This window comes from Leisingera sp. S2M4 (assembly GCF_055398055.1).
Genome location: NZ_AP040861.1, coordinates 283,081 through 394,259 on the forward strand (window position 1 = coordinate 283,081; position 111,179 = coordinate 394,259).

General features: G+C 65.2%; 107 protein-coding genes and 1 other RNA gene (2 of these 108 only partly in view). 46 read left to right on the forward strand and 62 right to left on the reverse strand.

The window, feature by feature from the left end:
* From ACZ52D_RS01445 to ACZ52D_RS01465, 5 genes are all read left to right on the forward strand, one after another.
* Positions 1 to 957: the 3' portion of a glutamine synthetase family protein gene (locus ACZ52D_RS01445; protein WP_417473586.1), read on the forward strand. It extends 363 nt beyond the left edge of the window; only the last 957 of its 1,320 coding nucleotides appear in the window; its start codon lies off the left edge, out of view; the stop codon is at positions 955 to 957.
* Between the two features lie 84 nt (positions 958 to 1,041).
* Positions 1,042 to 1,722, forward strand: coding sequence for a type 1 glutamine amidotransferase (locus ACZ52D_RS01450; RefSeq protein WP_464442311.1), 681 nt, complete (start codon positions 1,042 to 1,044; stop codon positions 1,720 to 1,722).
* Complete coding sequence (locus ACZ52D_RS01455; protein ID WP_222453887.1) at positions 1,722 to 3,080, forward strand: glutamine synthetase family protein; 1,359 nt, start codon at positions 1,722 to 1,724, stop codon at positions 3,078 to 3,080. The genes ACZ52D_RS01450 and ACZ52D_RS01455 overlap by 1 nt, the downstream gene beginning before the upstream one ends.
* 115 nt (positions 3,081 to 3,195) lie before the next feature.
* Positions 3,196 to 4,506 carry an NAD(P)/FAD-dependent oxidoreductase gene (locus tag ACZ52D_RS01460; RefSeq protein WP_464442312.1) on the forward strand — a complete coding sequence of 437 codons (1,311 nt, stop codon included), beginning with the start codon at positions 3,196 to 3,198 and terminating at the stop codon, positions 4,504 to 4,506.
* Positions 4,507 to 4,642: 136 nt separating this feature from the next.
* Positions 4,643 to 5,848 carry a DegT/DnrJ/EryC1/StrS family aminotransferase gene (locus ACZ52D_RS01465; protein WP_464442313.1) on the forward strand — a complete coding sequence of 402 codons (1,206 nt, stop codon included), beginning with the start codon at positions 4,643 to 4,645 and terminating at the stop codon, positions 5,846 to 5,848.
* Between the two features lie 138 nt (positions 5,849 to 5,986).
* Here the strand turns inward: ACZ52D_RS01465 and phaR are convergent, their stop codons facing one another.
* Positions 5,987 to 6,541 carry a polyhydroxyalkanoate synthesis repressor PhaR gene (gene phaR / locus ACZ52D_RS01470; protein WP_222453890.1) on the reverse strand — a complete coding sequence of 185 codons (555 nt, stop codon included), beginning with the start codon at positions 6,539 to 6,541 and terminating at the stop codon, positions 5,987 to 5,989.
* Between the two features lie 195 nt (positions 6,542 to 6,736).
* On the opposite strand from phaR, the gene ACZ52D_RS01475 reads away from it, so the two are divergent.
* The gene (locus ACZ52D_RS01475) at positions 6,737 to 7,606 is read left to right on the forward strand and encodes an NAD-dependent epimerase/dehydratase family protein (RefSeq protein WP_464442314.1); all 870 of its coding nucleotides are present in this window, start codon (positions 6,737 to 6,739) and stop codon (positions 7,604 to 7,606) included.
* A gap of 139 nt (positions 7,607 to 7,745) precedes the next feature.
* Here ACZ52D_RS01475 and ACZ52D_RS01480 read toward each other — a convergent pair whose 3' ends face one another.
* Both ACZ52D_RS01480 and ACZ52D_RS01485 read right to left on the reverse strand, forming a co-directional pair.
* The gene (locus ACZ52D_RS01480; RefSeq protein WP_222453892.1) at positions 7,746 to 8,195 is read right to left on the reverse strand and encodes a phasin family protein; all 450 of its coding nucleotides are present in this window, start codon (positions 8,193 to 8,195) and stop codon (positions 7,746 to 7,748) included.
* Between the two features lie 134 nt (positions 8,196 to 8,329).
* On the reverse strand, positions 8,330 to 10,135 hold the full coding sequence (locus ACZ52D_RS01485; protein WP_464442315.1) for a PHA/PHB synthase family protein: 1,806 nt from the start codon (positions 10,133 to 10,135) through the stop codon (positions 8,330 to 8,332).
* Between the two features lie 131 nt (positions 10,136 to 10,266).
* On the opposite strand from ACZ52D_RS01485, the gene phaZ reads away from it, so the two are divergent.
* Positions 10,267 to 11,553: a polyhydroxyalkanoate depolymerase gene (phaZ, locus tag ACZ52D_RS01490; protein ID WP_369927595.1), complete on the forward strand. Its 1,287-nt coding sequence runs from the start codon at positions 10,267 to 10,269 to the stop codon at positions 11,551 to 11,553.
* 4 nt (positions 11,554 to 11,557) lie between these two features.
* Positions 11,558 to 12,136, forward strand: coding sequence for a DUF6151 family protein (locus ACZ52D_RS01495; RefSeq protein ID WP_464442316.1), 579 nt, complete (start codon positions 11,558 to 11,560; stop codon positions 12,134 to 12,136).
* On the opposite strand, the gene ACZ52D_RS01500 is transcribed toward ACZ52D_RS01495, so the two are convergent.
* The 3 genes from ACZ52D_RS01500 to ACZ52D_RS01510 all read right to left on the reverse strand — a co-directional run bounded on the left by ACZ52D_RS01500 (position 12,127) and on the right by ACZ52D_RS01510 (position 14,264).
* Positions 12,127 to 12,921: an alpha/beta fold hydrolase gene (locus ACZ52D_RS01500; protein ID WP_464442317.1), complete on the reverse strand. Its 795-nt coding sequence runs from the start codon at positions 12,919 to 12,921 to the stop codon at positions 12,127 to 12,129. The genes ACZ52D_RS01495 and ACZ52D_RS01500 overlap by 10 nt on opposite strands.
* Before the next feature lie 121 nt (positions 12,922 to 13,042).
* Positions 13,043 to 13,468, reverse strand: a complete 426-nt coding sequence (locus ACZ52D_RS01505) for a VOC family protein (RefSeq protein WP_464442318.1) — start codon at positions 13,466 to 13,468, stop codon at positions 13,043 to 13,045.
* A gap of 46 nt (positions 13,469 to 13,514) precedes the next feature.
* Positions 13,515 to 14,264 (reverse strand): alpha/beta hydrolase, encoded by a 750-nt coding sequence (locus ACZ52D_RS01510; protein ID WP_369927603.1) that lies wholly within the window; start codon positions 14,262 to 14,264, stop codon positions 13,515 to 13,517.
* A 133-nt stretch (positions 14,265 to 14,397) separates the two neighbouring features.
* Between ACZ52D_RS01510 and ACZ52D_RS01515 the strand changes: the two genes are divergently transcribed.
* The 6 genes from ACZ52D_RS01515 (at position 14,398) to ACZ52D_RS01540 (ending at position 20,308) form a co-directional block, all read left to right on the forward strand.
* Positions 14,398 to 15,417 (forward strand): lipoprotein N-acyltransferase Lnb domain-containing protein, encoded by a 1,020-nt coding sequence (locus tag ACZ52D_RS01515; protein WP_464442319.1) that lies wholly within the window; start codon positions 14,398 to 14,400, stop codon positions 15,415 to 15,417.
* A 164-nt stretch (positions 15,418 to 15,581) separates the two neighbouring features.
* A complete protein-coding gene (gene thrS / locus ACZ52D_RS01520; protein WP_464442320.1) occupies positions 15,582 to 17,528 on the forward strand; it encodes a threonine--tRNA ligase in 1,947 nt (648 codons plus the stop codon).
* Positions 17,529 to 17,758: 230 nt separating this feature from the next.
* Positions 17,759 to 18,064: a BufA1 family periplasmic bufferin-type metallophore gene (locus ACZ52D_RS01525; RefSeq protein WP_222453901.1), complete on the forward strand. Its 306-nt coding sequence runs from the start codon at positions 17,759 to 17,761 to the stop codon at positions 18,062 to 18,064.
* 69 nt (positions 18,065 to 18,133) lie between these two features.
* Entirely contained in the window at positions 18,134 to 18,988 is an 855-nt protein-coding gene (gene bufB, locus ACZ52D_RS01530; RefSeq protein WP_222453902.1) for an MNIO family bufferin maturase, read from the forward strand.
* Positions 18,985 to 19,740, forward strand: coding sequence for an HvfC/BufC family peptide modification chaperone (locus ACZ52D_RS01535; RefSeq protein WP_464442321.1), 756 nt, complete (start codon positions 18,985 to 18,987; stop codon positions 19,738 to 19,740). The genes bufB and ACZ52D_RS01535 overlap by 4 nt, the downstream gene beginning before the upstream one ends.
* 4 nt (positions 19,741 to 19,744) lie before the next feature.
* Positions 19,745 to 20,308: a DoxX family protein gene (locus ACZ52D_RS01540; RefSeq protein WP_222453904.1), complete on the forward strand. Its 564-nt coding sequence runs from the start codon at positions 19,745 to 19,747 to the stop codon at positions 20,306 to 20,308.
* Between the two features lie 64 nt (positions 20,309 to 20,372).
* On the opposite strand, the gene ACZ52D_RS01545 is transcribed toward ACZ52D_RS01540, so the two are convergent.
* Positions 20,373 to 20,690 carry an arsenate reductase family protein gene (locus ACZ52D_RS01545; protein WP_464442322.1) on the reverse strand — a complete coding sequence of 106 codons (318 nt, stop codon included), beginning with the start codon at positions 20,688 to 20,690 and terminating at the stop codon, positions 20,373 to 20,375.
* A gap of 189 nt (positions 20,691 to 20,879) precedes the next feature.
* Here ACZ52D_RS01545 and ACZ52D_RS01550 point away from each other — a divergent pair, with 189 nt between their 5' ends.
* Entirely contained in the window at positions 20,880 to 21,086 is a 207-nt protein-coding gene (locus tag ACZ52D_RS01550; RefSeq protein ID WP_222453906.1) for a cold-shock protein, read from the forward strand.
* Positions 21,087 to 21,302: 216 nt separating this feature from the next.
* Here ACZ52D_RS01550 and ACZ52D_RS01555 read toward each other — a convergent pair whose 3' ends face one another.
* Together ACZ52D_RS01555 and ACZ52D_RS01560 are read right to left on the reverse strand one after the other, a co-directional pair.
* Positions 21,303 to 21,794, reverse strand: a complete 492-nt coding sequence (locus tag ACZ52D_RS01555) for a dihydrofolate reductase (protein ID WP_464442323.1) — start codon at positions 21,792 to 21,794, stop codon at positions 21,303 to 21,305.
* A 33-nt stretch (positions 21,795 to 21,827) separates the two neighbouring features.
* Complete coding sequence (locus ACZ52D_RS01560) at positions 21,828 to 22,661, reverse strand: thymidylate synthase (RefSeq protein WP_464442324.1); 834 nt, start codon at positions 22,659 to 22,661, stop codon at positions 21,828 to 21,830.
* Positions 22,662 to 22,911: 250 nt separating this feature from the next.
* Between ACZ52D_RS01560 and ACZ52D_RS01565 the strand changes: the two genes are divergently transcribed.
* From ACZ52D_RS01565 to ACZ52D_RS01575, 3 genes are all read left to right on the forward strand, one after another.
* A complete protein-coding gene (locus ACZ52D_RS01565; protein WP_464442325.1) occupies positions 22,912 to 23,820 on the forward strand; it encodes a thymidylate synthase in 909 nt (302 codons plus the stop codon).
* Between the two features lie 3 nt (positions 23,821 to 23,823).
* Entirely contained in the window at positions 23,824 to 25,266 is a 1,443-nt protein-coding gene (locus tag ACZ52D_RS01570; protein WP_464442326.1) for a surface lipoprotein assembly modifier, read from the forward strand.
* A 75-nt stretch (positions 25,267 to 25,341) separates the two neighbouring features.
* On the forward strand, positions 25,342 to 25,770 hold the full coding sequence (locus tag ACZ52D_RS01575) for a VOC family protein (RefSeq protein ID WP_369927627.1): 429 nt from the start codon (positions 25,342 to 25,344) through the stop codon (positions 25,768 to 25,770).
* 348 nt (positions 25,771 to 26,118) lie between these two features.
* On the opposite strand, the gene ACZ52D_RS01580 is transcribed toward ACZ52D_RS01575, so the two are convergent.
* The 3 genes from ACZ52D_RS01580 to ACZ52D_RS01590 form a co-directional block, all read right to left on the reverse strand.
* Positions 26,119 to 26,616 carry a MarR family winged helix-turn-helix transcriptional regulator gene (locus ACZ52D_RS01580; RefSeq protein ID WP_222453912.1) on the reverse strand — a complete coding sequence of 166 codons (498 nt, stop codon included), beginning with the start codon at positions 26,614 to 26,616 and terminating at the stop codon, positions 26,119 to 26,121.
* Positions 26,617 to 26,692: 76 nt separating this feature from the next.
* Entirely contained in the window at positions 26,693 to 26,950 is a 258-nt protein-coding gene (locus ACZ52D_RS01585; protein ID WP_222453913.1) for a succinate dehydrogenase assembly factor 2, read from the reverse strand.
* The gene (locus tag ACZ52D_RS01590; RefSeq protein ID WP_464442327.1) at positions 26,947 to 27,390 is read right to left on the reverse strand and encodes a helix-turn-helix domain-containing protein; all 444 of its coding nucleotides are present in this window, start codon (positions 27,388 to 27,390) and stop codon (positions 26,947 to 26,949) included. Before ACZ52D_RS01590 ends, ACZ52D_RS01585 begins: the two co-directional genes overlap by 4 nt.
* An 86-nt stretch (positions 27,391 to 27,476) precedes the next feature.
* Here ACZ52D_RS01590 and ACZ52D_RS01595 point away from each other — a divergent pair, with 86 nt between their 5' ends.
* Together ACZ52D_RS01595 and ACZ52D_RS01600 are read left to right on the forward strand one after the other, a co-directional pair.
* Positions 27,477 to 28,679: a pyridoxal phosphate-dependent aminotransferase gene (locus ACZ52D_RS01595; protein WP_464442328.1), complete on the forward strand. Its 1,203-nt coding sequence runs from the start codon at positions 27,477 to 27,479 to the stop codon at positions 28,677 to 28,679.
* 13 nt (positions 28,680 to 28,692) lie between these two features.
* Positions 28,693 to 29,118 (forward strand): hypothetical protein, encoded by a 426-nt coding sequence (locus ACZ52D_RS01600; RefSeq protein WP_464442329.1) that lies wholly within the window; start codon positions 28,693 to 28,695, stop codon positions 29,116 to 29,118.
* 13 nt (positions 29,119 to 29,131) lie between these two features.
* Here ACZ52D_RS01600 and ACZ52D_RS01605 read toward each other — a convergent pair whose 3' ends face one another.
* The gene (locus ACZ52D_RS01605; RefSeq protein ID WP_464442330.1) at positions 29,132 to 29,575 is read right to left on the reverse strand and encodes a nucleoside deaminase; all 444 of its coding nucleotides are present in this window, start codon (positions 29,573 to 29,575) and stop codon (positions 29,132 to 29,134) included.
* A gap of 76 nt (positions 29,576 to 29,651) precedes the next feature.
* Positions 29,652 to 31,034 (reverse strand): MATE family efflux transporter, encoded by a 1,383-nt coding sequence (locus tag ACZ52D_RS01610; protein WP_464442331.1) that lies wholly within the window; start codon positions 31,032 to 31,034, stop codon positions 29,652 to 29,654.
* Positions 31,035 to 31,145: 111 nt separating this feature from the next.
* Between ACZ52D_RS01610 and ACZ52D_RS01615 the strand changes: the two genes are divergently transcribed.
* Positions 31,146 to 31,820, forward strand: a complete 675-nt coding sequence (locus ACZ52D_RS01615; RefSeq protein ID WP_464442332.1) for a TIGR02453 family protein — start codon at positions 31,146 to 31,148, stop codon at positions 31,818 to 31,820.
* Between the two features lie 4 nt (positions 31,821 to 31,824).
* Here ACZ52D_RS01615 and ACZ52D_RS01620 read toward each other — a convergent pair whose 3' ends face one another.
* Positions 31,825 to 32,856 (reverse strand): nickel/cobalt transporter, encoded by a 1,032-nt coding sequence (locus ACZ52D_RS01620; protein ID WP_464442333.1) that lies wholly within the window; start codon positions 32,854 to 32,856, stop codon positions 31,825 to 31,827.
* Positions 32,857 to 32,858: 2 nt separating this feature from the next.
* Positions 32,859 to 33,494: a DUF1007 family protein gene (locus ACZ52D_RS01625; RefSeq protein ID WP_464442334.1), complete on the reverse strand. Its 636-nt coding sequence runs from the start codon at positions 33,492 to 33,494 to the stop codon at positions 32,859 to 32,861.
* 213 nt (positions 33,495 to 33,707) lie between these two features.
* On the opposite strand from ACZ52D_RS01625, the gene ACZ52D_RS01630 reads away from it, so the two are divergent.
* From ACZ52D_RS01630 to ACZ52D_RS01645, 4 genes are read left to right on the forward strand one after another with little or no spacing between them, the layout of a single operon-like run.
* Positions 33,708 to 35,957, forward strand: coding sequence for a TonB-dependent hemoglobin/transferrin/lactoferrin family receptor (locus tag ACZ52D_RS01630; RefSeq protein WP_464442335.1), 2,250 nt, complete (start codon positions 33,708 to 33,710; stop codon positions 35,955 to 35,957).
* Complete coding sequence (locus ACZ52D_RS01635; protein ID WP_464442336.1) at positions 35,957 to 37,678, forward strand: ABC transporter ATP-binding protein/permease; 1,722 nt, start codon at positions 35,957 to 35,959, stop codon at positions 37,676 to 37,678. Before ACZ52D_RS01630 ends, ACZ52D_RS01635 begins: the two co-directional genes overlap by 1 nt.
* Positions 37,675 to 38,394: a ChuX/HutX family heme-like substrate-binding protein gene (locus ACZ52D_RS01640; RefSeq protein ID WP_464442337.1), complete on the forward strand. Its 720-nt coding sequence runs from the start codon at positions 37,675 to 37,677 to the stop codon at positions 38,392 to 38,394. Before ACZ52D_RS01635 ends, ACZ52D_RS01640 begins: the two co-directional genes overlap by 4 nt.
* On the forward strand, positions 38,391 to 39,212 hold the full coding sequence (locus ACZ52D_RS01645) for a ChaN family lipoprotein (RefSeq protein ID WP_464442338.1): 822 nt from the start codon (positions 38,391 to 38,393) through the stop codon (positions 39,210 to 39,212). The genes ACZ52D_RS01640 and ACZ52D_RS01645 overlap by 4 nt, the downstream gene beginning before the upstream one ends.
* Here ACZ52D_RS01645 and ACZ52D_RS01650 read toward each other — a convergent pair.
* On the reverse strand, positions 39,209 to 40,636 hold the full coding sequence (locus tag ACZ52D_RS01650) for a pyridoxal phosphate-dependent decarboxylase family protein (RefSeq protein WP_464442339.1): 1,428 nt from the start codon (positions 40,634 to 40,636) through the stop codon (positions 39,209 to 39,211). The genes ACZ52D_RS01645 and ACZ52D_RS01650 overlap by 4 nt on opposite strands.
* A 287-nt stretch (positions 40,637 to 40,923) precedes the next feature.
* Between ACZ52D_RS01650 and parE the strand changes: the two genes are divergently transcribed.
* The 4 genes from parE to ACZ52D_RS01670 all read left to right on the forward strand — a co-directional run bounded on the left by parE (position 40,924) and on the right by ACZ52D_RS01670 (position 46,237).
* Entirely contained in the window at positions 40,924 to 42,882 is a 1,959-nt protein-coding gene (gene parE, locus ACZ52D_RS01655; protein ID WP_464442340.1) for a DNA topoisomerase IV subunit B, read from the forward strand.
* Between the two features lie 5 nt (positions 42,883 to 42,887).
* Positions 42,888 to 43,694, forward strand: a complete 807-nt coding sequence (locus tag ACZ52D_RS01660; RefSeq protein ID WP_464442341.1) for a hypothetical protein — start codon at positions 42,888 to 42,890, stop codon at positions 43,692 to 43,694.
* Between the two features lie 1,055 nt (positions 43,695 to 44,749).
* Entirely contained in the window at positions 44,750 to 45,511 is a 762-nt protein-coding gene (locus ACZ52D_RS01665) for a hypothetical protein (protein WP_464442342.1), read from the forward strand.
* Between the two features lie 39 nt (positions 45,512 to 45,550).
* Positions 45,551 to 46,237, forward strand: coding sequence for a hypothetical protein (locus ACZ52D_RS01670; protein WP_464442343.1), 687 nt, complete (start codon positions 45,551 to 45,553; stop codon positions 46,235 to 46,237).
* 58 nt (positions 46,238 to 46,295) lie between these two features.
* Here ACZ52D_RS01670 and ACZ52D_RS01675 read toward each other — a convergent pair whose 3' ends face one another.
* From ACZ52D_RS01675 to proS, 5 genes are all read right to left on the reverse strand, one after another.
* Positions 46,296 to 46,643 (reverse strand): zinc ribbon domain-containing protein YjdM, encoded by a 348-nt coding sequence (locus ACZ52D_RS01675; protein WP_464442344.1) that lies wholly within the window; start codon positions 46,641 to 46,643, stop codon positions 46,296 to 46,298.
* 97 nt (positions 46,644 to 46,740) lie between these two features.
* Positions 46,741 to 47,055 carry a bactofilin family protein gene (locus ACZ52D_RS01680; protein ID WP_369927004.1) on the reverse strand — a complete coding sequence of 105 codons (315 nt, stop codon included), beginning with the start codon at positions 47,053 to 47,055 and terminating at the stop codon, positions 46,741 to 46,743.
* Positions 47,056 to 47,170: 115 nt separating this feature from the next.
* Positions 47,171 to 47,854 (reverse strand): ABC transporter ATP-binding protein, encoded by a 684-nt coding sequence (locus tag ACZ52D_RS01685; protein WP_222453933.1) that lies wholly within the window; start codon positions 47,852 to 47,854, stop codon positions 47,171 to 47,173.
* Positions 47,847 to 49,133 carry a lipoprotein-releasing ABC transporter permease subunit gene (locus ACZ52D_RS01690; protein WP_464442345.1) on the reverse strand — a complete coding sequence of 429 codons (1,287 nt, stop codon included), beginning with the start codon at positions 49,131 to 49,133 and terminating at the stop codon, positions 47,847 to 47,849. Before ACZ52D_RS01690 ends, ACZ52D_RS01685 begins: the two co-directional genes overlap by 8 nt.
* Positions 49,134 to 49,374: 241 nt before the next feature.
* Complete coding sequence (proS, locus tag ACZ52D_RS01695) at positions 49,375 to 50,730, reverse strand: proline--tRNA ligase (protein ID WP_369927010.1); 1,356 nt, start codon at positions 50,728 to 50,730, stop codon at positions 49,375 to 49,377.
* A gap of 227 nt (positions 50,731 to 50,957) precedes the next feature.
* Here proS and ACZ52D_RS01700 point away from each other — a divergent pair, with 227 nt between their 5' ends.
* The 4 genes from ACZ52D_RS01700 (at position 50,958) to ACZ52D_RS01715 (ending at position 55,845) form a co-directional block, all read left to right on the forward strand.
* The gene (locus ACZ52D_RS01700) at positions 50,958 to 52,175 is read left to right on the forward strand and encodes a calcium-binding protein (protein WP_464442346.1); all 1,218 of its coding nucleotides are present in this window, start codon (positions 50,958 to 50,960) and stop codon (positions 52,173 to 52,175) included.
* Positions 52,176 to 52,375: 200 nt separating this feature from the next.
* Entirely contained in the window at positions 52,376 to 53,449 is a 1,074-nt protein-coding gene (locus tag ACZ52D_RS01705) for an AI-2E family transporter (protein ID WP_369927014.1), read from the forward strand.
* Positions 53,450 to 53,453: 4 nt separating this feature from the next.
* On the forward strand, positions 53,454 to 54,149 hold the full coding sequence (locus ACZ52D_RS01710; RefSeq protein ID WP_222453938.1) for an HdaA/DnaA family protein: 696 nt from the start codon (positions 53,454 to 53,456) through the stop codon (positions 54,147 to 54,149).
* A gap of 64 nt (positions 54,150 to 54,213) precedes the next feature.
* The gene (locus ACZ52D_RS01715) at positions 54,214 to 55,845 is read left to right on the forward strand and encodes a Ppx/GppA family phosphatase (RefSeq protein ID WP_464442347.1); all 1,632 of its coding nucleotides are present in this window, start codon (positions 54,214 to 54,216) and stop codon (positions 55,843 to 55,845) included.
* A 149-nt stretch (positions 55,846 to 55,994) separates the two neighbouring features.
* Here the strand turns inward: ACZ52D_RS01715 and ACZ52D_RS01720 are convergent, their stop codons facing one another.
* From ACZ52D_RS01720 to ACZ52D_RS01760, 9 genes are all read right to left on the reverse strand, one after another.
* Entirely contained in the window at positions 55,995 to 56,393 is a 399-nt protein-coding gene (locus ACZ52D_RS01720; protein WP_464442348.1) for a hypothetical protein, read from the reverse strand.
* A gap of 79 nt (positions 56,394 to 56,472) precedes the next feature.
* Positions 56,473 to 57,468, reverse strand: a complete 996-nt coding sequence (locus ACZ52D_RS01725; RefSeq protein ID WP_464442349.1) for an endonuclease/exonuclease/phosphatase family protein — start codon at positions 57,466 to 57,468, stop codon at positions 56,473 to 56,475.
* Positions 57,449 to 58,147, reverse strand: coding sequence for a molecular chaperone DjiA (locus tag ACZ52D_RS01730; protein ID WP_222453942.1), 699 nt, complete (start codon positions 58,145 to 58,147; stop codon positions 57,449 to 57,451). Before ACZ52D_RS01730 ends, ACZ52D_RS01725 begins: the two co-directional genes overlap by 20 nt.
* A gap of 9 nt (positions 58,148 to 58,156) precedes the next feature.
* Positions 58,157 to 58,678 (reverse strand): N-acetyltransferase family protein, encoded by a 522-nt coding sequence (locus tag ACZ52D_RS01735; RefSeq protein ID WP_464442350.1) that lies wholly within the window; start codon positions 58,676 to 58,678, stop codon positions 58,157 to 58,159.
* A complete protein-coding gene (locus tag ACZ52D_RS01740; RefSeq protein WP_464442351.1) occupies positions 58,675 to 59,283 on the reverse strand; it encodes a VOC family protein in 609 nt (202 codons plus the stop codon). The genes ACZ52D_RS01735 and ACZ52D_RS01740 overlap by 4 nt, the downstream gene beginning before the upstream one ends.
* An 83-nt stretch (positions 59,284 to 59,366) precedes the next feature.
* Positions 59,367 to 62,027, reverse strand: coding sequence for a methyl-accepting chemotaxis protein (locus tag ACZ52D_RS01745; protein ID WP_464442352.1), 2,661 nt, complete (start codon positions 62,025 to 62,027; stop codon positions 59,367 to 59,369).
* 238 nt (positions 62,028 to 62,265) lie between these two features.
* Positions 62,266 to 63,927, reverse strand: coding sequence for a transcriptional regulator (locus tag ACZ52D_RS01750; protein ID WP_464442353.1), 1,662 nt, complete (start codon positions 63,925 to 63,927; stop codon positions 62,266 to 62,268).
* Between the two features lie 414 nt (positions 63,928 to 64,341).
* Positions 64,342 to 66,468: a methylmalonyl-CoA mutase gene (gene scpA / locus ACZ52D_RS01755; RefSeq protein ID WP_464442354.1), complete on the reverse strand. Its 2,127-nt coding sequence runs from the start codon at positions 66,466 to 66,468 to the stop codon at positions 64,342 to 64,344.
* Positions 66,434 to 67,369: a hypothetical protein gene (locus ACZ52D_RS01760; RefSeq protein ID WP_464442355.1), complete on the reverse strand. Its 936-nt coding sequence runs from the start codon at positions 67,367 to 67,369 to the stop codon at positions 66,434 to 66,436. The genes scpA and ACZ52D_RS01760 overlap by 35 nt, the downstream gene beginning before the upstream one ends.
* A 174-nt stretch (positions 67,370 to 67,543) precedes the next feature.
* Here ACZ52D_RS01760 and ACZ52D_RS01765 point away from each other — a divergent pair, with 174 nt between their 5' ends.
* Positions 67,544 to 67,978, forward strand: a complete 435-nt coding sequence (locus ACZ52D_RS01765; RefSeq protein ID WP_464442356.1) for a DUF4174 domain-containing protein — start codon at positions 67,544 to 67,546, stop codon at positions 67,976 to 67,978.
* A gap of 31 nt (positions 67,979 to 68,009) precedes the next feature.
* Here the strand turns inward: ACZ52D_RS01765 and ACZ52D_RS01770 are convergent, their stop codons facing one another.
* From ACZ52D_RS01770 to ACZ52D_RS01805, 8 genes are all read right to left on the reverse strand, one after another.
* Complete coding sequence (locus ACZ52D_RS01770) at positions 68,010 to 68,513, reverse strand: hypothetical protein (RefSeq protein WP_222453950.1); 504 nt, start codon at positions 68,511 to 68,513, stop codon at positions 68,010 to 68,012.
* 150 nt (positions 68,514 to 68,663) lie between these two features.
* Positions 68,664 to 70,709, reverse strand: a complete 2,046-nt coding sequence (locus ACZ52D_RS01775; RefSeq protein WP_369927031.1) for an acetyl-CoA carboxylase biotin carboxylase subunit — start codon at positions 70,707 to 70,709, stop codon at positions 68,664 to 68,666.
* 128 nt (positions 70,710 to 70,837) lie between these two features.
* The gene (locus tag ACZ52D_RS01780; RefSeq protein WP_222453952.1) at positions 70,838 to 71,041 is read right to left on the reverse strand and encodes a hypothetical protein; all 204 of its coding nucleotides are present in this window, start codon (positions 71,039 to 71,041) and stop codon (positions 70,838 to 70,840) included.
* Between the two features lie 451 nt (positions 71,042 to 71,492).
* Positions 71,493 to 71,837, reverse strand: a complete 345-nt coding sequence (locus tag ACZ52D_RS01785; protein ID WP_369927033.1) for a hypothetical protein — start codon at positions 71,835 to 71,837, stop codon at positions 71,493 to 71,495.
* Between the two features lie 69 nt (positions 71,838 to 71,906).
* Entirely contained in the window at positions 71,907 to 72,041 is a 135-nt protein-coding gene (locus tag ACZ52D_RS01790; protein ID WP_369927035.1) for a hypothetical protein, read from the reverse strand.
* Between the two features lie 214 nt (positions 72,042 to 72,255).
* Positions 72,256 to 72,600 (reverse strand): DUF6497 family protein, encoded by a 345-nt coding sequence (locus ACZ52D_RS01795; protein WP_464442357.1) that lies wholly within the window; start codon positions 72,598 to 72,600, stop codon positions 72,256 to 72,258.
* A 155-nt stretch (positions 72,601 to 72,755) separates the two neighbouring features.
* Positions 72,756 to 73,184, reverse strand: coding sequence for a hypothetical protein (locus ACZ52D_RS01800; protein ID WP_464442358.1), 429 nt, complete (start codon positions 73,182 to 73,184; stop codon positions 72,756 to 72,758).
* Between the two features lie 80 nt (positions 73,185 to 73,264).
* Positions 73,265 to 74,797, reverse strand: coding sequence for an acyl-CoA carboxylase subunit beta (locus ACZ52D_RS01805; protein ID WP_222453956.1), 1,533 nt, complete (start codon positions 74,795 to 74,797; stop codon positions 73,265 to 73,267).
* 197 nt (positions 74,798 to 74,994) lie between these two features.
* Here ACZ52D_RS01805 and ACZ52D_RS01810 point away from each other — a divergent pair, with 197 nt between their 5' ends.
* The gene (locus tag ACZ52D_RS01810) at positions 74,995 to 76,206 is read left to right on the forward strand and encodes a multidrug effflux MFS transporter (RefSeq protein WP_464442359.1); all 1,212 of its coding nucleotides are present in this window, start codon (positions 74,995 to 74,997) and stop codon (positions 76,204 to 76,206) included.
* Positions 76,207 to 76,282: 76 nt separating this feature from the next.
* Entirely contained in the window at positions 76,283 to 77,671 is a 1,389-nt protein-coding gene (locus ACZ52D_RS01815; protein ID WP_222453958.1) for a helix-turn-helix domain-containing protein, read from the forward strand.
* 113 nt (positions 77,672 to 77,784) lie between these two features.
* Here ACZ52D_RS01815 and ACZ52D_RS01820 read toward each other — a convergent pair whose 3' ends face one another.
* The 5 genes from ACZ52D_RS01820 to ACZ52D_RS01840 all read right to left on the reverse strand — a co-directional run bounded on the left by ACZ52D_RS01820 (position 77,785) and on the right by ACZ52D_RS01840 (position 84,560).
* Positions 77,785 to 78,048 (reverse strand): hypothetical protein, encoded by a 264-nt coding sequence (locus ACZ52D_RS01820; RefSeq protein ID WP_464442360.1) that lies wholly within the window; start codon positions 78,046 to 78,048, stop codon positions 77,785 to 77,787.
* 288 nt (positions 78,049 to 78,336) lie between these two features.
* The gene (betA, locus tag ACZ52D_RS01825; protein WP_369927048.1) at positions 78,337 to 79,992 is read right to left on the reverse strand and encodes a choline dehydrogenase; all 1,656 of its coding nucleotides are present in this window, start codon (positions 79,990 to 79,992) and stop codon (positions 78,337 to 78,339) included.
* A gap of 210 nt (positions 79,993 to 80,202) precedes the next feature.
* Complete coding sequence (betB, locus tag ACZ52D_RS01830) at positions 80,203 to 81,660, reverse strand: betaine-aldehyde dehydrogenase (protein WP_464442361.1); 1,458 nt, start codon at positions 81,658 to 81,660, stop codon at positions 80,203 to 80,205.
* A 61-nt stretch (positions 81,661 to 81,721) separates the two neighbouring features.
* Entirely contained in the window at positions 81,722 to 83,230 is a 1,509-nt protein-coding gene (betC, locus tag ACZ52D_RS01835) for a choline-sulfatase (protein WP_464442362.1), read from the reverse strand.
* A gap of 121 nt (positions 83,231 to 83,351) precedes the next feature.
* Positions 83,352 to 84,560 carry a BCCT family transporter gene (locus tag ACZ52D_RS01840; RefSeq protein ID WP_369927053.1) on the reverse strand — a complete coding sequence of 403 codons (1,209 nt, stop codon included), beginning with the start codon at positions 84,558 to 84,560 and terminating at the stop codon, positions 83,352 to 83,354.
* Between the two features lie 158 nt (positions 84,561 to 84,718).
* Between ACZ52D_RS01840 and betI the strand changes: the two genes are divergently transcribed.
* Positions 84,719 to 85,297, forward strand: coding sequence for a choline-binding transcriptional repressor BetI (betI, locus tag ACZ52D_RS01845; RefSeq protein ID WP_369927055.1), 579 nt, complete (start codon positions 84,719 to 84,721; stop codon positions 85,295 to 85,297).
* 27 nt (positions 85,298 to 85,324) lie between these two features.
* Here the strand turns inward: betI and ACZ52D_RS01850 are convergent, their stop codons facing one another.
* Together ACZ52D_RS01850 and ACZ52D_RS01855 are read right to left on the reverse strand one after the other, a co-directional pair.
* A complete protein-coding gene (locus ACZ52D_RS01850) occupies positions 85,325 to 86,245 on the reverse strand; it encodes a DMT family transporter (RefSeq protein WP_464442363.1) in 921 nt (306 codons plus the stop codon).
* Positions 86,246 to 86,334: 89 nt separating this feature from the next.
* Positions 86,335 to 86,937, reverse strand: a complete 603-nt coding sequence (locus ACZ52D_RS01855; RefSeq protein ID WP_222453966.1) for a LysE/ArgO family amino acid transporter — start codon at positions 86,935 to 86,937, stop codon at positions 86,335 to 86,337.
* Positions 86,938 to 87,026: 89 nt separating this feature from the next.
* On the opposite strand from ACZ52D_RS01855, the gene ACZ52D_RS01860 reads away from it, so the two are divergent.
* Together ACZ52D_RS01860 and ACZ52D_RS01865 are read left to right on the forward strand one after the other, a co-directional pair.
* Positions 87,027 to 87,911 carry a LysR family transcriptional regulator ArgP gene (locus ACZ52D_RS01860; RefSeq protein ID WP_464442364.1) on the forward strand — a complete coding sequence of 295 codons (885 nt, stop codon included), beginning with the start codon at positions 87,027 to 87,029 and terminating at the stop codon, positions 87,909 to 87,911.
* 144 nt (positions 87,912 to 88,055) lie between these two features.
* On the forward strand, positions 88,056 to 88,904 hold the full coding sequence (locus tag ACZ52D_RS01865) for a COG3904 family protein (protein ID WP_464442365.1): 849 nt from the start codon (positions 88,056 to 88,058) through the stop codon (positions 88,902 to 88,904).
* Positions 88,905 to 89,070: 166 nt separating this feature from the next.
* On the opposite strand, the gene ACZ52D_RS01870 is transcribed toward ACZ52D_RS01865, so the two are convergent.
* On the reverse strand, positions 89,071 to 89,811 hold the full coding sequence (locus ACZ52D_RS01870; protein ID WP_222453969.1) for a YebC/PmpR family DNA-binding transcriptional regulator: 741 nt from the start codon (positions 89,809 to 89,811) through the stop codon (positions 89,071 to 89,073).
* A gap of 112 nt (positions 89,812 to 89,923) precedes the next feature.
* On the opposite strand from ACZ52D_RS01870, the gene ACZ52D_RS01875 reads away from it, so the two are divergent.
* Positions 89,924 to 91,699, forward strand: coding sequence for an SLC13 family permease (locus tag ACZ52D_RS01875; protein WP_464442366.1), 1,776 nt, complete (start codon positions 89,924 to 89,926; stop codon positions 91,697 to 91,699).
* 284 nt (positions 91,700 to 91,983) lie between these two features.
* Here the strand turns inward: ACZ52D_RS01875 and ACZ52D_RS01880 are convergent, their stop codons facing one another.
* The 4 genes from ACZ52D_RS01880 to mgtE all read right to left on the reverse strand — a co-directional run bounded on the left by ACZ52D_RS01880 (position 91,984) and on the right by mgtE (position 96,890).
* Complete coding sequence (locus ACZ52D_RS01880) at positions 91,984 to 93,762, reverse strand: SLC13 family permease (RefSeq protein WP_464442367.1); 1,779 nt, start codon at positions 93,760 to 93,762, stop codon at positions 91,984 to 91,986.
* 216 nt (positions 93,763 to 93,978) lie between these two features.
* Positions 93,979 to 94,791 (reverse strand): TIGR00282 family metallophosphoesterase, encoded by an 813-nt coding sequence (locus ACZ52D_RS01885; RefSeq protein WP_369927067.1) that lies wholly within the window; start codon positions 94,789 to 94,791, stop codon positions 93,979 to 93,981.
* Between the two features lie 128 nt (positions 94,792 to 94,919).
* Positions 94,920 to 95,492 (reverse strand): 5-formyltetrahydrofolate cyclo-ligase, encoded by a 573-nt coding sequence (locus tag ACZ52D_RS01890; protein WP_464442368.1) that lies wholly within the window; start codon positions 95,490 to 95,492, stop codon positions 94,920 to 94,922.
* Between the two features lie 9 nt (positions 95,493 to 95,501).
* Complete coding sequence (gene mgtE, locus ACZ52D_RS01895; protein ID WP_369927071.1) at positions 95,502 to 96,890, reverse strand: magnesium transporter; 1,389 nt, start codon at positions 96,888 to 96,890, stop codon at positions 95,502 to 95,504.
* Positions 96,891 to 97,029: 139 nt separating this feature from the next.
* Here mgtE and guaD point away from each other — a divergent pair, with 139 nt between their 5' ends.
* A complete protein-coding gene (guaD, locus tag ACZ52D_RS01900; protein ID WP_464442369.1) occupies positions 97,030 to 98,328 on the forward strand; it encodes a guanine deaminase in 1,299 nt (432 codons plus the stop codon).
* Positions 98,329 to 98,359: 31 nt separating this feature from the next.
* Here the strand turns inward: guaD and ACZ52D_RS01905 are convergent, their stop codons facing one another.
* From ACZ52D_RS01905 to ACZ52D_RS01915, 3 genes are all read right to left on the reverse strand, one after another.
* Entirely contained in the window at positions 98,360 to 99,703 is a 1,344-nt protein-coding gene (locus ACZ52D_RS01905) for an 8-oxoguanine deaminase (protein WP_464442370.1), read from the reverse strand.
* A 113-nt stretch (positions 99,704 to 99,816) separates the two neighbouring features.
* The gene (gene hisN / locus ACZ52D_RS01910; RefSeq protein ID WP_464442371.1) at positions 99,817 to 100,608 is read right to left on the reverse strand and encodes a histidinol-phosphatase; all 792 of its coding nucleotides are present in this window, start codon (positions 100,606 to 100,608) and stop codon (positions 99,817 to 99,819) included.
* A gap of 171 nt (positions 100,609 to 100,779) precedes the next feature.
* Complete coding sequence (locus ACZ52D_RS01915; RefSeq protein ID WP_222453979.1) at positions 100,780 to 101,151, reverse strand: helix-turn-helix domain-containing protein; 372 nt, start codon at positions 101,149 to 101,151, stop codon at positions 100,780 to 100,782.
* A 350-nt stretch (positions 101,152 to 101,501) separates the two neighbouring features.
* On the opposite strand from ACZ52D_RS01915, the gene ACZ52D_RS01920 reads away from it, so the two are divergent.
* Positions 101,502 to 102,470, forward strand: a complete 969-nt coding sequence (locus tag ACZ52D_RS01920; protein ID WP_464442372.1) for an NADPH:quinone oxidoreductase family protein — start codon at positions 101,502 to 101,504, stop codon at positions 102,468 to 102,470.
* Between the two features lie 53 nt (positions 102,471 to 102,523).
* Here the strand turns inward: ACZ52D_RS01920 and ACZ52D_RS01925 are convergent, their stop codons facing one another.
* Complete coding sequence (locus tag ACZ52D_RS01925) at positions 102,524 to 103,405, reverse strand: LysR family transcriptional regulator (RefSeq protein WP_222453981.1); 882 nt, start codon at positions 103,403 to 103,405, stop codon at positions 102,524 to 102,526.
* Between the two features lie 126 nt (positions 103,406 to 103,531).
* On the opposite strand from ACZ52D_RS01925, the gene ACZ52D_RS01930 reads away from it, so the two are divergent.
* From ACZ52D_RS01930 to ACZ52D_RS01940, 3 genes are all read left to right on the forward strand, one after another.
* A complete protein-coding gene (locus tag ACZ52D_RS01930; RefSeq protein WP_464442373.1) occupies positions 103,532 to 103,750 on the forward strand; it encodes a DUF1127 domain-containing protein in 219 nt (72 codons plus the stop codon).
* Between the two features lie 206 nt (positions 103,751 to 103,956).
* Entirely contained in the window at positions 103,957 to 104,733 is a 777-nt protein-coding gene (locus tag ACZ52D_RS01935) for a Bax inhibitor-1/YccA family protein (RefSeq protein WP_464442374.1), read from the forward strand.
* A 93-nt stretch (positions 104,734 to 104,826) separates the two neighbouring features.
* On the forward strand, positions 104,827 to 105,300 hold the full coding sequence (locus ACZ52D_RS01940; protein WP_464442375.1) for an N-acetyltransferase family protein: 474 nt from the start codon (positions 104,827 to 104,829) through the stop codon (positions 105,298 to 105,300).
* A gap of 464 nt (positions 105,301 to 105,764) precedes the next feature.
* On the opposite strand, the gene rpmG is transcribed toward ACZ52D_RS01940, so the two are convergent.
* The 6 genes from rpmG to gatC form a co-directional block, all read right to left on the reverse strand.
* Positions 105,765 to 105,932, reverse strand: coding sequence for a 50S ribosomal protein L33 (gene rpmG / locus ACZ52D_RS01945; protein WP_008554190.1), 168 nt, complete (start codon positions 105,930 to 105,932; stop codon positions 105,765 to 105,767).
* Between the two features lie 118 nt (positions 105,933 to 106,050).
* Positions 106,051 to 106,483, reverse strand: an RNA gene (rnpB, locus tag ACZ52D_RS01950) — RNase P RNA component class A.
* A 122-nt stretch (positions 106,484 to 106,605) separates the two neighbouring features.
* Complete coding sequence (locus ACZ52D_RS01955; protein WP_464443101.1) at positions 106,606 to 107,295, reverse strand: N-acetylmuramoyl-L-alanine amidase; 690 nt, start codon at positions 107,293 to 107,295, stop codon at positions 106,606 to 106,608.
* Positions 107,292 to 108,047 carry a hypothetical protein gene (locus ACZ52D_RS01960; protein ID WP_464442376.1) on the reverse strand — a complete coding sequence of 252 codons (756 nt, stop codon included), beginning with the start codon at positions 108,045 to 108,047 and terminating at the stop codon, positions 107,292 to 107,294. The genes ACZ52D_RS01955 and ACZ52D_RS01960 overlap by 4 nt, the downstream gene beginning before the upstream one ends.
* 41 nt (positions 108,048 to 108,088) lie before the next feature.
* Entirely contained in the window at positions 108,089 to 109,576 is a 1,488-nt protein-coding gene (gatA, locus tag ACZ52D_RS01965; RefSeq protein ID WP_464442377.1) for an Asp-tRNA(Asn)/Glu-tRNA(Gln) amidotransferase subunit GatA, read from the reverse strand.
* Between the two features lie 5 nt (positions 109,577 to 109,581).
* Complete coding sequence (gene gatC / locus ACZ52D_RS01970; protein WP_019295734.1) at positions 109,582 to 109,869, reverse strand: Asp-tRNA(Asn)/Glu-tRNA(Gln) amidotransferase subunit GatC; 288 nt, start codon at positions 109,867 to 109,869, stop codon at positions 109,582 to 109,584.
* Positions 109,870 to 110,058: 189 nt separating this feature from the next.
* Between gatC and ACZ52D_RS01975 the strand changes: the two genes are divergently transcribed.
* Positions 110,059 to 110,751: a metal-dependent hydrolase gene (locus ACZ52D_RS01975; protein WP_464442378.1), complete on the forward strand. Its 693-nt coding sequence runs from the start codon at positions 110,059 to 110,061 to the stop codon at positions 110,749 to 110,751.
* 131 nt (positions 110,752 to 110,882) lie between these two features.
* Here the strand turns inward: ACZ52D_RS01975 and ACZ52D_RS01980 are convergent, their stop codons facing one another.
* A protein-coding gene (locus ACZ52D_RS01980) for a DNA-3-methyladenine glycosylase I (protein WP_464442379.1) crosses the window boundary here: on the reverse strand, positions 110,883 to 111,179 show its end. The gene runs 327 nt beyond the window's last position; only the last 297 of its 624 coding nucleotides appear in the window; the start codon falls outside the window, past its right edge; the stop codon is at positions 110,883 to 110,885.

The window sequence follows — 111,179 nt, forward strand, 5'->3', positions numbered from 1 at the left end:
TGGACGGTTGTGGCCGCCACCGAGATGGAGTTCAGCCTGCTGGACGACAGCGGCACGCAGCCTGCTCCGCCGATCGATCCGCAGACTGGCCGAATACTGGACCAGCAGTCGGTGCTGTCGGTGGCCGAGCTTGACGCCTTTGATGCCTTCTTCACCGATCTCTACGACGGTGCCGAAGCGATGGGCATACCGGCGCAATCCGCCATCTCCGAGGCCGGGCTGGGTCAGTTCGAAATCAACCTGAACCACCAGGAGGCAATGCGCGCAGCCGACGATGCCTGGCTGTTCAAGGCGTTGGTCAAGGGTCTGGCGCGCAAGCATGGTTTTGCCGCGACCTTCATGGCGAAACCCTACGCGGAAGAGGCCGGCAACGGCATGCATGTGCATTTCTCGGTCGAAGACGAGAACGGCAACAACGTGTTTGACGATGGCGGCGAAAAAGGCTCAGACCTGCTGATGCACGCGGTGGCGGGCTGCTTGGCCGCGATGCCCGCCAGTTCGCTGATTTTCGCCCCGCACGGGAACTCCTACGAACGGCTGGTGCCCGGCGCCCACGCCCCGGTCAGCGCCGCCTGGGCCTATGAAAACCGCACCGCCGCCATCCGCATTCCTGGTGGCAGCCCGCGCGCGCGGCGGATCGAACACCGGGTGGCGGGCGGCGACATCAATCCCTACCTGATGCTGGCCACGGTTCTGGGCGCAGCCCTTGCCGGGATTGAGGATGCCATGCAGCCGCCGCCCCCCTCTTCCGGCAATATCTACGAGATGACAGGCCTGCCGCAGCTGGCCGCGGACTGGGAGACAGCGATCGACTGGTTCGAGACCGACCCGCTGATCGCCCGTATCCTGCCAGCGCTCGCCATTCAGAATCTGGTGATGACCAAACGCCAGGAGGTCAAAGGCTTTGCCGAACGCCCGCGCGAGACTCATTGGCTGTCCTGGCTCGAGGCCGTATAGATCCACCTCAGGACAGCCGGTTTCGCCGGCTCTTGCCAGGCGTTCACGCCTCGGCTAGGCTAAATTTGATCATATTGGTGACACATGAAAATCGGCATTCTGCAGACCGGCCACTCCCCCGAGGATCTCTATGGCGACTTCGGCGATTACGACGCGATGTTCCGCGATCTCCTAGGCGGCAACGGATTTGAATTCCAGACCTGGGCGGTGGTCGACGGCATCTTTCCCGACGGCCCCGAAGCCGCTGACGGCTGGCTCATCACCGGCTCCAAGCACGGGGCCTACGAAGGCCACGCCTGGATCGCACCGCTGGAGGACCTGATCCGTGCCATAGATGCCCGCAAGCAGCCGCTGGCCGGGATCTGCTTTGGCCATCAGATCATCGCCCAGGCCCTTGGCGGCAAGGTCGAGAAATACTCCGGGGGATGGGCCATCGGCCCGGTCACCTACACGGTCGACGGCAAGGATCTGACCTTGAATGCCTGGCACCAGGACCAGGTGGTCGAACTGCCCGAAACCGCCCGCGTGCTGGGCGGCAACAGCTTCTGCCGCAACGGCGTTCTGGCCTATGGCGATCACATCATTTCCTGGCAGCCGCACCCGGAGTTCCCCAGCGCCTTTGTCGGGGGGCTGATCGAAAAACGCGGCCGTGGCGTGGTGCCGGACACGCTGCTCGACGCGGCCGCCTCCAAACTTGATACCCCCGTGGACAACCAGCAAATCGCAACCTTCCTCGCAGAGTTTTACAGGAAAGAGAGGACCTAATGTCAGCTTGGCTCGACGACCTTCCCGAAGCAGCAAAAACCTATCTGGAGGGCCGTCGTCTCGACGAAGTTGAATGCGTTATCTCGGACCTCCCCGGTATCGCCCGGGGCAAGGCGGTACCGGCATCGAAATTCGCGCGGCAGGATTATTTCCACCTGCCCGACAGCATCTTCTACCAGACCATCACCGGCGACTGGGCCGATGCGGCGGATGAGGATGGCTGGATCGAAAAGGACATGACGCTGAAGCCGGACATGTCCACCGCCACCGCCGCCCCCTGGACCGGCGACTGGACGCTGCAGGTGATCCACGACGCCTATGACCGCGACGACCAGCCGGTGCCCTTCAGCCCGCGCAACGTGCTGAAACGCGTGGTGCAACTCTACCGCGACCGCGGCTGGGAACCCGTGGTCGCCCCCGAGATGGAATTCTTTCTGGTCGCCCGCAACATCGACCCCGCCCATGGCATCAAGCCGATGATGGGGCGTTCGGGTCGCCCGGCGGCCGCACGCCAGGCCTACTCAATGACCGCAGTGGACGAGTTTGGCCCGGTCATCGACGACATCTATGACTTCGCCGAAGCACAGGGCTTCGAGATCGACGGCATCACCCAGGAAGGCGGCGCCGGTCAGCTCGAAATCAACCTGCGCCATGGCGACCCGGTCAAACTTGCGGACGAGGTGTTCTACTTCAAGCGGCTGATCCGAGAGGCGGCGCTGCGCCACGACTGTTTTGCCACCTTCATGGCCAAGCCGATCGAGGACGAACCCGGCTCCGCCATGCATATTCACCACTCGGTGATCGATATCGAAACCGGCGAGAACATCTTCTCCGGCCCGCAAGGCGGAGAGACCGACGCCTTCTACAACTTCATCGCCGGCTTGCAGAACCACCTGCCCTCGGGTCTGGCGGTGATGGCGCCCTATGTGAACTCCTACCGCCGCTACGTGAAGGATCATGCCGCGCCGATCAACCTGGAATGGGCGCGTGACAATCGCACCACCGGCATCCGCATCCCGCTGTCGAGCCCTGCGGCCCGGCGGGTCGAGAACCGTATCGCCGGCATGGACTGCAACCCTTACCTGGGCATCGCGCTGTCGCTGGCATGCGGTTATCTGGGCCTCACACGGGAAGAACGTCCGCGCAGACAGTTCAAGGGCGACGCTTACGAGGGCGAAGGCGATATTCCCCAGGTGATGGGGCAGGCGCTGGACCTGTTCGACGCGGCCACCGCCCTGCACGAGGTTCTCGGCCCGGAGTTTGCCCGCGTCTATTCCATCGTGAAGCGCACGGAGTACGAGGAATTCCTGCAAGTGATTTCCCCATGGGAGCGCGAGCATCTTCTGCTGAACGTGTAAACCCCCGGCGCTGCGCCCCGGTGCAGCGCCAGCGCATTTGAGTATTTCTGGAAAGATGAAGAGGGGAGCGCTGCGCCCGGCAGGCCGCGGTCGGCCTCCCATATAAGGTGACGCAATGGCTCTGAACCTGCTCTATTCGAATGACCGCAAGGGCGAATACCCGAACAGCTGGTACGCAGCCACCGCCACCCCCTTGCCGCCCTTCCCCCGGCTGCAGGCCGACGTGCGCGCCGATGTCTGCATCGTCGGCGCTGGCTACACCGGCCTGTCGGCAGCCCTACATCTGGCCGATGCGGGCCTGTCGGTGGTGCTGCTGGAAGCTCAGCGCGTCGGCTTTGGCGCCTCGGGGCGCAACGGCGGCCAGCTCGGCAGTGGTCAGCGGATGGAGCAGGACGGGCTGGAAAAGCTGGTCGGCGAAGACGATGCGCAAAAGCTGTGGTCGCTGGCCGAGGACGCCAAGGACCTCGTGAAATCGCTGATCGCCCGGCATGGCATCGAATGCCACCTGAAGCCGGGCGTGAGCCACGCCTGCTTCTCCGCGGGCGAAGTACGCCACGAACACGCTTATGCCGAACATCTGTACAAGCGTTACGGCTATGACCAGATCGAGCTGCTGGACCGCGACGGCATGCAGGCGCTCTGCTCCTCGCCCGCCTACGTTGGCGGCACCCTGGACATGGGCGCTGGCCACCTGCATCCGCTGGCCTATGCGCTGGGGCTCGCCCGCGCCGCGGATCGGGCCGGGGCGAAGATCCACGAAGGCAGCGAGGTCCTCGACATCGAAGAAGGTCCCACCCTGCGTGTCAGGACCGCGGGCGGCACCGTGACAGCGGATCACCTGATCCTCGCCTGCAATGGCTACCTCGGAGGGCTCAATGGCCAAGTTGCCGCGCGGGTGATGCCGATCAACAATTTCATCGTCGCCACCAAGCCCCTGGGCGATGACGCCGCGCGCGTGCTGACTCGCGACGTGGCGGTGGCGGACACCAAGTTCGTGGTGAATTACTTCCGCCTCAGCCACGACAAACGGCTGCTGTTCGGCGGCGGCGAGAGCTACGGCTATCGCTTCCCGGCCGATATTGCCGCAACCGTCCGCAAACCGATGGCGGAGATTTTTCCGCATCTGAAGGATGTTCAGGTGGATTACGCCTGGGGCGGCACCCTGGGCATTACCATGAAACGCATGCCCTATCTTGCGCGGCTGGCGCCGAATGTGCTGACCGCCTCGGGCTATTCGGGCCATGGCGTCGGCACCGCCACCCATGCAGGCCAGCTGATGGCCAGGGCGGTGCAGGGCCAGGCCGAAGGCTTTGACACGCTCGCACGCGTTCCGGCGCCGCGGTTTCCCGGCGGGCCGGGAATGCGCACGCCCCTGCTGGCACTGGCAATGACCTGGTTTGCCCTGCGCGATCGCATCGGGGTCTGAACCAGCGGAACTCCGCGACCTTGCGCAACACTTTTGTGAAAAAAGCCCGGTGGCGCAGGTTTCCGCCAAGGGAGCTCTTGGCAGGCGCGCATCTTAGTTTTAGATTTGCCACAGAAATTATTCAGGATTTTGAAATATGGCCCAGCCGCCCAACGTGCATGACGCTGAACCGATTCCCGCAGCTGCCCGCGAAGCCATCGACGCGCTGATGCAGTCGGGCGACCTGTTCCGCTATACCGCGCCGGAAAACGCGCCGGTCACGTTGCTGGAGCAGGAATATGCAGCGCTTCTGGGCAGCAAATACGCGCTGGCGGTTTCTTCCTGCTCGGCGGCGCTGTTCCTGTCGCTGAAGGCGCTTGGCCTGCCCCGCGACGCCCGCGTCCTGATCCCCGCCTTCACCTTTGCCGCGGTGCCCTCCTCGGTGGTGCATGCGGATTGCGTGCCGGTGCTGTGCGAAGTTGGCGACAACTACCGCATCGACATGGCGGATTTCGCGGCCAAGCTGGACAGCGTGCAGGCGGTGATCATCAGCCACATGCGCGGCCATACCTCCGACATGGATGCGATCATGGCGCTGTGCGATGCCCGCGGCATTCCGGTGGTGGAGGATGCCGCCCATTCGCTGGGCACCACCTGGAACGGGCAGAACATCGGCACCCTGGGCAAGGTCGGCTGCTTCTCGTTCCAATCCTACAAGATGGTCAACGCCGGCGAGGGTGGCATCCTGATCACCGATGACGCTGACCTGATCGCCCGCGCCGTCATCATGTCCGGCGCTTACGAGCACAACTGGAAGAAACACAAGGGACCGCGCGGTGAAAATGCGCCGGACCTGGAACAGGCCTTTGCCAAGTGGCAGAACCAGCTGCCGCTGTATAACCTGCGGATGAGCAACCTCTCCGCCGCGGTGATCCGCCCGCAACTGCCTGAGCTGGCCCGGCGGGTCCGCGACGGTCTGAAGAACCACGACTATGTCGCGGAGCGGCTGAACGCCTCGCCGTTCTTTGACGTGCCCGCGCCACTGACGCCCGAGCGACGCGCACCGGACTCCATCCAGTTCAACCTTGTCGGCCTCACCGAAGAGCAGATCTGCGCTTTCGCATCTGCAGCCGATGCAAAAGGTGTGAAGGTCCAGGTGTTCGGGCTGTCGCAGGACAATGCCCGCGCCTTCTGGAACTGGCAGTTCCTGCGCGACATTCCCGAACTGCCGAAAACCCGTGCGATGCTGATGAAAGCTTGCGACGTGCGCCTGCCGGTGCGCCTCAGCCGCGAAGAACTCGACGTGATCGCGGATATTCTGCTGGCCGCCGCCGACGAAACCATGGGCAAGGCCGCCGCCTGACGCCAGAGCGGCTGGCCGGTCGCAGCCGGACAACGCCCTTCTGCATAGAAAAAGCTTGGCACCGCGTCAGCGGTGCCAAGCCCAACTGTGGGTGTCATTCATCTGAATGACACCAAACAGGCGGGAGCGCCGCCCGGGTCATTTCATCTTTGACAGTTTTTCCTGTAGCGCCGCCAGCTGCTTCTTGATCTCGTCCAGATCTTCGCCGCTGTCACTCGTGGCTTCCTCGCGGCTGCCGCCCGTCCAGCCCTGGCCGCCAAAGCCACCGGTCATCGCCTTCAGAAACGCTTGCTGCTGCGCCTTGAGCGCCTCGAAACCCGGCATCTGCGCCATCGGATTCATGGCATTCATGTTCTCCATCATCTGCGACTGGCTTTCGCGCAGCATCTCGAAGGACGTCTGCAGGAACTGTGGCATCACCCCACCGCCCGGCACCATGTAGCTGCGCACCAGGTCGTTCAGCACGTTGACCGGCAGCACGTTTTCACCGCGGCTTTCGTGTTCCGCGATGATTTGCAGCAAATATTGCCGTGTCAGGTCATCGCCGGTCTTCAGATCGACGATCTGCACCTCGCGGCCGTCGCGAATGAACCCGGCAATATCCTCCAGAGTGACATAGTCGCTGGTCTCGGTGTTGTACAACCGGCGACTGGCGTACCGTTTGATCAGCAGCGGTTTTTCCTGTTCTGCCATCTACTTCCTCCCCGGTCATGACGCATTGCAGCAAAGCCTATGCCACTGCAGAACAAAAGGGAAGCCTTCGTGCAAACGGCGCACCATCCCTGCCCGCCCGCGCCGCGCAGCTGGATCGGCGGCGCTTGACCTGAAGTGGGCTTCAGCTTTTACAGATTATTCCGGAACAGATTCGACGGCAGGAGATTTCCGGACATGAAAGTTTTAATCCTCGGCGGCACCGGCACCATCGGCACCGCCGTCACGCGGGAGCTGTGCCGCCACGGCCACGAAGTGACCGGCCTCAGCCGCTCCAACGCCTCCGACCGCACCCTGCGCGCCATCGGCGCGCAACCGCTGCGCGGCGATCTGCGCCAGCCGGGCCTCTGGGCGCGGCAGGTGCAATCGGTGGACGCCGTGATCCAGCTGGCCGCCACCTTCGACACGGATATGGGGACTGTGGACCGCGCCGCGATGGCCGCCGTCCTGCGACAGGCAGCCTTGCGTCCCGAACCGCTGCGGCTGCTATATACCGGCGGTTGTTGGCTCTATGGGGCAACAGGCCCACGCGTGGCCGATGAAACCAGCCCGCTGCACCCGATCAAATCCTTTGCCTGGATGCAGGAAAACGCAGCCCGGATCCTGGCCGCCCCGGCGGTCTCGGCGGCGGTGATCCACCCGGCCATGGTCTATCATCAAGGCGGCGGCGCCTTTGCAGATTTTCTGGCCGCCGCCCGCGCGCAGCAACCGTTCGAGATCTGGGGCAGCATCCGCACGCGCTGGCCGCTGGTGCAGCGCGATGATCTGGCGCGCGCCTATCGGCTTCTGCTCGAGCGGCCAGACCTGACCGGCCATTTCAACGTCAGTGCCGAGGCCGGGGTGCCAGTGGCCGCGGTCACCGAGGAAATCGCGCGCCGTCACGGCCACCCCGGCGATTATGTGGTGCGCTCGCTCAAACATGTGCTGTTCACCCATGGCGACTGGGCCGAAGGTCCGACACTGGACCAGCAGATGGCCTCCGACAAGCTGCGACGGTTGACCGGCTGGCAGCCCCGGCTGCCCGACTTCCGCACCGCCGCGTTTTAGCCAATGGTTGGACCGCACCGCGCCACACGACCCGCAAACGGCAAAAAGGCAGGCCATCAGGCCTGCCTTTTCTCACGGTGTGGTACCTAAGGGAGGAGAGCCGGTACCAGCCCGTGTACGTCCTGTTGTCAGCGGCGGCTTACTTGGCAGCAGCCGATGCCTTCTTCGCGGCGGTGGTCACCTCGGCGGTGGCCTTCTTGACCGCGGCGGAGGCTTCTTCGGAGATATCCTTGCCAGCCGCCATCATCAGCTCAACCGTGTCCATCTGGACTTTCTTTGCCACTTCGGCAAAGGCTGCCAGGTTTTCAGCAGCCACTTCGGCGGAAGCCGAAGCAAAGTCGGTTGCCGACTTGGCATAGTCAGCCGGGTCTTCCTTGACCTTGGCGACGTCGCTCAGCTTGGCCAGGGTTTCCTTGGTCCACTTGTTGGAGATCTCGGCAGATTTGCCGGCCGCGTCCAACGCAACAGCGGACAGTTTTTCGTTCAGGGCAGCAGTGTTCTTGAACATGTCTTCCATCGCCTTGGTGTCGACGGGGAATGCGCCCATGAAGTCTTTCATCATCGCGGTGAAATCTTGGGTCTTTGCCATAGTTCTAATTCCTCAGAAAGCTGCGGCAGGACCATCCTGCGCTCTTCAGCATGACCTGAATATCGTTTCTGCATCGCAGCATTTCAAGATTTTTCTTGCTGCGCTGCAGAAAAAAAATCGCAAATCCGGACAAATCAACGGTTTGCCTTGACCCTTACATAGGTCCCCGGCGCCGGTGCCAAGGGTTCAAGGCCCGACTCACCCACCTCACGGGCGGGCACCTGCTTGCCGGACCGGGGCCTCAGCCAGGCTTGCCAGCGCGGCCACCAGGAGCCCTCGTGGAACTCCGCGCCCGCCATCCAGGCATCGCTGTCCCCTTTCAGATCCGGGTTGGTGTAATGGCCGTACTTCTTTTTACTGGGCGGATTGACGATGCCCGCGATATGCCCGGATTGCGACACGACGAAGGTCTTGCTGCGCGATCCCATCTGCTGCACGCCACGATAGCAGTCCTTCCAGCGCGCGATATGGTCGGTCTCGCAGGTGATGGCCATCAAGGGAACCTCCACGTCGCGCAGGCGCAAGCGATGGCCCAGCAGCTCGAAACCGCCACCGGCGAATTCGTTGCGCTGACACAGGCCGCGCAGGTACTGCATCGCCATGCGCCCCGGCAGGTTGGCGCCATCGCCATTCCAGTACAAGAGGTCAAAGGCGGGCGGCGTCTCCCCCATCATGTAGCTTTTCACCGCAGGTCCATAGATCAGGTCCTTGGAGCGCAGGAAGGACATCGTACGCCCGATCACCCAGGACCGCAGCAGCCCGTCTTCGGCCACCTGCGCCTCGATCCCATCAACGAAATCATCCTGCAGGAAGGGGGTAAATTCGCCCTGATCCCCGAAATCCGTGAGCGTGGTGAAGAAGGTTGCCGATTTCACCGATTTGTCGCCGCGCTGTTTCAGCAACGACAGCGTCAGCGCCAGCGTGGTCCCCGCGATGCAATATCCCACCGCGTTCACCTGGCTGACACCACAGATGTCCTTGGCCGTCTCGATGGCGGTCAGGAACCCTTCCTGGATGTAATCCTCCATGCCGATCTCGGCATGGCTTTCATCCGCGTTGACCCAGGAGACGACGAACAAGGTATAGCCCTGGTCCACCACCCACTTGATAAGGCTGTTCTGCGCCTTCAGATCGAGGATGTAATACTTGTTGATCCATGGCGGGAACAGCACGATCGGCGTTTCATGCACCGTTTCGGTGGTGGGCGTGTACTGGATCAGCTCCATCAGGCGGTTGCGATAGATCACCTCGCCCGGGGTGGTCGCGATATTGCCCCCCAGCTCAAAGGCGCTTTCATCCGCCAGCCGGACCACCAGCTCGCCATTGTTGGCCTCAAGATCCGAGACCAGGTTCTCCAGCCCGTCAATGAGCGACTGGCCCTCCGTTTCCACCGCCCGCTCCAGCGCGTCCGGGTTGGTCGGCAGAAAATTGGTGGGCGCCATCATCTCGATGATCTGGTCGGCGAAATACGCAAGACGCTTCTTGTCGGTCTCCTCCAGCTCCACCGCTTCCTGTACCGCGTTGCGGATGGTTTCCGCGTTGGTCAGGTACTGCTGCTTGACGAAGTGGAAGTAGGGGTTGTTGTCCCACAGAGGGTTGGCGAAACGGCGATCCCTGTCGTTGTCCTGCGCCTCACTGCCCTCCGGCGGGGCCGTCAATGCCTGCTGGGCTTCGGCAAAATTCAGCACAGATTTTCCCCAAAAGGCGATCTGCTGCTCCAGAAGCTTGGCGGGATTTTGCATGATCTGCGACCAGTAGGCGGTTGCTGCACGTGCATAAAGCTCCTGATTCGGACCGTCGAGCGCCGGGTTGTGCGGCACCTTCTGCGCCATGACATCGGCCAGCCGCTTACTTAACTCCTCCACGCGGGCCATGTTTTTCGCAAGCTTTTCAATGCTCTCGGAATTGGCTGCCTTGGATAATCCGTCACCAGTTGTCATATAAAAGAATCCCTCATAGGCTTTCTGCTATGCAGAATAAGCATCTGCACTTCTTGGGGCAAAGCGGCGAAAGGTCCGGTGTTCCGAAGTGTCCAGATCCCGACGCCAGGGCAGAGCCGAAGGAGCCCCGCATGCGCTACATGATGACCTACGACCTGATGGAAACGGTCCGGAACACCAACCAATGGCTGGGCGCTACCGCCCTCTCCATGGCATCGTACCCGGTCTTCTCCGCCTTGCCAAATCCGGCCCTCAGCTGGATGGCCGCCTGGGGCGAGGTGACCGAGCGGACCTACCAACGCATGGTCGTGAAACCCGATTGGGGTATCCGCACCTTCACCTGCGAGGACGGCAAGGACCATCTGGTCGACATCGTCACCGTTGTTGAACGCCCGTTCGGCGACCTCATCCATTTCAAGGTCAACGACCGCGAGGAACAGCCGCGTAAGGTGCTGCTTGTTGCCCCGATGTCCGGCCATTACGCCACCCTCCTGCGCTCCACCGTGCAAAGCCTGATCGTCAATTGTGAAGTCTACGTGACGGACTGGCACAATGCCCGCGATATTCCTGTTTCCGCAGGAAAATTCGACGTCGAGGATTATACGCTCTACCTTGCCGATTTCATGCGGGAGCTGGGTCCCGACTGCCACGTGGTGGCGGTCTGCCAGCCGGCGCCGCTGACCCTTGCCGCCACCGCCTACCTGGCGGAACAGGACCCCAAGGCGCAGCCCAGCTCGCTGACGCTGATCGGCGGCCCGGTGGATCCCGACGCCACCCCCACCGAAGTCACCGATTTCGGCCGCCGGGTGACCATGGGCCAGCTCGAGGAAACCATGATCCAGCGGGTCGGCTTCAAGTACAAGGGCGTGGGCCGCAAGGTCTATCCCGGACTGCTGCAACTGGCCTCCTTCATGTCGATGAACGGTGAGCGTCACTCCAAGGCCTTCATGGACCAGATCCAGCGCGTATCGCGCGGCGAGGCGTCGGACCACGATGCCCACAACCGGTTTTACGACGAGTATCTCGCCGTCATGGACATGACGGCCGAATTCTACCTGTCGACGGTCGAACGGATCTTCAAGAACCGCGAGATCGCCCGCAACGAATTTGTCGTCGCCGGTCACAAGATCGACATCGGCAAGATCACCGATGTGGCCGTGAAAACCGTCGAAGGCGCCAATGATGACATCTCGGCGCCCGGCCAGTGCATCGCGGCCCTCGATCTCTGCACCGGACTGCCCGAAAGCAAGAAGGCCAGCCATGTCGAGCCCGGCGCGGGCCATTACGGCATCTTCGCGGGCCGCAGCTGGCGCGACAATATCCGGCCGCTGGTGATTGATTTCATGAACGAAAACAGCCGCCGCCCGGTCGCAAAGAACACCTCGCGCAAACCCGCGCGCAAACCCACTCCGGCCTGATCGGATGGCAGGGGCACAGGCATTCGCCTGCACTTGCGGCGCACTGCGGGGGGAGGTCTCGGAGGCCGGGATCAAGACCGGCCTGCGGCTGGTCTGCCACTGCGCCGACTGTCGCGCCAACGAGCTGTACCACGGTCAGCCTGACCCGGCGCCGGACCCGGTGGAGCTGTTCCAGCTGGCCCCTGACAGCATCACCATCTCCCACGGCGCAGAGCATCTGCGGGCGATCCGGCTAGGGCCGCGCGGCCCGTTGCGCTGGTATGCCGCCTGCTGCGGCACGCCCTTTGCCAACACGCTCGCCCGGCCCGGCCTGCCCTTTGCAGGGATGCGCGCCGATCTCTTTCAGGACAAAACCGCTCTGGGCAAGATCCGCGCCCGGGCCTTCATACCGTCCACCGTGCCCGGCAAGCCCCCCAGGACGAAGGGCGGCGGTGCGATGGCCTGGGGCATTCTCAGCCGCATGATCGCGTCGCGCCTCTCGGGGCGCTGGAAGGAGACGCCCTTTTTCGACGCGGTCACCGGTCGCCCCGTGGCCGAGCCGGAATTGATCAGCAAGTCACGCCGCGCCGCGCTCTACCCGTAGGCACCGGCGGCACCGGCCCCGGAGCGCGCGTCGGTCACGATCACCGGGCGCGGCATCTGGGCACGGTTCGGCATCGCCAGCCAATGCAGCAAGGCCCGGTTCACCACCGCCGGCTGCTCCAGCAGTGGCAGATGCCCGGCATTCTCGACCACCTCCAGCCGGCCCTGCGGCATCATCTGCGCCAGCAACTCGTGCTTGCACACCGGCGCCAGCGGATCTTCGGCACCACACAGCGCCAGGGCAGGCACATGGATCCGCCGCAAAACCGCCTGCTGATCCGGGCGCCGCTGCATAAGCCGCGCCTGCGTCACGAACAGTTCCGGCCCCAGCGCCTGCGCCATCTGCAACCACCGGTCATGGATCTCCTGCCGCCGCGGTCCCGGTGCCAGCGCCTCCAACGGCATGAGCGCGGGCAGCACGTCCGCCAGTCGCCCCGCCCGGGCCGCCACGATCTGCGGTTCGCGATCCGCGGCCTGCAAGGGGGTATCTGCCAACGGGCTGACGGCCATGAGACACAGGCGGCTGATCCGCTGCGGCGCACGCCGGATCAGCTCCAGGGCCACAACGCCCCCCATGCCATAGCCGACCAGCGCAAACCGTGGCGGCAGGTGGCCAAGCATCCGCTCGGCGATCTCCGCCACCGTGCTGCCGCCCGCCAATGGCAGGACCATCACCGGCATGCTGCCCGAAAAGGTTCGAAACTGTTCCTCGAAAATCCGCCCGTCGCACATCATGCCCGGCAACAGAACCAGGGGTTCACGACACGGCTGCTCTTTTTCAGGCATTTGCTGCCCTCACGGTTTGCCCTCCACCCGTCATGAAACTGTGCAAGGCGCACCGCATCGGTTCAAGGAAAACCATGACACGGGGAAAACTTTCGTTCCGGCTACCACCCTGCGGCCACGGTCAATAGCCGTTCCAGCGAAACGCCCCTGCGGGTGACAACGCGGAGAACGGGTTGAAGGCGATTTCCCACAGGTGCCCATCGGGGCTGCGGAAGTAGCCGTGATGCCCGCCCCAGAACACGTCCTGCGCCGGTTTCAGGATCTCCGCCCCGGCGGCTTCGGCGGCCGCGAGCAGCTCCGCCACCTCTTCCTTGCTGCGGGTGTTGTGACTCAGGGAAACGGCCCCAGTGCCGAGGGTGTCTTCCGGCAGGCCGATGTCCGCCGCCAAGGCGGCCAAGGGATACAGGCCCAGCGTCTGCGAAATCAGGTCAAAGGCGATCACCCCGTCCGGGCTCTCGGCCCGCCGCCAGCCCAGCGCCTCGTAAAACGCAGCCGCCTTTTCCACATCCGGCACCCCCAGGGTGATCAGACTGATACGCTGTTCCATCGCCTCTGTCCTCCGCGTCTGCGTTTGTCACGAATGGAAGCCGCCCTCAGGCCGCTCCCAGTACATCCAGCACCGCATCCTCGATCATCTTCAGGCAGGCCTCGTCCGAGAAGCGGTGATCGGCATCCTTGACCAGGGTCAACCGCATGTCCGGGCAGGTTGCATGATCCATCAGTCGCAGCGCGGTTTCGGTCGACACCGCGGTGTCGGCAGTGCCCTGCAGGCAGCGCACCTTGAACGGCAGGAACAGCGGCGAGCGCAGCACCAGCCGCTTGCGCCCGTCTTCGATCATCCGCTTGGAGATGTGATAGGGCTCCATGTAGTCACTCGGCAGTTCGACATAGCCGCGGCTGTCCAGCTCGGCCTTCTGGGCGTCACTGAAATTGGCCCAATAGCCATCCTCGGTGAAGTCCGGCGCGGCGGCGATGGTCACCATGCCCTTGATCCGCTCGGGCATCTCCCGCGCCAGCAGCAGCGCCTGCCAGCCGCCCATGGACGATCCCACCGGCACGATTTCCCCCTCGGTCAGCTCCTGAACCGCGGCCAGCGTGTCCTCGTGCCAGTCGCCGATGCAGCCGTCTTCGAACCGGCCCGAGCTTTCGCCGTGGCCGGAATAGTCGAACCGCAGGAACGCCTGACCGCGTGCCTTGGCCCAGGCCTCCAGATGCACCGCCTTGGTGCCTTCCATGTCGGACTTCAACCCGCCGAGGAACACGACACAGGGCCCCTGCCCCTCGGTCTTGTGATAGGCAATCCGGCGTCCCTGCGCGGTCTCCAGAAACTCTGTGGCGGGCATGTCTGTGATCTCCTGTCGTTTACACCAGATGTGGCACGCTCGCGCCTGCTCGGCAAGCCGCACCACGCATCGCTTGCATGCCCCCTGCAACCCTCCTTATGGTCCGCGCAAAATTGCACAAGGGATCTAGGGCATGTTCAGGATCATCAAGGCCATCGTCATTGCCGCTGTCGCCCTCGCGGTGGCGCTGGCCACCGCCTGGGGCGCCATGGCGCTGTGGTATCGACTGCCCCTGGACGACGTGTGGCGCTGGGTCCTGGCGGGGGGCTTTGCGCTGCTGGGCCTGATGGTGATCCTGACCCTGCGGCGGCGTTCGGCGCTCAGGGGGCTGACCACGTTTGCACTGGCGCTGGCAGCGATCATCCTGTGGTGGTCCAGCCTCACCCCGCCCGCGACCGGGAACTGGGCACCGGATGTGGCGCGACAGGTCACCGGAACCGTCGAGGGCAACCAGTTGACCCTGACCAACGTGCGCAACTTCTCCTGGCAAACGCCCGAGGAGTTTACCGCAGCCTGGGAGACCCGCAGCTATGACCTTGACCGGATCGAAACCGTTGATCTGTTCATGTCCTACTGGGCCGGGCCGCAGATGGCCCATATGATCGTCAGCTTCGGCTTCGAGGGCGGCGAGCATATCGCCTGGTCCGCCGAGGTGCGGCGCAAGGAGGGCGGCGGCTTCTCCCCGATCGCGGATCTGTTCAAATCCAACACCCTGGTGCTGATCGCTGCTGACGAGCGCGACGTGGTGGCGACCCGCACCAACGCACGCGGCGAAAACGTGCAACTGTTCCGCATCAATGTCAGCCCGGAAACCGCCCGCACCCTGCTGTTGGAATACGTCGATGCCGCCAACACGCTGGCCGCGCAGCCACAGTGGTACAATTCGCTGACCGCCAATTGTTCCTCGGTGGTCATGGGGTTGATCCGCCGCTTTGCCCCGGACGTGCCGCTGGACTGGCGGTTGCTGGCCAACGGCTACCTGCCCGATTACGCATGGGAACAGGGTGTTCTGGACCAGAGCTACAGCGTCGAGGAACTGCGCGCCCTCGGCAGCATCACCCCGATCGCACAGGCCCATGGGGTGACCCCCGACTACTCCGCGGTGATCCGCGACGGGGTGCCCGCCCCGGCACTGGATAACGTCGGCAGCTGACCGGCGGCCAAGCTGTTATCGCAGCGGGAAAAATACGCCGGGGGGCCACAGGCAGCGCCGCGGCCGTCTTGACACCCTGCGCCTTGCCTGCCAAATCGGGCGGACACCATAACCCGCAACCGGGCGTTCTGTGGGCGCCAAACCGACGAGGAGCAGCCAGCAGCATGGCCCAAGTCTCTCTTACATTCCCCGATGGCAACGCACGATCCTTCGACGCAGGCATCACCCCTGCGCAGGTCGCGTCTTCCATCTCCACCTCGCTGGGTAAAAAAGCGATCTCGGCGACCGTCAATGGTCAGCACTGGGATCTGCAGTGGCCGATCGACTCCGACGCCACCATCGCCATCCACACCATGAAGGACGAGGATCAGGCCAACGAGCTGATCCGCCACGATCTCGCCCATATCATGGCCCGTGCGGTGCAGGAAATCTGGCCCGACACCAAGGTCACCATCGGACCGGTGATCGAGAACGGCTGGTACTACGACTTCGACCGGGAAGAGCCCTTTACCCCCGAAGACCTCGGCACCATCGAAAAGAAGATGAAGGAAATCATCAACAAGCGTGATGAGGTCCGCACCGAGGTCTGGGAGCGCGACCGCGCGATCCAGTATTACACCGACAACAACGAACCCTATAAGGTCGAGTTGATCGAGAGCATCCCCGGCGACGAGCCGCTGCGCATGTACTGGCACGGCGACTGGCAGGATCTGTGCCGCGGCCCGCACCTGCAGCACACCGGCCAGGTGCCGGGCGATGCCTTCAAGCTGATGTCGATCGCAGGCGCCTACTGGCGCGGCGACAGCAGCCGCGCCATGCTGCAACGGATCTACGGCGTGGCCTTCACCGGCAAGGAGAAGCTGAAGGCCCATCTGACCATGCTGGAAGAGGCTGCCAAGCGCGACCACCGCAAGCTGGGCAAGGAAATGGGCCTGTTCCACATGCAGGAAGAGGCACCCGGCCAGGTCTTCTGGCACCCCAACGGCTGGCGCATCTACACCACGCTGCAGGACTACATGCGCCGCATGCAGGACCGCGACGGCTACGTCGAGGTCAACACCCCGCAGGTGGTGGACCGCAAGCTGTGGGAAAAATCCGGCCACTGGGACAAGTACCAGGAGAACATGTTCATCGTTGAGGTGGACGAGGACCACGCCCGCGAAAAGGCGGTGAACGCGCTGAAGCCGATGAACTGCCCCTGCCACGTGCAGGTGTTCAACCAGGGCCTCAAATCCTACCGCGACCTGCCGCTGCGGATGGCCGAGTTCGGCTCCTGCGCGCGTTACGAGCCCTCGGGCGCGCTGCATGGCATCATGCGGGTGCGCGGCTTTACCCAGGACGATGGTCACATCTTCTGCGCCGAGGACCAGATCACTTCGGAAACCGCCAAGTTCATCGCCTTCCTGTCCAAGGTCTATGCCGACCTCGGCTTCCACAACTGGACCATCAAGCTCTCCACCCGCCCGGAAAAGCGGATCGGCTCGGACGAGACCTGGGACCACATGGAACAGGCGCTCGGCGATGCGTGCAAGGCGGCGGGCTACGACTACGAGGTGCTCGAAGGCGAAGGCGCCTTCTACGGCCCCAAGCTGGAGTTCACCCTGACCGACGCCATCGGGCGCAACTGGCAGTGCGGCACCCTGCAGGTGGACGCCAACCTGCCCGAACGGCTGGAGGCCAGCTTCATCGGCCAGGACGGCGCCAAGCACCGTCCGGTGATGTTGCACCGCGCCTGCCTCGGCTCCTTCGAGCGTTTCATCGGCATCCTGATCGAGGAACACGCCGGCAAGCTGCCGTTCTGGCTGGCGCCGCGCCAGGTGGTGGTGGCCTCCATCACCTCCGAGGCGGATGACTACGTCAACGAGGTGGTCGAAACCCTGCGCGCCGCAGGCGTGCGCGCCGAGGCCGACATCCGCAACGAGAAGATCAACTACAAGGTCCGCGAGCACTCCGTGGGCAAGGTGCCGGTCATTCTCGCCGTCGGCCACCGAGAGGTCGAGGAGCGCACCGTCTCGGTCCGCCGCCTCGGCGAAAAGCGCACCAGCGTCGAGAGCATGGAAAATGTTACAAAGGCGCTGGCGGTCGAAGCCACCCCGCCCGACCTGCTGTAACATTTACCGCTGCAAGTTCGGAAACGGCCCCCTCGCGGGGCCGTTTTTGTGTCACAGACTGCAAATATCACCGCTTTTCAGCACTTTGAGACCACAGTTCCCCGACAAATCCGTAACGGTCTCTGACGCAGGCGTGAGACACGCCCTCGTGACTTCAACGCGCCGTAGCCACGGGTTAGGGTTCTAGTGTCATCACGACACCGGATGCAGATACCGAAAGGACCTACCAGATGTCGAACACCGCAAAATCCCTGGCCGTTGCCAGCGCCGTCGCCGCTGCGCTGACCGCTGCTTCCACCGTGCCCGCCGCTGCCGCCACCAAGGAAAAATGCTACGGCGTGTCTCTGGCCGGTCAGAACGACTGCGCCGCCGGACCCGGCACCACCTGCGCCGGCACGTCGACCACCGACTACCAGGGCAACGCCTGGACCCTGGTCGATGCAGGCACCTGCGAAAGCATCGACCTGCCCGCCATGGCCGACGGCACCGAGCGCAAGGGCTCGCTGGAGCCGCTGGAACGCGACCTGCCGGCCTAAGCCATTTGACATCAAGGGGCGGGAGCATGGTTTTCCCGCCCTTTTTGCACCCTGACGACGGGGATCCCCATGCGTGACGCCGCCTCACAGACCCACCTGCCCGCCGCACCGGGCATCGGCTACAAGCCGCAGCATTTCACTGCCATCATGCAGGACGCCGGCCGTGTTGCCTGGCTGGAAATCCACGCCGAGAACTACATGGGCGACGGCGGCCGTCCGCTGGCGCAGCTGCGCCACCTGGCCGAGAAGTTCCCGATTTCGGTGCATGGCGTCGGCCTCTCGATCGGCGGTGAGGCCCCGCTGGACCCGGACCACCTCGCCCGGTTGAAGCACCTCATGGGCTGGCTGAACCCGGCCAGCTTCTCCGAACATCTCGCCTGGTCGACCCACGACAGCCATTTCTACAACGACCTGTTGCCGCTGCCCTATACGGACGCCAGCCTGCAGCGGATCTGCGACCACATCGATCAGCTGCAGGATACCATCGCCCGGCCGATGCTGCTGGAGAACCCTTCCAGCTATCTGGCCTTTGCCGAAAGCACCTGGTCAGAGCCCGATTTCCTTGCCGAGATCGCCCGCCGCACCGGCTGCGGGCTGCTGCTGGACGTGAACAACGTCTTTGTCTCCGCCACCAACCTCGGCTTCTCGCCGCAGGGCTACATCGACGCCTTCGCGCTGGCGCATGTGGGCGAAATCCACCTCGGCGGCCATGACACCGACGCGGATGAGCACGGCCGCCCGCTGCTGATCGACAGTCACGGCCGCGAGATCGCCGATCCGGTCTGGGCCTTGCTGGACTACACGCTGGCGCGTTCAGGCCCGAGGCCGGTGCTGGTGGAATGGGACAACGACGTGCCGGACTGGCCCGTGCTGGAGGCCGAAGCCGCCCGCGCCGCAGCCGCGCTGGAGCGCATCCCGGCATGAGTGTTTCGCAAGCAGACTTCACCCGCGCCCTGATGGATGCGGGCCAGCAGGTGCCGGACGGGCTGGTGGATCAGCACGGCCAGCCCGCAGGCCGCCGCTTTGACGTCTACCGCAACAATGTCGCCGCCTCGCTGACAGAGGCAATGCACACCGCCTTCCCGGTGATCGCCAAACTGCTGGGCAAGCAGAACATGGACGGGCTGGCGGGTCTCTACCTGCGGCAGCACCCGCCAGCCTCGCCGCTGATGATGTTCTACGGCGAAGACTTCCCCGCCTTTCTGGAAGGCATGGAGCAGCTCAGGCACCTCGGCTATCTCGGCGATGTCGCCCGGCTGGAGCTGGCCCTGCGCCGCGCCTATCACGCTGCCGATGCCGCCGCCATTGCACCGGAGGTGCTCGGTCAGCTCGGGGCAGAGGCGCTGATGCGCACGCGACTGCGGCTGGCCCCCGCGGTGCAAGTCCTGCGCTCGCCCTGGCCGGTGCATGCGATCTGGCGCTTCAACACCGAATCCGGCGCGCCCGCGCCGCAGCCGCAAGCGCAGGACGTGCTGATCACCCGCCCGGAGTTCGACCCGCTGCCACAGCTGCTGCCGCCCGGCGGCGCAGCCTGGATCGCGACGATCCAGGCAGGTGGGACCATCGGCACGGCGCTCGAGGCGGCCGCCGAAGACCAGCAAGATTTTGACCTCGGCGCGACACTGACCCTGCTGTTGCAGGGCGGCGCGATCACCGGGCTCGACAACAAAGGGTAAGACCATGAACGCATTTGTCACCATTCACGACGCCGTCTTCAGCCAGGTCGAGCGCGCCGGACGCTGGCTGCTGCCGCTGGCTGCGCGGCTGGTCTTTGCCTCGACGCTGCTGCTCTACTTCTGGAATTCCGGCCTGACCAAGCTGGGCGATGGCCTGCTAGGCCTGTTCAGCCCTTCGATCGGCGCCTACAGCCAGATCTTCCCCAAGCAGCTGGAGGCCGCAGGCTATGACGTCTCGCAGTTCGGCCTGCTGCAAAAACTGGTGGTGCTGGCCGGCACCTACGCCGAATTCATCCTGCCGCTGCTGATCGTCCTCGGGCTGGCAACCCGGCTGGCCGCCCTCGGGATGATCGGATTTGTCGTCGTGCAGTCACTGACGGATGTGATCGGCCATGGCGCCACCGACGCCAAGACACTGGGCGCTATGTTCGACCGGTTCCCGGATGCGGTGATCCTCGACCAGCGGCTGTTCTGGCTGTTCCTGCTGGCCTATCTGGTGGTTCGAGGTGGCGGCGCACTGTCGCTGGACGCACTCCTGCGCCGCCGGGTGGCAGCCGTCCCCAGCTGATCCGGATGCCCCATGTGACAGGCGCCCTGCCGCGGCAGCGGTGCCTGCCCTCTGCCCTGTCGCCTCAACCCAGCCCCAGGGCCGCCTGCACCGATTTGTCCCAGCCCAGGAACAATTCGCCGTCGCGCTCGATCAGCGGCCGTTTCATCAGCGCCGGATGCGCGCGCAGCAGCGCCAGGGGCGCCTCGGCACGCTCCTCTTCGTTCAGCCCGCGCCAAGTCGTCGAACGGGTGTTCACCAGTTTGCTGCCGAATTGAGCGTGCGCTGCCTGCAACACCGCATCCGGCACCGCTTCGGCGCGCACATCTACCAGAGAGAAATCTGGCAACTGTTTCAGCGCCTTACGACAGGTGTCACAGTTTTTCAGCCCGTAAATCTTCATAACGCCTCCAAGGCGGTCGACAGAAATCTTCAGAATTGATGGTAGAATTCACCAGTTTTTCTTGATTTTCGCCGGACCCGTGCAAAACTCTAGGTTGTCCAGCCTTGCCTGCGGCCAGTCGTGCCGGTGCGTGGCCGGATGCCCTGGGGATCCCCAAGGCAAGTTGCAAACTAGAAGGAGACACGGGAAATGCCAAGCGGCACCGTGAAGTGGTTCAACACCACCAAAGGGTACGGGTTCATCGAACCTGACGAAGGCGGCAAAGATGTGTTCGTGCATATCTCAGCAGTTGAACGGTCCGGCATGACCGGACTGGCCGACAACATGAAGATCGCTTACGAACTGTCCGAAGGGCGCGACGGCCGCCAGATGGCGGCGGACCTGAAGGCGTTGTGATCCGGTGCAACCGGTCCTGACGGCGCTGGCCGTCTGACCCGTGGCACCCCGGGCCTTTACGACCATGACGATACAGACTGCCTACAGGGATCCTGCCCGACGCAGCAAGCCGGTTCTGGTCTGACGACACGCCAAGTCGCGAGCCCGCCCCAAGCTGACCTCTGCGCCCGGTACCACTTCCGGCCTGGGCGCAGCGGGCTTTCGCAATTGGAAACCTCAGCCGTTCAGTGGCGTCTTGCGCAGATATTCCACCATCACGCAGGCCGGGTCTTCGGCCCGCAGGGGCTGCTCTCCCAACCGGTGCCAGTCCTGCGCGGAGAAGTCCGGGAAATAGGCATCGGCGTCTGCAATCTCCAGGTCCACCTCGGTAATCAGCAAGCGATCCGCCATCGCCAGCATCTCCCGGTAGATCCCCTCTCCGCCGATCCCATAGATCCGACGGTAGCCCTGCGCCTGCGCCGCCGCCACGGCCGCGGTCACCGAGGGCAGCACCGTTTCCGCGGCCTCGGGGTTGGAGGACACGACCAGATTCAACCGGTTTTTCAAAGGCTTCACCGGCAAACTGTCCCAGGTGTTGCGCCCCATGATGAGCGCACCGCCAAGCGTTTCGCGCTGAAACGCCTTCAGATCCTCTGGCGCGAACCAGGGGATGTCATTGTCCCTGCCAATGGCCCCGTTGCGCGCCCGCGCAGCGATCAGGGTAATCATCTGCTGTCTTCCTTGTTCTATCGACCGGTCGTCTCAGACCGCGACCGGTGCCTTGATGGCGGGGTGAGGGTCATAATCCACGAACTCGAAATCCTCGTACCTGAAGTCGAAGATCGAGCTGACCTCACGTTTGATGCGCAGCTGCGGCAGCGGTCGCGGCTCACGCGACAACTGCAGTTTCACCTGCTCGACATGGTTGGAATAGATATGCGCATCGCCCATCGTATGCACGAAATCCCCCGGCTCATAGCCGGTGACATGGGCCAGCATCGCCTGCAACAGCGCATAGGACGCGATATTGAACGGCACGCCCAGGAACATGTCGGCCGACCGCTGGTACAGCTGCAAATGCAGTTTGCCGCCGATGATCCGCACCTGCCACAGCGTATGGCACGGCGGCAATGCCATGTCCGGCACATCAGCCGGGTTCCAGGCACTGACGATCAGGCGCCGACTGTCCGGGCTCTTGCGGATCATCTCGACCAGTTCGGAGATCTGATCGACGCTGCCCGCACGATAGAGCGGCTCATCCCCGGTGGTCCCCGGGAGCGGCTCAAGACGTGGGAAGGCCCGCCATTGGTGCCCATAGACCGGCCCCAGGTCGCCGTTCTCATCCGCCCACTCGTCCCAGATCGAGACGCCGTTCTCCTTCAGGTATCGAATGTTGGTGTCGCCCGACAGGAACCACAAAAGCTCATGCACGATGGAGCGAAGGTGCAGTTTCTTGGTGGTCACCAGCGGAAATCCCTCCGCCAGAGAATACCGCGCCTGCATACCAAAACAGCTGAGCGTCCCGGTGCCGGTGCGGTCATCCGACACCTCTCCGTGCTCCAGGATGTAGCGAAGCTGGTCCAGATATTGCTGCATGGCGGCACCCCGTCGTGACTGCGATTGCCCTCCCCGCATACCGCCTGTCTGGCGCCACGCCAAGTCAAAAAGTTTCGCGCTTGCGCCGGATGAAACCCACAATATTTACACCCGCACTGCGCCCTGACTACAATATGCAGGTATCCCATCCGCCACGGTTGCGGCCTAACGGTTCAGGCTCAATTGACTTTACCAAAGCCGCGCATGATGGTGCGACAAAACGAAAAAGCATATTTTGAGGTACAGGCAGATGAGGCGCTATTGGCTAGGGCTCGCGGCGGCGTCCGCGCTGTCGGCATGCGGCGGCGGCAATCCCTTCTTGGAGGATGACACCACCACGCCGGACCCGGACCCGGGTCTGCAGATCCCCGAGGAACTTGCCGGGGATGTGACAAGCGTCAGCTATGACCCGGTGAATGAAACCCTCACGATCTCTGGTGTAGAGCTGGTTTCGGGTCAGGACACGACCACATATGTGCGTAACGCAGCACTCGACCGCGCCGGATATGAGGCCTACACGTTCCAGCAGGACTCGCAAAAGGAACATGCCACGGCCTATGTCCGTCAAAGCGAGGGAGGCTATGCCACCGTCGTGATGACAGGTGGCCAATTCGGAACATTTCATGGTGGCACAAGCTACGGACGCGACAATTCTTTTTCCGCGCCCGATGTCACAGCACCTAACAACGGCCTTGTCAGCTATGCGGGAACCTATGTTGGCCTTCTGAACATCAATGGCGACACTGGAGACCTGATTCCGCCCAGTCCGGGTGCTGACCCCGATATTCTGCCGGGGCAAGCAGCTGAAGTCACCGGAAAAGCCTACATCAATGCCGATTTCGGGGGGCTTTCGGTCGAAGGCGGTGTCTACGACCGGACCATTACCGATCACACCGGCGTGACAGTCGAAAATCTGACACTCTATGAGGGCACCCTAGCCACGGACGGTTCCTTCACCGGCGACGTGCATGTCGATGGTGGTGGTGTCGGCAAGTACGGCGGTGTTTTTACCGGCACCGACGCCGCCGCCGTTGCAGGCACCCTGCACGCCACCGGCCATATCGAGGAACTGAACAACGGCACTGTCCCGATCGAGGAATTCGGCGTCTTCGTGCTGGATTCCTGCAATGGCCCCAATGCCGACCCGGCCTGTCCCTAACCCATGCTGAGGCCTGCAGCGGCAGCCCTGGCGCTGGCCCTTGCCCTGCCCCCCTCGGCCGCTCGCCTCGCTGCCGAGGAGGTCGAGCCACAGCTGCACCTGTCCCTTGAACAGGGGCAGGCGCTGGCGGCGCACGCGCTGCAAAACGGTGACCCGGCCCTGACCCTCAAACTCTCCCGGGCATTGCTGCAGGCGGACCGCAGGAACCACACGGCCTGGCATCTGCGCGCCGCCGCTTTTGCCCAGACCGGCCAACCCGCCAAGGGCCGCAAGGCTGCCGCCCGGGGCTTCCGCCATGCCCCCGATGACGCCAGCCGCTACCAGTTGGCACAGCTGGCCTCGCGACTGGCCTATCAAAGCGGCAGGCCCACGCTGTCGCAATACTGGCTGCGCCGCACCGCCACCTATGCGCCGGACGCCCGCGCCGAACAGCTGATCGCCCGCGACTACAAGACACTGCGCCGGATCAACCCCTGGTCCTTCCGCCTCAGCGGCGGAGTAAAACCTTCGAGCAACGTCAACAACGGCTCCGATGCGGCAACGCTGCAGGTCGACGGGCTGGGCTCGCATCAAAATCGGCTCGGCCCGCGCGCCATCGCGCTGTCGGGGCTGATCGGCACGCTGGATGCGGGCATCAGCCGCCGCCTGGCGCAGAACGCCAACAGCCAGACCATGCTCAGCGCGCGGCTGTACGTGCAGCGGGTGGCGCTGTCCTCCAGCGCCAAGGCTAAGGCGCAGGATGCCGCCGCGAGGACCCATACCACAGTGCCGCGCAACGCCGACTTTGGCTCCACCTACGGCGAGCTGACGCTGGCGCATGCCTTTCGCGCAGGCCCCGCCGACAGCGGCGGCAGCGCCCGCGTCGCGCTGACCGCGGCGACCTCCTGGTACGGCGGCGAGCGCAGCTATGATCTGGCCAAGCTCAGCGCCTCGCGCAGCTGGGTGCTGTCGCCGCAGATGCGCCTCACCCTCAGCGGCAGCGCCGAGCACCGGATTGCGCCGCAACGGTTGTCGCTGGATGCAAACGTGCTGGGACTGGGCGCCGCCCTCACCCGCGAGCTGGGCAACGGCGACCGCGTCGATGTCAGCCTTGGCCTGCGTGACACCCGCGCCAAAAGCAAATACTTCGCCAGCCAGACCACCACCCTGCGGCTCGGCTACGCCTTTGACGAACAGGTCGGCCCGGCCCGTGTCAGCACCGGCCTGATCCTCGGCAATTCCGCCTATCCCGATCAGGTGGTCTACACCGGCAGCGCATGGCAGCGGGTGCCGGGCGGGCGGACCGACAGATCCGCCTATGCCGACCTCAACCTGTTCTTTGCGGATTACGACTATGCCGGATTTGCGCCGCAGCTGCGCCTGCGCGCAGGCAGGCGGTTTTCGAATCTGAGCAAATACGACAGCAGCGAGTTTTCCGTCTCGCTGGGCATCCAGTCAAAATTCTGATCGCGCCCAGCCTTTGACTGGCCTTCGCCAACAGGGTGGGAAAAGTGCGCAGCGCAACCCAAACAGGAGAGCCTCATGCCCCTCAAGTATCTGCACACCATGGTCCGTGTGAAGGACCTGGAGAAATCCATGGCCTTTTATGAGCTCCTGGGCCTGAAGGAAATCCGCCGAAAGGACTCCGAAGAGGGACGCTTCAGCCTGATCTTCATGGCCGCCCCCGGCCAGGAGGAAACCCCGCTGGAGCTGACCTGGAACTGGGATGGCGACGACGGGCTTCCCAGCGACAGCCGCCATTTCGGCCACCTGGCCTACGGCGTGGACAACATCTACGAGACCTGCCAGCGCCTGATGGACAATGGCGTCACCATCAACCGCCCGCCGCGCGACGGTCACATGGCCTTTGTGCGCTCGCCCGACAACATCTCGATCGAGCTGTTGCAGAACGGCGACCGGCTCGAGCCCGCGGAACCCTGGGCCAGTATGGAAAACACCGGCCACTGGTAAGACGGCCACTGGCAGGACGGGCAAGACATGCCCACCCGCGTCGCCACGCAGGCGGCGCGCCCGAGGCCAGACATGACAATTTCCGCGCAGCCAGCACTGGCTGCCCGGATCAATCCGCGGCATCGGGGCCGACGCGTGTCACAAGTCACGGCCCGTATTTCTTCGTTTCGAAAGATGGGGGGAAAGGGCGGCCACTTCTGTGACCTTCAACCAAGGTTTCACAACCTGGTGCCTGACCCTTTTATCCCGTCCGGGACATGGTTTCCCCGCATGTCCCGATGCCGACTCGCGATGTTTCCCGCTTGTGTCGGCTGTCCTCTGCCTGCCAGGAGCAACCCGGCGCGGCAGTCAGTAGATATAGCGGATCTGATCCGACCAGTAACGCTCGACGCGTTTCAACGACGCGGTGATATCTTCGATCCCTTGCGAGGAGATAACATCCTTGCCTTCCAGCCCCTCGGCATGGCGGGCAAACAGCGCCGACACGATATCGCGAATCTCGCGACCACGCGGCGTCAGACGCACCCGCACCGAGCGACGGTCGATCTCGCAACGCTGATGGTGCATGTAGCCCATCTCGACCAGCTTCTTCAGGTTGTAGCTGACATTGCTGCCCTGGTAATAACCGCGGGTTTTCAGTTCCCCGGCCGTCACCTCGTTGTCACCGATGTTGAACAGCAGCAGCGCCTGGACCGCGTTGATCTCCAGCACACCGACGCGTTCGAATTCATCCTTGATGACATCCAGCAGCAGACGGTGGAGACGCTCGACAAGGGCCAGCGCCTCCAGATAACCAGTCATGAACCCTTTGCGGTCCGTCTGGTTGATTGGCAGTTCCATACTCATTCGCATCTCCGACTCGAATTTGCTCCTGAGTAAAGATGCCAACAATTTCCCAAAAATCGGTTAAGCCCGAATTTTATTATTTTTGGTAGGTTTGCGCGATCTCCCCCACCAGGTCACGGAACTGTTCAGGGGCGGCAACCTGCCCCGTAACCCATTGATACAAATCCTGATCATTCTCATGCAGCAGGGCTTCGTAGAGGTCCAGGCGCGGGTCTTCCATTTGCGCCAGATTTGCAGCGGCATACCCCGACAGCAGGATATCCATCTCCTTGATGCCCCGCCGCATGGAGCGCATGTGCAGGCGCTTCAGACGGATTTCGCGGGTCTCGCTCATTCTGCCACTCCCGCGGCGACTTCCCCGCCTGTCGAGGCGCTGGCGGCTTCGGCCGTCTGCAGCAGCGTGCGCAGTTTCTTTTCCAGCCGCGCCGCCCGCTCCGCATTGTTGCGCATCTCGCCGCGCAGCGCCCGAAGCTCGCGCAGGACGCCCGCGAAATCGCCCAGATCCACGTCGCCGCTGGCCGGTTCGGTCATGCCTTCGCCCTCGCCGGTCAAAAGCCAGGACATCGACACGTTCAGCACGCCCGCCATCATCGTCAGCTTGTTGGCCCGCGGCTCCGAAAGGTCCTGTTCCCAGCCCATCAGCGTCGCCTTCTTGATCCCCAGCCGCCGTGCCAGCTGCGCCTGCGTCATCCCGGCAGCCTCGCGTGCTGCGGCAACCCGGTCCCCGAATGTTGCCGCGTCCGGTCCGTACCAGTCAGTCTCCTGCGCTTCCATCGTCGGATCTCCTATTTGCTCGCTTGATCGCTGTTTAGCGGCACCCTATGACAGTTCTGCAGAACATACAAACCGGGGCCCGTTTCATGTCATTCCTGTCCGATACGCTGTCGCGCGTCAAACCCTCGCCGACCATTGCCATGACCGCCAAGGCGGCCGAGCTGAAGGCCGCCGGACGCGATGTCATCGGCCTGTCCGCAGGGGAACCGGATTTTGACACCCCGCAGAACATCAAGGACGCCGCCGTTGCCGCCATCGCCGCGGGCAAGACGAAATACACCGCCCCCGACGGCATCCCCGAGCTGAAGCAGGCGGTCTGCGCCAAAATGAAACGTGACCACGGGCTCGACTACACCCCGGCGCAGATCTCGGTCGGCACCGGCGGCAAGCAGACGCTCTACAACGCGCTTATGGCCACCCTCAACCCGGGCGACGAAGTGGTGATCCCGGCGCCCTACTGGGTCAGCTACCCCGACATGGTGCTGCTGGCGGGCGGCACCCCGGTGACGGTAGAAACCACGCTGGAAAACAGCTTCAAGCTGACGCCCGAGCAGCTGGACGCGGCGATCACCCCGAACACCAAGTGGTTCATCTTCAACTCCCCCTCCAACCCCACCGGCGCAGGCTACAGCTGGGCCGAACTGAAGGCGCTGACCGAGGTGCTGCTTCGCCACCCGCACGTCTGGGTGATGACCGACGACATGTATGAGCACCTCGCCTACGACGGCTTTGAATTCTGCACCCCGGCGCAGGTCGAACCAAAGCTCTACGAGCGCACCCTCACCTGCAACGGCGTCTCCAAGGCCTATGCTATGACTGGCTGGCGCATCGGCTATGCGGCTGGCCCGGAATCGCTGATCGCCGCCATGCGCAAGGTGCAGTCGCAATCCACCTCCAACCCCTGTTCGGTCAGCCAATGGGCTGCGGTGGAGGCCCTGAACGGCCCGCAGGATTTCCTCGCACCGAACAACGAAACCTTCGTGCGCCGTCGCAACCTGGTGGTCGAGATGCTGAACGCGATCGACGGCATCACCTGCCCGGTGCCGGAAGGCGCCTTCTATGTCTATCCCTCGATTGCCGGTCTGATCGGCAAGACCACCCCCGCGGGCAAGGTGATCGAAACCGACGAGGATTTCGCCACCGCCCTGCTCGAGGAGGCCGACGTCGCCGTGGTCTTTGGCGCGGCCTTCGGCCTGTCGCCGAATTTCCGGGTCAGCTACGCCACCTCGGATGCGGCGCTGAAAGAAGCCTGCACCCGCATTCAGGCCTTCTGCGCCAAGCTGAGCTGAAGGGGCCGCGAGTATGAGTTCCGACCTGCCGGAGTATTATTTCCGCGTCCGCGAAAACGGCGCCTTTGTCTTTCGCATCGACGGCGAAAACCGGCAGCGGCGGATCGAAATGGACCAGATCGCGGTCGTCAACATCCGCAACGGCGAGATCAAGCCGAATGGCCAGCGGGTGCTGTCCGACCGCGACCTCGAGGAGATCAAACGCTGGATGGCCGAGCGCAGCGCCACGCTGGCCGCGCGCGAACTCGACGACATCCACCGCGCCATCGACCATCTGAACCTCACCGCCCACTGGGCCAACAGCCGCGCCACCGATGCGCAGCTGGAGGAGGTCACCGACGCCCTGTTGCTGGCCATGCACGACCTGCGCAGCGTTCTGGTGCGCAAGAAGGCTGACCGGCTGATGAAGGCACAGGAGCCACGCGGGGACGACACGTAATAGGGCTGCGGCGTTACTCGGCAATGTCCTCAGCCCAGAGCTCGGGCTTTTCACGGATGAAGCGGGCCATCAGCGCGATGCAGTCCGGATCGTCGGCCACCACCACCTCCACGCCGCGGCTGCGCAGGAAGTCCTCGTTGCCGCCAAAGTTCTGGCTGTCGCCGATCACCACGCGCGGGATGCCAAACTGCACGATTGTGCCGCTGCACATCATGCAGGGCGACAACGATGTATAGAGAACCGTATCGCGGTAGCTGGCCTGCCGCCCCGCCTTTCGCAGCGCGTCCATCTCGCCGTGGGCGATGGGATCGCCCTTCTGCACCCGCTGATTGCGCCCCTGTGCCACCACCTGGCCGCCCCGTGCCAGGACCGAGCCGATCGGGCAGCCGCCCTCGTCGAACCCGGCACGGGCTTCCTCATAGGCGATGCGCAACAGGCGGCGGTCATCTTCGGTCATCATCGGCGGGCGCTTTCCGGTTGTGGGGACTTACCCCAGCCTGCCGACGCCTGCCGCAGCGGTCAAGCCATGGCGCTCAGGCGTTGGCGGTGCCGACGGTGCGGATGATCCGCCCCCAGAAGCGCCACATCAGGAACACGCCCGCCGTAGTCAGCCCGGCCACCAGCCCGACCCAGACGCCAACGCCGCCCCAGCCCAGCACAAAGCCCATCACGTAAGACGCCGGAATACCCACCGCCCAATAGCTGACCACCGCGATCACCAGCGGCACGGCGGTGTCCTGCACTCCGCGCAGCAGCCCCAGCGCCACCACCTGCATGCCATCCATCAGCTGGAACAGCGCCGCCATCGCCAAAAGGCCGACGCCGATCAGCACGATCTGCTCCTTCTGCGGATCGGCCGGGTCGAGGAACAGCGAGATCAGCCACTCTGGCAACAACAGGAAGGCCGCAACCCCCAGCACCGAAAACGCCAGCGACATCACCGTCACCACCTTGGCCCCCAATGCCATATGCGCCCGGTCGCCCCGGCCAAAGGCATTGCCCGCCCGGATGGTGGCCGCGTTGGACAGTCCCAGGTGCGCCATGAAGGCCAGCCCGCCCAGCGACACCGCGATCCCGTGCGCCGCCAGCGGCACCGTGCCCAGCCAACCCATCATCATCGCCGAGGCGGCAAACAGGCTGCTCTCGGCCACCGTGGTCAGCCCGATCGGCGCGCCCATGCGCAGAACCTTGCCCAGCATCTCCCAGTCCGGGCGCTGGAAATTCTTCAGCAGCTCATGCTCCGGCAACACCCGAAGCGCATAGGCCAACACCAGCACAAAGGACACCCCGTTGGTCACCACCGAGGCCAGCGCAGCCCCCGTCACCCCCAGCTCCGGCGCGCCCCAGTTGCCGAAGATCAGTGCATAGTTCACCAGCGCGTTCAGCACCGCGCCGAACACCGACATCCACAGAACGATCTGGGTGCGCTCCAGCGCCGCCAGGTAGGATTTCGCCACCATGTACAACAGCGCCGGAAAGATCGCCCAGCCGGCAATGCGCAGATACTCCGCCGCGTCATGCGCCACCTGCGGTTTCTGCCCCAGCAGCAGCAGGATCGGCTCCGACCACCACAAGAGCGGCATCGCCAACGCGCCATACAGCAGCGACAGCCACAGCCCCATGCGGGTCGAGCGGCGGATCTGGCGGTCTTCCCCGGCGCCGGCCGCCGCCGCCACCATCGGCATCACCGCAAAGGCAAAGCCGGATCCCAGCAGGAAGATCGAGAAGAAATAGGTCGAGCCCAGCGTCACCGCCGCCAGCGCCTCCACACCGTACCAGCCCAGCATCACCGTATCGGTGAGGCCGATGGCAAACTGCGCCACATGGCCGCCGATCAAAGGCAGCCCCAGAACCGCGATCGCGCGCGCATGGCCGCGCGCGCTCATGACCATTGCTTTGTTATCCGTCTTGTTCATGCGCCAGCATTAGGCCCGGTCACGCGTTCCGGCAAGAGCAGAGTTTCCTTTCCCGCGCACAGCCTTATGGTGGTAGACTGCACAGCCACGCCCGCGCAGGAGCCCGCCATCATGCCCGCCTCGAAATCCGACCCGTTTGCCCCGCTGATCCCCGACGCCCGCGCCTTCCTGGCTGAACTGACAGAAAACAACACGCGCGACTGGTTCAATGCCCATAAATCCCGCTACGAGGCGCAGCTGCGCACCCCCGCGCTGCGCCTCGTGGACGAGGTCGCCCAGGCAATCAGTCGGCGCACGGGCGCCAAGGTGACGGGCAAGCTGTTCCGCCCCCAGCGCGACATCCGCTTCTCCAAGGACAAGACCCCCTACAAGACACATCTGCATATGCTCTGGTCGATCGAGGACGCCGACGCCGACACCAGCTGCGCGCTGTTTTTCGGGATCGATCCCGCGCGCTGCACCACTGGCGGTGGCATCATGGGCTTCAGCCCCGCGCAGATCACCCGCTGGCGGGCTGCCGTGGACGGGGCGACGGGGGACGAAGCCGCGGCGTTGGTGGACATTCTGGCCCTCAAGGGTTTTGCCACCCGCCCGGCCGAGCTGAAACGCACCCCTGCGCCCTATGGCAAAGCGCATCCGCATGGCGACCTGCTGCGCCGCAAATCGCTGACCTTCTGGCATGATCTGTCCCGCGCCGAACAGGCCGCGCCAATGGCGGCGGTGATGTCCACACAGCTGACGCTCGCGCCGGCCTTCGCTCTGCTGGGGGACGCCCTCCGGGGCTGAGGGCCTAGAGCGCGCGCAGCATGATCTGGATGGCCAGGATGGCCACCACCGCCCCCGCCAGGATCTCGAGCATTGCGGCGGCCCGCAGGGCACCGCGTCCCTGCAACTGCGCCAGCGCGCCCCGACGCAAGGTCACTGCCGCAACGGCCACGGCAACCGTCACCGTGGCAGTGCCCAGCCCCATGACGAACACCCCGGCAACCCCCGCCCACAAGACGCCCATGCGCCAGGTCAGCAGCAGCAGGAACACCGCGCCGGTACAGGGGCGCAGCGCCACCGCGCCCACCACCGCCAGCGCATCGCGCAGCGAGGTGACATTGGCCGCTTCCTCCAGCGTCGGCCCGTGCCGGTGCCCGCAGGAGGCACAAACGCCATCGTGATGGTCATGCGCCTGCGCCCCATGGGTGTGCCCATGGTCGTGATCATGCACGTGCCCGTGGACCTGATCATGATCGTGATGATGATGGTGATGGTGATCCGCAGGGTCATGGGAATGGGTGGCCTGTCCCTGCCCGGCCGTGGCCAGCGCCAGTCCGGGCCCCGTGCTGGCCAGCAGCCGCCGCAGCCCGCGCGCCAGCAGCCACAGACCAACCAGCGCGATCAGCGCGTAGGACAGCGGCGCCAGCACCTGTTCGGCCATGTCGGTCAGCTGCTCGCGTCCCCAGTCGAGCGCCAGCAACCCGCCCGCAACAAGGATCACCGCGGTCGCCGCCTGCGCCAGCGACGAGGCCACCGCCAGGGCCGCCAGCCGCATCAACGGCACCCGTCGCCCCATGCCATAGCCGCCGATCACCAGCTTGCCATGCCCCGGCCCCGCCGCATGAAAGAACCCGTAGGCAAAACACAGGGACAAGAGCGCCGCCAACGCCCCCGGCTCACCGCCGCGCAGCGCGCGCAGCCCCCGCGCCATCGCGTTCTGCGCCTGCCGCTGACCCTCTGCGGCCCAGCTCGCCACGTCCTGCGCGCCGCCCAGGCCCCACAGCCAGACCGCCAGCGCCACGACGCCCAGCGCCGCCAGTGTCAGCGCATACCGCATCCTCAGCCCTCACACCGCAGCCGAACCACATCGGCGAATTTCTCTCCGACCTTGGGAAACTCCAACTCCGCCTCCTGCGTCGGCATCGCATAAAGCAGCTCTTCCACTTGGGAATAGGCCGCATTCAGATCCGGCGGCGTCACCTCGCCCTGGCATCCGCCCGTCACCTCAAGCCCGAGGTTCAGCGTGTACGCCGTGTAGAACGTCGGATCGTAAACCTTCATCACCACCCCGTCAGCCGCCACCGGCTGTGCCAGCGCGCGGCGATGGCGGGTGGTGATCCGGCCGTCCTCGACCTCGGTCGACAGGTGCTCCGGGTCCCCCAGCGCCAGCGCCTCCCCCTCCCGGTCGAGATAGGTATCGCCCTCGAAATCAGGCAACCAGGCCAGGTCAAACCCCTGCAGCTGCGCCAGTTCGGCCTCGGTCAGCTTGCCGTCATAGTCGCTGTCCAACCCACGGTCCTCCAGCACCAGCAGCGAGTAGAACTCATCATAGGCCCAAGTGACCTCCACCGCTTCCAGGGTGCCGGACTCGCTGACGATCACCTTTACGGCGGTGTCCACGAAGATATGCGGGTGTGCCGCAGCAGCAGCCGGCAACAGCGCGGCGCCCAACAGCAATCGACAGATTTTTTTCATGACCCAAGATCTACGCCCATGGCCCCGACGCTGCAACCGCGACGACGGTAGCGGTGGCGCCGCTCCGCCCATCGTCAAGGCACCGCAAAATTATCCGCGGGGATCACCCCAAATAAAGTTGACTTTAATAGTCGGAATACCTATGCCAAACGGCGGAGCCAGCAAGACCGTCCAGCACGCATCCCTCCCTGTATGCATGAACGGACCTGGACCATGGCCCCCTCCCTACGCCCCCACCTTCCCCTGACCGCCGCCCTGCTGCTTGGCACCTGCCTGGCCGCCCCCGCATGGGCCGAGGACCGCCCGCTGCTGCTGGACGAGATCATCGTCTCCAGCGACCGCGCGGGCGGCACGCCGCTGGATATTCCGGCCAATGTCACCGTCATCGACGAAACCGAACTGGAACGTCGTGGTGTGCAGGACCTGGAAGATCTCCTGCGCACGGTGCCGGGCGTGGATATCGCGCGCCAGACCTCGGCAACGGATCCGTTCAACACCATCGGCGGCGTGACCATCCGCGGCGTCGGCGGCAACCGGGTGGCGCTGCAGGTCGATGGCGCACGGGTGGCGGAGCGGATCACTGACGGCACCCGCGACTACTTCGACTTTTCCTTCACCAAACAGGCCGAGGTGGTGCGTGGACCTGCCTCGGTGAAATGGGGTGCCGATGCGCTGGGAGGCCTGCTGGCGGTGGAAACCCTGGACCCCGAAGACCTGCTGCAGGGACAGGACCGCGCAGGCCGGGCCAAGGCGTCCCATGACAGTCTCAACCGCGGCACCGAGGCCGAGGCGATCTTTGCCCAGCGCTTCAACGACCGGCTCAGCTTCCTGCTGGGGGCAAAGCGCAGCCAAGCACAGGAGATCGAAAAGTCCAACGCCCGCGCCGATGGCGGCCTTTACGGCTGTCCGCGCAACCTCAGCCACGGCGCCACCCACTGCGGTGAGCTGGACCCCACCGACACCGCCACCAGCCGCGCCCTGGCCAAGCTGGTCTGGACCCCCAACGCCCGACACCGGCTGGAATTCAGCGCCGACCATCTGGACCGGCAAACGGATGTAACGCAGAAACAGGATCTCGGCCCGGTCTACTCCAGCTTCTCGGGCGCGCCGACGGGCGAGGTGATCCACAGCCGCGACCGCCACCTCGACCTGTCGCGCCAGCGGTTCGGGCTCGAGCACCGATGGACCCCGGCGCAGGGCTGGCTGGACGAAGTCAAGACAACGCTTGCCTATGTGCCCCACAGCTACGAAAGTCTCAGCCACAAATCCACTACCTCCGCCGCGGGCGACAGCCTGCGCACGACGGATATCCTGACGTACTCCGAGGACTTCCACGAACTCGACATTCAGGCCACCAAGACCTTCACGACCGGAGACATCGACCATCACCTGGTCTTCGGCTTCGATGGCGATTACGCGCAAACCGACTACCAGCGGATTTCGCGGGTCCGCAACCTGACCACCGGCACCACGACCGAGACCCGCGCGGGTGGCTTCAACTTTGCCAACGCCGAGACGACCCGCGCCGACCTCTATGCCGAAAACCGGATGCGCTTTGCCGGTGGCCGCTTCGAGCTGACGCCCGGGCTGCGCTTTGCCACCTACCGGATCGAGCCCAAGCCCGACGCCGACTACCAGGTGGTGCCGGGCGCGGAGCCCGTCACGCGCAAGGACAGCGAGCTGCTGGCCAGCCTCGGGGCGCAGTTCCACATCGACGACCGCTATTCGGTCTGGGCCAAATACGGCGAAGGCTTCAAGATGCCCACCGCCCAGCAGCTGTTCCAGTCGCTGGATTCCACCTTCTTTGATCTGGTGCCCGCACCGGGCCTGCGCCCCGAAAGCGTCAAGAGCTACGAGGTCGGCCTGCGTTACCAAGGCGCACGCGGCTACACCGCGGTGAACCTGTTCCAGTCCGACTACGACGATTTCATCCAGAGCTTCTACAACATCCCCGGCACCAGCCAGTACACCTACCGCAACCTCTCCGAAGTTTCGATCTGGGGGATCGAGATGTCCGGCGCCTGGGATCTGAACGACCGCAGCTGGCTGACCTATGCCGCCGCCTGGCAGAAAGGCACCCAGCGGACCAGTGCCAGCGCCGCCGAAACCCCGCATGACCTTGCGCCGCTGACCGCCACCCTGACCTATGGCTACGCGCTGCCGCAGTATGACCTGACGCTCGAGGCCGTCGCCACTGTGGCCGCGCGGGTCAAGGAAACCGCCGATCCCGACGGTTTCAAACCGGCAGGCTACGCGCTCTTGGACTTCTACGGCAAATGGCAGGTTGCGCCCAACGCCTCGCTGAACGTCGGCGTGCAGAACGTCTTTGACAAACGTTACTTCACCGCCGACGCCATTGGCCGCAGCACCGCCCCCTCGGAGGCGGTGGCCCGGTCCAACCCGCTGGAGCTGATGACCGGTGCAGGCCGCAGCTTCCAAGTCAGCCTGAACCTGGACTTCTGATGCGGGCGCTGTTCGGCAGACTCTACCGCCTGACGCGGCTTGCGGCCTCGGGGCCGCAGGCGTGGCAGGGGCTGGTGCTCTATGCCACGGTGCTCGGCCTCGGCTTTGTCGGGGTCTGGACCAGCGTCCTGATGATCGCCTGGAACAAACGCTTCTATGACGCGGTGGAGCAGCTGGACCTGGCCACCACCCTGCGCGAGCTGGCGGTGTTCTTTGCCATCACCGGGCTGCAGGTGGTGCTGTTCATCGTCGGCGACTACCTGCGCAAGCGGCTGCTCCTGCGCTGGCGCGCGCAGCTGACCGAGCGCGCCCTCTCCGCCTGGACCAGCACCCGCGCCTATTGGCACCTGCGCCCCGGTCTGTCGCCGCAGGCGATCGACAACCCCGACCAGCGCGTCGCCGAGGACTGCCGCCAGTTCGTCGACAAGCTGCTGCTGCTGTCGCTGGACCTGATCGAGAACTGCGTCTCCATCGTCAGCTACCTGGTGGTGCTCTGGGGGCTGACCGGCTTCGAGCTGACGGTGCCCGTCTTCGGCACCGAACTGGCCCTGCCGCACTACCTTGTCTGGCTCGCCTTCGTCTATGTCGGCATCTCCAGCGGCATCACCCATCTGATGGGCCGCCAGCTCAAGCCGCTGTTTTTCCGCCAGGAACGGCAGGAGGCCGACTTCCGCCACGCGCTGGTGCAGCTGCGCGACAACGCACCCGAGATCGCCCAGTCCGGCGGCGAGGACGCCGAGCTGCGCCGCCTCGGCCAGCGGTTTCAGGGCATCCGCCGCAACTGGCTGGCGCTGATCCGCCGCGAAGCAGTCCTCAACATCTTTCACCGGCCCTATTTCCAGACCGTGCTGCGGGTGCCGATGTTCTTCTCACTGCCCGCCTATTTCGCAGGCTTCGTCACCTTCGGCGGCATGATGCAGCTGGCCGGCGCCTTCGGCCGGGTGACCCAGACCCTCAGCTGGTTCATCTTCAACTACAGGGCCATTGCCGAAATCGCCGCCATCGCCGAACGCCTGGATGAGCTGTTCGCCAGCACCCGCGCCCCTGCGCCGATGCCCGGTGTGCCCCGCGCCATCCGCCGCGCGCCCGCCCCGGACGACGCGCTGCACGTGCGCGGGCTGGCCCTGTTCACCCCGCAGGGCCGCGCTCTCGACCCGGTCCCGGATGCCACCATCCGGCCCGGCGCATCGGTCTGGATCAGCGGCCCCTCCGGCACCGGCAAGACCACGCTGCTGGCCGCCCTCTCCGGTCTCTGGACCTATGGCGAGGGCGAGATCCTGACACCGCCTGCGGGCCTGATGTTCCTGCCCCAGAAACCCTATCTGTTGCCCGACGGGCTGGCCGCGGCCGCATGCTACCCCAGCGATCCGGCAGGCTTTGCCCCCGCCCGCCTGCGCGCGGTGCTGCAGGAGATCGGCCTCGGCCACCGGCTGGAGATGCTGGATCAGCCCGGTCCCGCCGCACTCGAGGGGCTGTCAATGGGAGAGCGCCAGCGGCTGGCGCTCGCCCGCGTGCTGCTGAACCGCCCCGCCTGGGTGGTGCTGGACGAGGCCACCAGCGCACTCGACAGCGCCAGCGAGACCCGCCTGCTGGCCCTGATCCGCCGCGCGCTGCCCCGGGCCGCGATCCTGTGCGTGGCCCACCACGAACCCCGCGGGCTGGCCCCCTTCGACCGCTGGCAGATCGGCCCCGCAACCCCGGATGAAAGACAAATCGCATGACAGACACACGATCCTTCCCCGCAGGCGACGCCGCAGAGCGCGGCCGCTGGACCCTCGGCGGTGCCGAACCGAATGCACTTCTGGCACGGCTGACGCAGATGGACCGGGTGATGCTGGCAATCCGGCAGGACGGGCTGCTGCATGAGCGTCTGGGCCGGATCCGCGAGGTGCGCCTTGATGGCGGCCACGTCGTGCTCGGCGGCACCGATCCGGTTGCCCGCATCCCGCAGGGCCTGCTGGCGGCGGTGCGTCTGGATGTCAGCGCCGAGATGCGCGGCAAGCTCTATCCCCGGCTGGAGTTCCTCGACCGCGACGGCACCCATGTGTTCTCCGTCACCGGGCTGGAGGGCGCAGCCCCCTTCCTTTCCCCCCTCGCCACGCTGAACCGCACGCCGCTGCCGCCGCCCAGCGTCGAGGATCCGGTGGACACGCCCGATGATCCCACCGATCAGGACCCCGCCCTGCAGCTTCTGGGCCGGTTCCAGCGTGCTTCGCAGCCGCTGCGCATCACCGCCCGCCAGCACGGAATCCGCCAGAGCTGGCAGGGTGTCATCGACCGGTTGATGCCGATGGGCGGCCATGTGAACATCATCACCAAACCCTTTCACTTGCACCTGCGCGCGGGCCTGATCGCCGCCTGGGACAGCACGAAAGGCCACCATGTCGCGCTTGATGCACAGGCACGGCCCCTCGGACTGGAGATTACCGAAACATGACCCCCGGCACCTGGTTCACCCCCGGCACGCAGACCCTGCTCAGCCATCAGGAGGTGCTCGCCCGCGCCGCGCGCCAACAGGCAGTGCTGCTGGGCGAAAGCCACGACAGGGCGGAAAACCACCGCTGGCAGATGCACGTCTGCGCGGGCCTTTTGGCGCATCGCCCGGATCTGGTGCTCGGCTTCGAGATGTTCCCGGCCCGGCTGAACCCGGTGCTGGCCGACTGGGTCGGCGGCACACTCAGCGAGGCGGAGTTTCTGGAGCGCGCCGAGTGGAGCACCGTCTGGGGCTTTGATGCCGAGCTTTACATGCCGATCTTCCGCTTTGCCCGCGATTTCGGGATCGGGATGATCGGCCTCAACTGCCGCCGCGCGCTGGTCACCGAGGTCGGCCGCGACGGCTGGGAAAACATCCCCGAGAACGCCCGCGAAGGGCTGAGCCCGGCCGTGCCCGCAACCGCCGCCTATCGCCAGTACCTGTTCGACATCACCGGCGGCCGGCGCGAAGGCCGCGCGGCGCAATCCGCCGATGATCCCGCCTTTGACCGCTTCGTGCGCGCGCAGCAGACATGGGACCGCGCCTTTGCCTGCCGCATCGCCGAACGGGCGGCCGCGCCGGACGCGCCGCTGGTGGTCGGCATCATCGGCCGCGGCCACCTGGAGTTCCGCGGCGGCACCCCGTTCCAGCTCGACCACCTAGGCGTTGCGCAGACGATGGTGCTGCTGCCGCATGCGCGGGGGGACAGCCACCATGCCGGGCAGGCCGACGCCATGTGCGTGATGCCCGACAGCCCGGACCAGCCCGCCTCAGCGGGCTAGGCCCCCGCCCGCTCGTCGGCCTCTCGCGCGACCGCGGCGATGGCGGCGCGCACGTCCGACGCGCGGCTGCGATGGTTGGTGATCGCCGCCCGCAACAGCACCCGGCCATCCACGCGGGTGGTGGAGAACACGGCCTCGCCGCTTTCCTGCAGCACCTGCGCAATCTCCGCATTCAACCGGGACTGCGCATCCGGCGGCAGGTCCGCCCGGGCGGTGAAAACGCAGACATTCGACACCACCGGCGCCGCCAGGGCCATCCCTGGCTGCGCCGCGACCTCTGCCGCCATCAAGGCCGCCAGGTCGCAGTTTCCGGTAATCGCCTCCGAGAACGCCGCCTCGCCATAGGTCTCCAGCGCCGTCCAGACCTTCAGCGCCCGGTTGCCACGGGAAAGGTCTATGCCGTAGTCGCAGAACCACGGCTCGCCCCCCGCCAACCCGCGCTCCGCGCCCTCCAGATAGGAGGGCCGCGCGGCAAACGCCGCCCGGTGCTCGGCCTCGTTGCCGATCAAGGCCATGCCGCAGTCATAGCCGACGTACATCCACTTGTGGAAATCCAGCGCGATGCTGTCGGCCCGGCCGATGCCGTCACTCAGCGACCGGTAGGGTTCTGCCGCGATCCGGGTCCAGGCGCCGAACGCTCCGTCCACATGCAGCCACAGGCCCAGTTCGGCGGCCGCGTCGGCCAGGGCGTTCAGATCGTCAAACAGCCCCAGGTCCACCGACCCGGCGGTGCCCACCACCAGGAACGGCAGCGCCCCGGCAGCACGATCCTGCGCCACCATCTCCGCCAGCGCGGCGCAATTCATCTTGCCATCGACCAGCGGCACCTTGCGCAGGTTGTCCGAGCCAATGCCCAGCAGCTCCACCGCCTTCAGCGTGGCATTGTGCACGCCCTCACCCGCATAGGCCGTCAGCCGCACATCGCCCAGCCCCCGCTTGCGCAGATCCGGCAAGGCCCGCAGCCGCGCCGCCTGGAAGGCAATCACCGTCGCCTGCGAGGTGCCGGTCACCAGCAATCCGCTAGTCCCTTCCGGCATCCCCATCTTGCGGCGGGTCCAGTCCACCACCGCGCGCTCCATGTAGTTCGCCCCGTGGTCGCGCCCGCCCATGTTGGCATTGACCGCTGCCGCCGCGACCGACGCGATCAGGTCCGAGGCCAGCCCCGAGCCCTGCACCCAGCCCCAGAACCGCGGATGGGTATTGCCGCCATGATAGGGCAGCACATCGGCGATAATCCGGTCCACGGTCTCTTGCGGCCCGCGCGCCTCGGCCTGCACCGCATAGCGCGCATCGATGTCATCCGGCACCGGCTGCCAGGGGCGCTCCGCCGCCTGCTGCATTTGGTCCAGCGCCGCCTCCAGCATCCGCTGCGCCTCGGCCCGGAAGGTCTCCCAATCCTGCGTCTTGATTCCCTGATCCGCCATCCCCGCGTCCTCTGCCTGCCCTGTGCTGGCCGCAGGTTTAGCCCGCAGACCGCCACGCTGCACGGAGAATATCGCCGCAGCCGTCCGGCGGTCCGCGGCTCAGGCCCCGACTGCCCCGTCAAACCAAAGGTTTGCCTCCGGCAAAACGGGAGGGCGCTTCGCACCCGCCCGAGGTCGGCCACGGCGCTCCGCAGCTTATCCACAGCCCCTTGCGTCCCTCTTCCACCCGGCCCCAACACCTGCCATAATGACCGTCAACCAAAACCAAGGAAGAGCAGCTCCCGCACATGGCCGACGACCTCCTCAGCACGCCCGCAGCCGAGACCTATGACGCCTCCTCCATTGAGGTTCTCGAAGGCCTCGAACCGGTCCGACAGCGCCCCGGCATGTATATCGGCGGCACCGATGAGCGCGCCCTGCACCACATGGTGGCGGAAATCCTCGACAACTCGATGGACGAGGCCGTGGCCGGCCACGCCAACCGCATCGAGGTGACGCTGCACGCCGATTATTCCGTCACCATCTCCGACAACGGCCGCGGCATCCCGATCGACCCGCACCCCAAGTTCCCCGACAAATCCGCGCTCGAGGTGATCCTCTGCACCCTGCATGCGGGCGGCAAGTTCTCCGGCAAGGCCTACCAGACCTCCGGCGGTCTGCACGGCGTGGGCTCCTCGGTCGTGAACGCGCTGTCGGATTCCATGGTCGTGCAAGTGGCCAAGAACAAGGAACTGTTCGAACAGCGCTTCTCCCGCGGGTTGCCCCAGGGCCCGGTCGAGAAAATCGGCGCAGCCCCGAACAAGCGCGGCACCTTCGTCACCTTCCACGCCGATGAGCAGATCTTCGGCCACCACCGCTTCAAACCCAAGCGCCTGTTCACCCTGGTACGCTCCAAGGCCTATCTGTTCTCCGGCGTCGAGATCCGCTGGAAAACCGAAATCGACGACGGCGAAACCCCGGCCGAGGCCACCTTCCACTTCCCCGGCGGTCTCAAGGACTACCTGACCGAAGTGTTGGGCAAGTCCTCCGTCTACGCAGACCAGCCCTTCGCCGGCAAGGTCGAGTTCCGCGAGAAATTCGGCGAGCCGGGTTACGTGGAATGGGCGATCAACTGGACGCCGTCGCGCGACGGCTTTACGCAGTCCTACTGTAACACCGTCCCCACCCCCGAAGGCGGCACCCATGTCACCGGCTTCTGGTCCGCCATCCTCAAGGGCATCAAGGCCTACGGCGAGCTGGTCGGCAACAAGAAGGCGGCCCAGATCACCCGCGACGACCTGATGGCGGGCGGCTGTGCGCTGGTCTCCTGCTTCATCGCCGACCCCGCCTTCGTCGGCCAGACCAAGGACCGCCTCTCGACCGAATCCGCCAACAAGATGGTGGAAAACTCGGTCCGCGACCATTTCGACAACTGGCTCGCCGCCGACACCAAATCTGCCGGTGCCATCCTCGACTTCCTGATCCTGCGCGCCGAGGAACGGCTGCGCCGCAAGCAGGAGAAGGAGACCCAGCGCAAGTCCGCCACCAAGAAGCTGCGCCTGCCCGGCAAGCTGACCGACTGTACCTCCAAGGACCGCTCCGGCACCGAGCTGTTCATCGTCGAGGGCGACTCCGCGGGTGGCTCCGGCAAGGGCGCGCGCAACCGCGAATACCAGGCGCTGCTGCCGCTCAAGGGCAAGATCCTGAACGTGCTCGGCGCTGCCTCCAACAAGCTCGGCTCCAACGCCGAGATCAACGACCTCTGCGAGGCGCTGGGGGTCGGGCTTGGTTCCAAGTTCAACCTCGACGATCTGCGCTATGACAAGATCATCATCATGACCGATGCGGACGTCGACGGCGCCCATATCGCCTCGCTCTTGATGACCTTCTTCTTCACCCAGATGCGCCCGCTGATCGATCACGGCCACCTGTACCTGGCCTGCCCGCCGCTGTTCCGCCTGACGCAAGGCGCCAAGCGCGTCTACTGCCAGGACGAGGCCGAGCGCGACTACTGGCTGGAAAAGGGCCTCGGCGGCAAGGGCAAGATCGACGTCAGCCGCTTCAAGGGTCTGGGCGAAATGGACGCCAAGGACCTGAAGGAGACCACGATGGACCCCAAGACCCGGAAATTGATCCGGGTGACCATCGACGAGGACGAACCGGGCGAGACCGGCGACCTGGTCGAGCGCCTGATGGGGAAAAAGCCCGAGCTGCGCTTCCAGTATATTCAGGAGAACGCGAAGTTCGTGGAGGAGCTGGATGTTTGAGAGAGATGCATTGGGAGGTTGTCGCGCTATCGCAAAAAATGTTCGCAGGTGCTGCCCTACACGACCATGTGGTTGCCAGATGGGCCTTTCTTAACGGCTTTTACAGGCACTTTGCATGGAATGCCTGTCAAGCGATTGAGAAGTATTGCAAATGCATAATTTTGCTGAATTCGTGTGAGAAAGTCGAGAGCACTCACAAGGTCCACCATTTATTCACTGAGGCGACTAAGCACACGGCAGGTCTGACTTCCCAAAACTTCGACTTTTCCAAGCATTCTCTCCCAGATAAGATCGCGGATTTCCCCTACCCTAGAGGCGAGGGAACTGAAGAAACGTTGCAAAATTTTGTTGCTCGAATGGGAGCTGTGGGAAATCCAGCCACCAGATACAGGCAGTCAAATGCTCGCGTCCTACCACTTGACTTGGCCAAACTGGACATTCTCTGCGGCATCCTGCGAAAGTTCTGTATTCCACTGGGTGGTAAAACGAAGGCCGGCAAGACGTACTCCGAGTTACTGCGAGAGGAACCCAACTTTGACCCCGAAGTTGACTTTGCGGCGCTATCAAAATCCAAATACCTGAAAAGTGCTCATCAGATGGCTTTGTTTGAGCGCAACAATCCCACCATCGCAGCCAGCGACATAGAAAAAATGGATTTTAAGTTTTCATGGGATTCTTCTGATATCGCGGCATCGGCAATGACAACTTCGAATAGAGAGGTTGTTCGTGAATTCTTGGAAACGAGATTCACAAAGCACGATCATATCGTAAAAGTATTTGCCGATACGCTTGAGGAACGAGACAAAATTTAAAGTGGTCAACCGGGCACAACACAAGGCCCGCGCCTGACCTTGGGAGGGCGCGAAAGCGCCTTCCCGGGGGGAAGGTCAGGCGCGGGCCGTGCGGCTAACGCCCCACGTCCCAGGAAAATTCCTGCCAACGCCGCTCCTTGATTTGCACCGTCGGTTGCGCAGGGCTCCGCCCGTCCACACTTCAAACCGTCCCCCGGACGGTTTGCCGCTTCGCGGACCAGTGTGAACTCCCGGGGGTAAGGTCAGGCGCCGGCCGTGCGGCTAACGCCCCACGTCCCAGGAAAAATCCTGCCAACGCCGCTCTTTGATTTGAACCGTCGGTTGCGCAGGGCTCCGCCCGTCCACACTTCAAACCGTCCCCCGGACGGTTTGCCGCTTCGCGGATCAGTGTGAACTCCCTAAGGTCAGGTCAGGCGCGGGCGATGCGGCCGACGCCCCAGAGAGCAAACCGCCAACACCTTCACCTTTTCAAAAATACTCCCGCCGGAGGCATCCCACCTCCCGGTCTGCGCCTGCCTGGGCGGGACGCGACTGTGCCTGTCCGTTCTGCCAAGGGCCAACCTCCGGTATGATCCGCAGGCAGGCGCAGCCCCGGCCGTTGCGCCCATCCCCAAACCAGCGCACGCGCCGCTTGCGCGCCCTTAACCCCGGCCTGCCATACTCCATTCCGTCGCGACACAAGGTGCGGACTGACGCCCCGCACCCACAGGAGATACGGGGACCCCAAAGACCACCTCTTCATCGGGTGCAGGGGTTCTCCGCAAAACGGAAGCTTTCGAGCGGACAACGGGGCCTGACACGCCCCCGCCCGGCCCTCCGCCTCAGGCCCCTCCGGGCCCCTGGCGGCGCCGCCACTCTTCCACGGGCCAGCACGACACGGCCCTGCAACCATAACGGCCACCGGCCCCGAACGCGGCCCAGGCACACCCCCGGACAAGGTCTTCCCTCTGCCCGGCCAACCCCGCGCATCCGGTGACAGCTTCGTGAGGGCTGTTGCCTGCCCCCGTGTTCCCTTCCTAAGCTCAGGTCAGCCGATCATAGCGGGGACACGAGCCATGGCCTTCATCGCGGACAACCAGCTGCCCCTGCTTCTGCTGTTCTTCCTCGCGGGCCTCATCGGGACCGCCTTCCTGTTTCGCAAGCCCGCAGGCCACCGCGCCTGGCGGCTGGCGGACCTCGTCTGGGTGGTGCTCGGCGGCTTCGGCGCGCTGGCGGCGGTGATCTCCGGCATCTACGCCGCCGACAGCTCGCGGCTGGAGCGCCAGATCGACATCGCCTATGCCGCCACCGCCGCCTTTGACCGCGACGCCGCCCGCTTCCGCCTGCGCTTTTGCGACCCCGCCTATGATGCCGACATCGCGGTCCTGTGCGACAAGGTCGAATTCCTCTCCGCATCCACCGCGGGCAATGCCGAGCTGCCGCTGTTCATCGCGGTCACGGATGAGGTCGCGCCGCTGCGCGGGCTCAGCCTGCTGTTCGGCGGCCGCGCGACCGCGCAGCAGATGCAGGACATGACAGCCACGGCCAGCGCCTTCGACCCGCAGGCGTTTCTGGTCTTTACCGCGCTCGACGCGCCCGCACAGGCGGCGGTCGACACCCTGCGCCGCAAGGTGCCCGCCATCGCCGGCGATTTCCTGATCCTGGCGCGCGCCTATGATGATCTGATCGCCCATGTGGCCAAGCTCAAGGACGAATGGGACTATCTCCAGGCCAATGCCCATATCCTCGCGCTGCAAGTGATCGCGCTCTGCCTGGTCAGCTTTGCGGCCCCGTTCCGGCTTGGCAAATCCATTGTCGAGCTGCGCCGCCACGGCTAGTCTCGGAGCTGCCGCCACCGCTTCCGGAGCCCAACGCCCGTGATCCGCCTCCTGCTTCTGATCCTCGCGCTACTGCCTGCCGCCTGTGGCCGACCGCTGACAGAGGCCGAGCGCAGCTATCTCTCGGGGTTGCACGGCAGCACCCTGGACCTCGACCGGGTCCGCCTGGTGCGCGGCGCGCCGGTGGCGGCGGTCACCTTCCGCCGCAGCCCGCGACCACGGCTCAGTTGCCGCGAACGCATCCTGCCGCCGGTCAAGGACGAGATCGTGACCTCCTCGCCTGCGGCGGTGGCGCTGTTCAACCGGGTCTTCTTTGCCCGCATCTGGTACGCCGACGACTACCTGCCGGAATACCCCGAGCGCCTGCACCTGGTCGAAACCATGCTGCTTGCGCATGAGGCCACCCATGTCTGGCAATGGCAGAACCGCCGCCGCACCGGTTATCACCCGCTGCGCGCCGCCGCCGAGCACGGCAGCCGACGCGATCCCTATCTGTTCGAAATAACAGATGAAACGCCGGATTTCCTCAGCTACGGCTATGAACAGCAGGGTGCCATCGTCGAAGAATACGTCTGCTGCCGCGCCCTCGCGCCACAGGCGCCGCGCACCCACCGCCTGCACGCGATGCTGGCGCGCCACATGCCGGTCCGTCCGCTGCCGCAAAGCCGCGAAAGCGACGTCTACCTGCCCTGGAAGGATGTCGAATTGCGCGGGATCTGCGACTGACGCCCGCGTCGCCGAACCGGCGCACGCAGGCGCGCGCCCGGCCGCAGCGGCAGGTGGCCTAGCCGGTCACCTTCTTCACGAATTGTGATTTCAGCCCGATCGCGCCGACACCGGCGATCCTGCAATCGATGTCGTGATCGCCCTCGACCAGGCGAATGCCGCGCACCTTGGTGCCAACCTTCAGGGTGGAGGACGCGCCCTTGAGCTTCAGATCCTTGATCAGCGTCACCGTGTCCCCATCCTGCAGCAGGTTCCCGACACTGTCGCGCACCTCGGCCGCGGTTTCGGCAGCGCCCGCCTCGGAGGCCGCCCACTCATGCCCGCACTCGGGGCAGATCAGCAGGGCGTCCTGCTGGTAGCTGTAGGCAGAGGCACAGGCGGGGCACGGAGGCAGAAGATCACTCATGCCTTGGCCCTAGACCGTTCGCAGGGTGATTGCCAGCCTCGACTGGCAGGTCCGACGCAGGTGTACGACACACCCCGCGCCGGTGCCCATCTCTGGCTCAGCCCTTGCCGGTGATGCGGATATTGCCCTGCAGCTGGGCGCCACTTTCGGTGGCCATGGCCTTGGCCTCGACATCCGCCGTCACTTGCGCGCTGGCAGACAGCCGCAGATCATCGCAGGCGATCCGACCGCTGTAACGTCCCTCGACCGCAACCTGCTGGGCGCTGAGCGCGCCATCGACCCGACCGCCGGCATGGACCGTCACGGATTGCGCCGACACGTCACCAACGACGCGCCCCCGGACCTCGACACTGCCCTTGCTGGAGCTGAGGTTCCCCTCCACGGTCACGTCTTCTTCGATAATGGATTTCACCACGGGTACACCTTTTCTTCATTGTCCGGCAGACTTGTCCTGCCAAATCTATCTTGGAAGTCGCAATTTGACCACCAGCCTTCCCGGCGGTGCGCAGCGGAATGCCAGTCTGCCGTCACAGCGGCACCAGCACCCCGTTCTCCAGCTTCACCTGCCGGTCCATGCGGGCGGCCAGTTCCAGGTTGTGGGTCGCGATCAAGGCCGACAGGCCGGTGCCCCGCACCAGTGTCATCAGCGCGGCAAAAACCTGGTCCGAGGTCGCCGGATCGAGATTGCCCGTCGGCTCATCGGCCAGCAGGATGCGCGGGCTGTTCGCGAGGGCACGGCAGAAGGCGACCCGCTGCTGCTCGCCGCCCGACAGCGCTGCCGGGCGGTGGTCTGCGCGCGCCGCGAGGCCGACGGTGTCCAACAGCTCCGCTGCCCGTGCCGCCGCCGCCTTTTGCGAGGTGCCGTTGGCCAGCTGCGGCAGCACGATGTTTTCAAGGGCGGTGAACTCCGGCAGCAGGTGGTGGAACTGGTAGACGAACCCCACCTCCTGACGCCGCACCCGGGTGCGGCGGCGGTCGCCCTTGCCGCTGACGTCCTCGCCCGCAACGCGCACCTCGCCCGCGTCCGGCGTGTCCAGCAGCCCGGCGATGTGCAAGAGCGTCGACTTGCCCGCGCCCGAGGGTGCCACCAGCGCCACCACCTCCCCGGCGTGCAGCGCCAGATCGGCACCGCGCAGCACCTGGACCTCGCCCGGTTCGCCACGCAGGTAGGACTTGCTGATGCCCTTCAGCTCCAGGGTGATCTCACTCATAGCGCAGCGCCTCCACCGGGTTCAGCCGCGCCGCGCGGCGGGCCGGGAATATGGTCACGAAAAACGACAGGCCCAGCGACAGGCCAACCGCGGACATGACGTCGGTCAGCCGCAGCTCGGCCGGCAACGCATAGATGCCGCGGATCGAAGGATCCCAGACACCGCCGCCCATCACGTAGTTCACGAAGGAAAAGATCGGGTCGATATAGATGGCAAAGAGGCACCCCAGCACCACGCCGCAGACGGTGCCGATGACACCGGTGAAGGCGCCGCAGATGAAGAACACCCGCATCACCGACCCTTCGCTGAGACCGATGGTGCGCAGGATGCCAATGTCGCGGCCCTTGTTCTTGACCAGCATGATCAGCCCGGAGACGATGTTCATTGCCGCGATCAGCACCAGGATCGACAGGATCACGAACATCACGTTGTCCTCGACCTCCAGCGCCCGCAGGAACCCGCCGGAGGCGTCACGCCAGGTCCACACCCCGGCATTGCCACCCGCCGCCTGCAGGATCGCATTGGCCACCCCGTCGAGGTTCTCGGGGTCCTCCACCATCACCTCAATCTCGTCCGCGACACCCTCGCGGTTGAAAAAGGCCTGCGCCTCGGCAAACGGCAGGTAGACGCGGGTGCGGTCGATGTCCCAGCGCCCGGCGGTGAAGATATAGACCACCTCATAGGCGTTCACCCGCGGGCTGGTGCCAAAGGCCGTCTTGATCCCGTTCGGCGAGATTAGCTTGATCTTGTCGCCGACGCTCACCCCCAGCTCCCGCGCGATGCCCGAGCCGATGGCGATGCCATCCTCGAAACGCGACAGGTCGCCCTGCGCCTCGTCGCTCTCGGCGACACCGGGAATACCGCGAATGTCCTCGGCCGAGATGCCAAAGACCTCGACCCCGGCGTTGCGCTGGCGCAGATTGGCCATCACCTGGCCCTTGACCAGCGGCGCCGCCCGCACCACGCCGGGGACCGCGGCCACCCGCTCGGCCAGCGCCTCGTAATCCTTCAGCGACCGGTCCAGCGCCCCGGCGGCGTTCACCTCGCCGTAGGAATAGACGGTGACATGGGCGTTGGCCCCCAGGATGGTGCCCACGAACTCCGACCGGAAGCCCGAGCGCACCGCCAGCGTCGCAATCAGTGCGAACACCGCCAGCGTGATCCCGATGAGGCTGATCCAGGTCATCACGCTGACGCCGCCTTCGGCCTTGCGGGCGCGCAGGTAGCGCCAGGCGATGATCCATTCAAAACGTGAAAACGGCGGAGGTGTGGTGGCCATGTGTGGTCCTGCCCGGAAATTTTGCCTGCAAACTGTGCTGCCTAACGCCCCGGGTCAAGGTTTGGTTGCACGGCGCACGAACAATCCGCGCTCACCGGCAGGAACCGGCCGCCTGCATGTGCCCGCCCCTTTTCACGGCGACGGCCTGCCCGGCGACTTGCCCGCGCCCCCGGATGGAGGCAGCGAAAAAGGGCGCGAAACCGCGCCCTTCTCTGAAAGGTATCACGAGTGCCGACGCAGTTCAGAAGCCGCGGCCGGTGCGGTGCTTTTCGTAGACCGCCGCAACCTTACGCACGGCTTCTTCCGGGCTCAGCTCCTCGCTCTCGCCGGTGCGCCGCGAGGTCAGCTCGACCACGCCGTTCTTCAGCCCGCGCGGGCCAACGGTGATGCGCCAGGGCAGACCGATCAGGTCCATGGTGGCGAACTTGCCGCCCGCGCGTTCCTTGCGGTCATCATAAAGCGGATCCAGACCCGCCGCGGTCAGCGCCGCATAGATCTGGTTACAGGCGGCATCGGCCTCGTCGTCGCCCTGCTTGAGGTTGACGATGCCGCAGTGGAACGGGGTCACGCCCTCGGGCCAGATGATGCCCTTGTCGTCGTGGCTGGCCTCGATGATCGCGCCCAGCAGACGGCTGACGCCAATCCCGTGCGAGCCCATGTGAACCGGCACGTTCTTGCCATCTGGCCCCTGCACGGTGGCGCCCATGCTTTCGGAATACTTGGTGCCGAAGTAGAAGATCTGCCCCACCTCGATGCCGCGCGCCACCCGGCGACGCTCCTCGGGGATCTGGTTGAACAGGGCTTCGTCGTGGGTTTCGTCGGTGCGGGCGTATTTCGAGGTGAACTCCTCCAGCACGCTCTGGCACTGTTCGACGTTGTCATAGTCGATGTCGCGATCACCAAAGGTGAGGTCGGTCACCGCGCTGTCATAGAAAACTTCCGACTCGCCGGTGTCGGCCAGCACCAGGAATTCATGGGTGTAATCACCGCCAATCGGGCCGCCGTCGGCACGCATCGGGATCGCCTGCAGGCCCATCCGCTCATAGGTGCGCAGGTAGCTGACCAGGTGGCGGTTGTAGGCGTGCAGCGCGTCTTCCTTGGTCAGGTCGAAGTTGTAGCCGTCCTTCATGTAGAACTCGCGGCCCCGCATCACGCCAAAGCGCGGGCGGATCTCGTCGCGGAATTTCCACTGCACCTGGTACATGGTCAGCGGCAGATCCTTGTAGCTGCTGACATGGGCGCGGAAGATGTCGGTGATCATCTCCTCGTTGGTCGGGCCGAACAGCATGTCGCGCTCGTGGCGGTCGCGGATGCGCAGCATCTCCTGGCCGTAGTCATCATAGCGGCCCGACTCGCGCCACAGGTCGGCCGGCTGCATGGTCGACATCAGCATCGGGATGTGGCCCGCGCGGATCTGCTCGTCATGGACGATGCTTTCGATCTTTTTCAGCACCTTGAAGCCCAGGGGCAGCCAGGAGTAGATCCCGGCGGAGGATTGCTTGATCATCCCGGCGCGCAACATCAGCCGGTGGCTGACGATCTGGGCTTCCGAGGGGTTTTCCTTCAGAACAGGCAGGAAGTAGCGGGACAGGCGCATGGCGGTCTCATTCTAGCAAACGGGTTCACGAATTCAGGTTCCCATGCGGTCTAAGCCATCGCTGCGCCACAGGCAATCAGGCGCGTGCGGGAAAGCTGCCGGACCAACTCTGCTAAAAATTGTCAAAAAGACACGCTATGGGTGCTGAGGGCGCAACGCCGGGGCGCCCTTTGGCGCTTCCCGGTCTTTCATTTGTTTATGAGTTTCCAGCAAGGCAGGGGGAAATTATGGCAACGTTCAAGTGGTTCAACGGGAATCAAGGCGTTTTCCGATACTCGAACTTCGGAAATTACGAGGTAACCAAGGTCACCTCCAAGGCGATTTTCGCGGAATACAACGGACAGGACGGCCCGATCGACGAGACTTCGCAACCGGCGCGAATCAAGGTGCTCATCAAGGACGCCGTCACAGCCGGGAGCAGCGGCAGTTTCACCGAAGGAACGATCACCAAGATCATCTGGTACAACAGCGATGGCGACAGGATCATGGAGGCGTCCGGCCTGAACGTCAGCCTGCCGATTGCAGCAGCGATGATGGCCAGTGGGAACCCGCATCAGCTGGACGAACTGATCTGGGCCGGGGGGCACACTTTCATCGGCTCCGATGACAGCCAGTATCCCTTTGACTGGGACGGTGACGACCTGCGCACCGGTTTTGGCAACGACACCGTTTCCGCGAATGGCGGCGATGATTTCATCACCGACCTCGGCGGCGCGGACATCTACGATGGTGGCGACGGCCGCGACACGCTGAACTACAGCGACAGCTTCCATTACGTGTTTCTTGCCAAACAGGGCATCCGCGCGGATCTCAAGGCGGGCACCATCATTGGCACGGATGGCCTGACCGACCAGGTCAGCAACATCGAGAACGTCCGCGGCTCGTTCATGCGCGATGTGATGAAGGGCGATGACGGCGACAACCGCTTCACCGGCCTGCAGGGCAATGATTTCTTCCACGGCCGGGGCGGATTTGACACCATCCGCTACGACCCTGATGTCAGCCGAGGCGGCTACGTGGGGGTGAAGGTGAACCTCGGCAAGGGCACCGCCATCGACGGGTTCGGCAACCGGGACACCTTCAAGAGCATCGAGGGCGTGCGCGGCTCCAACTACGATGATGTGCTGAAGGATTCCGGCATCGACAACTGGCTGTCGGGGCTTGGCGGCGACGACGTGATCTGCGTCAACAACGGCAATGACACCCTCGAGGGCGGCAGCGGCGCCGATGTGTTCCAGTTCAAGAGCAAGAGCTTTGGCGACAACACCATCCGCGACTTCGAGGACGGCGTCGACATGATCGAGATCCTGCACGCCAAGCGGTTTTCCCAGCTCACCATCGAAGACACCGGCGACGGCGCGGCCCTGGTCAGCTACCGCGGCAGCAGCATCACCGTCGACAACGTCTCGGCGAGTGACCTGACGGCGGACGATTTCATCTTCTGACCCGGCAATGACCACCCGCAAGGCGGCAGCACCACTCGCCTTGCGGGGCAAGATTTCCTTGACTTGCCCCCGGCCTTTTGCGGCTTATCCCCGCCTTGCCCACAGGCGATTGCCCCCAGCCCCTTGCATGGGCTGGGCGCATCAGGGAAGACTGGCGACCAAGATCCTGAACAATGCGGACGCGAACGGGCAGACGGACCATGGCGCTACCAGCGAAGAAACAGTTCAAATTCTGGGGCCTTGCCGCAGTCGTCTTTGCCGTGGTGATGTGGGCGCTCGGGAACGTGTTGCTGCCCTTCATCCTGGGCGCGGCGATTGCCTATATGATCGACCCGATTGCCGATCGCCTCGAGGCCTGGGGTATGAGCCGGACCGGGGCCACCGCCACCATTACCATCGCCGCCCTGCTGGTGTTCCTGCTGCTGCTGCTGGTGGTGGTGCCGACACTGATCTACCAGCTGATCGACCTGATCAACGTGCTGCCGCAACTGGTGCGTGACGCCCGCGCCTTCGCGGTGGAGCACGTACCGTCCCTGTTCGAACAGGACACCCGCATCCACAAGGCCGTCAGCACCCTTGGTGAAACCCTGCAATCGCGCGCGATGGAGCTGTTGCAGACCGCGCTGGGGTCGGCGGTTTCGCTACTCAACATCGTGGTTCTCCTGGTGATCGTTCCGGTCGTGGCGGTCTACCTGCTGCTGGACTGGGACCGGATGATCGCCCGCATCGACGAGCTGCTGCCGCGCGACCACCAGCCGGTGATCCGCCACATCGCGTCGGAAATTGACAAGGTGATGCACTCCTTCATCCACGGAATGGGCACGGTCTGCCTGATCCTGGGCAGCTACTACGCGGTGGCCCTGATGCTGGTGGGGCTGAACTTCGGCCTTGCGGTGGGCTTCATCGCCGGGCTGGTGACCTTCATCCCCTACCTGGGCGCGCTGATCGGCGGCGCCCTGGCCATCGGCCTGGCGCTGTTCCAGTTCTGGGGCGACTGGGTCTCGATCGGGCTGGTGGCCGGGATCTTCGTGATCGGCCAGATCGTCGAGGGCAATTTCCTCACCCCCAAGCTGGTCGGGGATTCCGTCGGGCTGCACCCGGTGTGGCTGCTTCTGGCGCTGTCGGTCTTCGGCGCGCTGTTCGGTTTCGTCGGCATGCTGGTTGCCGTGCCGGTGGCCGCCGCCCTGGGGGTGATCGCGCGCTTCCTGACCGAGCAGTATCTCAACAGTCGCCTCTACCAGGGACAGGGGCACCGCGACGCGGGGGCCGAGTGATCCGATGGCGCAACAGCTGAGTTTCGATCTACCGTCCAAACCGGCCCTGGGGCGCGATGATTTCTTTGTGGCCCCCTCCAACGCGATGGCCGTGGCGCTGCTGGATCCGCAGTTTACCTGGCCCAGCGGCAAGCTGGTGCTGACCGGTCCCGCCGGCGCCGGCAAGACCCACCTGGCGCATGTCTGGGCCAGCCAGACCGGGGCGCGCATCCTGCCCGCAACGGCGCTGACCGAGGCACAGCTCACGGAGCTGTCGCAAGGCCCCGTGGTGGTCGAGGACGTGCCCGACATCCGTGCCGACCGCGAGCGCCAGAACCTGCTGTTCCACCTGCACAACCTGGTGCTGGCGCAGGGGCACGCGCTGGTGATGACCGGGCAGATGGCCCCGAATCTCTGGGGGCTCAGCCTGCCGGACCTGCAAAGCCGGGTACAGGCGGCAACCCATGCCGAGCTGCAACCGCCGGATGACCAGCTGCTGGCGGTGGTGCTGGCCAAGCTCTTTACCGACCGCCAGATCACCCCCAAGCCCGACGTGATCCCCTACCTGGTGGCGCATATGCACCGCTCCTTTGCCGCCGCGGCGCAGATCGTCGGGCGCCTGGATCACCTGTCACTGGCGGAAAAACGCAGCCTGACCCGGCCGCTGGCCGTACGGGCGCTGTCGGAAATCCGGCAGGAAAGCACGGAAAACGCCGCCTAGGCAGGAGGTTGACCCCGCCCTTGCCTTGGCCCATCCTGACCGCGGACTGCAAGACGAAGGCCCGATGCCCATGACTGATGCCCCCGCCGCCGCCAACACCGACTGGGGCCCTTTCGGCCGACCGCTCTTTGACGATCCCGGCGCGCGGGCGCTGTCCCGGGTCGGCGTGGTCGACGTCGGGTCCAACTCGGTGCGCCTCGTGGTGTTTGACGGCGCCGCCCGCAGCCCGGCCTATTTCTACAACGAGAAGATCATGTGCGCACTCGGCGCCGGCCTGTCGGAATCGGGTCGGCTGAACCCCGATGGGCGCAAACGCGCGCTCTCGGCGCTGCGCCGTTTCCAGCATCTTGCGCGGGGCATGGGCCTGCCGCCCTTGTCGGCGGTGGCCACCGCGGCGGTGCGCGACGCCTCCGACGGGCCGGAGTTCTGCGAGGAGGTGCTGCGCGAGACCGGCCTCAAGATCCACGTTATCGACGGGCGCGAGGAAGCCCGGCTGTCGGCGCAGGGCGTGCTCCTGGGCTGGCCCGGGGCCTATGGGCTGGTCTGCGACATCGGCGGCTCCTCGATGGAGCTGGCGGAGATCCATCACAACACCGTCGGACGCCGGGTGACCTCGCCACTGGGGCCACTGAAGCTGCGCGACATCAAGGGCGGCCGCCGGGGCCGCAAGGCCTATATCGCCGAGGTGATCGACCAGCTGAAAGAAGAGATGGGCGCGCAGCGCGACCGCCTGTTCCTGGTGGGCGGCAGCTGGCGGGCGATTGCGCGCATCGACATGCACCGCCGCGGTTACCCGCTGAAAGTGCTGCATGAATACCGCATGTCTCCCCGCGACATGCGCGAGACCGCCCGCTTCATCGAAAACAGCGACCTTGGCAAATTGCGCAACGCCTGCGGCATTTCCTCGACCCGGATGGCGCTGGTTCCCTATGCGATCGACGTGCTGACGCGCCTGGTCAAGACCTTCAAGCCCAAGGACATCGCGGTGTCCAGCTACGGCATCCGCGAGGGGCTGCTGTATGAGCAGATGCCACAGCGCCTGCGCGAGCGTGATCCGCTGATCGAGGCGTCGCGTTTTGCCGAGATGAAGGACGCCCGCATCCCCGGCTTTGGCAAGACGCTTTATGACTTCGTCAGCCCCCTCTTCAACGGCGCCCCGCACAGCAAGCGTCGGCTCGTCAAGGCCGCCTGCCTGCTGCATGACGTCAGCTGGCGGGCACATCCCGACTACCGCGCCGAGGTCTGTTTCGACAACGCCACCCGCGCCAATCTCGGCGGGCTGAAACATTCCGAGCGCGTGTTCCTGGGGCTGGCGCTGCTGCACCGCTACAGCAACAAGCGCCAGGGCAGCGCCTTTGACCATCTGTACGGACTGCTCGACGAGAAGGGCCAGCACGAGGCCGAGGTTCTGGGCCGCGCGATGCGGTTCGGCGCGATGCTGATGGTGTCGGACAAGGGCGACATCGGCAAGCTGCGCTGGCAGCCGCGCAAGCGCGTGCTGCATGCCGCCCTGCCCGATGCCGCCCGGCCACTGTATGGCGAGGTGGCCGAGAACCGCCTGAAAGCCCTGGCCAAGGCGCTGGACGCTGAAGTGGTGCTGAGCTTCACCAAGCCGCAAAGCCCCAAGGAAGAGGCCGTCCATACCGCCGAGGTCCCGGCGGATACAACCGCGGCACCGGCCACACCGCGCGGGTAATCGCGCGGCGGCTGGACCTGAGAGGCCCGCGCGTATCGCTCGGGCCGGAGACATCACCTCGGAGATATTTGCCCCGTGTCGACAGGCCAGTGCGGTTCGGCCCGTGCGTTTAGGCCCATGTCAGCAGAGCAGCGCCGTCGGGGCGGGTGTCAGATGTCGATTGCCTCGCCGTCCGGCACGGTGTCAGTGGGGTCGTCTTCGGGGGGCTCCGTGTCCGGCTTGCGGCGGATGATGATATCGCCATTGGGCAGGATCTCGGGCATCTCGTAGACGCTCCAATCCTCGACCTCGCGGGCGATATCCGCCAGCGCCGGACCCATCTGGGACAGGAACGCGCCCATCGAAGGCCCGATGTCCTGCATGAAGCCCTGCAGATCCTGCAGCGCCGGTGCCATCTCCTGTTGCAGCCCGCGCAAGAACAGCTCGGCCCCGCGTTCCATCAGGCTGGACCCGGTGTCGTCGGGCGGCGTGCGCTCGGCGTCCTCCTGCGCAAGCAGGGGCGTGGACAGAAGGCCGATCAGGGCCACGGGCAGGATGATCTGTTTCATGCGGTCAATATAGGTCGCGCGCCGGGGCGAAAACAGGGGGAAGCGCAGAGAAACAGTGCCATTCGCACCGGCAGGCCGGTCAGTCCAGCTGCAGGTCCAGCGTGACCGGAAAATGATCCGAGGCATCCAGCAGCGCCCTGTGCAGCGTCGCGTCACCGCGGCACTCGGCATCCTCGAAAGGGTGCCAGATCCGCCAGTGCGGCTGGTATTGCATCAGGCTGTGCGAGATCATCACGTAGTCCAGCAAGGCACAGAAATAACGTTTCGTTTCAGGGTTATAGAACCGCGACGTGCTGGGCAGCGGGTCGCGCTGCGCGCCGCTCAGCGCCAGCCCGTGCGGGTCATTCAGCAAATCCCCCATCACGATCTCGACCGAGGATCGGCCGAACAGTTTTTCGTATTCGTCCAGGCCCGGACCATCGTTGAGATCGCCCATCACCACCACGTGGTCGCCGGCGGCGACATGGGCGGCCACCCGGCGGTGCAGCCAGATGGCCTGGGCCAGCTGCTTGCGCCGATTGGCGATCGACCGGGCGGTGGCGGCGGCCGGGGTGCGCGCACCATGCGGCGCCTTGGACTTCAGATGCGCGCCGATCATCCGCAATGCGGTGCCGCCCCGGGTGGTCACCGCCAGCTCCAGCGGCGGCTTGGAGAAACGCACCGCGTCCGCCTGCGCATCGACATCCAGATCCATCGGCAGAACCCCGTCAAAGCGCGGCGCATCCGGTGCGGCCTGCGGATCATGTACCGCCGAGAGCACCGCGGGATCATACAGCAGGGAAATCTCCTGCCGCGTGTCATTGGCAAAACCGCTGACCGCCTCGCAGGTGCGCAGGCCCGCCTCGGCCGCGAAATGTTCCAGCGCCCGGGCGCTGCGCTGGGTCTTGCCGGTGTTGGGTGCCTCGACGATCATCACCGCATCGGCGTCGATGCGGCGCAGCACATGGGCGATCGCCCGCCCCTGGGTGTAGCGGTCCGTGCCATGGTGTCCCGAGGGCGCCGAGTCCAGCAGCAGGCGGTCCTGGCTGTCAAACAGGTAAGCGAACCATTCGATGTTATAGGTTGCCAGCCGCATTGCCGCAGCACCCGTTGATCTGGTCCCAGGCGCGGTTGATGTCGATCATCCGCTTTTCCGCCAGCCGCACCGCCTCTTCGGGGACGCCGCGCGCCATCATCGCATCGGGGTGAGTGTCGCGCACCAGCCGCCGCCAATGCTTGCGGATCTCGTCCTTGTCCATGTCGGGGCTGACGCCAAGAACGGTATAGGGATCCTTCGGCGCATCCGGCACGAAGCGCGCCCGCAGCGCCTGGAACTGCTGCGGCGTCTGCCCGAAGATGCGGCTCACCTCCTCGAGAAACTCGTTCTCGCCGGGGTGGTAGAACCCATCGGCCATGGCAATGTGGAACAGCCCCTCCATCAGGTCGTTGAGGGTCGAGGGGTCATCCGCGAACATCCGCTGGATGCGGGCCGCATATTCCCGATAGCCGGCCACATCGGTGCGCGCGATGTTGAACACGCGGGCCGCCCCGGCCTCATCCTCGCGGGCGATCTGGAACACCTCGCGGAAGGCGGTGACCTCGTCGCGGGTGACCTGGCCATCGGCCTTGGCCATCTTGGCCCCGAGCGCGATCACCGCGATGGCAAAACCCACGGTGCGTTCGGGCGGGGCACGCAGCCGGTCGAACACCTGCGTCAGGCTTTCACCATTGGCAAGCGCTGCCAGCGCGTCAGATATGCGAGACCAAAGCGACATGGCTCCAGCCTAGCGGGGATTGGCGGCGCTGTCAGGGGCAGGAATGCCCGGCGTCAGGATTTTCTGCATGAAAACAGTATCAAGCCACTGCCCCCACTTGCAGCCCAACTGCGGCATGCGCGCCGTTTCCACATAGCCCAGCGCGGCGTGAAAGGCGATGGCGGCCGGGTTCGCGCTGCTGACGCTGGCCACCAGAACGTGGATGTCCGCCTGGCGCGCCGCCGCCTCCAGCGCCTGCATCAGCAAGCGCCCGGCCCCCTGGCCCTGGGCCTCGGGCAACAGGTGGATGGTGTGTTCGGCGGTAAACCGATAGCCGGGACCGGCGCGAAACGGGAAGAAATAGGCATGGCCCAGCACCCGGCCCGCCTGCTCGGCGACAAAGTAACTACCGGGCCGCGCCGCGATCTGCGCCCGGACCTGCTCGGGCGTTTTCTCCTCGGTGTTGAACGTGGCCAGCGTGTCGCGGATCACCCAGTTGGCGATGGCACAGCAGGGCTCGGCGTCCGCGGCGGTGGCGGGGCGGATCTTCATGCCAGCAGCCTCGGCCCGTGTGGCGTGTCGAACTCGGCCTGCAGGGCGGGAGGGCCAGACTCAACCTCCACGCGCGGATCTTCCAGCACCCGCGCAAGTGCGGCACGCAGGGCGCTGGCCTCCGGGTGGCAGACCGTCAGCCGCCGCAGCCGACACCCCGATTGCGGCAGGCTGGCGGTCGGCGGCGGCGACTGCCATTGCAGAACCGACGGAAAGACGTTGTCAAAGGGCTGAATCCCATCCGCGGGCACCGTCATCAGCCAGCGCAGGTCACCGCGCGCCATCTGCACCGGAGACTGCGCATGCTTCGGCAGCAGCGCCTGCTCCTGCGCCATATCCTCGGCCCGCAGGATCCAATGCGCCAGCCGCGCCGGGCCGCTGAGATTGTCGAGGTCGAACCAGCGGGGCCGTTGCTGCGGCTGCTGCGCGGGATCAATGGCGATCGCCTCCAGATAGAGGCCGTCCTCAAGCCCGATCAGGCGGTTGTGCGTGCCGAAGCGGGCGTGGCTGCCGCCTGCCCCGAGCCGGACCCCCATAGCCTCTTCCACATGGGCGGTGGCCTCCGCCAGGGTGGCGCCCGCCACGGCCAGGTGATCCAGTCTCATCATGCGCTCCCTCTGCCGCCGACAGGGCAGAGACTAGCCAAGCCGCGGCCGGGCGCAAGCCGCGATTGCGCCCCTGCGCCGCGTCAGGCCGACCGCGCCCAGGGCTCGTCAACCTCCTCGTAGACCTCCGCCTGCGACGGCGGCGCTGCCGGGTCATCATGGGTGCGGAACGCGCCGATCGCCTCGGCCATTGCCTGCGCCTCGCGCGACAGCCCCTGGCTGGAGGCGGTGACCTCTTCAAACAGGCCCGCGTTGCGGGTGGTGGCATCATCCAGGCTGGCCATCGCCGCATTGATTTCCTGCAGGCTGCCGGATTGTTCGCTGGCCGCCTGGGAGATGGTTTTCATCAGGTCCGCGGCGCTGGTCACCGAGGTGGAGATCTCGTCGATCGCCGCACGGGTCTGATCGACCAGGCCCGCCCCGAGGTCGACGTTCTCGCGCGCCTCGGCCACCAAGGTGGCGATTTCGGTCGCCGCTTCCTTTGAGCGATGCGCCAGGGTGCGGACCTCGGAAGCGACGACGGCGAACCCCTTGCCGACCGACCCGGCACGCGCGGCCTCGACCCCGGCGTTCAGCGCCAGAAGGTTGGTCTGCTGTGCGATCGAGTCCATCAGCCCGATGATCTGCGAAATCTTCTGCGAGCTCTCCTTGATCGCCTCCATCGCGCCATAGGCCTGTTCCACCACCTCGATGCTGTTGTCAGCGTTGCGCCGCGCCGTCTCGACCGAGGCAGAGGCCTCTCCCGAGGCCTTGGCGGTGCCGCTGATCGACACCGACAGCTGGTTCACTGCGGCGGCGGTGCCCGCCAGCGTCTGCGCGGTGCGCTCCGAGCGGCCCGACAGGTCATGCGAGGCCGCGGAGATCTCGGTGCTGCTGCCCGCGATCGACAGGCCATTGGCGCTGAGACTGCGGATCGAGGCTTCCAGCTTGTCCACCGCGGCGTTGAAATCATCGCGCAGCTTGGCATAGCCCTCGCCCATCTCCTCCTCGATCCGCACGGTCAGATCACCTTGCGACAACCGCTCAAGACCGGCGCCGATGGCACCCACGGCGGCGGTCTGTTCGGCCAGCCGGGCGTTGCGCTCGGCCTCGGCCGTGGCCTCCACCTCGGCCTTTTCGACCAGCCCGTCACGGAACACCCGCAAGGCGGTGGCGATGCGGCGGATCTCGTCGCTGGCCCGCTCGTAGCCGGTGACCGGACGCAGATCGCCCGCCGCCAGCCGCTCGGTGGTGGCGCTGATGTTGGCCAGCGGACGCAGGATCAGCACCCGGGTCAGCACAAGCGCCGCCACAAAGACCGCCGCGGCCACGCCCATCAGCATCTGCATCTGCCGCTGCGCCGCTTGAACTTCACCAGACAACCCCTTGGCAATCGACGAAATTTCCAACTGGCTGTCGGCACCCAGCTTGCCCGCGCTATCGGCAAAGCGCAGCACGGCCGCAACCGTCGCCTGCGCCGCCTCTGCGGCCTCGTCCGAGGCACGCAGCGCCGCGGCCTTGAACAGCGGCAGACCGTTGGCCGGATCGGCCATGGCGATCATCGCTTCCAGCTCGGTGCGGAACACGCCCTGTTCGAACGCGTAGAACCCTTCCAGCGCCTGCGCCGCCGCCTGCAACGACCCCGTCGCAATCTCCACCGCATCCAGGTCCGAGGCAGCCGCCATGTCCAACGCGGCGACCTGGAAGGCGTTGATCCAGCGGGTCAGCTCCAGCAGCTGCAACAACACGCCGACCTGGTTGTCCAGCAGTCGCTGGATGGTGTCACGGTTGCCGGCGCTGGCCCCGGCGGCCGCGTCCGAAAGGCTGCGGGTCATCGTTTCGATCGCAGCCGTAAGCGGGCCGAGGCTCGCACTGCGCGCCGCCAGCACCGGCCCGCGGCTTTCCTTCAGCTCCTTGCGGCTGGCCGAGAGCGTCGACTGGAACAGGGCCACCGCGGCGCTGATCTCGCGACGCGACCCGGCGTCCACGCCGAGGTCCTCCAGCCGCGCCAGAACCGGCTTCAGCCGGGAACCGGCGGTCTTGGCCATCTTCTTCAATTCGCGCTTGGTGGCGACGTCGCGCACATGCCCCAGCGCCAGCGCCGCGCCGGAGAGAATGCTGATGTCCGCCCGCGCTTCCAGCAGCGTTTGCAGGTCGCCAAACTGCTGCTCGACCAACGTTTTCAGCGCCGCGTCCACCTGGGTGATCGTGGCTTCGCCGCCCTCGACCAGGCCACTGCGGGCCGCACCGGCCACATCTGCCAGCCGCATCTGCACGGTCTCTCCCATCATCTGCAGGCTGGAGGTGCGAATGTCGATCATCACCTGGTTGCGGAAGGCCCCGCTGCGGGCCGCGATCAGGCTGTTGAGCCGCTCGGCGGCCGTTGCCGCCTCGGCCTGGAACTGCGCCTGGTGGTCGCCGCCCAACCCTGCCGCGCTGGCGTTCAGATGCGCGATGGCGGCTGCAGCCTCCTCCTCGGCGGCGGAGAGTTCGGTCGCGTCGCTGGCCTGCAATACCGCGATCATCACGTCCTTGGTGCGGGCCGCCGCGTCGGTCAGCTGGCGGCTCAGCTCCAGCTCCGGCACTTTCGCATCGGTCAGCACCCGCATCTGGCTGCCCACCTGCGCGAACACCAGCGACACCAGCAATCCAACTGCCGCGGCCGCGGCCCCCATCGCCATGAGGATCAGCGTGATCTTGGCGCCAATGCTGGAAAAAGGCCGAAAATAGCGTTTTGCGGATCCGTTTTTTTTGCGTGCGGTCATGATCTCTTCCGTGGCAGCCGCCAGATCCCCCCGGGCCGCCGATGGCCGATGGGAAGATGCCGCCCCGCAGGACCGCGCTCTGGCGAATACAGGCCGACCACGAGCCGGCCGCCTGTTCCATGCCCCGAATGGACCGCAAGAGCGTAAACAAACCGTAAGATCGTCCGGGCGCGCGGGCAAACAAACGCTTCGCTTTTTAACGAGCCCGGCGTTTGCCTGCCTGTGCAACCCCTTGGAGTCAGTCCGGCACCCCCGCCGCGCGGAGGGCGCTGACCCATTCCTGGCCCGCCGGGCTCATCGCGGCGGGATTGTCACGCTGAAACTGCGAAAGATTGAATCGCGGTGCCGCCTGCAACAAGCGATCCACGGTACTGCGCGCCTCGGCGTCACGGCCCGACATCTGCAGCGCAATCGCCTTGGAGCGCAGCGGCACCGGGAAGGCCTGTTTCGACCGCAGCGAGCGGTCCGCCAGCTCGATCGCGCGCCCGAAGTCGCGCGCGGTCAGGTTGGCCAGCGCCGAGATCGCATCGAAATAATAGCTTTGCGGCCCCAGCGGCGACAGTCGGCGGGCCGCATCGGTCAGCGCCACCGCTTCGTCCGGCACGTCCTGATAGGCCAGCGTCGCCCCTTTCAGCAGCAGTGCCAGCGCCTCGTTCGGGTTGTCCCGCAAGGCCAGGTCATAGGCATCCTGCGCAAGGTCAAAGCGGAACAGCAGATGGCTGGAAATCAGCCCCTTCAGCGTATGCGCCAGCGAGAACCCCGGCGCGACGGCGATGGCGGCCTCGGCCATGCGGGTGGCCAGGCGGCAATCCTGCTCACGGTTCGGCGACAGCCCCTTCTCCACCCGCATCGCGTGCCAGAAGCCCATCCAGGTCAGCGGCAAGGCGTGATCGGGTTCCCGTTCCAGCAGGTGCATCAGGAGATCATGGGCCTGCTGGAATTTTTCCGCCTCCATTTCCTGCATCTGGGCGATGGCAGCCATCAGCAGCGTGTGATTTTCCAGGTCCCGCAGCGGCTGGAAACCGACCAGCCGCACCGCCTCACCGGCCGCGGTCTGGCCGATCTGCTGGGTCGCGTTTCGCAGCGCGGTGCTGCGCCCCTCCAGCAGGTTGCGCTGACTGCCTTCAAAGCTGCGCGACCAGACGACTTTCTCGCGCGGGGCATCATGCAGGTCGATCTGGGCCCGGAAACGGCTGCCATCAGTGGTTATGCTGCCGGTCACCAGGTAGCCCGCCTGCGCCAGCCCAGCCACCTCGGCCGGGCGCACCCGCTGCGGATCCAGCTGCCGGGACGCAAGATAAGAGGTCACCGAAAACGCCCAGCTGCGCGACAGGTGGCGCGACAGCTCCTCGGCGATCAGGTCGCCAAGCACGCCGTTGTCCTCGCTCGGGTGGCGTTGGGCAAACGGCAGGACGGTCACCGTCGGCAGCAACCCGTCCAGCACCACGCGGCCGCGGTGCGGTGCGCCGGTCGCGGCGGCCTGCGGCGCGATGCGCGCCAGCTCCTGCCGCGTCTCGCTGAGCCAGCTGCGGAACACCTCCTCGTGCGGCAGCTCAAAGCCTTCCATGAAGGTCGGCCCGCCGCTGACGCCTCTGTCCAACTCGATCCGGGTCAGGTCGAGGATCACCCGCTCGCGATTGGCGAACAACAGCTTGGCCGCCTCCGGTCCCAAGTGGCGGCGCAGGGTTGACAGCGCCGTGCGCAGGCTGGCCTTGGCCTGTTCCGGCTGCGCGAGGCACCAGAGCGTCTTTTCCAGGAAGGCGCGGGTGCGAATGCCACCCTCTGCCGTCGACAGCAGGGCCAGCAGAGCCTGGTGCTTGGCGCCCAGTGGAATGCTGCGGCCGTCCGCATGAAACACGCCAAAGGCGCCAAACCGGCAAATTCTCAGGAGAACGGTCATTGCAACACCCCGCAAACGAGAAGAAGAATACAGTTAAACCATGATCATCTTGCCGCTTGCCGCAGGTTTTTGCAATCTTTAGTTGCATAAACTAAAATTAATGAACAACTTTAAAGAGATACGGGCCGCTGTGTGATGCCGCGGCCTGGCCGGACCGCCTCGGCACGTGCCCTTGGGGCGGTCGCCGAGCCTCGGACACCACCGGAATGAATCGTTTGTTGGGAATAACTTGACCAGCTTCGCGACCAGGGCGCCCTGCGCCCGTGCGGGGGCTGGCAGAAGTATTGCTGGGATCTCGGCGCGGCGGCAGGCGCCCCTCGGGCGGCTGCCCGGCCCAAGGCCGCCAAGGGATCCGCCCGAGGGGCGGACCCCTGCGGGCGCGGGAGCCCCCCGCCCGCAGGGGTTCAGGTCACGTCAGGCGCGCGCTTCGCGAATCAACTTCAGGATGTCCTGGGCTGCCTCGGGAATGTTGGTGCCGGGGCCGAAGATCGCCTTGACGCCCTTGCTGTAGAGGAACTCGTAGTCCTGCTGCGGGATCACCCCGCCGCAGATCACGATGATGTCCTCGGCGCCTGCGGCCTTGAGCGCGTCGACCAGCTGCGGGGCCAGCGTCTTGTGACCCGCCGCCTGGGACGAGATTCCGACCACGTGCACGTCATTGTCGATGGCGTCCTGCGCGGCTTCCTCGGGGGTCTGGAACAGCGGCCCCACATCGACGTCAAAGCCGATGTCGGCAAAGGCGGTGGCGATCACCTTGGCGCCGCGGTCGTGGCCGTCCTGGCCCATCTTGACCACCAGAAGCCGCGGGCGGCGGCCTTCCTCGGCCGCGAAATCCTCGATCGACTTCTGGATCGCGGCAAAGCCCTCATCGCCCTCGTAGGCGGCGCCGTAGACGCCGGCCAGGGTCTTTACCTCGGCGCGGTGGCGGCCGAATTCCTTTTCCATCGCCATGCTGATTTCTCCGACTGACGCACGGGCACGGGCCGCTTCCACGGCGGCCTCCAGCAGGTTGCCGCCTTCCTTGGCGCGGCGGGTGAGTTCCTCCAGGGCCGCCTGGCAGGCAGCCTCGTCGCGGGTTTCACGCAGCTGCTTAAGCCGCGCGATCTGGCTTTCACGCACCGCGACATTGTCGACATCCAGGATGTCGATCGGGTCTTCCTTGTCCTTGCGGTACTTGTTGACGCCGACCACGACCTCCTCGCCGCGGTCGATCATGGCCTGGCGGCGGGCGGCGGATTCCTCGATCCGGAGCTTGGGCATGCCGCTTTCGACCGCCTTGGTCATGCCGCCCATCTCCTCGACCTCTTCCATCAGCGCCCAAGCCTTCTCGACCAGCTCGTTGGTGAGGCTTTCGACGTAGTAGGAACCGGCCAGCGGGTCGACCACGTTGGTCACACCGGTCTCCTCCTGCAGCACCAGCTGGGTGTTGCGGGCGATGCGGGCGGAGAAATCGGTGGGCAGCGCGATGGCCTCGTCCAGCGCGTTGGTGTGCAGCGACTGGGTACCACCGAGCACCGCGCTCAGCGCTTCATAGGCGGTGCGGATGACGTTGTTGTAGGGGTCCTGCTCCTGCAAGGACACGCCCGAGGTCTGGCAGTGGGTGCGCAGCATCTTGGAGCGCTCGTTCTTGGCGCCGAACTCGGTCATCACCCGGTGCCAGAGCGTGCGCGCGGCGCGCAGCTTGGCGATCTCCATGAAGAAGTTCATGCCGATCGCGAAGAAGAAGCTGAGGCGGCCGGCGAACTTGTCCACATCCATGCCGGCGTCGATTGCCGCGCGCACGTATTCGCGCCCGTCCGCCAGCGTGTAGGCGAGTTCCTGCACCAGGTTCGCGCCGGCCTCCTGCATGTGATAGCCGGAGATCGAGATCGAGTTGAACTTGGGCATCTCGTTCGAGGTGTACTCGATGATGTCCGAGATGATCCGCATCGAGGGTTTCGGCGGATAGATATAGGTGTTGCGGACCATGAACTCCTTCAGGATGTCGTTCTGGATGGTGCCCGCCAGCAGCGACTTGTCGTGGCCCTGCTCCTCGCCCGCGACGATGAAATTCGCCAGCACCGGGATCACCGCGCCGTTCATCGTCATCGAGACCGAGACCTGATCCAGCGGGATGCCGTCGAACAGCACCTTCATGTCCTCGACGCTGTCGATGGCGACCCCGGCCTTGCCGACATCGCCGACCACGCGGGGGTGGTCGCTGTCATAGCCGCGGTGGGTGGCGAGGTCGAAGGCGACCGAAACGCCCTGCTGGCCCGCGGCCAGGTTGCGGCGGTAGAAGGCGTTGCTCTCCTCCGCGGTGGAGAAACCCGCGTATTGGCGGATGGTCCAGGGGCGGCCGGCGTACATGGTGGCCTTCACCCCGCGGGTGAAGGGACCAAAGCCCGGCAGCGAGCCCATGTGGGGCAGGTCCTTGGTGTCTTCCTCGGTATAGAGCGGCTTGACCTCGATGCCTTCCAGCGTCTGCCAGTTGAGGTCCTCGACCGCCCGTCCGCGCAGCTCTTTCTCAGCCAGAGCCCGCCATTCGTCCTTGTTTGTCATCAGGTCTTCCTCTCGTCAGTCGGGTGCGGGGCGGGTTCAGGCCCGCCGCCAGTTTTTCGGGGTCTTCGACCAGCGTGGCGAGGCCATCCGCCCCGCCTGCCAGCCACATCATGTCGTCGGCGTAGACCTCGCGCAGGGCTGCGGCCTGGACCTCGTCGAAGGGGTGCCAGCGGCCGCTGCCCTGGGGCAGCTGTTCCGCGACGCGCTGCGGCAGGCTGGCCCGCAGATCCTCCAGGCACAGCGAGGCATTCAGCCGCACGCGCGCATGGGCGCGCGGGGCGGCCTGGCCGGTGAGCGCCTTCAGCTGGGCCTCGGGGCGGGCCCCGAAGATTTCAAACGGCAGCACATGCAGGCGCACGCCGGGCATGGCGGCGGCGATGTCGGTGATCACGTCGCGCCAGCTGCGCGGCGCGCGCGCCAGCCGATCCAGCTGCGTCGGCGTCGGCAGCCGGTGGCCGCGCGCCACCGCATAGGCCAGCGCCGAGGTCCAGTAGCCGTCGAGACTGCGGATGTTCAGCGCCAGATCGCCGACGCTGCCCTCGAAGGCGCGGGCAAAGCGGGCCATGCGTTCTCCGGCACCGCCATAAAGCCCGCCGTGCCGCAGGTTGTCGCGAATGTTGCCGATCATGTTCTCGTCACTGACGATCAGATGCTGCACCCCGGCCGCACGGCTGTATTCCAGTTGGATCTGCAACCGCCCGCGGGCGCGGTCGGCAAGGTTGCGGCCGGTCACCCTTGCCGGGCCCGGCTGGATGCCATGAAACAGGCCACGCCGGGTCCGCCGCGGCCCCCAGAAGCCGATGCCCTCGGCGGCCAGCGCGGGGCTGTTCTGGCGCAGGTATTCCTGGAACGACGTGGTGGCGCAGCGATGGGCGCCGACATGCAGGATCACGTTCATCATGGTGCGGGACCTCTCTGGGAGGGCCGCGGGCCGCAGCCCGGTCACGGGGGGATGAACAATCATGACCGCCAACCCCTGATTATCCCGTTAATGGGAACGTTTTTTGCCCCTGCCATGGAATTGACGGTCGCAATTGCCGCGGTTGCACATATATTCAACCCAACAGGAGAGACCATGAAAGCAATCCTAACCGTTGTTTTGGCAGGATTTCTGCCGCTGACCGCCATGGCTGCCGACAGCAGCACGGATGAGCTGATCCAGCCTGGATACGATGTGCAGCTGTCCGACTTCCAATGGACCCACCGCCCGGTTGTGGTGTTTGCCGACAGCCCCGAGGACCCGCGTTTCCACGAACAGCTGCAACGGCTGATGGACGGCATCGAGGCGCTGCGCGAGCGCGACGTCATCGTGCTGACCGACACGGATCCCGCGGCGAAATCCGCCCTGCGCCAGAAACTGCGTCCGCGCGGCTTCATGTTGGTGCTGGTGGGCAAGGACGGCGGCGTGAAGCTGCGCAAGCCGCACCCCTGGACGGTGCGCGAGCTGTCGCGCAGCATCGACAAATTCCCCGAGCGGCTGCGCGAAGTGGAAGATCGGCGCGGCGGCTGAGGCCTGCGCGCGGCGGCTGCGCCGGAGCTGCCTAGCCGTTGCCGCGCACGTAGATCAGCGCCATTGCCTGCTTGTCGAGGACCACCATGGCACCGCTGTCCGGCACGAACAGCAGGTTCGACGTCGGGTTGCGGATGGCCTGGTAATAGATCGATTTGACCAGGTCCGACATGCAGCTGACCCCGGCCAGACCGGAGTTCAGCACCCCCAGCCCCTGCGGCAGGTCGCGCGACATGATGTCCTCTGTTACCGCGTTGGGGGACTTGCCCGAGATCGCAAAGACCACCGGCGTCCCGGCTTCCAGCATCTGCATGCCGGTGTTGAGCGAGCGCGCGCGCGCCAGCTGCGAGGTGAGCCGCGGGCTTTCGGAGGTGTGAAACACCGCCGCGGTGCAGCTCATCGAGCTTTCGAAGAAGAAGGTCTCGCCCAGCTCCACCCAGGCGGAGAGCTGGCTGCGCAACGCCTCTTCCTTGTCCAGCGCGCAGGCGGACAGCACCAGAAGCGTCGAGAGCAGGCACAGGGCGGGACGGAACATGCAGCACCTTCAGGGGGTCAAACACCGCAGCTGTCGCAGAAATTCCTGAAGATTTCGTGCATGCCGACAAACGCCTGCGGGCAGATACGCCGACCGGGAGGGCGTCTGCCGCCCCCCTGCCCGCGCTGATATCTGCCCGCAGATCCATTGTTATTCGAACTCCATGATCACGTCGTCGACCGCCAGGCTGTCACCGGCGCTGGCGTTGATCTTGGAGACCACGCCCTTTCTCTCGGCGCGCAGGATGTTCTCCATCTTCATCGCCTCGACGGTGCACAGCGGCTGGCCTTCCTGCACCTCCTGCCCCACTTCGACGTCGACCTTCACGATCAGGCCGGGCATCGGGCAGAGCAGCATCTTGGAGGTGTCGGGCGCCTGTTTCTCGGGCATCAGCTGCGCCAGCTCCGCCTGCCGCGGGGTGCGCACGTGGACCCGGATATCCGCCCCGCGCGAGCGGATGCGGAAGCCCTGGGTGATCTTGCCGGTCTTCAGAACCAAAGTCTCGCCATTGACATCGACGGTGGCCAGCTGGTCGCCCGGCGTCCAGTCGGAACTGACCCGCAGAGCCTCGCCATCCTCGAAGCGCACGGTAGCCCCGTCGCGGTCGGCGTCGATCACCACCGGGTAGGACTGCCCCTGCAGGGAGACCACCCAGTCGGTGCCGACCTTGCGCTCGTGGTTGTCCATCCGACCGGAGACGCGGGTGCGGCGGATCTCAGCCACCCGGTGCATCGCCGCACAGGAGGCCGCGATCTTGCGCAGGTCTGCCTCGGGCAGCTCGACCCCGGCGAAACCGTCGGGATATTCCTCGGCGATGAAGGCGGTGGTCATGTCGCCGGAGACGAATTTCGGATGATCCATCACCGCCGCCACGAACGGCAGGTTGTGGCCGATGCCCTCCACCTCGAAACTGTCGAGCGCGATGCGCATGGCCTCGATCGCCGCGTCGCGGGTCGGGCCCCAGGTGCAGAGCTTGGCGATCATCGGGTCGTAATACATCGAGATCTCGCCACCCTCGTAGACGCCGGTGTCGTTGCGCACCGCGGTGTCGCCTGCGGGGGCGTCGCCATGCCAGGTGCCATTTTCGGCCATCGGGCCGGCCGCAACCTCCGCCGGCGGGCGGTAGCGGGTCAGACGGCCGATCGAGGGCAGGAAGTTGCGGTAGGGATCTTCGGCATAAAGCCGGTTTTCGATCGCCCAGCCGGTCAGCTTGACGTCTTCCTGACGCAGCGGCAGCTCGGCGCCGTCGGCGACGCGGATCATCTGCTCGACCAGGTCGACGCCGGTGATCAGCTCGGTCACCGGGTGCTCCACCTGCAGGCGGGTGTTCATCTCGAGGAAGTAGAAATTCTTGTCACCATCGACGATGAATTCCACGGTGCCCGCGGAGGAATAGCCCACCGCCTTGGCCAGCGCGACAGCCTGTTCGCCCATCGCGCGGCGGGTTTCTTCATCCAGAAAGGGCGACGGCGCCTCTTCAACAACTTTCTGGTTGCGGCGCTGGATCGAGCATTCGCGCTCGCCCAGGTAGATGCCGTTGCCGTGCTTGTCACACAGCACCTGGATCTCGATGTGGCGCGGCTGGGTCACGAATTTCTCGATGAAGATCCGGTCGTCTCCAAAGGAGTTCGCCGCCTCGTTCTTGGAGGACTGGAAGCCTTCGCGGGCCTCTTCGTCGTTCCAGGCGATGCGCATGCCCTTGCCGCCGCCGCCGGCGGAGGCCTTGATCATCACCGGGTAGCCGATCTCGTTGGAGATCTTTACCGCCTCGTCAGCGTCGGCAATCAGCCCCATGTAGCCGGGCACGGTGGAGACGCCGGCTTCCTGGGCGATCTTCTTGGAGGTGATCTTGTCGCCCATCGCCTCGATCGCGCCTTTCGGGGGGCCGACAAAGGCGACGCCCTCGGCTTCCAGCGCCTCGGCGAACTTGGAGTTTTCCGACAGGAAGCCATAGCCGGGGTGCACCGCCTGCGCGCCGGTCTGGCGGATTGCCTCCATCACCTTGTCGATGACGATATAGGACTGGTTGGCGGGCGGCGGGCCGATGTGGACAGCTTCATCCGCCATCTGCACGTGCAGCGCCTGCTTGTCGGCGTCGGAGTAGATGGCGACGGTCTTGATGCCCATCTTGCGCGCGGTCTTGATGACACGGCAGGCAATCTCGCCCCTGTTGGCGATCAGGATCTTGTCAAACATAGGCTGTCCCTTGTTCCTTGGTAGTGCGGAATGCAAAACGCCGCGCCCGGGGCAGACCCGGACACGGCGATTGCGCGATTTCAAAAGCGGCCCCGGAGGAGCGGCGGATCAGGGCTGCGGCGGCAGCCTCAGCATCTGCGGGGATTCTGCTGGCAATAGACCAGGTTTGCGGCGACGCCGACCGCAGCACCGGTGACCGGGTTGGCATCCAGCAGGACCGCGCCGACCGCGCCTGCGCCGCCACCATAGATGATCTGCTCGCCGGTGGTGTCACCACAGGCTGCCAGCAGCCCGCAAAGCGGCAACGCCGCCAGAAGTGTTCTTGCCCGCATGTTTCTTGTCCTTCTGTTGAGGCATTCACTGTCGCGGGGGAATGTGCCCACAAACCACGACCGTGCAAGACAGGCAGGCGGGCGGAAAAAAGATGGGCGGAGGCTTGCCGCAAAACTGGGGGGGTACGGCAAGCTTCCGCCAATGCCTGAGAGGGACAAAAGACGGGCAGGCCGCGGATGGGGGCGCGTACCTGCCCGTTCAGGCGAAGGGGCCGGAACAAATGCTCGGCGTGGCGGCGCATCGGCACCGCCGCAGCCAGCATGCCTGCTCCCCTGCCCCATGTAAGCCCCTCTGAGCCGCCCCCGGCGGTTTGGGCAACTTCCCGCTGAATCGGAGAACCGCTGTGCAAATTCACGCCGAAATTGCGCCCCGACGCCTGCCGGGCAGCGATTGCCGCCCGGTGATGCCGCCGCAGGGACACGGCGGACGCAGCTATGCGGGGCGCCCGCATCATTCGAAGGCTTCCGGGAAAGAGGCCCGCGCAACGGCCTCGTCGATGACGAGAAGGGCTTCGTAGCTGGCGGGATCGAAGGGATCTTCGGCCGGGATCACCTCGCGTCCGAACAGCCAGCTGAGCCGACCGGCATCAAGGTTGCCGCGCTCGAAGGGCTGGTCGCCGAAGTGTTCCCACAGCGCCTGCATGAACATGGAATCGACGCGTTTGTCGACGTTCTTGCGGTCGCGGTAGCGCTCGCGTCGGGTCAACGGCGTCACCCCCTTGGGATTGGGGCGACGGATCGTGAACTGGAAATCTGTCCCCGGCATGCGGCCGGGGAACCCGCGGTGTTTCAACATATGGGTGCCTCCGGTCCGGCACCCCACGGGGCGGCGAGGGCCGGCCGCAGGGCCGGACCCCTGTGATTTTTACTTGTACTTGCCGGTGTAGACGGGTTCTTGCGAAACCGGCTCGACCACGACAAACTCTTCTTCCTGCTGAGCGCAGGCGGCGACGGCGGCCAGCAGGCCGGCCAGGGTGATAAGCTTGATGCTCTTGGACATCTCTGTCTCCTGATTGCAAATGTGAAACCAGCGGGGGCCAGGCCACCCGCGTGCCTCAACCTCAAAGTAAAGGCAGCCCGAGGGCCACCGGCATCAAAGATAGCCGGGTTTGCGCCGGAGTCACATCTGAATCGCGCCAATTGGCGACATTGTGGCTGCAATGCCGCAAGAAACCGCCGATCCCTGCCAATGCCCTCAAGATCTTGTGGTCGCATCAAAAAGCCTCCCAGATGCAGGATGCCCCGTCGGGCCGATACACCTCGAAGAATTGCGTGACCGTGGCGTCCTGCAGGCCAAAGGGCAGCGGCCGGTCCGCCAGCGAGATCACCACCCGTGCAGGCCGCACACCTTGGGCCGCCAGATAGGGCAGCGCCAGGTCCGCGCAGAGGTGGTCCATGTCGGGCGCGGCCTGTTCATGGCTGACGCTGCCGCCCTCGCGGGCGATCTGGGGGGCCACGAAGCGAAAACGCGCCCAGGTCTCGCCCTGGCTGTCATCCAGAAGCACCTCGGCAAGGCGCACCTGCTGGCCGGAGGGCACGGACACTGCCTTGGGCTCCACCGCGGCCAGTTCAGTGCTGGCACAAAAGGCAAACGAAAGCGGAATGAGAGCTTTCAGATAACCGCAACCCCGGCCCCCGTCAGTTCGGGCTCCTCCGGCCAGGGTTGCAGGCGCTGCACGTAAAGCGCGCGCTGTGGGTATCTGGCTGACGCGGATCATGGCGCTGATTCGTCCGTCTTGTCAATTTCCGCTGCAATTTTGTGCGCATTTTTCACGGTTGCGCCGGATTCGGAGCGATTCGTGTCCGGGCGAAACCCGGCGTGGCGCAGCCAGCGCGCGCGATTGGCCGCGCTATCCAGCACCTCGGCGATCCGTCCGGCGGCATTTGCGGGCACCTGCCCGGCCACCTGCCCGCCGGCACGCACCCGCAGTCCCGCCCCTGCTGCGGAGATTTCCACCGCGGGGGCAAACCCGCGCAGGGATTGCAGCGCGCGCCACATATCCTGTCGGATCTGATGCGCCAGGCGCAGCGGGTCGCCGCCCGGCAGCGTGGTCTCGGCCGCAAGGTCGAACCGCGCGGGCAGACGTCGCGACAGGGTCAGCGCGTCATCGGTGCGGGTGATATGCCAAGGGCTGCGGGGCAAGGAGGAGACCCTCTCTTCATCTTTCCGAAAAATACTCTCGGGGGTGCGGGGGCAGACAGCCCCCGCTGCAACAGCCGCAATTACAGCGGAATGTTGTCGTGCTTCTTCCACGGGTTCTTCAACTGCTTGCCCCGCAAGGAGGCAAAGGCCCGGGCCACCCGCTTGCGGGTGGAATGCGGCATGATCACCTCGTCGATGAATCCACGTTCGGCCGCCACGAAGGGATTGGCAAAGCGATCTTCATACTCGGCCGTCTTCTGGGCGATCTTCTCGGGGTCGTTCAGATCGGCGCGGTGAATGATCTCGGTCGCCCCCTTGGCGCCCATCACCGCGATCTCGGCGGTCGGCCAGGCGTAGTTGAAATCGCCGCGCAGGTGCTTGGACGCCATCACGTCATAGGCACCGCCATAGGCCTTGCGGGTGATCACGGTGACCTTGGGCACGGTGGCCTCGCCATAGGCGAACAGCAGCTTGGCACCGTGCTTGATGACGCCGCCATATTCCTGGCTGGTCCCCGGCAGGAAGCCCGGCACGTCGACGAAGGTCAGGATCGGGATCTCGAAGCAGTCGCAGAAGCGCACGAAACGCGCGGCCTTGCGGCTGGAGTCGATGTCGAGACAGCCTGCCAGCACCATCGGCTGATTGGCGACTACACCCACGGTCTGCCCCTCAAGGCGGACAAAGCCGGTGATGATGTTCTTGGCGAAATCTTCCTGGATCTCGTAGAAGTCGCCCTCATCCGCGATCTTGGTGATCAGCTCCTTCATGTCGTAGGGCGTGTTCGGGTTCTCCGGCACCAGCGTGTCGAGGCTGTCCTCGATGCGGGCAGGATCGTCGAAGAAGGGGCGCACGGGCGGCTTTTCGCGGTTGTTCAGCGGCAGGAAGTCGACCAGGCGGCGAACCTCGGCCAGCGCCTCGACGTCGTTTTCAAAGGCACCGTCGGCGACAGAGGACTTCTTGGTGTGGGTGGAAGCACCGCCCAGCTCCTCGGCTGTGACGACCTCGTTGGTGACGGTTTTCACCACGTCGGGACCGGTCACGAACATGTAGGAGGTGTCCTTCACCATAAAGATGAAGTCGGTCATCGCAGGCGAGTAAACCGCACCACCGGCGCAGGGACCCATGATGACGGAGATCTGCGGCACCACGCCGGAGGCCATGATGTTGCGCTGGAAGATCTCGGCGTAACCGGCCAGCGCGTCGACGCCTTCCTGGATGCGGGCACCGCCGGAATCATTGATGCCGATCACCGGCGCGCCGTTCTGCACCGCCATATCCATGATCTTGCAGATCTTCTGCGCATGGGTGGCCGAGACCGAACCGCCCAGAACGGTAAAATCCTGAGAGAAGACATAGACCTGGCGGCCGTTGATGGTGCCCCAGCCGGTGACGACACCGTCGCCCGCGGGCTTGTTGTCCTCCATGCCGAAATCGGTGCAGCGGTGGCTGACGAACATGTCGAATTCTTCAAAGCTGCCCTCGTCCAGCAGCAGCTCGATGCGCTCGCGGGCGGTCAGCTTGCCGCGGGCGTGCTGCGCATCGATGCGGCGCTGGCCGCCGCCCAGCCGCGCATTCTCGCGGCGGTCCTCGAGCTCGGAAAGAATGTCTTTCATGGCATGTCCCCTGTCAGTTTCTGCGCGATCCTAACGCGGGTGCAGCGCCGACCAAAGGGGTTTGTGGCAAATTTGCAAATCGTTTGCATATCGCAACTGAGTAACTGCAAACCAGCAAATATCCTGAATTTTCGCACAGGCCCGCCGCGCAGCTTGCGCGATAGACAAAACCGCAGAAGCGGGATACAGGAAATGGTATGTCAGCATACAATTCCAGCGCGGCCAGCCAGCGCACGCCGCCCCGCATTTTCACTTTGATCCTGTTGGCGGGGCTTTCGGCCCTCGGCATGAACATCCACCTGCCCTCGCTGCCCAGCATGACCGAGTATTTCCAGACCGATTACCGGCTGATGCAGCTGTCGGTGGCGCTGTATCTGGCGGGCAACGCGGTGGTGCAGATCCTGGTCGGCCCGATCTCGGACCAGATGGGGCGACGGCCGGTGATCATGGGCAGCATCGTGCTGTTCCTGCTGGCCACGCTGGGCTGCATCTATGCACCCACGGCCGAGATCTTCCTCATGTTCCGCATTGCCCAGACCGCAGTTGCGGCCACCATGGTGCTGAGCCGCGCGGCGGTGCGCGACATGTTTGACACCGACCAGGCCGCCAGCATGATCGGCTATGTCACCATGGGCATGGCGGTTGTGCCGATGCTGGGCCCGGCGATCGGCGGTTTTCTCGACCAGTGGCTGGGCTGGCAGGCCAATTTCTGGCTGCTGTTCCTGGTCGCCGCTGCCACGCTGGCGATCACCTTCGTGGACTTCGGCGAAACCGCGGGGCGCAGCGGCAAGACGCTGCTGGCGCAGTTCCGCGAATATCCCGAGCTGCTGCGCTCGCCGCGGTTCTGGGGCTACTCGCTGGCCTCCGGTCTCGCCTCGGGGGCGTTCTTTGCCTATCTCGGCGGCGCGCCCTTTGTCGGCACCCAGATCTACGGGCTGAGCGCCGCTGCACTGGGGGTCTGGTTCGCAGCACCGGCCGTCGGCTATTTTGTCGGCAATTTCATCTCGGGGCGGTTTTCCACCCGCATCGGGGTCAACCGTATGGTGCTGTGGGGGTGCCTGATCAACGGCGGCGGCGTCCTGCTGTCGCTGATGATTGCCCTTGCAGGCGCTGACAGCGTTTATTCCTTCTTCGGGCTGATGTGCTTTGTCGGTCTCGGCAACGGCATGTCGATCCCCAATGCCACCGCCGGCGCGATCTCGGTGCGCCCGCATCTGGCCGGGACCGCCTCGGGCCTCAGCGGCGCCATCATGATCGGCGCCGGCGCGGCCCTCAGCGCCTTTGCCGGCTGGCTGCTGGTGCCCGGCTCCACCGCGGTGCCGCTGCTGACCATCATGTTCGTCACCGCGATGTGCGGTCTGGCCGCGATCCTGCTGGTGGTTGTGCGGGAGCGGCAGATCCGCGCATAGGCCAATCTGCGGACTTGCCGCGGCTGACTTTGCAATTATACCATTGCGAGGAAATGGATTTGCAAAGGCTTGCCTCATGGCCACTCAGAAACTTTACGCTGGCGCCAAGCTGCGCGAAATGCGCCAGAGACTGGAGCTGACACAAAAGGATTTCGCAGCAAAATTAGGGGTTTCCCTTCCTTACCTAAACCAGATGGAGAACAACAACCGCCCGGTTTCGACCACGGTGGTTCTGGCGCTGGCGCAGGAATTCGGCATGGATGTGACCGAGCTGAACGCGGGCGACAGCGAGCGCCTGGTCAGCGACATGCGCGAGGCAATGGCCGATCCGGTGTTCGCCGATGATGCGCCGCCGCTGGCCGATCTGCGGCTGACCGCCTCGAACGCGCCGGCGCTGGCGCGAGCCTTTCTGACCTTGCACCGCGCCTACCGGCAGACGCATGAGCGGCTGGCCTCGCTGGATGAGGCGCTGGGGCGCGAGGATGCGCGTATCCAGGCCTCCCCGTGGGAGGAGGTGCGCGATTTCTTCCACTATTGCGACAACTACATCGACGCGGTGGACCACGCGGCGGAGCATTTCGCAGCCACCGGTGACATCCGCGCCGCGGCGCTGGCGGAGCTGGAACGGGCCGGTGTGAGCGTGCGCCAGAGCGAGATCGAAGGCCTGCGCCACTTTGATGCCGAGGCGGGCGTGCTGCATCTGTCGAACCGCTCGGCGCCGCAAACGCAGCTGTTCCAGATGCTGTTGCAGGTGGCGTTGCTGCGGCAAAACACGCTGCTGGAAGCGACGCTGGATTTTGCCAAGTTCCAGAGCGAGGAAGCCCGCGCGATCGCCAAGATCGGATTGGCGAACTATTTCGCCGGCGCGGCGCTGATGCCCTATACCCGGTTCCTCGAAGCCGCCCAATCCTGCCGCCACGACCTGGAGCTGCTGGCGATCCGCTTTGGCGCCTCGATCGAGCAGGTGGCGCACCGGCTGTCGACGTTGCAGCGGCCCGGTGCCAAGGGGGTGCCGTTCTTCTTCGTGCGGGTTGACCAGGCCGGCACCATCACCAAGCGACACTCGGCCACGCGGCTGCAATTCGCCCGTTTCGGCGGCGCCTGCCCCCTGTGGAACGTGCACCGCGCGTTCGAGACCCCGGGGCGCTTCCTGCGGCAGCTGGCCGAGACGCCGGACGGGGTGCGTTATATCTCGCTGGCACGGGATGTCTCCAAGCCGGGCGGCTCCTTCGGAGCGCCGGTGCGCCGCTATGCCATCTCCCTGGGTTGCGAGGTGCGCCACGCGGATGCGTTGGTCTATGCCGACGGCCTGGATGTGAGCCAGGACAGCGCCTATGAACCGATCGGCATCTCCTGCCGCATCTGCGAGCGCAAGGACTGCCACCAGCGCTCGGTGCCGCCGCTGGAGCGTCGGCTGACCATCAACACCGATCAACGCGGCGTGCTGCCCTATGAGGTGAGCTGACCCCTGAACGAAAAAAGCGGGCCATCAAGGCCCGCTACGACACCAAAGGCGCCAGTGAAAACTTGGAAACGGCGGCGGCGTTAACCCTGCACGGGGCCGCTCGCAGCGCGTGGTCAGCCGCGCAGGCGACCGAAAATCTGGGTGACCAGCGACGGCTTGACGGCGGCATTGGCGGCAACATTGCGCTGCGGCTTCGGCGCGCTGGCCCAGATACGGCTGCGGCTGGCGGCCTCCTGATGCTCGCGCTCGACCTCGGGATGCGAGACGTCCTCAGCGGTGAGGATCGCACGCACCGCGGCCAGGATTTCCGCGTCGGTGGTTTCGACACTCTTGCCCTGGATCTCCTGCACGGCACCGGCTTGATAAGACTGTTCCATCTAAGGTCTCCTTGGCTTGGTCCGCGAATGCTGTGGCATGGCGGCCCATCGCGTCACTTCAATTCAAATTTAACCTATTCGCCGGGAAAGCGGTGGATTTACCTCGAATTTGCCGAAATTGCCCGGAAACGGGCCAAAAACCGGAAACAATAGCGCCGCGTGCAGACATTGTTGCCCGACCGGCGGCGACACGGCGAGAATCACCGCCCCTGCCCCTGTACATCCGGCACGAAAAAGGGGCGCCCGAGACGCCCCTTTCTGCCAGTTGCAATCCGGGCCTTCCCGGTTTCAGCGTTGCGCGGTCTGCCAGTTCGGGTGGAACCACGGCTCGGCGTTCGAGGCCGGCAGGCGGCGGCCCAGGATATGATCCGAGGCTTTCTCGCCGGTCATGATGGACGGGCCGTTGAGGTTGCCGTTGGTGATGCGCGGGAAGATCGAACTGTCGGCCACCCGCAGACCGTCGACGCCGATCACCCGGCATTCGGGATCGACCACGGACATCGGGTCATCCACCGCGCCCATCTTGCAGGTGCCGCAGGGGTGATAGGCGCTCTCGGCGTGCTCGCGGATGAAGGCGTCGATCTCGTCGTCGGTCTGCACGTCGGCACCCGGCTGGATCTCGTGCTTGACGAAGGGTTTCATCGCGTCCTGCGCAAAGACCTCTCGGGTCAGGCGCACGCATTTGCGGAAATCGATCCAGTCCTGCTCGGTGGACATGTAGTTGAACAGGATGTTCGGGGCATCCTTGGGGTCGCTGGAGGCCAGCGTGACATGCCCGCGCGAGGGCGAGCGCATCGGGCCGACGTGAACCTGGAAACCATGCCCTTCGGCGGCCGCCTGACCATCGTAGCGCACCGCGATGGGCAGGAAGTGGTACTGGATGTCCGGGTAGTCCACGCCCTTGTCCGAGCGGATGAAGGCGGCGCTTTCGAACTGGTTGGAGGCGCCGAGGCCGGTCTTGGTGAACAGCCACTGCGCCCCGACCCAGGCCTTGCCGAAGAGGTTCCAGTATTTGTAGAGCGTGATCGGCTGCTTGGAGGCGAACTGGAAATAGAACTCCAGGTGATCCTGCAGGTTCTGGCCGACACCTGGGCGGTCGGCGACCACGTCGATCCCGTGTTCCGCCAGATGCGCCGCCGGGCCGATGCCGGAGAGCATCAGCAGCTTGGGCGAGTTCAGCGAGGAGGCCGCGAGGATCACCTCGACATTGGCGCGGATCACCTCGACCTTGCCGCCGCGCTCCACCTCGACGCCCACGGCGCGGCCGTCCTCGATCACCACCTTGCGGGCGAAGGCGCGGATCAGGTCGCAGTTGTCCCGCTTCAGCGCGGGCTTCAGATAGGCGTTGGCGGCGGACCAGCGGCGGCCCTTGTAGACCGTCATCTCCATCGGGCCGAAGCCCTCCTGCTGCTCGCCGTTGTAGTCCTTGGTCACCGGGTAGCCCGCCTGCGCCCCGGCCTTGACGAAGGCGTCATGCAGCGGGTTGTCGCGCGGGCCGCGGGTGACATGCAGCGGGCCGTCCTTGCCGCGCCAGTCCGGGTCGCCGCCATGGCCGTTGCCGTCCCAGGTTTCCATGCGTTTGAAATAGGGCAGCACATCGGCATAGGACCAGCCCGCGGCGCCCGACTCGGCCCAGTGGTTGTAGTCGCCCGCATGGCCACGCACATAGACCATGCCGTTGATCGAGGAGGAGCCGCCGATCACCTTGCCGCGCGGGCAGACCAGCTCGCGCCCGCCCAGATGCGGTTCGGGCTGGGATTTGTAGCCCCAGTCATAAAGCGGCATGTTCATCGGGTAGCTGAGCGCGCCCGGCATCTGGATGAACGGCCCGACATCGGTGCCGCCGTGTTCGATCACCAGCACAGATTTTCCGGCCTCGCTGAGCCGGTAGGCCATCGCACAGCCGGCTGACCCGGCACCGACAATCACGTAATCCGCGTTCATTTCTATTCTCCATTGCGGATTCGGGGTGGGTCAAGGATGCCTTCGGCACCGCGCCCTGGCGCGGCTTGTCCTTGAGGCATCCCGAATCTGCCTCATCGTTGTTGTGGTCTGCTGAGGACGCAAAGCGCCCTCAGCGACCTCTCGGCAAACCCTTCCCTCTTGCCCTTTTGGGCAACGGGGCGGGTGGGTGGGAGTTGCCCAAAAGGGCAATCAGAAGGCGGCTTCGACGTCGCCCATGCGGACGTAGACGGATTTCACCTGGCTGAAGTGCTTGATCGCCTCTTTCGAGTTCTCGCGACCGACACCAGAGGCCTTCACACCGCCGAACGGCGCCTCCACCGGGGCGTCGTTGTAGGAGTTGATGAAGCAGCTGCCCGCCTCCAGCTGGCCGATCACCCGGTGGGCGCGGGTGAAATCGTTGGTGAACACCCCCGCGGACAGGCCGTATTCGGTGTCATTGGCGCGAGCGATCACCTCTTCCTCGGTGTCGAAGTCGAGAACCGACATGACCGGGCCAAAGATCTCCTCGCGGGCGATGGTCATGTCGTCGGTCACATCGGCAAAGACGGTGGGTTCGATGTAAAAGCCCGGCATGTCGGCACGCTTGCCGCCGCAGATCAGGCGCGCGCCTTCCGCTTTGCCCTTCTCGATGTAGCCGAGCACGACGTTCATCTGGTTCTCGGACACCATCGGGCCAAAGTTGGTGGCCTCATCCTGCGGATCGCCCAGCACGGCGTTGCCGGTGCGCTCGGCCAGGCGGGCGAGGAATTTTTCCTTGATGCCCTTCTGGACGAACACGCGGGTGCCGTTCGAACAGACCTGGCCGGAGGAATAGAAGTTGCCGTTGATGGCCCCGCCGACCGCGTTGTCGATGTCGGCATCATCGAAGATGATCAGCGGCGACTTGCCGCCCAACTCCATGGTGACATGCTTCATGCCGGCTGCAGCGGCGGCATAGACCTTCTTGCCGGTCGGCACCGAGCCGGTCAGCGAGACTTTGTCGACGCGCGGGTCAGTGACCAGCGCGCTGCCGACCTCGCCCATGCCCTGCACCACGTTGTAGAGACCCGCAGGCAGCCCGGCCTCATGCAGGATCTCGGCCACTTTCAGGGCACAGAGCGGCGTGGTCTCGGAGGGTTTGAACACCATCGAGTTGCCGCAGGCCAGCGCCGGGGCGCCTTTCCAGCAGGCGATCTGGGTCGGGTAGTTCCAGGCGCCGATGCCCACACACAGGCCCAGCGCTTCGCGCACCGTGTAGACCCAGTCCTCGCCCATCGGGATGTGCTCGCCGGTCAGCGAGCCTGCGAGACCGCCGAAATACTCCAGCGCATCGGCGCCGGAGGTCGCGTCAGCGACGAGGGTTTCCTGCAGCGGTTTGCCAGTGTCATAGGTTTCCAGCACCGACAGTTCGTGATTGCGCTCGCGCATGATGTCGGCGGCGCGGCGCAGGATGCGGCCGCGTTCGGTGCCGGTCATCTTGGCCCACGCCTTTTGCGCTTCCTTGGCGGTGGACAGCGCCTGTTCGACGATGGCGGGCGTTGCGGCGTAGACGGTGGCGATCTGCTCACCCGTCGCGGCGTAGATCACCGGGATCGGGGTGCCGGCAGTGTCTTCGACATATTCGCCGTTGATGAAGTGGCTGGCTTTGGGCTGTGCGGGATGTGTCATGAGTTTCGTGCCTCCGGCGGGGTATTTTCAGCAAGAGGAAATTGCTGAACGTCAGGGTTGCTTATTCGCCGCGGGGAAAGCGTTTGCTTTCCTCCAGCGTGTTGAGATCCATGTGGTTGCGCATGTAGCGCTCCGAGGCCTTCTGCAGCGGCTGGTAGTCCCAGGGGTAGTAGCCGCCCTGGCGCAGCGCCTCGTAGACGACCCAGCGGCGGGCCTGGCTGGCGCGCACCTCTGCGTCGAAGGTTTCCAGGTTCCAGCGGGCCTCGGACTTGGCGCGCAGGGTTTGCAGGGTCCCGGCATGGGCCGGATCCTCTGCGAGGTTGGTGAGCTCGTGCGGGTCGGCGTCCAGATCGAAGAGCTGATCGGGGTCCAGCGCACAGCGGTTGTACTTCCACTTGCCGTAGCGCAGGGAGACCAGCGGCGCGTAGGACGCCTCGGCCGCGTATTCCATGGCGACGGGGGCGCTGCGCTCTGCGCCTTGCGCCAATGGCACGAGGTTGTGGCCATCGGTCCAGGGTTCGATCTCGCTCATGTCGACGCCTGCCAGCGCGCCCAGTGTCGGGGTGACGTCGATGGTCGACACCGGCGTGTCGATGCGCCCGGCGGGCAGATCCGGGGCGGAGATCATCAGCGGCACGCGGGAGGAGCCCTCGAAGAAGCTCATCTTGAACCAGAGGCCGCGCTCGCCCAGCATGTCGCCGTGGTCGGAGACGAACAGGATGATCGCCTCCTGCCGGGTGGTTTCCAGCACGTTCAGGATCTCGCCGATCTTGTCGTCGAGGTAGGAGATATTGGCGAAATAGGCGCGGCGGGCGCGTTTGATATGGTCTTCGGTGATGTCGAAGCTGCGCCAGTCGTTGGCGTCAAAAATGCGCTTGGAATGGTTGTCGTGGGCCTCGTAATCCATCGCCGGGACCTGCGGCAGCAGGTGCTCGCAATCCTCGTACAGATCCCAGTACTTGCGGCGCGCCACGTAGGGATCATGCGGGTGGGTGAAGCTGACGGTCAGCGCCCACGGGCGGTCGTCCAGCCCGCGCGACAGCTCATAGAGCTTGGCGGTGGCGTTGTAGGCGACCTCGTCATCGTATTCCATCTGGTTGGAGGTTTCCGCCACCCCTGCCCCGGTGACCGAGCCCATGTTGTGATACCACCAGTCGATGCGCTCACCCGGTTTGCGGTAATCCGGCGTCCAGCCGAAGTCGGCCGGGTAGATGTCGGTGGTCAGGCGGTCCTCGAAGCCGTGCAGCTGGTCGGGGCCGACGAAATGCATTTTGCCGCTGAGGCAGGTGTAATAGCCCGCGCGGCGCAGGTGGTGCGCGTAGGTGGGAATATCGGAACGGAATTCGGCGGCATTGTCGTAGACGCCGGTGCGCGACGGCAGCTGCCCCGACATGAAGGAGGCCCGGCCCGGCGCGCAGAGCGGCGACGCGGTATAGGCATTGGCAAAGCGGGCCGAGCGCGCCGCCAGCTTTTTCAGGTTCGGCGCGTGCAGCCAATCGGCGGGACCGTCGGGGAACAGGGTTCCGTTCAGCTGGTCGACCATCAGGATCAGGATATTCGGAGCACGCATTGCGGACCTCTCAAACCGGGCAGTTTCTGTAAAGGCGCCCGGCAGGCCCGAAGGCGCTGCCAGGCAGTGAAGGCCGCCCCCGTTATCGGGGAGACAGGGGGGGCGGCCAAAGTGAATGGCATCAGTGGGCCAGTTTGATCTTTTCAAAGTCGAGGGTGTTTTCCTCCGGCGACGAAGTGATCGCCATGACCTCGCGGCGCTTGAACAGCACGATATAGCCAAGGCAGGCGACGTAGATGCCGATCACCACGGTGCCGATCCACTGGATCTGCAGCCATTGGCTCTGGAAGGCGACGGTAAGACCGAACAGCACAACCGAGTTGCCAAGGACATAGGGCAGCAGGCCAAAGCGCTTGACGGTCAGGTTGAGGTTGTCGGTGTAAAGGCGGATCAGCGAGTCAAACGAGTTGACCACGAAGATGATGCCCACGGCCACCATGGAGACGTTGATGAGCAGCGTCGTCTCGATGCTGTTGAGGTGGTAGTAGTAGAGCACCGAGAACCACACCGCCAACGGGATCGAGGGGAACACCAAGAGCGACGCCAGCACCTGCCAGGTCTTCAGCCCGCCGACAAAACGCGCGGTGAACTGACCGATCATGATCGACCAGGCGAACCACCAGAACAGGTAGAACTCGTGATAGTCGGTCAGCGGCAGGATGAACTTGTGAATATTGGCGAAGTAGCCGCCGATGTTGGAGGCGGTGTCGGCGAATTCGCCCAGCCCCATGCCGGCATAGGCCCACATGCCCAGGATCAGCGCCGCGAACAGCGCGGTGGAGCCCAGCGACAGAATCCGCACGTATTTGATGTCGGTCGAGGAGAAGGCGGCAAACAGGATCACCAAGAAGGTGATGAGGTAGAACGCCGGGATCACCGTCTCGCCGTCGCCCATGAAGGTGGCGTAATAGGGCAGATAGATCAGGAACAGCGCGCCGGTGAAGGCGCAGGTGCCGACGATGACGATGTTGTTCAGCAGCTTGACCAGCGGGATTTCAAAGAACTTCACCCGCGGCTCGATCACGCAGAAATAGAACGTCGTCAGGAAGTAGAAGCCCCAGATCAGGAAGCCCCAGAAACCGAACTCCAACGCCAGCGGATTGGTGAAACCATAGGCCGGTTCCGCCGCGGTGTCCGCATAAAGCGGGAAATCCCACGCCAGCGGGAACATGATCAGCCCCACGTCCAGACCGGAGGTGAACAGGATGGCGATGAAGGTGAAAAGGTGAACCGGTGTCACGCCGACATTGCGCACGTTCCACCATTTGATCACGCAGAATGCCACCAGCGCAAAGGCCAGCAGGATCCCGAACGAGATGATTGTCGTCATATAGACCTCCCATTGCGGGGCAGTTCGCGCCCCTTGTCATTGAAAGGTGACATACCACAGACAGATGAACGGCCCAATGATTTTTTAAATGACCATTCAAGTTTCTGACTGGCGGAACAGCAGTTGAAACGAAAACCCTTTTGCCGCACAAGGTTGACATGAGCAGAAAACGTATCCGCGACATCCGCAACGAAGAGCTGATCGAAGCCACCATCATCGCCGTGCACAAGCGCGGCTATGGTGTTGTTACGATGGCGGAAATCGCGCGCGAAGCGGGGGCGTCAGCAGCCTCGATCAACTATTACTTCGGCTCCAAGGAAGGGCTGATGGAAGCCACGATGCGCCATCTTCTGGGCAAATTGCGGCAGGCCATGGTCGAGGGCTATGCCACCGCGAACACGCCTCGGGAACGGCTCTACGCGGTGATGGATGCCAACTTCTCCGACGGGCTCTACACGGTGCCGCAATGCAGCATCTGGATGCAGTTCTGGGCCAATGCGCCCTATTCGCCGCGTCTCAGCCGGTTGCACCGAATCAACCGTGCCCGGGTGCGCAGCCATTTCCTCGCCGAGCTTCGCGCGCTGCTGCCGGACACCCAGATCGAGACCGCGCGCCAGGCGTTGCAGTCCTACATGGATGGGGTCTGGTTGCAGGCCGCGCAGTCGGAGACGCCGCTCGACCCGGCGGCCGCCCGTGCGGCGGCGCATCGGGTTGTCGACCTGGTGACAACCGCCTGAACCAAGGGCCGCCGCGTCAGGCACCGCTCAGGCGGCGGGCGGGTTGGCGATACTGGCCTGGGCGCGTTTCTTCATCACCGCCTCGCGCCACGCGATGAAGCTGACCGCCGCCAGGATCAGGCCACCGCCGGACACCACCCAGATGTCGGCAGGCTCGCCAAACACCAGCGCCCCCAGCAGCGTCGCCCAGACCAGCTGCAAAAAGGTGACCGGCTGCGTCACCGCCACCGGCGCAGCGGCAAAGGCCAGCGTCATGGTGTAATGGCCCGCGGTGGCGAAACAGGCGACCAGGAACAGCAGGCCCAGCTCCGGCAGTGTCGGTGTCACCCAGACCGCCAGCGCAAAGGGCGCAAGGCCGATGGTGACAAAGACCGACAGCATCGCCACCACGACGGCGGGGCTGTTGGTGCCGACGGTGAACTTGGCAATCAGGTAGGAGGCCCCAAAGGTGATCGCGGTGAATAGCATGGCGATATGGCCGGGCGAAATCTCGCGAAAGCCCGGCCGCAGGATGATCACCGCGCCGACCAGCGCCACCGCGATCGCGGAGATGCGGCGGAAGGCCAGCTTCTCGCCCAGGAACAGCGCCGCCCCCAGCGTCACATAGACCGGCGACAGGTAGTTCATCGCCGTCACCTCGGCCAGCGGGATCTGGGTCATGGCAAAGAACCACAGGATCACCCCGGCGGTATGCACCACGCCGCGCCCGGCGAACAGCATCCAAAGCCGCGGCGTTAGCTGCGCCCGCCGCAGCGCGCCAACCATGGGGATCAGGAACACCAGCCCCAGCAGATAGCGCAGGAAGGCGCTTTGGGCCGGGGGAATGCGGTCACCCAGATATTTGACCAATGCCGTCACCGCCACGAAGCACAGCCCAGTCACGACCATCCAGAACACACCTCTGAGAGGGTTCTGGACCGTGGCGGAGGGAATAGCTGTCTGGCTCATGCGGGCAGAGAACACCCAAACGGGCAGAGGATCAAGACTTCACATGTGAAATAGTTTGCAGCCGCGCCTGACGCCGCCCGGTGCAGCATTCACATCAACAGGAGCTTGAGCGCAATCGCCCACATGGTGAGGCCGACAACAGCATCGAGCACCTGCCAGGCGCGCGGGCGGGCAAAAACAGGGGCCAGCAGGCTGGCGCCGTAGCCCAGCGTGAAGAAGAAGGTGAAGCTGGCGATGGCCGCCCCGGCGGCAAAGACCAGGGGTTGCGGATATTGCGCCGAGATCGAGCCAAGCAGAACCACCGTGTCGAGATAGACATGCGGGTTCAGCCAGGTCAGCGCCAGCACCGTGGCCAGCACCGGCCAGAGCGCGGTGCCAGTCCCCTCCCCCTCGGCCTCCAGCGCCGCGCCACCGCGCCAGGCGGCACGCAGGGCGCGAGCACCGTACCAGATCAGGAAGGCCGCGCCGCCCAGCCGCATCGCGGTTTCAAACCACGGCAGCGCCAGCGCCAGGGAGCCGAAGCCAAGGACGCCGGCGGTAATCAGCACCGCGTCAGACCCGGCACAGGTCAGGCAGATCCAGAACACATGCTGGCGGCGCAGCCCCTGTCGCAGCACGAAGGCGTTCTGCGCCCCGATCGCCATGATGAGGCTGAGACCAAGGGCAAATCCGGCAAAAAGGCTGGGCGGCATGGCGGGCTCCTGTGTTGTCGCGGGATTTGACTAACCGCCACGCGCCGATTAATCCAGTTAAAGAAACTTAGGCCAGATTAGGAACGCTAATGCAGATGGATCCCAGCCAGCTGGCGGCGCTGAGCACGGTCCTGCGCCTTGGATCGTTCGACGCCGCGGCACGGGCGCTGTCGGTGACACCTTCGGCGATCTCGCAGCGGATCAAGGCGCTGGAGGAGCGGATCGGCACCACGCTGGTGCACCGGGGCACCCCCTGCAGCGGCACCGCGGCGGGAAGGCGGATCGCCAAACACGCCGAGGACATCGGCCTGCTGGAGGCGCAGCTGGCGCGCGAACTGGCCCTGGAAGTCGGCACGGCCCCGGTCCGGCTGCGGGTGGCGGTCAATGCCGACAGCCTGGCCAGCTGGTTCATCGATGCGATGGCGGCGGTGGAGGGTGTGCTGTTCGACCTGGTGGTGGACGACCAGGACCACAGCGCCGACTGGCTGCGCCGCGGCGAGGTTTCGGCAGCGGTCACCGCCAGCACCCGACCGGTGACCGCTTTTGAGGCCTATCCGCTGGGCGCGTTGGAATATGTCGCCACCGCCAGCCCCGCCTTCATGGCGCGCTGGTTCGCTGCGGGGGTGACGCCCGAGACCGCAGCGCGGGCGCCCTGCCTGATTTTCAACGCCAAGGACAATCTGCAACAGCTCTGGCTGGAGCGGAACGTGGCCGCCGGGCTGTCTCCGCCCGCCCATTTCCTGCCCTCGACCCAGGCCTTCATCGATGCCGCCGCGGCGGGGTTGGGTTGGGGGATGAACCCGCTGGAGATGGTGCGCCGGGACATGCAGGACGGCCGACTGGTGCCGCTGATCGCAGACACCACCCTGCCGGTCCCGCTGACCTGGCAGGTGGCGCGGGTAATGGCACCGGCCCTTGCCGACCTGACCCGCGCGGTGCAGACTTCGGCGCGACAGCATCTGGCCGCGACCTGAGGCCGGAGGCAGCACCACGGGAGGGAGTGCCATCCCAACAGGAAATCACGGCCAAAGCATGGCGGCGGGCAGCGGCCGGACCCGATCGCCCGGGGCCGCCCGGAAGACAGTGGCGTGCCGCGACTGCGGCGGCGGGCGGCAGCGATGAGCGCCCCGGCCGTCTCCCTGTCGCACTGCCTGCTCCGGCAGTTGCTGCTGCCTCGAGCGGCGGTGGTGCTGGGATGGCTGGCGGCGGCGCATTGGCTGGCCCTGCCCAAGGGGCTGGTGCTGGCGCTGATCGCCGCCGACGCGCTGCTGTTGTTGTGGCAGGCCCGCGCGGTACTGCGCGGAACCGATGCCCATGTGGCCAGCACCGGCGCGATGGCCCCGGTCTGGGGCAGCTATCTGCTGGTGCTTCTGGCGATCTTTGCCGCGCCGGTGCTGTGGTGGGAGGCTCTGCTGAGCACCCGGGAAGAAGCCGCCCTGCCCTATGCCGAACAACGCCGCCAGGAACGTGAGGCCTTGTACCGGCTGACCCTGTCCGAGGATGGCAGTACCCTGGTGCTGGAGGGCGAGATCACCCACGGGCTGACCCGCCGCGTCGAGGCGCAATTGGCCGCCGCCCCCGATCTACGCCGCCTGCAACTGTCCAGCGCGGGCGGGCTGATCTACGAAGCGCGCGGCACCGCCCGGCTGATCGCGCAATACCGGCTGGAAACCGAAGCCGCCGGGCTGTGCGCATCGGCCTGCACGCTGATCTTTGCGGCCGGGCACAGCCGCCGACTGGCCCCGGACGGCGCGCTGGGGTTTCACGGCTATGGCCTGATGTTTCCGGGCGGGCTGCCGCAGGTGAACCTGATCGCCGAGCAGCAGCGGGATCTGGAGTTTCTGCAACAGCAAGGCATCCACGCGGACTTCGCGCGCCGGGCCTTGGCAACCGATCATCGCAGCCTGTGGCGACCAACCCTGTCCGAGCTGCTGGCGGCAGGGGTGGTGACGCAGAGCGGTCGCTGACGCGAGGCGGTGGCTCGCTGGATATCTCATCTGATCGCCCTGCCCCTTGGCAGGTGAGCGAGCCCCTTGGCGCGACAGCCTGCTTGTGCCGCGCTCCTCACGCGCCCTGAAATGAAAAAGGCAGCCACCGGGGCTGCCTTTGGGTCTCGTCAATCGCGGGCGCGGATCAAAGCTGCGCCATCACCTCGTCGGAGGCCTCGAAGTTGGTGGTGACGCGCTGCACGTCATCATCATCTTCCAGCGCTTCGACCAGCTTCATCAGCTTTTGCATGCCTTCAAGGTCCAGCTCGGTGGTGGTGGTGGGCTTCCAGACCAGCTTGGTCGATTCCGATTCACCCAGCTCGGCCTCCAGCGCGTTGGCCACCTCGTTGAGGTCGGTGTCGGTGCAATAGATGATGTGGCCGTCCTCGGAGCTTTCGACATCCTCGGCCCCGGCTTCGATCGCGGCCATCATCACGGTGTCTGCATCGCCCACGGAGGCGGGATAGGTCACCTCGCCCTTGCGTTCGAACATGAACCCCACGGAGCCGGTCTCGCCGAGATTGCCGCCGTTCTTGGAGAAGGTGGAGCGCACGTTGGAGGCGGTGCGGTTCTTGTTGTCGGTCATCGTCTCGACGATCACCGCAACACCGTTGGGCCCGTAGCCTTCGTAGCGGATCTCATCGTAGTTCTCGGCGTCGCCGCCCTGGGACTTCTTGATCGCGCGTTCGATCACGTCCTTGGGCACCGACTGGCTCTTGGCTTCTTTCACCGCCAGGCGCAGACGCGGGTTCTTTTCCGGGTCCGGGTCGCCCATCTTGGCGGCCACGGTGATCTCCTTGGCCAGTTTGGAAAACAATTTGGACCGCGCCGCGTCCTGACGGCCCTTGCGGTGCTGAATGTTTGCCCATTTAGAGTGGCCTGCCATGGTGCATCCTTGCTGCTGAATATCAGAATTGGCGCTCATATAGCCCGTGCCTCGCCCTGCTTTCAAGCGTCACAGCCCTTGTCGGCACACGCGGAGCGGCTAAGGTGGCGGAATGACATTCGATCAAGCCGTTCTCTTCGCCCTTTTTGCCGCTGTCTTTGCCCTGCTGATCTGGGGGCGCTGGCGCTATGACCTGGTGGCCTTTGCGGCGCTGATGGTCGGTGTGGTGCTGGGGGTGGTGCCCGCGGCTGAGGCTTTCTCGGGTTTTGGCCACCCGGCGACACTGGTGGTGGCGCTGGTGCTGATCGTCTCTGCCGGGCTGGTGCGCTCGGGCGCGGTGTTCCTGATCACCCGCACGCTGGTGGACAGCGCCAGGGGCCTTGGCGCCCATATCGCGCTGATGGGCGGCGTCGGCGCGGTGCTGTCGGCCTTCATGAACAACGTGGCGGCGCTGGCGCTGTTGATGCCGGTGGACATCCAGACCGCCCGCAAGGCCGGGCGCGCCCCGGGGTTGAGCCTGATGCCGCTGTCCTTTGCCACCATCCTGGGCGGCATGGTGACGCTGATCGGCACCCCGCCCAACATCATCATCGCCACCATCCGCGAGGAACAGCTGGGCGCGCCCTTCCGCATGTTCGATTTTGCGCCCGTCGGGGCCACGGCGGCGATTGCCGGTCTGGCCTTTGTGGCGCTGGTGGGCTGGCGGCTGATCCCGGAGCGGCAGAATGCGGCCGGCGCCACCGAAGCGCAGCTGGCCCCCTATATCGCCGAGCTGACGGTCGGCGCCGAGTCCGAGCTGATCGGTCAGCGACTGGGCACACTGGACGAGGAGGCGGAAAAGGCGGATGTCGCCATCCTGGGGCTGATCCGCGACGGCAAGCGGCAGTACGGGCGGGCGGCGGCGGCCACCCTGCGGGCGGGGGATGCGCTGGTCATCGAGGCCGAACCGGAAGCGCTGGACGAGTTTCGCAGCGCGCTGAAACTGGATTTCGCCGATGCCGCCCGGCAGGAAAAGCTGACGGCCGCGGGCGAAGGCCTGGAGCTGGTCGAGCTGGTGGTGCCGGAAACCGCCCGCATCAATGGCCGCAGCGCCCAGTCGATCGGGCTGGCCTGGCGTCAGAACGCGGTGCTTCTGGGGATTTCGCGGCAGGGCAAGCGGCTGACCCGCCATGTCCGCCAAAGCCAGATCGAGGCGGGCGACATCCTGCTGCTGTTGTGCCCACGCGGGCGCAGCGGCGACGTCACCGAGTGGCTGGGCTGCCTGCCACTGGCCGAACGCGGGCTGTCGGTGACGGCCAACGACAAGACCTGGGCCGCGATCGGCCTGTTTGGTGCCGCCGTGCTGGCCGCCTCGGTCGGGCTGCTGTATCTGCCGGTGGCGCTGGGGCTGGTGGCCATTGGCTACGTGCTGCTGAAAATCCTGCCGGTGGCGGAGATCTATGATCATGTGGAGTGGCCCGTGGTGGTGCTGCTGGGCTCGATGATCCCGCTGGGCGCAGCCTTGGAGACCTCGGGGGGCACGCTGCTGATCGCCAACGCGCTGACCGGGCTGACCGCGGGCCTGCCAGCCTGGGCCGTGCTCGCGGTGCTGATGGTGGTCACCATGACCCTGTCGGATGTGCTGAACAATACGGCCACGGCCATTGTCGCGGCCCCGGTGGCGATCCAGATGGCTGATACGCTGGGGGTCTCGCCCGATCCTTTCCTGATGGCGGTGGCGGTGGCGGCCTCGGCCGCGTTCCTGACCCCCATCGGGCACAAGAACAACACGCTGGTGCTGGGTCCGGGGGGCTATCGGTTTGGGGATTACTGGCGCATGGGTCTGCCGCTGGAAGTGCTGGTCATCGCCGTGTCGATCCCGGCGATCCTGCTGTTCTGGCCCTTGTGAGCCAACCTGTCAGCGAACCTATGCGCCACGTTCACGCGGCCATCGCCTTGGTTGCGAACAGACACACAGGTTCAGAACGGTTGCGGCGCTGTTGCGGCGGGCTGGCCGGCCTCGACGCTCTCGACCTGCAACGCCCGCGAGCCCAAGGCGATCGCCGTTGAGCCCACCAGAACGGTAACCAAAAAGATATTCCTGAAATTCACTGCCGCGTCCCTGTACGTATCTTGCTTTGCAGCTCAACGCGCGGGGGCGCAGAAAGTTCCGTCGCCCTGCCGAAGGCCTGCTCAGAGCGGCCAGATGAAGGGGATCAGCAGCGAGGCCAGCAGGCCCACGGTGAGGTTCAGCGGGATGCCGACGCGCAGGAAGTCGGTGAACTTGTAACCACCGGGACCGTAGACCAGCATGTTGGTCTGGTAGCCGATCGGCGTGGCAAAACTGGCCGAGGCCGCGACCATGACCGCCACCACCAGCGGCCGGGGATCCACCCCCATCGCCTGCGCAAGGCCGATCGCAATCGGCGTCACCACCACGGCAACGGCGTTGTTGGAAACCAGCTCGGTCAGGATCGAGGTCAGCAGGTAAACGGCCCAGACCAGCAGGAACGGCGGCAGCATCGACAAGCCGGGGGCAAGGGCGTTGACGATCAGGCTGACCGCGCCGGAGCTTTCCAGCGCCGCCCCGATGGCCAGCATCGAAAAGATCAGGGCAAGGAGCCTTCCGTCGATGAAGGAGAACGCCTCATCCGCGTCGATGCAGCGGGTGATGAAGACCAGCGTCACGGCGAACAGCGAGAGCATCAGGATCGGCGCGACGCCGAAGGCCGCCAGGATCACGATGGACAGCAGCGCCACCATCGCAATCGGCGCATGGCTGCGGCGGTAGGCGCGCTGGGTCGGTTGCGACACATCGGCCAGATCCATGTCCGACGCCAGCCGCTGAATGTCGGCGGGCGCGCCCTCCAGCAGCAGGGTGTCGCCGACCCGCACCACCAGGTCGTCCAGTTGCACGCCGATGTTCTGGTTACGTCGGTGCACCGCCAGCGTGTAGACGCCGTAACGGCGCCGCAGGCGCATCGCCCCGAGGCTGCGGCCCACCATGCGGCAGCCCGGCGTGATCAGCACCTCGACGGTCTGGGTCTCCACCGCGGACACCTGGTCGACGCGCTTGAGTTCCTTGTTGGATTGCAGGCTCAGCAATTCGGTCATCTTGGTGCGCAGCACCACCCGGTCGCCAACCTGCAACTCGACCCCTTTCAGGTTGCGGCGCAGCGACTCGTCGCCACGGATCACGTCGATCAGACGCACACCGGGGCGCTTGAACAGCTGCACGCCGGTCACTTCGCGGCCAATCAGGTTGCTGTCCGGCGGGATCACCGCCTCGGTGAAGAATTTCATCTTCGACTTGTCGCTGAGCATCGCGGCCATGCTGTCGCGCTCGGGCAGCAGCCGTGGCGCAACAAACCGCAGGTAGACCATGCCGTAGGCCACCAGGATCAACCCCAGCGGGGTCACCTCGAAGATGGTGAAGGGCGCCAGCCCCTGCGCGCGCGACACACCATCCACCAGCAGGTTGGTGGAGGTCCCGATCAGCGTCAGCGTGCCCCCGAGGATCGCCGCGTAGCTCAGCGGAATCAGCATCTTGGAGGCGGAGACATTCAAGGTGCGGGCGATCTGGATGAACACCGGGATCATCACCACCACCACCGGCGTGTTGGACACCACGGCCGAGGCCGCCACCACGAAAGCCATCAGCAGCGCCACCGCCAGCCGCGGGCTGACCTCTGCCTTGCGCTTGGCAATTTGCGTGAAGGCATCGAGCGCCCCGGTGCGCACCAGCGCGCCCATGATGATAAACATGGCAGCAATGGTCCAGGGCGCCGGGTTGGACAGCACCGGCAGCGCCTGGTCGTAGGGCAGCACCCCGGTTGCCAGCATCGCCGCCACACCGGTCATCGCAACCACCTCTGTCGGGTAGGTCTCACGCAGGAAGGCCAGGAACATGGCCAGGACGATCACAATCGCCACCACGGCGCTGCCGGAATCACCAGAGAGGAAAAGTTGCATCTACCGTGACTATGCCCATTTTGTTGTCGGCGCCCGCGCCGCGACCACGCGCGCCGTTGCGCAGTTTCCCCGAAACCGGGTGGCGGAGCAAGGTCATCAGCATGCCACGCAGCCAAGTGCTGGTATTGAGGATCTTTTTCTAAGATTTCCTTACCCCTGCAGGACAGAAGCGGCGGCAGCGGCGCAAATCCGGTCCGCTGATCCGCCAGGCGCCGATCAGGGGGTCGCCTCCTGCAGCAGCCCACCGTTGCGAACCATGCGAATCTGCTTGGCCGCGCCGGTGCGGTCATCGGTCTCGACAAACACGCCGGACAGGGTCGCTTCGCCATTGGCCGGGGTGAAGCGCGCCTTCGGCATGCCGGTCAGGAAGCGGCGCATCGGCTCGGCCTTGTCCATGCCGATGACCGAATTGTAGTCGCCGCACATGCCCGCATCCGTCAGGTAGCCCGTCCCTTCGGAGAGGATCTGCGCATCCGCCGTCGGCACATGCGTATGGGTGCCCACCACCAGCGACGCACGACCATTGCAGAAGTGGCCCATGGCCATCTTCTCCGAAGTCGCTTCGCAATGCACATCAACGATGATCGCCTGCGCCAACCCGCCGCGGGGGTGTGATTTCAGCACCGCCTCGACCGCCCCGAACGGGTCGTCAAAGGCCCGCTTCATGAACACCTGCCCAAGCACCTGCAGCACCAGCACCTTGCGCCCTCCGGGGGCGTCAAACAGCCGATAGCCACGGCCCGGCGCGCCCTTGGCAAAGTTCAGAGGCCGGATGAGGCGCGGCTCCTTCTCGATGAACTGCAGCATGTCCTTCTGGTCGAAGGCATGATCGCCGAGAGTCAGGCAGTCGACGCCCGCATCCAGCAGCAGCTTTGCGTGTTCACCGCTCAGCCCCATGCCATTGGAGGCGTTTTCGCCGTTCACCACTACAAAATCGAGCCGCCATTCCTCGCGCAGGCGCGGCAGGGTTTCGGTGATGGCGCGGCGCCCGGCGCGGCCCATCACATCGCCAAGAAACAGAATTCGCATGTCGGGTTGGTACGCTGAAGCCGACCGCGGAACAAGGGCCGCAACGGTCGAGCAAAACCATTCAGGATGGTTTTGCCACAGTTTTTTTTCAGGCAGACCGGACCGGCGCGGTCAGCCCGGTGGCGGGATCAGCGGTCGAACTGCAGGACGCGGCTTTCGGTGACCACCATGTCAAGCGGCTGGTCGGTCGGCTCCAGCGGCAGGTCTTCGGCCTCCTGCGCGTCGAAGGCAAAGCCGATCGCGAGGGTCGCACGCTTGCCGCGCAATAGCTCCAGCGTGCGGTCATAGAAACCGCCGCCATAGCCCAGTCGCCCGCCATTCGCATCAAAGGCGACCAGCGGCACTACCAGGATCTCCGGCTCGAAGAAGTCATCGACCTCGGGCACCATCGCGCCGAAGGGGCCATCGCGCAGCGGTCCGTCCGGTTGCCAGCGGCTGAACTTCAGCGGCTGCCCTGCCCCCAGGATAACCGGCACTCCGACGGGTCCGTGCGCTGCGGCTTCGGCCATGGCGGGGCGCGGGTCGATCTCGGTGCGGATCGGCAGGAAGCCCGACAAGGGCACGCCCCGATATCCCGCCAGAACCTCCGACAGGCGCCCCGCCGCGCCGGGGATGTTGCGCTCGAACGCGGCCTTGCGGCGGGCAAAGGCCGCCTTGCGGGCGGCGGCCTTGATTTCAGTCAGATCAGCGGGGGTGGTCATTGCGCGCTCCTACAGCAAGACGGCGGCGGCCAGGCCGAGGAAGGCAAAGAAGCCCACCACATCGGTCACCGTGGTGACGAAGGCGCCCGAGGCCAGGGCCGGGTCAATTCCGATCTTCTCCAGTAGAACCGGGATCACCGTGCCCGCCAGCCCCGCGACGACCATATTGACCACCATCGCGACGGCGATCACACCGCCCAGCGCGGGCGAGCCGAACCAGACCAGCCCGACCACCCCCATCACCAGCGCAAAGATCAGCCCGTTGACCAGGCCCACCAGCACCTCACGCCGGATCACCCGCCAGACGTTGGAGCCGGTGAGGTCGCGGGTGGCCATGGCGCGCACCGCCACGGTCAGCGACTGGGTGCCGGCATTGCCGCCCATCGAGGCGACGATCGGCATCAGGACCGCCAGCGCCACCACCTGGGCAATTGCCGCCTCGAACTGGGCGATCACCAGCGAGGCCAGCACCGCGGTGACCAGGTTTACCGCCAGCCACGGGAAACGGCGTTTGGTGGTTTCCACCACCTTGTCGGCCAGAGAGCTTTCCTCGCCCACGCCGGCGAGGCGCAGGATGTCTTCCTCGTGTTCCTCGTCCAGCACGGCCATGGCGTCATCGATGGTGATGACCCCGACCAGCCGCCCCTCGCCATCGACCACCGGGGCCGAGATCAGGTGGTACTGGTTGAAGGCATAGGCGACGTCTTCCTCGTCCTGATCCGCCGGGATGACCTGGAAGGTGTCCTCCAGAAGATCGGCGAGCGGCACGTCCCGCTTGGAGCCCATGATCCGGCCCAGGGTGACATTGCCCACCGGGTGGGTGCGCGGATCGACCAGCACCACATGGTAGAACTGCTCCGGCAGATCGTCGGATTCGCGCATGAAATCAATCGCCTGCCCGACGTTCCAATGCTCCGGCGCCATCACCACCGCGCGCTGCATCAGGCGGCCCGCGGAGTTCTCTGGGAAGCTCAGCGACTGCTCAACGGCAACCCGGTCGGCAACCTCCAGCACCTCTAGGATGGCCTCCTGCTGGGGCTCCTCGAGATCTTCGAGCAGGTCGACCACATCGTCGCTTTCCAGCTCGCGCACCGCCTCTGCCAGCACGGCAGGGGCGAGCATGCCGATCACCTCTTCGCGGATGCTTTCATCCAGTTCCGACAGGATCTCGCCATCGAACTCGCGGTCATAGAGGCGGATCAACCGGGCCCGCTCGGCTGAGTCGACCTGTTCCAGAAGGTCGGCGATATCGGCCGCGTGCAGGTGCTCCAGCAGCTCCGTCAACTGCTGTTGATCGCCCTGCTCCACCGCTTCCAGGACCTGGGAAACCAGCTGGCGGTCCAGCTCGTAGGCGTCCTCGGCGGGCGTTTCGCCGGTGATGTTGTCGCCGCTGCTCATCTGGCACCCCCAGAACTCTTGTGAATATCTGCAAAATAGAAGAAGCGGTTACCGGAAAACAATGTCCGTGGCATAATTTACCGGGGCTTATGTGCCGGGTAACCTGCCATGGGCAATTTGGCAAGAAAGGGCTGAACAGATGGGCGCGGAAATGATCCTGAAAGGACAGGTTTTGAGCTTTGAGCGCTCGCCATTCGACGCGGGTCGGCCCGAGGATGCCTGCCGGATTGCAGAGGCGGTGGCGCTGCGCGACGGCCAGGTGGCCGCGGTTGGCCCGCTGGCAGAGCTGCGTGCGCAGATGCCGCAGGCCGAGGTAGCCGACCATGGCGCGCGGCTGATCCTGGCCGGGTTTGTAGATGCCCATGTGCATTACCCGCAGACCGCGATCATCGCCAGCTGGGGCAAGCGGCTGATCGACTGGCTGAACAGCTACACCTTCCCCGAGGAGGAGCGCTTTGGCGACCGCGCCTATGCGGATGAGATCGCCGCCCGCTACCTGGATCTGACCGCCGCCCATGGCACCACCACCGTGTGCAGCTACTGCACCATCCATCCCGAAAGCGTCGATGCGTTTTTCTCCGCCGCGCAGGCCCGCGGCCAGCGGGTGGTTGCGGGCAAGACCTGCATGGATCGCAACGCACCACCCGGCCTGCGAGACACCGCGCAATCCGCCCATGACGACTCGGCGGCGCTGATTGCCCGCTGGCACCGGGTCGACCGGTTGGAATACGCCATCACGCCGCGGTTCTCGCCCACCTCGACGCCAGAGCAGCTGGAGGCCCTGGGCGCGCTGTGGGCCGAGCACCCCAGCTGCCTGATGCAGACCCATCTGAGCGAGCAGACCGACGAGATCGAATGGGTGCAGGAGCTGTTTCCGCAGGCGCGCGACTATCTGGACACCTACGAGGAGTTCGACCTGTTGGGCGCGCGCGGGCTCTATGGCCACGCCATCCATCTGACCGAGCGCGAACGCCATCGCTTGCGCGAATATGGTGCGGCGCTGGTGCATTGCCCGACCTCCAACACCTTCATCGGCTCCGGCCTGTTCGACATGGCCGGGCTGATGGCCGAGGGGCAGCGGATCGGGCTGGCCACCGATACCGGTGGCGGCTCCAGCTTTTCGATGCTGCGCACCATGGCCGCGGCCTATGAGGTCGGCCAGCTGCGCGGCACGCCGTTGCACGCGGCGCAGCTTCTGTGGCTGGCGACCCAGGGCTCGGCCACGGCGCTGCGGATGCAGGACAAGATCGGCAACATCGCCCCCGGCATGGAGGCGGATCTGGTGGTGCTGGACCTGGCATCCACCCCGGCAATCGCACAGCGCAGCGCGCGCGCCGAAGACCTGTGGGAGGCTGTGTTCCCGACCATCATGATGGGTGATGACCGTGCCATTGCCGAGGTCTGGATCGGCGGCAGGCGGGTGCAGGAGAGGCGCTGACGCGCCTCCGCCTGCGGCGGTTTGAGTATTTTCAGAAAGATGAAGCCAGGGCGCGTGCCATCTCGCCGTGGCGTGCGATCAGGCGCGGCAGGTCGAGCGTGGTGATCTCGCCGCTGCGGATGATCTGCTTTCCTTCGACAAACAGGTGTTTCACCTGCGTCGGCCCCGCCAACAGCATCGCCGCCGCATCCCAGCTGCCGCTGGAGGCGATGCCAGTGGTGTCCCAGATCGCGATGTCAGCGCGCTTGCCCGGTTCCAGTCGGCCACAATCCGGGCGACCGAGCACATCGGCGCCGCCACGGGTGGCGATCTCCAGCGCCTCGTAGGCGCTCATCGCGTCGGCACCGTTGGCGACCCGCTGCAAGAGCATCGCCTGGCGTGCCTCGGCGCTGAGGCTGGCCATGTCGTTGCTAGCGGAGCCATCGACGCCCAGGCCCACCGGTACGCCCGCATCGCGCATCGCGCGCACAGGTGCGATGCCGCTGCCCAGACGACAGTTGGAACAGGGGCAATGGGCAATACCGGTGCGGGTTCTGGCAAAGAGATCAATCTCTTGCGCGTCGAGCTTCACGCAGTGGGCGTGCCAGACATCGTCGCCGGTCCAGCCCAGCTCCTCGGCATATTGACCGGGCCGACAGCCGAATTTCGCTTCGGAATAGGCGATGTCCTCGTCATTCTCGGCCAGGTGGGTGTGCAGCATCACCCCCTTGTCGCGCGCCAGCAGCGCCGCATCGCGCATCAGTTCCCGGCTGACCGAAAACGGCGAACAGGGCGCAAGACCCACGCGGCACATCGAGCCCTCGAACGGATCGTGGAAGCCGTCCACCACCCGGATCATGTCGTCGAGGATGGCGCGCTCGTCCTCGACCAGGCTGTCGGGCGGCAGGCCGCCGTCGCTTTCGCCGATGCTCATCGCGCCGCGGGTCGGGTGGAAGCGCAGACCAATGTCGCGGGCGGCGTGGATGGTGTCCTCCAGCCGGGAGCCGTTGGGATAGAGATAAAGATGATCAGAGCTGAGCGTGCAACCCGACAGCGCCAGTTCCGCCAGCCCGAGCTGGGCGGAGACGAACATCTCGTCCGGGGTGAAGCGCGCCCAGATCGGATAGAGCCGCTGCAGCCAGCCGAACAGCAGCGCATCCTGCGCCCCCGGCACCGCCCGGGTCAGGTTCTGATAGAGATGGTGGTGGGTGTTCACCAAGCCCGGCGTGACCACGCAGCCGCGGCCCGACACGGTCTCCCCCGCCGTTTGCAGCCCCTGCCCGACGGCGGCGATCTGGCCGCCGCGGATCAGCACATCGGCGCCATGCAGCACGCGGCGGGCGTCGTCCATGGTAAGGACGGTATCGGCGTTTTGAATCAGGAATTCTATCGTCATCACACACTCCTTTTGACAGCCCGCTTCATAGGAATGTGTGGGGCGCGATGGAAAACGGGAAAGAACCGCGCCGGTGCCGAATGTAAGGCGCTGGCGCGGGCTTTACAACCCGGTCAACCGGCGTTGAGACGCTCCAGTGCGGCGCGGTGCAGGTCCGGGTTTGCTGCTGCAATCACCTGGCCGCCTTGGTGCACCGGATCGCCCTGCCAATTGGTGACGACACCGCCGGCCGCCTCGATCACCGCGATGGGGGCCTGGATGTCGTAGGCGTTGAGGCCCGCTTCGATCACCAGATCCACCTGCCCCGCCGCCAGCAGGGCATAGGCATAGCAATCCATGCCGTAGCGGGTCAGTCGGACGCGGGCTGCGACGCGCTCAAAACCGGCCCGCTCCTCCGGGGTGCCGACCTCGGGGAAGGTGGTGAAGAGGATGGCCTCCTCCAGCCCGGCCGTTGCGCGGGTCTGCAAGGGCTGCTCGCCCAACGGGCCGGTCATCACGGCCGTCCCCAGCCCGCCACAGAAGCGCTCGCCGGTATAGGGCTGGTCGATGACCCCCAGAAACGGGCCGTTGTCGTCGCCAAGCGCGATCAACACGCCCCATGTGGGCGTCCCGCTGATAAAGCCACGGGTGCCGTCGATCGGATCCAGCACCCAGGTGCGGCCAGAGGTCCCTGCCCTCGTGCCGAATTCCTCGCCCAGGATCGCATCCTCCGGGCGCAGCTCTGACAGAACCGCACGCATGGCTTCTTCCGCCGCGCGGTCGGCGACGGTGACAGGGTCAAACCCCTCTGCCAACTTGTTTTCAGCGTTGAGACCGCGGCTTCGGAAATGCGGCAGGATGGCGGTGCGCGCAGCATCTGCCATCCGGTGAGCAACGTCGAGATCGGAAATATCGGGCTGTGTCATGCCCAAACGGGTGCCACCGGGCGGCCGTTTTTGCAAGGGAAAATGACCGGCTCGCGCCAGCGCTCCGCTCCCTGATTATGCCGGTGCCGTGACCGTTTGCGGCCAAGCGGCATGCTCAGGACGGGACGACACCCGAGGGTGCGATCCCGTCACTGGTCATCAACTGGGTGATCAGGCTGCGTCGCTCAGCACGCGGGCCAGTTCGAACAGGCGCCGACGCTGATTTTCAGGGATGGCATAATAGGACCGCACCAGGTCCAGTGCTTCCTTGTCTCCCATCAGATCTTCCGGGACGGCGACCTTGTCGGACGCGGCCTTGTCCTCTTCCTGCAAACCCTCGAAGAAGAAGCTGACGGAGACGTCCAGCGTGTCTGCGATGTCCCACAGGCGGGACGCGCTGACCCGGTTCGCACCGGTTTCATACTTCTGAATTTGTTGAAACTTGATACCGACCTGTTCGGCAAGCTGCTGCTGTGTCATGCCAATGAGCCACCGACGGTGGCGAATGCGCTTTCCCACATGCACGTCTACGGGATGAGCCATGCGTCTCTCCTAAAACTGTAAATCCGGTCACCCCCGGATCGCCGCTTCCATCAAACCTGACCATCCAGCGTCCTAATGCCGCCGGAACAAGGTTCCCCATCAGGGCGATCCAAGCTCAACCTCCAAGAAAAAGTCTACAACCATTGCGATTGAATGCAAGGCCGTAAACGCCCCGTGCGCAACGCGCACATTCAAATAGTTGATTTCCCATACCATTTTTCAAACGTTTTATTGACAAGTAACTGTAGAAGTCGCGCCTCCCCAAAAATAGCGAGGTGCAGCCCCCTGTGATACCTACCCAGTGTAGCCCGGCGAATCGCTTCGATTCCCGCACAAGCTGAGGAGACGACATGCAGGCCTTTCAGGTTAACAGCTTTGACGACCGCGCCGCCCTGACCACACTTGCCGCGCCCGAACCCGGTCCCGGCCAGATTGCGGTGTCCCTGCGCGCCTGCGGGCTGAACTTCGCGGACCTGCTGATGCAGAAAGGTACGTATCAGGACACGCCGACGCTGCCCTTCACCCTAGGGCTGGAAGCGGCGGGCGTGGTCATCGCCTGCGGGCCAGAGGTGGCAGAGTTCTCGCCGGGCGACCGGGTGGCTGTCTTTGCCGGATCAGGCGGACTTGCGGAAATCGGGGTGTTCGACGCCGACCGGGTGATCCACATTCCCGAGACCATGAGTTTTGAACATGCCGCCGCCATGCAGATCGCCTATGGCACCAGCCACATGGCCCTGGATCACTGCGCGCGCCTCCAGCCGGGCGAAACGCTGCTGGTAACCGGCGCCGCGGGTGGGGTCGGGCTGACCGCGGTGGAGATCGGCAAACTGATGGGCGCCACCGTGATCGCCCAGGCGCGTGACGCCGCCAAGCTGGAAGTGGCCGCCGCCGCCGGGGCCGACCACCTGATTGACGCCAGTGAGGATTTGCGCAGCGCGGTCAAGGCCCTGGGCGGTGCCGACGTGGTTTATGACGCGGTCGGAGGAGAGGTCTGGCAGGCCGCCTTCCGCTCTGCCAATCCCGGCGCGCGGCTGCTGCCGATCGGCTTTGCCGGAGGCGCCGTGCCGCAGATCCCTGCCAATCACCTGCTGGTCAAGAACCTGACCGTGATCGGCTTCTACCTGGGGGGCTACATGAAAATCCGCCCCGCGGTGGTGCGGCAATCCTTCGAGACACTGTTCGCCTGGCACGGCGAGGGGCGCATCAAGCCGCATATCAGCCATTGCCTGCCGCTGGAGCGGGCCGCGGAGGGGCTGGAGCTGCTGCGCGACCGCAAGTCCACCGGCAAGGTCGTCATCACCATGAACGCCACCGACTGACGCCCACCAACACAAGCCGGGCGGCTGCCCCTCGCGCCGCCCCGCTCTGCGGCTCAGCTGGCGACCCGCAGCGGCACCGAACGCAGGTTGGAGAAGCCCTGTCGGATCAAGCCGGCCAGCTCCTCGACATAGGGCGCGCGCACCTTGTCGCCGCCGTATAGGTTGATGTGCTGGCCCGGCAGTTCCGGCAGGGCGCCACCGTGGTCGATCAACTCCTGATGCGGCGGCTGAGTGCCCTCCAGCAGGACGCCGACTGCCAGATCGGCACTGACCGTGGCCTCCACCGTGCGGTCGGATTCACTGTCCAGTGCCATTTCCCAATCCCGCCCGGCCGCATCCAGCGCGGCCGTGGCCACGCCGCGGAAGATGCACTGCCGGCAGAACCCCAGCCGCAGCGGTTGTTGCCGCCAGGCCGAGCCATTGACAGCGCCGACCCAGCGCAGCGGCATCTTGTGGATTGTCTCGCTGCCCGGCTCTTCGCCGGTTTCCGTCGTCAGGATCAGGTCCAGCTTGCCGCGGGAAAACCCGTCCTTGAGCTCGCGGGTGTTGGAGGTCACCAGGTTGACATTGACCCGCGGAAAACTGGCGTTGAACCGCTTCAGCACCTGCGGGATCGCCGGGTAAACGATGTCATGCGGCACGCCGAGGATCACCTCGCCCTCAAACGCCTGATCGGTGAGCCGCCCGATCACCTCGTCGTTCAGCGCCACCATGCGGCGGGCATAGGCCAGCAGCTGCTCGCCCGAGGCCGTGAGCGCGATGCTTCGGCCCGACCGGTCCAGCAGATCCAGCCCCAACACCTCCTCCAGCCGCTTCAGCTGCATCGAAACGGCAGATTGGGTCAGGTGCAGAAAGCCCGCCGCCCGCGTCACACCGCCATGGTCAGCCACCGCCACAAAGGAGCGCAGGGTGGTCACATCGAGATTTCTAGCCATCACAACACCTGATGCTTGCCATCAAAAACATTCGTTTTGAAAATGTGCCATAAGCCGTCATATATATCAACATAATTGATTGCCCCAAAGGTAAGCATCACAAACCCACACCAAAGGATCCGCGCCATGCCGACCGTCACCCCTGCCCACTCTTCCGCCTGCTGCCCGCCTGCCCGGCCCAGCCTGTCGCTGCGCATCGTGCAGCGGTTTGCCCTCTGGCGTCAGCGCCGCCAGCTCGCACAGCTGGACGCCGCGCAGCTTGACGACATCGGCATCAGCGCCGAGGAGGCCCGCACCGAAGCCAGCCGGGGCCTCTGGCACGCGCCGGACCACTGGCACCGCTGAGCCACGACTGCCAGCCTCACCCTCAATACGCACAAGCAGATACGGGTCGCCGCAAGGTGACCCGTATTTGTTGTTTTTTCCTGCAAATCCTCACCGGAAATACTTGAACCGCAACGCTTCAGGCCCGATATTCACGGGGAAAGCTGCGGCCTGTGTCCCCGGACCCGCGCCCGCAGCGAGGGAGTAGATTACGGAGACCACCTGAGATGGCACAATTCGACACCATCCGCTCTGCCGCGGGCGTTCGCACCGCGCAGATCGATGAGGGCCTACGCGCCCACATGAACAAAGTCTACGGCACCATGTCCGTCGGCACGTTCATCACCTTCCTGGCCGCCTGGGCCATTTCCGGGCTCGCCGTGACCACAGATCCGGCCAATGCCGTGGCCCAGCTGAGCAGCGACAAATACCTGACCAACCTCGGCTATGCGCTGTATGCCTCGCCGCTGAAGTGGGTCATCATGTTTGCACCGCTGGCCTTTGTCTTCGGCATCGGCGCCGCGGCCAACCGCATGTCGGCAGCCGGCGTGCAGCTGCTGTTCTACACCTTTGCAACCGTGATGGGCCTGTCGATCAGCTCGATCTTCCTGGTGTTCACCGGTGAAAGCATCGTGCAGGTGTTCCTGATCACCTCGATCGCCTTCGCAGGGCTGTCGCTGGTGGGCTACACCACCAAGAAGGACCTGTCCGGCATGGGTGCCTTCCTGATCATGGGTCTGATCGGCCTGATCGTGGCCTCGATCGTCAACATCTTCCTGGCCTCCTCGGCCATGGCGTTCGCGATCTCGGTCATCGGCGTGCTGATCTTTGCAGGCCTCACCGCCTATGACACCCAGCGCATCAAGAACGAGTACATCCAGCACGCCCACATGGGCGACCAGGAGTGGCTGGCGAAATCCGCGATCATGGGCGCACTGAGCCTGTATCTGGACTTCATCAACATGTTCATGATGCTGCTCCAGCTGCTGGGCAATCGCGAATAAGCGACCGGCACAATCCAAAACAGCGGGGGCGGATCTGAAACGATCCGCCCCTTTTTTATTTTCAACAACACGACAGTCAGAAAGTATTTTCAGATGCAGCTCATCGAGATCCCACCAGCCGGAGCAAAACGCCTGCTCCCGTTGTTGCAGGACCTGCACACCCTGCACGCCACCCACCAGCCCGATCGCCATACCGCCGCCCCTGCCGAGGCGGATCTCGAAGCCTGGTTGACCGACTGGCTGGCCGACGACAGCGTCACCGCAATGGCGGCAGAAAGCCCGCAGGGCAGCTTGCTGGGCTACGCCCTCTATCAGATCGAAACACGCCCCATGCTGCCGGTGCGCCCAGCGGAGACCCGCGCCATGCTGCACCATATCGCTGTCCGCAAGAACTGGCGCCGGATGGGCGTCGGCCAGGCGCTGGTGGCCGCGGTGAAGGCGCGTGCGGTACAGGTTGGCGCAACCGTCGTTGCAACCACCTATGCGCCCTTCAACACGGCCTCCGCCGGGCTGATGCGTTCGATGGGGCTGGAGCCGGTTTTGACCCTTGCGGAATGGCGCGCCTGAGCAGCCCCGCCAATCAGTCGCCTTGAGCCGCCTTGCAGCGCCGCAGGCAGGGCGATCAACCCCTGTACCCCTCCAGCCACATTTGCCGCCGCTGACGGCGCTGCTCAGCGGCCACGGACGCCGGGCGAGAGGTGACCCGCCCCGTGCCCCCGACCGCGGCCAAGGGCTGGACCGCAATCGCGGCAGGCAAAGGCACGCTCTGTCCCGGCTCAAAAGAGCTGGACACCGGCGCGCCGATCCCACCAATCGCCACTGCAAAAACGAAAACTCGCACAGCCCACCCCCAGTCTGCTCAACATCCCACAAGGCAGACGTTAGGCGGACAATGCGGCACAAAGATGCCGACGGCCGTGGCCGACACGGGCCAGGGGCGGAGAACTTGCGGACAAGTTTAACAGACCGCAAACGCAAAACGGGCCGCGGCAACCGCGACCCGTTCTGAAAAATCGTCCCGAGGGGAAGGCTTACTTGATTTTGCCTTCCTTGTACTCGACGTGCTTGCGGACAACCGGGTCGTACTTCCGCACGACCATCTTTTCGGTCATGGTGCGGGCGTTCTTCTTGGTGACATAGAAGTGGCCGGTGCCCGCGCTCGAGTTCAGGCGGATCTTGATGGTGGTCGGCTTCGCCATGGTGCTTCTCCTGCGTCCGGAAAGGCTGCAAGCCTCTCGGTAAATTCCTGTCTGAAGCCCGGCTTTTACCCGCCCCAGCCCCCAAGTCAATAGGATTCTCCCCGGCGTCGGGGGATTTATGCACAGAAGGCCTGTAAGCCGGATCCTGTCCCCCCTGCCCCGAAAGGCAGGGCTCGATGACCATTCATCTGGGCGACGCATTGCTGCGCCGCTCTAGCTGCCAACCCGGTCCCTCTCGGCTGAAGCGAACCTAGCGGCGGTTTTCCGGAAACCCGGAACCTGCCCGCGCGGGGACCCTATTTGGCATTGCTCCCGGTGGGGCTTGCCGTGCCGCCCCTGTTGCCAGGGGCGCGGTGGGCTCTTACCCCACCGTTTCACCCTTACCCGCGCGGGCTGATCCCTTGGCGAACCGCAGGGCCGGCGGGCGGTCTGTTTTCTGTGGCGCTTTCCGTCGGGTCTCCCCGCCCGGGCGTTACCCGGCACCGTTGCTTCATGGAGTCCGGACTTTCCTCGCGGGGTTTGCCCCCCCACGCGGCCATCCAGCCTTCTGTGCGCTCCGAGGGGTAGAAACAATGCCCCGTGGCGTCAAGCGGATAGTTCGGCATGGCGGGCTCGCTCCGATTGGCCTTCTGGGCTCTGCGCTCCCGGAGCGCAGGGCAGAGCCGTGCAGCGGTCAGGCCACGCCAGACGCGCCGGGAAGTGCTGCAAAATCCTCTGCCGCCAGCGCACCCCTGCCCCACGGGCGGAAACGCAGGCGCACCGCCTGCAGCAGAGCCCCGTCCTGCACCGGAGCGGTAAAGCCCGCGGCGCGGGCAGCGGCACGAAAGGCGGTCATGTCGGCGCTGGTCGGCGCTGCGCCGCCGCCACCGGACGGAGCCGCCAGACCCTGGCGCGCCAGCCGCGCCCAGTCAAATCGCGGACCCGGATCAGACTTGCGCCCCGGCGCCATACAGCTATGGCCGATGACCCCCGCCGCCGGTATCTGCCAACGGTCCATGATGCCACGCATCAGTGCCTCCAGCCGGTCCATCTGGAGTGCGCTGAACGGATGATTGCCGCGGTTGTCGAGCTCGATCCCGATGGAGCGGGAATTGATGTCGTCCTGCCCCTGCCATTCGCCCGCACCGGCATGCCAGGCACGCTTGGCTTCGGCCACCAGCTGCCAGATCGTGCCATCTGCCGCGATCAGGTAATGCGCCGAGACTTCACTCGCTGGATCGCACAACCGTTGCAGGGCCGCTTCAGCGCCCTCCATCGCGGTGTAATGCAGCACGATCAGCGACGGCTTCAGGCCGCCCCGACGCGGGCCGAAGTTGGGACTGGGGCACCACAGCGCCCCCTCGGCGTCGGCCCGGCAGGTCAGTTCTGCACCGCCTGCCGGTACGGGGCCGGATCCCAGTCGCAGGCATAGCCATCGCCGTCCGGGTCCAGCGCCTGACGGTCGCGTTTGGGGCCACCGCCCTCGAGAAAGGCGATCTGGGCCTGATCCGGCGAGGCAAAGGCCGCGCAGTTGCGTTCATGTCGCGCGGCAAGGTTCAGGCCGGAGCGGCTGTAGACACGCACGCCCTTGGGGTTGGAGGTGCTGAGCGCGTAGCGCACGATATTGGGGCCGGTATCCGCATCCCGCTCGGGCAACGACGTGGGCTGCACCAGCCGGTACTGCGCGCGCTGGCGTTCCAGCCGGGCCGCGTCACTTTCGATCGTCTGACGCGCGGCGACGGCCTCGAAATCATTTTCATCCGAGATCCCCGCATTCCCGGCCAATGGCGGCGCCGGGTTGGCTGGGCTGGCCTCGAGCGGGGCAACGCCCGAATTGGCCCGGCTTGCAGCCAGCGCCGCGGCCGTCTCCCGGGCCAGGTCAGCGTCGCTGCTGCTTGCGTCGACGGTCGCCACGCCGCCGCCTCCGGTCTGCCCTGCACCCGCCTCGTAGGGCGTGCTGGACACCCGCGCGGGCGGCACCAGCGGATCGCCGTTGATGGTGGTGCCGACGGCAGGCGGTGGCGCGAAGGGATCACCATCAATGCCAACGCCTGCGGCGCTGTCGGGAACCTGGGGGGAACAGGCAGCCATGACCAGAAGGCTGCCTGCGACGGCGTGAGATGCGAATGCGCGCATGGGGTTACCTGTCTGCTCTGCTCAATTGCTGAGGCGGAGGTTTACCACCATTGCTGAGGCTTGGCTACAAAGCCCGCCGCAGACTCCAGCGCATAGGCAGTGTTCAGCAGATCGCCCTCTTCCCACGGCTTGCCGATCAGCTGCAGACCCAACGGCAACCCCTTGGCATCCAGGCCCGCAGGCACTGCGATACCGGGCAGGCCAGCCAGGTTCACGGTCACGGTGAAGACGTCGTTGAGATACATCTGCACCGGATCCGCTTCCGTCATCTCGCCGAGGCCGAACGCAGCCGAGGGGGTCGCCGGGGTCAGGATCGCATCGACACCGGCGGCGAAGGCATCCTCAAAGTCCTTCTTGATCAAGGTGCGCACCTTGCGGGCGCGGTTGTAGTAGGCGTCGTAGAAGCCGGCCGACAGCACGTAGGTGCCAACCATGACCCGGCGCTGCACCTCGGGACCGAAGCCTTCGGCGCGGGTCTTCTCGTACATCTCGGTGATGCCGTCACCTGCTTCCAGCGTCGCGCGATGGCCGTAGCGCACACCGTCGTAGCGCGCGAGGTTCGAGGAGGCTTCCGCCGGGGCGATCACGTAATACGCAGGCAGGGCGTATTTGGTGTGCGGCAGAGAGATGTCGACGATCTCGGCACCGGCGGCCTTCAGCATCTCGGCGCCATCGGCCCAGAGCTTGCTGATTTCCTCAGGCATGCCGTCCATGCGGTATTCCTTGGGGATACCGATCTTCTTGCCGCGGATGTCGCCCGTCAGCATCGCCTCGAAATCCGGGACCGGCAGGTCGGCAGAGGTCGAATCCTTGGGATCGTGGCCACACATCGCCTCGAGCATGATCGCCGCGTCACGCACCGATTTGGTCATCGGCCCGGCCTGGTCCAGCGAGGAGGCAAATGCCACCACACCCCAGCGCGAGCAGCGGCCGTAGGTGGGCTTGATGCCGACGGTGCCGGTAAAGGCCGCAGGCTGGCGGATCGAGCCGCCGGTGTCGGTGCCGGTGGCCGCGAGGCACAGATCCGCCGCCACGGCAGCAGCCGAGCCGCCGGAGGAGCCGCCCGGGGTCAGCTGGGCGTCGTCGCCATCGCGCCGCCACGGGCTGACCGCGTTGCCATAGGCCGAGGTCTCGTTCGAGGAGCCCATGGCGAACTCGTCCATGTTCAGCTTGCCCAGCATCACCGCGCCGGCGTCAACCAACTGCTGCGAGACGGTGGATTCATACTCGGGCTTGAACCCCTTGAGGATGTTGGAGGCCGCCTGGCTGTCCACGCCCTTGGTGCAGAACAGGTCCTTGATGCCAATCGGCAGGCCGCACATCGACGGCGCGTCGCCCGCCTTGATGCGCTCATCCGCCGCGCGGGCGCGTTCCAGCGCAATGTCCGGCGTCTTGTGAACGAAAGCGTTCAGCGCATCGGCTGCATCGATGGCCTTCAGGCAGGCCTCGGTCAGCTCGACAGAGGTGGTGTCGCCCTTGCGCAGCGCGTCGCGGGCCTCTGCCAGGCCCAGTTTGTTCAGATCGCTCATGTCTCTTACTCCACAACCTTGGGCACTGCGAAAAAGCCTTCGCGGGCGTCCGGCGCATTGGCCAGGACCTTGTCCTGCTGGCTGCCGTCGGTCACTTCATCCTTGCGACGCTTGAGCCGCTGCGGGGTGACGGAGGTCATCGGCTCAACGCCCTCGACATCCACCTCGTTCAGCTGCTCGATGAAGCCCAGGATGTTGTTGAATTCGTCTGCCAGCGCCGGCAGCGCGTCATCCTCGACCTTGATCCGGGCCAGTTTGGCCACCTTGGCGGCGGTGCTTTGGTCAATCGACATGGAAACCCTCATCTCGTGTTGGGTAGGCATTTACCGCCGCAAGGGGCGCGCCGCAAGCCTGCAAGGGCGCAGCGGCGCATCTCCCCGTCGCAACGGTGATTTTCGCAGCCCTTGCGCATTCCATTTGCGGCGCGGCCTGATAGGCTGGCACCGGATTTCGCAACCTCCGACAGCAAGAGGATTTTGGCAATGAAAGTGATTTGGCTGGGGCATGGCTCCTTTCGCATGGAAACCGCAGGCCAGGTGCTGCTGGTGGACCCGTGGCTGACCGGCAACCCGGTGCTGCCCGAAGACCAGCACGAGGCGGCGATCGCGGGCGCCACCCATATTGTGCTGACCCATGTGCATTTCGACCACGTGGTCGACGTGCTGCCGCTGGCCAGGCGGCTGGGGGTGCCGGTGGTCGGACAATACGACCTGATGGGGCTGTGGGCGGAGACCGAAGGGGTTGAGACCATCGGCTTCAACAAGGGCGGCACGGTGGATCTGGGCGGTGTGCAGCTGTCAATGGTGCCCGCCTCGCACAGCTCGACCTTCTCGACGCCCGAGGGGCTGCGCACCGGCGGCAGCGAAGTGGGTTACATGATCCACGCCGAGGGCAAGACCATCTACCTGTCGGGCGATACCGACATCATGGCAGACATGGACTGGATGGGCGATTTCTACAAGCCGGAGGTGGGCATCCTGTCGGCAGGCGGGCATTTCACCATGGACATGAAGGGCGCGGCCTATGCGGCCAGGCGCTATTTCAATTTCAAGACGGTGATCCCCTGCCATTACAAGAGCTTCCCGATCCTGGAGCAGGACGCCAAGGCGCTGATCGACGGGCTGCCGGGCGTCGAGGTGATCGAGCCAGAGGTGATGACGCCCATCGAGATCTGAACCGGGCCTGCCGCACGGGCGCGCGGGTCCGCCAAGGGCGCGCGCCCTCCCGCCCGGCGCTGGATCTGCAGCGCAGATCCGCCCCCGTTGGGCCCAGCGCCGGGCCTTGGTGGCCCGGCGCGGCACCTGTGTCAGTCGGCGGACTTCAGTTTAGGCGGCGTGAATGCCGCGCGGGCAGCCGCGGCACGCTCGCGGCAGATGCAGCCGCAGGCATGATCATTCACCAGCCCCATCGCCTGCATGAATGCAAAGGCGGTGGTGGGGCCGACAAATTTCCAGCCGCGTTTCTTCAGCGCCCTGGACAGCGCCACCGATCGCGGCGTGGTCGAAACCGTCTGCGGTTCCGGCAGATCCTCGGGGGCGGGCTCGAAACTCCAGAAAAACGCGGCCAGCGAGCCGACCTCGGCGACCAGTTCCTGCGCGCGGGC

Coding starts and splice junctions, on each gene's coding strand:
- ACZ52D_RS01550 (WP_222453906.1), top strand. CDS start 20,880: ATGCCAAGCGGCACCGTGAAGTGGTTCAACACCACCAAAGGGTACGGG.
- ACZ52D_RS01930 (WP_464442373.1), top strand. CDS start 103,532: ATGCCGACCGTCACCCCTGCCCACTCTTCCGCCTGCTGCCCGCCTGCC.
- bufB (WP_222453902.1), top strand. CDS start 18,134: ATGCGTGACGCCGCCTCACAGACCCACCTGCCCGCCGCACCGGGCATC.
- betA (WP_369927048.1), bottom strand. CDS start 79,992: ATGAACGCGGATTACGTGATTGTCGGTGCCGGGTCAGCCGGCTGTGCG.
- ACZ52D_RS01515 (WP_464442319.1), top strand. CDS start 14,398: ATGTTCAGGATCATCAAGGCCATCGTCATTGCCGCTGTCGCCCTCGCG.
- ACZ52D_RS01500 (WP_464442317.1), bottom strand. CDS start 12,921: ATGCCTGAAAAAGAGCAGCCGTGTCGTGAACCCCTGGTTCTGTTGCCG.
- mgtE (WP_369927071.1), bottom strand. CDS start 96,890: ATGAGCAGCGGCGACAACATCACCGGCGAAACGCCCGCCGAGGACGCC.
- ACZ52D_RS01645 (WP_464442338.1), top strand. CDS start 38,391: ATGACCCCCGGCACCTGGTTCACCCCCGGCACGCAGACCCTGCTCAGC.
- ACZ52D_RS01890 (WP_464442368.1), bottom strand. CDS start 95,492: ATGACCACCCCCGCTGATCTGACTGAAATCAAGGCCGCCGCCCGCAAG.
- ACZ52D_RS01450 (WP_464442311.1), top strand. CDS start 1,042: ATGAAAATCGGCATTCTGCAGACCGGCCACTCCCCCGAGGATCTCTAT.
- ACZ52D_RS01475 (WP_464442314.1), top strand. CDS start 6,737: ATGAAAGTTTTAATCCTCGGCGGCACCGGCACCATCGGCACCGCCGTC.
- ACZ52D_RS01630 (WP_464442335.1), top strand. CDS start 33,708: ATGGCCCCCTCCCTACGCCCCCACCTTCCCCTGACCGCCGCCCTGCTG.
- ACZ52D_RS01860 (WP_464442364.1), top strand. CDS start 87,027: ATGCAGATGGATCCCAGCCAGCTGGCGGCGCTGAGCACGGTCCTGCGC.
- ACZ52D_RS01745 (WP_464442352.1), bottom strand. CDS start 62,027: ATGACCGCACGCAAAAAAAACGGATCCGCAAAACGCTATTTTCGGCCT.
- ACZ52D_RS01505 (WP_464442318.1), bottom strand. CDS start 13,468: ATGGAACAGCGTATCAGTCTGATCACCCTGGGGGTGCCGGATGTGGAA.
- ACZ52D_RS01805 (WP_222453956.1), bottom strand. CDS start 74,797: ATGAAAGACATTCTTTCCGAGCTCGAGGACCGCCGCGAGAATGCGCGG.
- ACZ52D_RS01615 (WP_464442332.1), top strand. CDS start 31,146: ATGCCCGCCTCGAAATCCGACCCGTTTGCCCCGCTGATCCCCGACGCC.
- ACZ52D_RS01880 (WP_464442367.1), bottom strand. CDS start 93,762: ATGCAACTTTTCCTCTCTGGTGATTCCGGCAGCGCCGTGGTGGCGATT.
- ACZ52D_RS01920 (WP_464442372.1), top strand. CDS start 101,502: ATGCAGGCCTTTCAGGTTAACAGCTTTGACGACCGCGCCGCCCTGACC.
- scpA (WP_464442354.1), bottom strand. CDS start 66,468: ATGACAAACAAGGACGAATGGCGGGCTCTGGCTGAGAAAGAGCTGCGC.
- betB (WP_464442361.1), bottom strand. CDS start 81,660: ATGACACATCCCGCACAGCCCAAAGCCAGCCACTTCATCAACGGCGAA.
- ACZ52D_RS01960 (WP_464442376.1), bottom strand. CDS start 108,047: ATGCGCGCATTCGCATCTCACGCCGTCGCAGGCAGCCTTCTGGTCATG.
- ACZ52D_RS01460 (WP_464442312.1), top strand. CDS start 3,196: ATGGCTCTGAACCTGCTCTATTCGAATGACCGCAAGGGCGAATACCCG.
- ACZ52D_RS01605 (WP_464442330.1), bottom strand. CDS start 29,575: ATGACCGAAGATGACCGCCGCCTGTTGCGCATCGCCTATGAGGAAGCC.
- ACZ52D_RS01610 (WP_464442331.1), bottom strand. CDS start 31,034: ATGAACAAGACGGATAACAAAGCAATGGTCATGAGCGCGCGCGGCCAT.
- hisN (WP_464442371.1), bottom strand. CDS start 100,608: ATGACACAGCCCGATATTTCCGATCTCGACGTTGCTCACCGGATGGCA.
- ACZ52D_RS01750 (WP_464442353.1), bottom strand. CDS start 63,927: ATGACCGTTCTCCTGAGAATTTGCCGGTTTGGCGCCTTTGGCGTGTTT.
- ACZ52D_RS01535 (WP_464442321.1), top strand. CDS start 18,985: ATGAGTGTTTCGCAAGCAGACTTCACCCGCGCCCTGATGGATGCGGGC.
- ACZ52D_RS01690 (WP_464442345.1), bottom strand. CDS start 49,133: ATGGCCACCACACCTCCGCCGTTTTCACGTTTTGAATGGATCATCGCC.
- ACZ52D_RS01855 (WP_222453966.1), bottom strand. CDS start 86,937: ATGCCGCCCAGCCTTTTTGCCGGATTTGCCCTTGGTCTCAGCCTCATC.
- ACZ52D_RS01815 (WP_222453958.1), top strand. CDS start 76,283: ATGGCCACTCAGAAACTTTACGCTGGCGCCAAGCTGCGCGAAATGCGC.
- ACZ52D_RS01820 (WP_464442360.1), bottom strand. CDS start 78,048: ATGGAACAGTCTTATCAAGCCGGTGCCGTGCAGGAGATCCAGGGCAAG.
- ACZ52D_RS01455 (WP_222453887.1), top strand. CDS start 1,722: ATGTCAGCTTGGCTCGACGACCTTCCCGAAGCAGCAAAAACCTATCTG.
- ACZ52D_RS01780 (WP_222453952.1), bottom strand. CDS start 71,041: ATGCGGGCAAGAACACTTCTGGCGGCGTTGCCGCTTTGCGGGCTGCTG.
- ACZ52D_RS01770 (WP_222453950.1), bottom strand. CDS start 68,513: ATGTTCCGTCCCGCCCTGTGCCTGCTCTCGACGCTTCTGGTGCTGTCC.
- guaD (WP_464442369.1), top strand. CDS start 97,030: ATGGGCGCGGAAATGATCCTGAAAGGACAGGTTTTGAGCTTTGAGCGC.
- ACZ52D_RS01705 (WP_369927014.1), top strand. CDS start 52,376: ATGGCGCTACCAGCGAAGAAACAGTTCAAATTCTGGGGCCTTGCCGCA.
- ACZ52D_RS01730 (WP_222453942.1), bottom strand. CDS start 58,147: ATGTCGCTTTGGTCTCGCATATCTGACGCGCTGGCAGCGCTTGCCAAT.
- ACZ52D_RS01570 (WP_464442326.1), top strand. CDS start 23,824: ATGCTGAGGCCTGCAGCGGCAGCCCTGGCGCTGGCCCTTGCCCTGCCC.
- phaZ (WP_369927595.1), top strand. CDS start 10,267: ATGCGCTACATGATGACCTACGACCTGATGGAAACGGTCCGGAACACC.
- ACZ52D_RS01620 (WP_464442333.1), bottom strand. CDS start 32,856: ATGCGGTATGCGCTGACACTGGCGGCGCTGGGCGTCGTGGCGCTGGCG.
- ACZ52D_RS01565 (WP_464442325.1), top strand. CDS start 22,912: ATGAGGCGCTATTGGCTAGGGCTCGCGGCGGCGTCCGCGCTGTCGGCA.
- ACZ52D_RS01720 (WP_464442348.1), bottom strand. CDS start 56,393: ATGAAACAGATCATCCTGCCCGTGGCCCTGATCGGCCTTCTGTCCACG.
- thrS (WP_464442320.1), top strand. CDS start 15,582: ATGGCCCAAGTCTCTCTTACATTCCCCGATGGCAACGCACGATCCTTC.
- ACZ52D_RS01975 (WP_464442378.1), top strand. CDS start 110,059: ATGAAAGTGATTTGGCTGGGGCATGGCTCCTTTCGCATGGAAACCGCA.
- ACZ52D_RS01935 (WP_464442374.1), top strand. CDS start 103,957: ATGGCACAATTCGACACCATCCGCTCTGCCGCGGGCGTTCGCACCGCG.
- ACZ52D_RS01560 (WP_464442324.1), bottom strand. CDS start 22,661: ATGCAGCAATATCTGGACCAGCTTCGCTACATCCTGGAGCACGGAGAG.
- ACZ52D_RS01575 (WP_369927627.1), top strand. CDS start 25,342: ATGCCCCTCAAGTATCTGCACACCATGGTCCGTGTGAAGGACCTGGAG.
- ACZ52D_RS01735 (WP_464442350.1), bottom strand. CDS start 58,678: ATGAAGATCCGCCCCGCCACCGCCGCGGACGCCGAGCCCTGCTGTGCC.
- gatC (WP_019295734.1), bottom strand. CDS start 109,869: ATGTCGATTGACCAAAGCACCGCCGCCAAGGTGGCCAAACTGGCCCGG.
- ACZ52D_RS01790 (WP_369927035.1), bottom strand. CDS start 72,041: ATGTCCAAGAGCATCAAGCTTATCACCCTGGCCGGCCTGCTGGCCGCC.
- ACZ52D_RS01865 (WP_464442365.1), top strand. CDS start 88,056: ATGAGCGCCCCGGCCGTCTCCCTGTCGCACTGCCTGCTCCGGCAGTTG.
- betC (WP_464442362.1), bottom strand. CDS start 83,230: ATGCGTGCTCCGAATATCCTGATCCTGATGGTCGACCAGCTGAACGGA.
- ACZ52D_RS01700 (WP_464442346.1), top strand. CDS start 50,958: ATGGCAACGTTCAAGTGGTTCAACGGGAATCAAGGCGTTTTCCGATAC.
- ACZ52D_RS01585 (WP_222453913.1), bottom strand. CDS start 26,950: ATGAGCGAGACCCGCGAAATCCGTCTGAAGCGCCTGCACATGCGCTCC.
- ACZ52D_RS01495 (WP_464442316.1), top strand. CDS start 11,558: ATGGCAGGGGCACAGGCATTCGCCTGCACTTGCGGCGCACTGCGGGGG.
- ACZ52D_RS01710 (WP_222453938.1), top strand. CDS start 53,454: ATGGCGCAACAGCTGAGTTTCGATCTACCGTCCAAACCGGCCCTGGGG.
- ACZ52D_RS01850 (WP_464442363.1), bottom strand. CDS start 86,245: ATGAGCCAGACAGCTATTCCCTCCGCCACGGTCCAGAACCCTCTCAGA.
- ACZ52D_RS01775 (WP_369927031.1), bottom strand. CDS start 70,709: ATGTTTGACAAGATCCTGATCGCCAACAGGGGCGAGATTGCCTGCCGT.
- betI (WP_369927055.1), top strand. CDS start 84,719: ATGAGCAGAAAACGTATCCGCGACATCCGCAACGAAGAGCTGATCGAA.
- ACZ52D_RS01580 (WP_222453912.1), bottom strand. CDS start 26,616: ATGAGTATGGAACTGCCAATCAACCAGACGGACCGCAAAGGGTTCATG.
- ACZ52D_RS01765 (WP_464442356.1), top strand. CDS start 67,544: ATGAAAGCAATCCTAACCGTTGTTTTGGCAGGATTTCTGCCGCTGACC.
- ACZ52D_RS01485 (WP_464442315.1), bottom strand. CDS start 10,135: ATGACAACTGGTGACGGATTATCCAAGGCAGCCAATTCCGAGAGCATT.
- ACZ52D_RS01885 (WP_369927067.1), bottom strand. CDS start 94,791: ATGCGAATTCTGTTTCTTGGCGATGTGATGGGCCGCGCCGGGCGCCGC.
- ACZ52D_RS01625 (WP_464442334.1), bottom strand. CDS start 33,494: ATGAAAAAAATCTGTCGATTGCTGTTGGGCGCCGCGCTGTTGCCGGCT.
- ACZ52D_RS01940 (WP_464442375.1), top strand. CDS start 104,827: ATGCAGCTCATCGAGATCCCACCAGCCGGAGCAAAACGCCTGCTCCCG.
- proS (WP_369927010.1), bottom strand. CDS start 50,730: ATGCGCCTGTCCCGCTACTTCCTGCCTGTTCTGAAGGAAAACCCCTCG.
- ACZ52D_RS01540 (WP_222453904.1), top strand. CDS start 19,745: ATGAACGCATTTGTCACCATTCACGACGCCGTCTTCAGCCAGGTCGAG.
- ACZ52D_RS01600 (WP_464442329.1), top strand. CDS start 28,693: ATGAGTTCCGACCTGCCGGAGTATTATTTCCGCGTCCGCGAAAACGGC.
- ACZ52D_RS01715 (WP_464442347.1), top strand. CDS start 54,214: ATGCCCATGACTGATGCCCCCGCCGCCGCCAACACCGACTGGGGCCCT.
- ACZ52D_RS01760 (WP_464442355.1), bottom strand. CDS start 67,369: ATGATGAACGTGATCCTGCATGTCGGCGCCCATCGCTGCGCCACCACG.
- ACZ52D_RS01925 (WP_222453981.1), bottom strand. CDS start 103,405: ATGGCTAGAAATCTCGATGTGACCACCCTGCGCTCCTTTGTGGCGGTG.
- ACZ52D_RS01635 (WP_464442336.1), top strand. CDS start 35,957: ATGCGGGCGCTGTTCGGCAGACTCTACCGCCTGACGCGGCTTGCGGCC.
- ACZ52D_RS01590 (WP_464442327.1), bottom strand. CDS start 27,390: ATGGAAGCGCAGGAGACTGACTGGTACGGACCGGACGCGGCAACATTC.
- ACZ52D_RS01740 (WP_464442351.1), bottom strand. CDS start 59,283: ATGAGACTGGATCACCTGGCCGTGGCGGGCGCCACCCTGGCGGAGGCC.
- ACZ52D_RS01465 (WP_464442313.1), top strand. CDS start 4,643: ATGGCCCAGCCGCCCAACGTGCATGACGCTGAACCGATTCCCGCAGCT.
- phaR (WP_222453890.1), bottom strand. CDS start 6,541: ATGGCAGAACAGGAAAAACCGCTGCTGATCAAACGGTACGCCAGTCGC.
- ACZ52D_RS01685 (WP_222453933.1), bottom strand. CDS start 47,854: ATGAGTGAGATCACCCTGGAGCTGAAGGGCATCAGCAAGTCCTACCTG.
- ACZ52D_RS01665 (WP_464442342.1), top strand. CDS start 44,750: ATGGCCTTCATCGCGGACAACCAGCTGCCCCTGCTTCTGCTGTTCTTC.
- ACZ52D_RS01905 (WP_464442370.1), bottom strand. CDS start 99,703: ATGACGATAGAATTCCTGATTCAAAACGCCGATACCGTCCTTACCATG.
- ACZ52D_RS01840 (WP_369927053.1), bottom strand. CDS start 84,560: ATGACGACAATCATCTCGTTCGGGATCCTGCTGGCCTTTGCGCTGGTG.
- ACZ52D_RS01870 (WP_222453969.1), bottom strand. CDS start 89,811: ATGGCAGGCCACTCTAAATGGGCAAACATTCAGCACCGCAAGGGCCGT.
- ACZ52D_RS01650 (WP_464442339.1), bottom strand. CDS start 40,636: ATGGCGGATCAGGGAATCAAGACGCAGGATTGGGAGACCTTCCGGGCC.
- gatA (WP_464442377.1), bottom strand. CDS start 109,576: ATGAGCGATCTGAACAAACTGGGCCTGGCAGAGGCCCGCGACGCGCTG.
- ACZ52D_RS01640 (WP_464442337.1), top strand. CDS start 37,675: ATGACAGACACACGATCCTTCCCCGCAGGCGACGCCGCAGAGCGCGGC.
- ACZ52D_RS01810 (WP_464442359.1), top strand. CDS start 74,995: ATGTCAGCATACAATTCCAGCGCGGCCAGCCAGCGCACGCCGCCCCGC.
- parE (WP_464442340.1), top strand. CDS start 40,924: ATGGCCGACGACCTCCTCAGCACGCCCGCAGCCGAGACCTATGACGCC.
- ACZ52D_RS01675 (WP_464442344.1), bottom strand. CDS start 46,643: ATGAGTGATCTTCTGCCTCCGTGCCCCGCCTGTGCCTCTGCCTACAGC.
- ACZ52D_RS01555 (WP_464442323.1), bottom strand. CDS start 21,794: ATGATTACCCTGATCGCTGCGCGGGCGCGCAACGGGGCCATTGGCAGG.
- ACZ52D_RS01660 (WP_464442341.1), top strand. CDS start 42,888: ATGCATTGGGAGGTTGTCGCGCTATCGCAAAAAATGTTCGCAGGTGCT.
- ACZ52D_RS01785 (WP_369927033.1), bottom strand. CDS start 71,837: ATGTTGAAACACCGCGGGTTCCCCGGCCGCATGCCGGGGACAGATTTC.
- ACZ52D_RS01545 (WP_464442322.1), bottom strand. CDS start 20,690: ATGAAGATTTACGGGCTGAAAAACTGTGACACCTGTCGTAAGGCGCTG.
- ACZ52D_RS01915 (WP_222453979.1), bottom strand. CDS start 101,151: ATGGCTCATCCCGTAGACGTGCATGTGGGAAAGCGCATTCGCCACCGT.
- ACZ52D_RS01510 (WP_369927603.1), bottom strand. CDS start 14,264: ATGCCCGCCACAGAGTTTCTGGAGACCGCGCAGGGACGCCGGATTGCC.
- ACZ52D_RS01480 (WP_222453892.1), bottom strand. CDS start 8,195: ATGGCAAAGACCCAAGATTTCACCGCGATGATGAAAGACTTCATGGGC.
- ACZ52D_RS01595 (WP_464442328.1), top strand. CDS start 27,477: ATGTCATTCCTGTCCGATACGCTGTCGCGCGTCAAACCCTCGCCGACC.
- ACZ52D_RS01525 (WP_222453901.1), top strand. CDS start 17,759: ATGTCGAACACCGCAAAATCCCTGGCCGTTGCCAGCGCCGTCGCCGCT.
- ACZ52D_RS01875 (WP_464442366.1), top strand. CDS start 89,924: ATGACATTCGATCAAGCCGTTCTCTTCGCCCTTTTTGCCGCTGTCTTT.
- rpmG (WP_008554190.1), bottom strand. CDS start 105,932: ATGGCGAAGCCGACCACCATCAAGATCCGCCTGAACTCGAGCGCGGGC.
- ACZ52D_RS01725 (WP_464442349.1), bottom strand. CDS start 57,468: ATGCGGCTGGCAACCTATAACATCGAATGGTTCGCTTACCTGTTTGAC.